Origin of the sequence: Chryseobacterium sp. JK1 (assembly GCF_050632815.1) — a bacterium.
Lineage (GTDB): Bacteria > Bacteroidota > Bacteroidia > Flavobacteriales > Weeksellaceae > Chryseobacterium.
Genome location: NZ_JBODRU010000001.1, coordinates 2,045,495 through 2,160,837 on the forward strand (window position 1 = coordinate 2,045,495; position 115,343 = coordinate 2,160,837).

The following is a 115,343-nucleotide window of genomic DNA, read 5'->3' on the forward strand; positions in this document are numbered from 1 at the left end:
TTGCCACCCGCCGAAACTCCAAGTCTTAGTATGCATATACTCTATTTAAACTTTTTCTTAAAACTAAACTTAAGCATATTCATGAGTCCTGGCTCTATAATATCGACTCCCAGTCCGAAATTACTATCTGCCACCGTATGATGATCTGTTCTAAATTGTTCAAATTCTGATTGTGGAATTTCCATGTTTACCAATGGGCTGTGTTCAATATAAACGCTGGCTCCGTTTTTGGTAATTTTCTTTCTGCTTTTATAATCAAAATAAGGATTGCTAATGGTACTTTCCTGAAGGGTATACTTTTCTTCGCTGTCTATTTTCTGATCTGTATAAAGATTGATTTCGTACTTTTCGCTGTCTAAATTATGCCAGAAAGGAAGATCTTTATGCATAAAATCGCGGGCGTTTGCCTTCACAACATTTCTGTCGAAATACATAAGAAAACGGTTCTTCTGTGCATCGGTATAGTAAGGATTATCAATAATCGCGGTGTATTGAATCTTCACCTCATTCAGCCTTTTATCATCACTTACTACATCTATGGATGCGTCTTTGAATACATTTCGTACATCCGTACCATTGCGGTCGTTAGAATAATTTAAAGCATAAAAAAGAAAACTGTTCCAGCTGTCTATAATTTCTCTTTTATTGGTGCTTTTAAAATACCTTCTCATGGCATTGGCTCTGTTTCCTTTATAGGTGGTAACCAGATTCAGTTTTCCGGTATTGCCCTGCACATTGAAATCTACTTTTTCATCTACACAGAAATAACTAAAGCGATGTGGCTTTCTCACCTGAAGTTCCTGATCAGCTTTCACTTCCAGATAATGCATAAAATAAATAAAACCTCTATTTTCGATCAGCCCAAATTCATCACGAATGGTTGCATCAATAAAGTATTCCTGCTCTTTATAATGAATCTTTACCACCACATGGTTAAAGCTTAACAAAGAAGGCAGATAATACTTAATATAATAATCTGTACTGAAATTAACGAGTACTACCGAAGCGTCTACCCCGATATAATCAAGAATCACCTTCAGTAAAACGGATTTTGCCTTACAGTCACCCTGTTTGTTTTCATAGGTAATGGCGGGTGCCTGAGGTTTATGACCATTCATTTCATCGGCATTGAAGATGTAATAAATATGGTTTTGAACATACTCAATCGCAAACTGAAGTTTTTCATCCAAATGAGTAATTGCATTCAGCTGCTCAACAAGATGGGGAGCAAAATCCCGTAACGAGGCTCCTTTAAAAATTTCATCATAAATAGGAACAATATAGTTGGAAAGGTCTTTCCAATTGCTTTCTGTGGCAAAGTCGATATAAGGAAATATTTCGCGCCCAGAATCTACAGGGTTGATATAGTTTTTCTCTTCAATCACAAACCGCTCTCCTCTATTTAAGTAACTTATTTCTGGTTCCAGAACATCCCCTTTCTCATCTCTGAAAAACGTTTTCTTATAAGCGATTTTCTGCTCACGTTCGTTGATAAATGTAAATTTAAAACTCCCATAAGCCCAATAATTGTCAGGACTTACCCAAACGTACTTTGAAAATTCTTTTCTCAGGAAATCACGGTCTGTAAAAACCTTCACTCTAGAATCTTCCAAAATAAGCACATCATACAACCTCAAGTCTTTGATGGTAATATTAATCTTTTTATTGCTGCTTAAAACTCCTCCACTGCTTTGGTTTTCGCTATCCAGCACCTTTATTTTTGTGTCCGGAATCTTATCGATAAGAACACCATCTCTCATTACACTTATTCTGTGGATCTGATAGACTTCATTTTCTTCCACCACCACATCAGAAACAGAAGCCCGCTCAAGGTTTCCCGGCTCATTCAATGTATAAGCCATACAGGCATATTCACTGTTTTCGGTATTGCTGGTGTAGTACTTTTTATCTAAAAAATAGCAGTAGTCGCGACCTTCGTCGGTTTGCTTTCTGGCAAATTCGGAGTCTTTGATGAGATTGATAATTTCCTGATCTCCGATATTTCCTGCCCATATTTCAGGTTTTTGAATCCTGTAATTTTCAACTTGCATTTGATTTTCCATATTTGTTATACGAATTTTGTGTTTTGGTTATAATCATTAAAAACTTCAAATTAAACAATTAAAAAAGTAAAATACAATAGAAGAACTGCGACAATTGATGAAAAATTTCGGCACAGTAATTGCGAGGTAAGGCCTAAAATCAAGTTTATGAAAATTTTAGCAACAATTCTAAAAGGGACCGCTCCTGCATTAGCATTATTCGCAATGACACAATGTACAACCACTTCAGGAGTATCCGCAGCTGATGAAAAAACATTCATCGTGGGACCACAAACTGCAGACTGTACAGGAGTAGCTCCAATGAAATGTCTGCAGGTAAAAGAAAATCCCTCAGGAAGCTGGACCAACTTGTACACCAATATTGAAGGCTTTACCTACGAGCCAGGGTACGAATATGTCTTAAAGGTAAAAACAGAAAAAATCGCTAATCCACCGGCTGACGGTTCTTCAATAAAATACACTTTGGTAAAGCAGGTTTCCAAAACGAAAAAAGAAATGACAGCATCTAATGAAAAAACACTTATCATTGGAGCTCAAACCGTTGACTGCTCTGCCGGAGCCGGACGTATGAAATGTATGCAGGCTAAAGAAAAAGCTTCTGAAAACTGGACCAATTTCTACAGCACTATTGAAGGATTCACGTACGAACCCGGGTATGAATATGTTTTGAAAGTAAAAACAGAAAAAATTGCCAATCCACCTGCAGATGCTTCTTCAATACAATATACTTTAATTGAACAGGTTTCTAAAACGAAAAAATAATAAAAAAAACTCCCGAATCTTTTCGGGAGTTTTTTATCAATAATATCGGCAAGGTTTCTTTTTATATACCGCCTTCTTTTTTCGGAGGATCCGGATATTTACCTTTAGTCGTTTCTCCTACAGTATTGGCTGTTGTCATCGCAACGACAAGATCATTCAGCATTCCGCTGGCTGCTGTGGGCGAGTTAGGCAATAATACCAGATTACTTCTGTTACTTGCTCCCACCGAATGTAATGTATCATAATGCTGGGTCACCACAATAAGAGCAGATGCCTCATGCGAATTGATATCTACATTATTCAGCATTCTCACAGATTCTTCAAGACCTTTTGCAATTTCTCTTCTCTGGTCTGCAATCCCCTGCCCCTGTAGCTTTTTAGATTCAGCTTCAGCTTTTGCCACCGCTACAATCCTGATTCTCTGTGCTTCAGACTCGTATTCTGCAGCTGTTTTTTCTCTTTCTGCAGCGTTGATTCTGTTCATAGCGTGTTTTACCTGTTCATCCGGATCAATATCAGTAACCAGGGCTTTGATAATATCATATCCGTAGCTGTTCATAGCTTCCTGAAGTTCACTCTTTACCGCAATAGCCACATCATCTTTTCTTACAAAAACATCATCCAGTTTCAATTTTGGAACTTCCGCTCTTACCACATCAAAAACAAATGAAGTAATTTGATTTTCAGGATTTTCCAAACGATAATAAGCATCCGCCACCTGATTTCTAATAACCTGATACTGAACAGAAACTTTCATTCTGATAAAAACATTGTCTAACGTTTTTGTATCAATAATCACATCCAGCTGCTGAATTCTGAGATTCAGTCTTTTAGCAATCTGATCAATGATTGGCAATTTAAGATGAAGCCCAGAATGCTTTACAGCCTGAAGCTTCCCAAAACGCTCTATAATGGCCGCAGTTTCCTGCTTTACCACAAAAAAAGACGCGAATAAAATGATTAGCCCAAAGAAAATAATGGGCGCTAAATAAATACTCATGGTTTGATTTTTTTAATAAGTCGCAATAATTTCTCTTTTGTTAAAAAACATCTTGTACAGTGTTTCATTAAATATAATAAAAATAAATTAAGTATCAGAAGATCAGATAAAAATACAGTAAGAAGATAAATAGCAACCTTATTTTTGGTTAAAACTATTCCGAAAAATCCTACTTTTGAATATTCATTTTACATCATGATCAATTCTAAAGAAATATTAAAAGAACATATCTCGAAATTTACATCTCTTACCGATGAACAGTTTGACTATGTTTTTGGGCATTTTGATTTAATTACCTTAAAAAAAGGCCAGAGCCTGATCGCTGAAGGAGATTTTGTGGATCATGAATATTTCGTTACAGAAGGATGCCTGAAAGCATTTTACCTGAATGACAATATGAAAATGTTTATTCTGCAGTTTGCCATGCCAACTTGGTGGGTGACAGATTTTGATGCACTTTATAATAAAACCAGGGCTACCATTCATGTAGACTGCATTACAAAAGCCAATATTCTTTCGATCTCCAATGAAAACAGAGAAAAGCTTTGCAATGAAATTCACGAAGTTGAACATTTTTTCAGATGGAGAACCAATAAAGGATATGTTGCTGCTCAGAAACGTCTGCTTTCTTTTATGAATAATGATGCCAAATTCCGTTATGAAGAGCTTCTGGCGATGTATCCTCAGCTATATAATCTCGTTCCCAAGCATCTTATCGCGTCCTATCTTGGTGTCACCAGGGAAACTTTGAGCAGACTTCACCAATAACTTTTTTCTTTTAGACTTTCGATTTTCGTGAGGTACATCACATAACATTCTCTTTGATTCGGCTGAACTTTGTGTCATCATTTAAAACCATAAAAAATGGACACAAAAAATTTTAAAGTCAACAATGAGAACAGTACGATCAACTGGATCGGAAGAAAAGTAACCGGTGCTCATAACGGAACAATTGATGTAAAAGAAGGAAATTTTACATTAGAAAACCATCAGCTTACTTCAGGAAAGTTTGTTATTGATACGAGATCTATCAAAATTCTTGATATTGAAGATCCTGAAACCAACACACAGTTTGCCAACCATCTGGCTTCTGATGATTTCTTTAATTCTGAACAGTTTCCTGATGCAAGTTTTGAAATCACTCATGCAGAACCGGGTGATCATAATCATTACTATGTAACCGGAAATCTTACGGTAAAAGGGATCACTCATTCTATTGATACAAATTTACACATCGTAACAATCAACAACGGTGCTGTTATAGAAACAAAGATTGTAATCGACAGAACGAAATTCAATATCAGATTCAGATCATCCAACTTCTTCACCAATCTTGGTGACACTTTGATCTACAACAACTTCGACTTAACAATTCGTCTTGTTGCGGAAACTCATTAATACAATTCAATTAGTAATAATCTTAAAATTTACCATCATGCCATTCATAAAAGTAGATGTACTTCGCGAAGATCTTACCCGCGAAATCAAACAGGAATTAATCAAAAAAATCAGTGAGGCTGTTGCCTCAGTTTTGAATAAAGATCCTCATTTAACCCATATTGTCATCAACGAAATTGAAGATGACAACTGGGGATATGCCGGAGAACAGGTTTCGGTATTAAAAGAACAGGGATTTTCAACAGAAAAAAAATAAATCAGCAATGGAAAAACAAACCGTAATTATAACAGGAGCCTCATCAGGTATAGGTCTGGAAACTGCACGTTATTTCTTAGACAGAGGTGATAATGTCATTATTAATTCACAAACAGCGTCCAAATTAGAGGAAGTATACCAGGAATTAGGCGCAGGAGAAAATCTGGCGATGGTTGCCGGAAATGTTTCAGACAAAGCAACAGGAGAAGCGCTGGCTCAAAAAGCTCTAGAAAGATTCGGATCTATTGACGTCCTTATCAATAATGCAGGTATTTTTGAAAACAAACCGTTCCTGGAAGTTACTGAAGAGTATCTGGACCGATTTTTAAGTACCAATTTAAAAGGAACATATTTCACGACACAAGCGGTGATTCCGCAAATGATTCAACAAAGAAATGGAGTGGTTATCAATATTGGGACACCATTGGTATATCATGCGATTGCCCAATCTCCTTCTACTGCTCCTATTTCGAGCAAAGGGGCTATTCATGCTTTAACGTTGCAGCTGGCTGCTGAGTTTGGAAAAGACAACATCAGGGTAAACACTGTTGCTCCCGGATTAATCAGAACTCCGATGCATGGTGCAGATATTGACAACAATGCGGGAATTCACCTGATTAATCGTATTGGTGAAGCTGAAGAAGTGGCACAAATGATTTATTCTATTGCCAAAAATTCATTAATTTCCGGTGCCATCATCAATGTGGACGGAGGAATGGGTGCAGGTCACCATTTATCATGAAACTATCATTAATTATAGCATGGCTGCTCAGCTTTCCGTTGAGCGGCCATGCACAAAATATAAAAGATATGAAAACCAATCCAAGTCCGGAAACGGAAATAAGAAACGTCATAGAGCAGTATTATTTCAAAGGAATTTATGTAGGAAATACCGAGCTTCTTTCAAAAGCATTTTATAAAGGAGCTTTACTTTTCGGTGACATCAACGGAGCTCCTTATTTTAAAACCTCTCAACAGTATATTGAAGGCGTCGGAAACCGGGTAAGCCCTGAAAAATCAGGAAAAGATTTTAAAGCCACTATTATTTCAATTGAGGTCATTAACAGTATTGCTATAGCCAAACTGAATGTAAAAATGTATGATTTTAATTATTATAATTTCATAACTTTCAATCATATAGACGGAAAGTGGCTTATCGTCAATAAAACATTAACCAACGTACAGCCTTAGTTCTCTTTTCACTTAAAAATCAACCCATTATGTGGAATAAAAACAGAATTACAAAATTATTGAATATTGAATATCCTATTCTGCAAGGTCCTTTTGGAGGTGGTCTTTCTACGGTTCAACTAACCTCAACGGTAAGTAATCTCGGTGGCTTGGGCGGATTTGGAGCTTACACTCTCTCTCCTCAGGAAATTTATGACACTCATAAAGAGATTCTTCTCAAAACGGATAAACCGTACAATCTTAATCTTTGGGTTAACGATCATGATATTATTGATGAAAAACACACAAAAAAACAATATCAAAAAGCAGTTACTGCTTTCAAACCTTATTTTGACCTTTTAAATACTGAAATTCCAGGTCCTCCACCCTCTTTTGAATCAAGATTTCAAAATCAGTTGCAGGTCGTTTTTGATTGTAAACCGAAAGTCTTCAGTTTCATGTTTGGACTGTTGAGCGAAAATATTATTGAAGATCTTCATCAGAAAGGAATTGTTGTGCTGGGAAATGCAACCACGCTTGATGAAGCGATTGCTTTAGAAAAAACAGGCGTAGATGCTATCGTTGCCTCTGGATTTGAAAGTGGCGGTCATCGTCCATCGTTTCTGGATCAGGCAGAACTTTCAACTACAGGTACCTTTGCTTTAATCCAGCTGACCAGGGAAAAAGTAAAAGTTCCTGTGATTGCGGCTGGCGGTATTGCGAACGGACGTGGTATTGCAGCTGCCTTCACTTTAGGAGCTGAAGCAGTACAAATCGGAACGGCATTTCTCGCTACAGAAGAATCGGGAGCTTTACAGATACACAAGGATTTCTTATTTTCTGATGTCGCCAGATCTACGACTCTGAGCAGAGCTTACACCGGAAGATTAGGACGCGGAATAACAACTCAGATAACCAGAGAGGTATTGACTGCTACTGACCAGACACTGCCGTTTCCTTTACAGACTTATTTCATGGGAGCGCTCCGAAAAGCAGCTTTAGAACAACAGAAGAATGATTTTGTTTTCTTCTGGTCCGGACAAATTGCACCTATTATACAATATAAAAAAGCCTCTACACTAATGAAATCACTAATTGAAGAGGCCTCTGAATTATTAAGATAAGGAAAATTTACACGGTCATACCGATTTCTATTCCTTTAATTTTTCTATACAGATCAGTAGCGTAATTATCCGTCATTCCTGAAACAAAATCTATGATACCCAGAACTTTCTGATAATCGGTTCCGTTATCGTAAACGAATTGCTTTGGAAGTAATTTCAAAGCTTTTTTGTCATAGGACTTCCTTTCGTCTTCAGGTTTCAGAATGGAAGGAATAAAATGATCCAACAACTCATACATTACGTTATAGCCGGCATTTTCAATTTCTACCACCGCTTTATGATTGTAGATTTTTTCCACAGAAAAACTATTGATATCCTGTAACGCTTTATTTTCTTTTTTATAAATATCCAATAAACCGTTATCCAGATTTCCTTCAAGAATTGTTTCAAAGTTGTGTTTATACATTTCAATGGATTTATTGATTAATGCATTGATTACTTTTGCTCTTAAATACGAAATCTGTTCATTTTCATTGGAAATAGAACTTAACTTGGTCTCAATTCTTTTAACATCGTCTGTTTCAGATTTTACCAGCTCAAAAAATAAATTTTTACAGTCTGCCGTGGAAACGATACCCAATCTGTGGGCATCTTCCATATCGATTATATTATAACAGATATCATCTGCCGCTTCTACCAACCATACAAAAGGATGTCTTTTGAAAATATGAGGTTCCTCACATTCTGAAATCAGTTGCGTTCCTTTGGCAATTTCAAGGAAAATATCTTTTTCATTCTGGAAAAATCCGAATTTTTTTCTGTGAATAATTCCTTTTTTCTTGGCAACAGCTTCACATGGATATTTGGCAATACTGGCCAGTGTTGAAAAGGTCAACTGAATTCCTCCGGCATCTTTTCCCTGCTGCTGCTGAGCCAACACTCTGATGGCGTTGGCATTCCCTTCAAAGTTCACCAGATCTGCCCATTCCTTTTCATTGAATTTGGATTTCAGATCCTTTTCATTTCTTTCAAAGTAGCTTGCGATGGCATCTTCTCCCGAATGTCCGAAAGCAGGATTTCCTACATCATGACACAAACATGCTGCAGCAATTACATTTCCTAAATTATATAAGTAGAAGTTTTTGGAGTCTTCTGTAAGTTCGTTTTTAAAATCATCAGCAATAAATTCACCAATAATACTTCCTAAGCTTCTCCCCACAGAGGATACTTCCAGAGAATGTGTAAGCCTGTTGTGAACAAATACACTTCCCGGAAGAGGAAAAACCTGAGTCTTATTCTGTAGTCTTCTGAATGCAGAAGAGAAGATAATTCTGTCGAAATCTCTCTGAAAATCAGTTCGTGAAACTTTGGTATGTGGATTGTTCCCTGTACGTTGATTGGTGAAAATCTGGTTTAAATTCATCATTTTTCAAAATTACTCCAAATTTTAATTGTACGGAATAGTATTTAGATTTTTATTAGAGAGATATTTCATACAAAAAATCTATTATAGTAAAAGCTTTAAGACCTAGAATTGCCATGGAAAATAGCTTACTTTTGAAACAACTAATACAACCGGAGAATCTTCTTTAATTCTTTATTCAAATTAAAATTATTTTTTATCATGAAAGACAATACATGGCTTCACCGATGGGATGAAAGATATGGCAACGAAGAGTTTGCCTATGGAACTGAACCTAATCATTACCTGAAAGAACAATTGGCTCAACTCGATCCTGGTAAAATATTATTTCCTGCCGAAGGTGAAGGGCGTAATGCGGTTTTCGCAGCTACGAAAGGATGGAATGTTCATGCTTTTGATATCAGTTCCAATGGGCAGAAGAAAGCACTTCAGCTTGCTGGGCAGAATGGCGTAACTGTTGATTATCAGGTGGGAGAACTTTCTACGCTGGGTTATCAGAAGGAACAGTTTGATGCTATTGCTCTTATCTATGCACATTTTCCAGCCGAGATAAAGTCTTCACTGCATAAAATGCTTGAAAAGTATCTGAAGAAAGGGGGGTACATTATTTTTGAAGCTTTCAGTAAAAAGCATCTTGATTATATTGCTAAAAATGAAAAAGTTGGCGGTCCAAAAGATATTGGATCATTGTTCTCTATTGAGGAAATAAAAGCTGATTTTCCGGATTATACGATTGTTGAGCTTACGGAGAAGGAAATCGAGCTTCATGAAGGACTGTTTCACAATGGAACAGGTTCTGTAATCCGATTTACAGGACAGAAACCTTTCTGATCAGATTTACTTTTTCAGTATTAACCCTCGGGTTTTCATAGGAATGGAATATTATTTGAACTTTTATTCCAAAAAAGTTATGCCAGAAGGTCCATCCATTATATTAATGAAAGAAAGTCTGCTGCCATTCACCGGTCAGCAGGTTACAGAAATCTCCGGTAATGCTCAGTTTGAAAAGGATTCTTTTGTAGGACAGATTTTACTCGAGATCCGCACTTTCGGAAAGCAGGTGATCCGAATTCATCTGTTAATGTTTGGTTCTTATAGTATCGATGAACAGACTAAGCCTGATAAAAGTTTACGTCTCGCTTTGTTTTTCTCTTCGGGAAGCATTTATTTTTATACGTGTTCTGTAAAAAGTGTTGACCTGGAGTATCTTTCTTACATTGACTGGGAGGCCGATATCATGAGTGATTCCTGGAATCCTGAAAAGGCAAAAGAAAAGCTGAAAGCGAACCCTACAATGATGGTTTGTGATGCTTTAATGAATCAGGATATATTTTCGGGCGTAGGAAATATCATTAAAAACGAAGTTCTTTTCAGAATTGGTGTACAGCCTGAAAGTCCTCTAGGCCATCTTCCTCCCGGAAAAATAAAAAAACTTATTGAGGAAGCCAGAAATTACAGTTTTGATTTTCTGAAATGGAAAAGAGAGTTTGTATTAAAAAAACACTGGCTGGTACATACCAGATCGACGTGTCCGGTTTGTGGTCAAAAACTGATCAAAAAGCAAACCGGTGCGGGGAAAAGAAGAAGCTTCTTTTGTGAAAAAGATCAGAAGCTTTATTAAAGTACGTACAAATTGGTGTTTATTCAGGATTCAGAAGACCGCCTGCAAATTTTGTAAAAAAATCGGCTTTGTATACTTCTCCAAGAGGGATTTCGGCGTCTTCGACATAGATGTTATGGTTATCAAATGAATCAATATAATTCATATTAACAACGTATGATTTACTTACTCTTATAAAGTTTTCTCCGGAGATTTTCTGATGAATGGTTTTCAGATTCATCGCTGTAATAAGCTTTTGCTGTCGGGTATGAATAACGACATAATCTTTCAATCCTTCTATAAATTTAATCTCTGAAAAACTTATTTTATAAAAACGTCTTTCTGCCTTAATAAATAAAAAGTCTGCTGTATTCGACTCTACCGTATTTTTCACGGTCTCTTTAGACAGAAGTTCTGTATATAAAATAGCTTTATCTATAGCTTTCTGCAATCGTTCAGTATCTATAGGTTTCAGGAGATAATCAACTGCTTCCAGCTCATAGCTTTTCAATGCATATTGAGAGTAAGCCGTGGTAAAGATAATCAGAGATCCTTTGGGCAGCATTTCGGCAAACTCAAGGCCGGTAACAAGCGGCATTTCAATATCCAGAAAAATCAAATCTACATCATTATCTTTTAGGAAATCCAATGCTGAAGGAGCGTTGGAGAATTCACCCAGAATGTCAATCTTGGATGTTTCTGTAATCAGGGAGCGCATTTCTGCTCTTGCCAGAGGTTCATCATCAACTACAATACAGTTCATACGGGAATTTTTAAGTTTACAATATACTCCTGGTCTTTGGATTCTATATTCAGTGCAAAGGTATCATTATAGAGAAGTTCCAGTCTTCTGGTAATATTGGCAAGTCCAAGTCCGCTGTTTTTTTTATCCGTCACAAAATGATCAGCGTTTTTTGAATTTACACATTCAAAATGAAGTTCTTTATTCTCAATATTGATTTTTATTCTCACATAAGATTCTTTTCCACTGATATCAATACTGTGTTTAACGGCATTTTCAACAAAAGTCGTAAACAAATTGGGGGAAATAAAGGTACTGTTGATCGTTATTCGATCTACTTCTGTAAGGATTTCAAAAGAAAAATGGTCCCTTCTTATTTTTTCGAGGTTTAAAAAATTGGATAAAAAATCAATTTCCGAAGTCAGTAAAGTTCTTTCTTCACTGTTTTCATAAAGTTGATATCTCAGAAATTCTGAAAGCTTAACGATCACCACAGAAGCTTTGGCAGGATCTGTTCTGATGAGTGCTTTCACATTATTCAGCATATTGAAAAGAAAATGAGGATTGATCTGGTTTCTCAGCGCATTGAGCTCCATATTTAAGGTAAGATTGCTGAGCTCATTGATTCTCTTGTTATCACTGATCCATTTCTGTAAAAGCTTAACGGTAGTAGTTGTCATAATAATAGGAATACACATCAAAACACCTTCGTAGATTCCTCCTCTTTCACTGTTCCGGCGAATGGTTTCAACCCTGAAATCATCAAAGAAAAACTTAAAACATGTGCCTATAAAATTAAGACCTACAATTCCCATCAGTATAAGAAGGATAAGATAAGTAATGTATCGTGCTTTAAAGAAAAACCGTGGCACCAACACATAAATATTAATATAAACCATCCCGATTAATGTACTGTACACAAATAAAAGGACATAGTACTGATATATCCCGGTGTACCAATGCCAGAACCTTGCACTGTATATCAAAAGGAAAAAGAAAACAAGAAACAGCAGATGCCTGTACATTCTGTAACGGTCTTCTATAAGAAAGCCCATCATCAATTCTTCTTTCACTTTCCAGGGGTTGTATTTCATAAATATCAGGCTTATATCATTCACAAAAATAGTCAATAACGGCAATTAAGGCTAGTTTATTATACAAAACCTGCATTTTATTATACTAATTGCAAAGCTCGCGGATTTCGTATAAAATACAGGCCGTTTCGTATAAAAACAAATCTGTACAATGATTTTCTGTATTCCTTTGTAGTGTTTAAAAAAACGCATATGGAATTAACAGCTTTTCACGAATTGACACAGGAGATCTCATTAGAATGTTTCTTTATGACGGAGGCCCAACAGGAAGAAAAGGTAATACAGCTTATTGATTTGCATCATTTTGTAGAATGCTTCGATCCGGAAATAAAGATCTTAGGTTACCTCCATCATCCAATTAATATTGTAGAACACGACGGCCATAAAAAAGGTATTCTTTTCTGCGATCTTAAATATGCTTCTGTACCGAACAGCAATGCTTCTGAAGAATTCAAAAGAAAGCACAACCTTTCAGAGCTGTGGTTCGTTTTTGTAGAGGAAACATTTGTCCCGAATACAAACAGCTATACCGATGCAATTATCGAGAACAGTCTTGATATTTTTTATGAAAGAATTTTTTCCTTCAACTTTTTCCAATCCGTTATCCATCCCTTAAAATAAATACCATGAAAACATTGAGAAGAGCTCTTCTCCCACTGGCAATACTTCCTTTTAAAAACATTGCTTATGCTCAGAAAAGGGACAGTATTCCACTGAAGGTCCGTGCCTTTTTTGCAGATAAAACTCCACAGGCAAGAAACTTTAATCTTGAATATACCTTTATTACGCCATCTTCTTTTTCTTCGCAGTTTCAGGGAAAAGATCAGCCGAACAACAAAGTAAAAACACTTCAGCAGGTAAAAGCTGATGCCAACATCTTCTTTATTAAAAAGAGAAACTGGCTTTTGAGCACTACGCTGAACTATCGCTTTACGTCCGTAAAAAATGATGCGCCTGTATTGCCGGGTATAGAAACTGAAGAAAATTTTCATTATCATTCGGAATCTTTGAATTTGAGCTATTTTTCAAAACTGTGGAACAAAACAGCTATTTATACAGCCACCGTTTCTACTGATGGAAGCGATCAACATTTTGAAAGAGTAAGAGGAATGGTAATCGCTTCTTTAATTTTGAAAGCCACTCCAAAAACCAAAATGAGCCTGGGCGTTGCAGGAATTATTGATCCCAGCACACAAATTCCCATCCTTCCTGTTTTCACCTATGAAAACCGTTTCAACAATGGCTGGGTATTGGATCTCCTTTTGCCTAAAAAGGTATTGATCAGGAAAGATATTTTTTCCAACGGCAGAATATCGCTGGGTACAGAAATGGATAACACCTCCTTCTACACCTACCGAAATAACAATACTTACGAATTTCGACAGGTAGCCCTTCATTCGGGAGCGATCTATGAGCACAATCTCGGAGGGAACTTTATAGGAACTTTTAAAACCGGGCTTAGAAATAACCTCAATGCAAGAGCATTCAATAAGCAGGATTCCTTTAATGATTATATATGGAAAGCTAATTATAAACCTTCTTTTTACTTCAATTTGGGGATTTCATACAATCCATTTGAAAAACGAAGAACCCGATAATTTCTGCCGTACCTCCCTATTATTTCAGTTATTATCACCGTTAAAAAACTGATAACAAACTCATTAAACTTATTAATTTCGTAATATCTGAATTTAAAACCGGATCCTACCAACATCGGAATTAAAAAAAAATTAAAATTTTCAACCTTACTCTTTAACTATTTCTAAAAAAACAAATCAAAGTATCATCTATGTGTGAATTTTCAAACATTTATAGATAATTCTTCTTTTCCTAAAAAGGAGAACAGATATTATATCCTAAACAATAGTAGATATTCCACATAGAATAATATACATAATAATATAGAATATGGCTGTACCCAAACAAATATTTCAGACTTTCAAAACGAAAAAACTTCCATTGATTACCCGATATCACATTTGGAATATGAAAAGGAAGAATCCTGAATACAGCTATTTTTTCTACGATGATCACGACATCGAAAAGTTCATAACGGAAGAATTCCCTCCTGAATATATTGAAAGTTATCACAAACTCACCATTGGAGCAGCAAAAGCTGATTTTTTCAGATATGCGGTTCTGTATAAAAAAGGAGGCATATATCTGGATATAGACAGCAGTATTACAAAACCCTTCAGGGAACTGATCAGAGAAAGTGATGAAGCTGTCATCAGCGCAGAGAGGCATGAAGGTCTTTATGTACAGTGGGGACTTATTTTCAACAGGAATCATCCTTTTTTGAAGAAAACCTTAGAATTGATGATTGACAATATAGAAAATCACCGTTATCCGAATAATGTACATGCTACAACAGGCCCAACAGTTTTCAGCAAAGGTATCAAACAATCTTTGCAGGAAAATCCAAGTATTCCTTTTACTTTATTCGACGGTATTGAATTCCGTGGCTATTTGAAATTCAAATATAAACTTGGTAAGTTTTTCCTGTACAAAAACAGATCTGAACATTGGAAGCAGCTGCAGGTAAGTCAGGATATTATTATTTAACAGGAAACCGACTTCTATCTAATGCCCACCCATCTTTGAGAACAGATTAATAACAATCACTCCGATAACAATTAATGCAATTCCAATAATTGCAGGTAGGTCAGGAATCTGTTTAAAAGCTACGACTCCGATAATGGTGATGAAAATAATTCCTACACCAGACCATATTGCATAGGTAACCCCAACGGGAATATGGCGGAGTGTAATACTTAGAAAATAAAAGGCGCAGGCATAGCCTATGACAGTTACAACAGACGGCCACAACTTTGAGAATTCTTCCGATTTCTTTAGAAAAGTAGTGGCAATAATCTCAAATACAATTGCTAAAGCAAGAAAAATATAACTGCGTCCCATACCCTTATTCTTTACACAAAAATAAGAAAAGCATTCTGCCATTCCTAGGATCACATCCATAAAGTACACGAAATAAACACGTAAAAAAAACAGCAGCACATAAATATTTATCCCTTTATAGAGAGATATATAATTTATTTTTTAATAAAGCTGTAAAGGAGCACACCTACAAATCAAAAACAACCCCATACACAATAAACTCATTTATAGCAAATTAAAACATGCCATCACAAATTGAAGTAGAGGTACTCATCGGACAATTGTGTCATTTTTTTGCGTTTTGCCACATATCATAATTCCCATTGTCATGAAATCTGACACTTGATAAGAAAAAATTTTGTTAATCAAAATTCATCAAAAATAAATTTAGTTAACATAAAAAAGCAGTTTTACGCTAAAATTTTTCATTCAAAAAACACACTTCAGGGAGGTGTTATGCGTCACATTATTTATTTTTTGTTTTATCAAGTCCACTATAGAAGTCTTTAAAAGGTTATCGTTTTCACATTATTTTACACACAGAACAAAAAATGTATTAATAAATTCTCAATAATGTATTAATTTATTGTAAACAAAAATTCACAAATAAATGAACAAAACACACCGTAATACACTGATATACATCATAATGTTTTGTTTTGGCACGTGATTTGAAAGCAGTAATATTGCAATTGAAAGATTGATAAAAAAAAGTCAAATAATTAAAAATAATACAAAATGGTAACTTATATCGGTATCGCAACATGTTTAGTAGTGTTTACTTCATATTTCATGACAGCAAGAAGAGAAAGAAACTAATAATAAAATAACATAAGTTTATAGAAATAGCTATACTCATTATATTGTTTTATGTTTTTTTAAACTGAAGATCAGTTGCTCTTTTACTCATTGTGGTAAAAGGGCCTAAAAACATAAACAGAAAAATCTTAGTTTCATAACAAATTTAATATCCAAATGAATAAAGCCGGGCTCCAGTCGGGCTTTATTTTTTGTTTTATTTTTACAACTACTCTTCTCAAATCGGCCTTCTGGACTACCTTTTTATTCTCATTCAGGATGTGATACAACATTCAATAAAGCTTTATCTTTGCAGTATTCAAATTATGAATTATCATTATGAATTTGTACAATCTTATTATTCAAGATAAAGAAGAGGTAACCTTAAATGAGGTATTTCTTGATAACAACAACAGAGCGCAGCTTGTACAGCTCATCAAAGAACACACTTATATCAAAGAACTTCAGGAATACGGACTTCCGGTAAACAATAAAATTCTGCTGCAGGGAAGCTCTGGGTGCGGAAAAACAATGACCGCAAAAGCTATCGCCAACGCTTTGGGAAAAAACATTATTATTCTGAATCTGAGCAATATTGTTTCATCCCGAATTGGAGAAACTTCTCAAAATATTAAAATGATATTTGACAAAGCCGGCAGGGAAAGATCTGTTCTTTTTCTTGATGAACTCGACCAGATTGGAAAAGCCAGGGGCAGTGATGATAAAGATGTAGGAGAAATGAGAAGACTGGTGAATACCCTGATTCAGTTGATTGATTACTATCCCGAAAATGCCCTTTTACTTTGTGCGACCAATCATCCTGAAATCATTGATACAGCCTTATTAAGACGTTTCCAGTTAAAAATCAACTACGAAATGCCCTCCGACAAATTTCTGAATACCTATTATGATCAGCTTTTGAGCAGGTTTCCCGAAGATATGAGAACTATTGAGCGCAAATACTCTATTTCTTTTGCCGAGGCTAAAGATTACGCTCTTACAGCAGTTAAAGCAGCTTTAATTAATAAACTGGAAACCCAAAAACCTATCCGGTCATGAAAGAAGACATTCTGCAAAACCTTGAAAACATCAACCTCCGAATAGTCAATGCCTGTAAAAAAGTGGGAAGAAATCCTGATGAAGTTCAATTGCTTTTGGCAACCAAAACCGTTTCTGCAGAACGTATTCAAATTGCTTTGGAAAAAGGATACACCCTGATTGCAGAAAATAAAGTACAGGAATTAAAAGAAAAATATGAAGCCCTAAAGGCAATTCCTCACGACAATCACTTTATAGGACATCTTCAGACCAACAAAATCAAAGATATTCTGAAATATGACGTTACCTGCGTACAATCTTTGGATCGTTTTGATCTGGCTGAAAAACTCCATCAAAAGCTTTTCGCTGAAAACAAAACCATTGAGGTACTCATTCAGGTAAACACGTCCAATGAAGAAAGCAAATTTGGAGTAAATCCCGAAAACGCTATTGAACTTATCACAAAAATCGCTGAATTTTCTACCTTAAAAATAAAAGGATTGATGACTATTGGGCTTTTCAGTGCCGAAACAGAAAAAGTAAGAACCTGCTTTAAAATCTTGAAAAACCTACAGGAGGAAATTATTCGAAGAGATATTCCTAATGTAGAAATGAAAGAGCTTTCTATGGGAATGAGTGGAGATATGGAAATAGCAATTGAAGAAGGAGCCACTATTATACGTTTAGGAACCGCTGTCTTTGGAGCAAGAACTCTTCCCGATATTTATTATTGGGACGAAACAAAAACCGGGGAATAAGAAAAGAGCCTATTACAGCCTATACCGGTTAATAAATCGGTATAATTTTTGATTATAAATCACTAGAAACCAAACAAATGCATTTATGATTAAAAAATTACTCTTCGGCTGTCTATTATTGACAGTATTATTCTTTTATTCTTGTGAAAAAGAAAACACACAGATGAAAAGTGGAATCTCCATTGAAACTATTTCAATGATTACTGTACTTACTATGGGTGTAGCCATTCTGATTGCTTACAGCTATAAGAGAAGATAAAGAAAAACAATACAATATTTCAAGAGCCATCTTTCAAACCGAGAGATGGTTTTGTATTGTATACTATAGTTTCTTTATTTCTATACTTAATTTCATGAATTTACGGATACAATTCATGGGAAATTCATAAAAATATAATACATTTCAAAAAACTTTTACCGTATACCATTCCATGAAAAATATACTCACATTACTACTTGCACCCTTACTTTCTTGTAGCTGTATTCAGAAGCAAGAGACTGAAAAAGAAAACGCAATACAATACACAGACAAAAGGAATTCAAAATTTAAGACCCCCATAAAGTTCGAGTATCTTTCCGATTACCCCGAAATTAAAGATTCAGCAAAGTTTATTACCAATCTTAGAGGCGCGTTTGATCTTAAGATTTCTGAAAGCCCGGTTCAGCAGGAAGGCGAGAAAATTACAGCTTTTAAAAAGGTTAAAATAAATGGTTCTAACCAGGATTATTATTTTATCGAATACGATTGGAAAGCTGGCTCTACAGCGGAATATCCATGGAAATATCAGCTTATATTGACAAAGGAAGGAAAGCTTGTCAAAACATTAGAAGCTCAACGCTATGAATTTGTTTCTATTTTCCCTAAAGAAAACCCTTTTTTACTGGCAACTATTGTTACAGGACAAGGTAATGGCGGACATGATATCTATAAAGTAACAGCAGATACTTTGGAGAATGTCTACGAAGGCTATTACGATTATGATCTGAGAACTTACGATGCTCATGAAGACAGTAAAATTTACGAGCCTAACGAGTTAAAATTAACCGTTAAAGACTTCAATAATGATGGATTCAACGACTTTGCATTTTCAGGAAAAATAGTCCTGATTCAGGGATTAACACCGCAGGGAGACTGGTATGATGCAGAAACGATTAACGGTAAAGAAGTCAATTATTCCGTTGATCATCCTTTCAAAAAAATTCCTGTAGAATATATTTTTCTTTATGATAAAAAAACAGGACATTTTAAGGAAAAGGAAAATTATACCGAGAAATATCATTTATTCAAATAATAACACCCATGAAATATATCTTTCTTATCATCACGATTGCAATACAGTTCTCACTAATTGTTTCTTTACAACTGTTAGACGGTTTTGAAATTATTATTGGGATTTTTATAGCCTGCCTTCTGGTAGGTGCTTTGCTTTATTTTTTAAAATCTGAAAAGCTTTCACACTTCAAAAGTTTGGGGTTTGGTCTTTTTTATGGCTCTCTAATTTCTCTAGTAAGCACAATTGGCTTTATGATATGGCTTTCTTATAATTTCCCGATATAATAATTAAAAAATATGGTTTCCCGTAATAAATAATCAGATATAATTATGATTTTTACACTATTATTTTAAAAAACAGTTAATATTAAAAATGAAAATAATTTCACTATTCAATAACAAAGGAGGTGTAGGAAAGTCCACCCTAGGATATCATTTAGGATTTGCATTAAGTGCTTTGGGTAAAAAAACACTAATGATTGATTTAGATCCTCAATGTAATTTAACAATATGTGGTATTGAAACTGAAGACTTACATAAAATATGGGAAGAAGAAGATCCATTTATTGATGATTTTGAAAAAGCTTTTAGAGAAAATCAGACGATACTAGAAAAACCTAGAAGTATTCACTTTTTATTAAAACCAACAGAAGATGGTTTAAGTGATTTTGATATTTTGCCTCCAACCGTTACACTTAATTCAAATCTTGATTTAATACCTGGTAGATTGTCAATTCACAAGTATGAAAATAAATTAGCTGAAAGATGGAATGGAGCTTATCAAGGTGATAATTTATCAATACGAACGATTACTAAAATTCGAGAATTATGTAATTTATATGCTGCCAAAAATAATTATGATTTTATAATAATAGATACATCCCCTAGCCTTGGCATTTTAAACAAAACGATTATTTCAACTGTAGATGGCTTCTTTATACCTGCACAACCAGATATGTTTAGTCTCTATGGTATTAGAAATATTGGCAGTTCCCTTGAACTTTGGAAAAAAGAATTTGACACAATATATAATTTGATCTCATCAGATAAAAGAAGCAAGTTCCCTCAAAATTTTGTGCAATTTTTAGGTTTTACAATATATAAAGCCACTAAATATTCTGGAGGTAAAAATAAATACAATCTAGCACAAGCTCATTATTCATATGTTGAAAAAATTCCTAAAATCATAGAAGAATATATAAAAGAGCCTAATAGAATACATCTTACAGAAGAACAGCTTTATACCCCTATAGGAGATAGTTCAGTTATACACTCGCATAACACATATCCTTCTGTTGCTCAAAGTTTAAATTGCCCTATTTGGGAAGTACCTGAAGCTTACTCCAAATTACGCAGAGATAATCCTGAAATATTAATTGAAAAAGAAATAGAGCCAATAAATCATGGAAGCTATGGACGATATCGCGAAACAAAAGACAAATATATTTCTTTCGCACAGTCCTTATTAGAAAGAGTAAAAGATCTAAATTAACACATGTGGAAAACGAACATATAACAGAAGCTATTCAACTTTACAAAGAAAAATTATTTGAATTCGAACAATTCCTACCAAGTGTGTTAGCTTTTTTTGAAAAACATAGATTACTAAATAAAAAGCCTTTTCCAATAATTCATTCAATAAAATCAAGGTTCAAGGATCCCGATCATTTGGAAGCAAAACTTTACAGAAAGCTAGAAAAAGGTAAACAAATTAATAAAGGCAATTTATTTGAAGAAATAACAGATTTCATAGGAGTTAGGGTTTTACATCTCTATCAAGAACAGTTTGTAGAAATCAATAACGCAATACAAGAAAAGATATCTAATGGTGATTGGCTATTAGTAGAGAGTCCTAAAGCATTAACATGGGATCCAGAATCAATCAAATTTTATGATCAATTAGGTATTGCAACTGAATTAAGAGATACTTTTTATACAAGTATTCACTATCTTGTAAAACCTAATAATCCAAACGCTGTTGTTTGTTGTGAAATACAAATTCGCACCTTATTTGAAGAGATATGGGGTGAAATTGATCATACAATAAATTATCCATGTGAAACAAAAAGTATTGCTTGTAAAGAACAACTACGTGTTTTATCAAAGTTAGTTTCTACAGGTACTAGACTAGCTGACTCAATATTCAGAAGTCATACTGAGTTCTTAGAAAAAAAAATTGAGTCAACTATTTAGTACTTAAAATAATATTTTAAGTTTATAAAGTATTAAAAGTAAAAATCCCTCTCAATATTGAGAGGGATTTTCTATATTCAACATTATAAAATGTACTCTCATCTATGAACAACACCAATATTCTTGAAAAATGTCTGCCTGATTTTGGCAAAGAACTTATCTCGGAGATTGAAAATTTCGGAATAATAAAAGAATTCCCCAACAATGATTTTATCGTAAAACAGGGACAATTGATCCGTTATCTCCCTATTGTTTTAGAAGGCAATGTAAAAGCGTACAGTGAAGAAGACGGTATGCAGTTTTTGCTGTATTTTATTCGGCAGGGTTCTTCCTGTATTTTTAGCTTTGTACACCTTTTCAATCAAAATCCTATTGATTTTTCGGCTATTTCGGAGGGAAAATCAACGATTCTCCTTATTCCTATTGATAAAGCCAAAGAATGGCTCATCCGCTATCCGTCATTCAACAACCTTATCATCAATGAATTTCAGAAACATTATAATGATTTGCTTCATACCACCAAACAGATCGTCTGCTATAAACTTGAAGAAAGACTTTGGAGTTATTTACAAACGAAAGCAAAGGTTTCCAACACTCATGAACTTGCCATATCTCATCAAAGCATTGCTGACGATTTGGGTACAACAAGAGAAGTCATTTCAAGACTGATTAAAAAAATTGAGCTGGATAAAAAAGTAGTACAGAATCATAGAAAAATAAAGTTATTGATCAGTGACTTTTGATACTCATATCAAAAACATTCACTTCTACTTTTGTGGCATAAAATAAACAAATATGAATCAGTACTTAAGTATAAACATCAAAACGCTTGTTTTTGCAGCCACTATTTCAACAGCCACAGAAATGCAGGCTCAAACAACTTCTACTCCACAACAAATGGTAGATGCGCTACACAGTACTTTTGGAAAACATGACAATGCAAGAGCTGTACACGCAAAAGGAATTATTTTACAGGGAATATTTACGCCGGGGCCTGAAGCTAAGAAAATCACCAAAGCTATTCATTTCCAAAATAAATCTACCCCTGTTACGGTTCGTTTTTCAGATTTCACTGGAATTCCAAGTATTTCCGATACCAATCCTTTATCAAATCCAAGAGGACTGGCTATTAAATTCAATATAGGAAACGGACAAGATACCGACATCGTAGCCCATAGCTATAATGGTTTTCCGGTAGCCACAACGGATGAATTCAGACAATTATTACAAGCCATTTCGTCAAGCGGACCTGATGCTGCCCATCCAACTGTTTTGGAGCAATTTTTTGTAACGCATCCTATTGCAAAAACGTTTTTAACTTCACAAAAACCCGCCAGTACAAGCTTTGCAAACTTATCTTATTATGGTGTAAATTCTTTTAAGTTTACCAATAAGAAGGAGAAAACAACATTTATAAGGTATCAGTTTATCCCTGTGGAGGGTGAGCACTTTTTGACGAAAGAGGAATTGTCGAAATCGAGCTCTGATTATTTATCGGAAGAAATTAAAAAACATATTGCCGTAAAGCCTGTTCAATTCAAATTATATGCACAAATTGCTGAAGGAGGTGATGATATCAGCAATCCGTCCATTGCGTGGAGCGACAGCAGAAAAAGGGTTCTTTTGGGAACAATTACCCTCAAAATATTGGGTGATAATACTTTAGAAGGAGACAAAAAGCTTTCTTTTATTCCTAATCATATCACGGAAGGCATTGAAATTGCTGATCCAATGCTTGAAGATCGTTCAAAAGCCTATCCGATCTCTGTAAAAGAACGTCAATAAACTATCAATAAAAAACAATACAATGAGTGAACCTATTCAATTAATCCCAAACAATTCTTTAATCACAAAAACCCCTGAAGAAGGGCGACAACTCGCCGTAAAAATGGCCAGATTGATTATTAAAGTCACACAACCTGATGCAGACATTCGTGAAAAGATGCGTCCGGTATATGCTGAAGATGCGTCCATGTTGATTGCTATCGGACAAACTGTTGCTACGGAATTTGCGACCATTGCTGCCGCCAACAATTATTGGAACGGCGTAAAAGAAAAAGAATCTGAATAGTATCCGAATGAAAAAGCAGGCTGTATCAAAAGTTATACCGCCTGTTTTCTGGCTTTCAATATCAAAAAAGGCAAATCCGTAAGGCATTTTTACTGAATACTTACAGACTGAATAAAAGTTGAATCAGAGAGTCATTTTATATTGTAAAGAACGTTTGCAAGTTGGCCATTCACTTTCAATAATTGAAAAGATTACTGTATCCCTGAAAGAGCCGTCTGGCATGATCTGATGATTCCGGATAACCCCGTCCTGTTTTGCCCCTAATCTCAATATAGCATTTCTTGACTGGAAGTTGTACCAATTTGTTCTGAATTCTACAGCAACCGCCTTTAACACTTCAAAGGCATGAGTAAGCAATAGTAATTTACATTCTGTGTTAACATATGTTTTCTGGTATGTTTTTGCATACCATGTAAATCCTATTTCCAGACGTCTATGCTCTGGAGTAGCATTGGTATATCTGGTAGTTCCTATAATAGTGTTACTTTTTTTATCAATTACTACAAAAGCCAATCCCTTATCCTCTTTAAAGTCATCAATAGCTTTGGCAATATAGGAATCAAAGGAGTCCGATTCCGGGATAAATGTAAACCATAGGCCTGATAAATCTCCATCTCTGGAAGCTGATATAAGCTCATTTTTATGAGTTTCTCTAATGGGAATAAGCTTTATACGATCTGTTTCTAAAATAATTTCTTTAAACCACATATTTGTTTATTTTTTTCAAAAACGAAATTATTTAAAATTTTACAATAGCTATGGTTACAATTTTAAAATAATCATGGCTACAGCTTCCCAAATCTGTTCAAATTTCTTGAAAAGAAAAATCTTATAAATCATAACCAAAAATAAATTTCACTCTATACATAGAAAAACCCAGACTTTTGTCCGGGTTTTTCTATGTATTTTGAAAAAATATTGTTTACATATAAGCTTCAATCGGCTCACAAGTACATACTAAGTTTCTGTCTCCGTATGCTTCATCTACTCTTGATACAGAAGCGAAGAATTTGTGGTCTCTCACCCACTCCAGCGGATAAGCTGCTTTTTCTCTGCTGTATGGTTTATCCCAAGAATCAGAGATTACCAATTGTTCTGTGTGAGGAGCGTTTTTCAATACGTTGTTAGCAGCATCTGCTTCACCGTTAGCGATTTCATCGATTTCTTTTTTGATAGAGATCAATGCTTCTGCAAAACGGTCAATTTCAGACTTGCTTTCAGATTCTGTAGGCTCAATCATCAAAGTCCCCGCAACAGGGAAAGAAACCGTTGGAGCATGGAAACCATAGTCCATCAATCTCTTCGCTACATCTGCCACTTCAATTCCTAAAGATTTGAACTGACGGAAATCTACGATACATTCGTGAGCTACTCTTCCGTTTTCATTAGAATATAAGATCGGGAAGTGTTCTGCTAAAATTTCTTTCAGATAGTTTGCATTCATAATAGCGTGACCTGTAGCCTTTTTAAGACCTTCAGTTCCTAACATTTTAATATAAGAATAAGAAATGTTTAGGATTAATCCTGAACCGTAAGGAGCTGCAGAAATACCGTCGATTGCATCTTTAGATCCGATTCTGATATTTGCATTAGAAGGAAGGAATGGTACCAGGTGTTTAGCCACACAGATTGGACCTACTCCAGGACCTCCTCCTCCGTGAGGGATAGCGAAAGTTTTGTGTAGGTTTAGGTGACAAACGTCTGCTCCGATGTTTCCAGGACTTGTAAATCCTACCTGAGCGTTCATGTTCGCACCATCCATATATACCTGACCTCCATGTTCGTGGATTAGGTTGGTAATTTCTTTAATGTTAGCGTCAAAGAATCCGTAAGTAGACGGATAAGTGATCATTACAGCAGATAAGTTTGCTGAATACTGCTCTGTTTTAGCTTTCAGATCTTCGAAGTCGATTTCACCATTTTCAAGGTTTTTCACCACTACGATTTTCATTCCTGCCATTGCAGCGGAAGCCGGGTTGGTTCCGTGAGCAGACTGTGGGATCAACACTACATTTCTGTGATCGTCTCCTCTTGAAATATGATATTGTCTGATTACCATTAATCCTGCATATTCTCCCTGAGCACCAGAGTTGGGCTGAAGAGAAGTTCCTGCAAAACCTGTAATTTCCGCTAAATCTTTCTCCAGCTCACGGATCATTTGCTGATATCCTTCAGCCTGGTTAACCGGTACAAACGGGTGAACAGCTCCCCAGTTTTCCCATGAAAGCGGTAACATTTGAGTAGCTGCGTTCAGCTTCATCGTACAAGATCCTAAAGAAATCATTGAGTGTGTTAATGATAAATCTTTTCTCTCAAGACGCTTGATGTAACGCATCAATTCTGTTTCCGTATGGTATTTATTGAATACTGATTCTGTAAGAATTTCGTCTTTTCTAAGGTTTTCTTCAGGAATAGTATATCCTTCTTTGATTTCTAATTTAAAAGACTGCTTATCTTTAAACTGAGCAAAAGAAGCCATCAGAACGTTTAATTTTTCCAATGTTGTGCTTTCGTTGATAGCGATGCTTACTACACCTTCTGTAAAGTAGTTAAGGTTGATTTTGTGATCCTGCATCATTCTCATCAATCTTCCTTTTTCATCTTCACCCATGGTGATTTTTACGGTATCGAAGATCGGCTCTTCTACTGTCTGATATCCTAAAGCATTAAGTCCGCTGTTCAAAGCATTTGCTTTAAAGTGGATCTGATCAGCAATATAATTTAATCCTTTTGGACCATGGTAAACAGCATACATACCAGCCATTACTGCCAGAAGAACCTGCGCTGTACAGATGTTAGATGTTGCTCTTTCTCTCTTGATGTGCTGTTCTCTGGTTTGCAAAGCCATTCTAAGGGCACGTTTTCCGTACATATCCTGAGAAACTCCAATGATTCTACCCGGAATATCTCTTTTATAATCTTCTCTACAAGCAAAGAAAGCAGCGTGAGGACCTCCATATCCTAATGGAATACCAAATCTCTGAGTAGTACCTACTGCACAGTCTGCACCCATTTCAGCCGGAGACTTCAGTTTCACCAATGCCATTGGGTCACAAGCTACAGCCACTTGAAGATCAAGCTTTTTATATTCTACAATATTTTCAGTATAATCCAGAACGATTCCGTTTTTACCAGGATACTGTAGTAAAACCCCATAATAAGAAGTATCAAAAGCATGAGTTTTGTGGTCTCCTACTACGATCTCAATTTCTAATCCTTCTGCTTTAGTTTTCAGTACAGAAACAGTCTGAGGTAAAACAAGCTCAGAAATGAAGAATTTGTTAGCATTTGCTTTTTTCTGGTCTTTTGTTCTGTTGTTGAAGAACATATGCATTGCTTCAGCAGCGGCAGTAGACTCATCCAATAGCGATGCATTAGCTAATGCAAAACCTGTAAGATCACATACTACAGTCTGGAAATTAAGAAGAGCCTCAAGTCTTCCTTGTGCAATTTCTGCCTGATAAGGAGTATAAGCAGTATACCAGCTAGGATTTTCAAAGATATTTCTCTGAATTGCTGAAGGTAAAAGTGTATTATGGTATCCGAAACCGATATAACTTGTATAATCAGTATTTTTTGATGCCAGATCTTTTGAGTGATTCAACATTTCGTACTCCGAAAGCGGTGCTGAGATCTCAAGATCTTTTTCTAAACGGATAGAAGAAGGAATGGTTTGAGAAATTAACTCTTCAATACTAGAAACGCCAAGTTTTTCCAACATCGCCTGCTTATCGGCTTCATTCAGGGAAATGTGACGGCTCACAAACTGTTCTGTATTCATTTTTATTTATTAGATTTTGTTTGTAAAAAGATGGGTAAAATTACAATTTTTTGAATGATTGTACAAGAGCATAAGAAGGGTGATAATTCACAAAAGTTTTAGGGAATTTTAGGTAAATGATCGTTTAACAGGCTTTACATAGCATTTTCTGCATTTTACTCATTCATTAGATTGATTTCATCAATAATATTCAACGATATCATATATTTAACAATAATAAAACACTTAAAAATTAATTAAAAATCCCAGAAAACGCTAAATTACCATACAATAGATCAGAAAGTTTACTCTATAGAATAGTGTTGTGTTCTATTATCAATATCATAAAATGAGATTTCTATTAGAGGTAATTCTAAGATGAATTTAAAAGAGCTTTCCCTTACAATTTGAGTATCCAACTAATGCTTTTCATCCTATTAATCAAGGCTTAAGAATTTTATGAAATTTTATTAATTATATTTATTCTAAATTAATATATTTGCATCATGAATATGATTGTCCCATTTAAAGTTCCGCCTTTGGCTCCTTACTCATTCAATAACGAAGAGATGTTCTGCGAAAAGAAATCTTGCTGTAAAAAATTCAAAAAAGGGAAAAGATGTAAAAAATGTCCGGGAAGAAAGAAAATGGCTTAGATTAGCTTACATTTCTGATCAGCATATATAAAGCAATCACTAAGATAATAATTCCCCAGATCAGCATCATTATTTTGGGCTGACCAGATTTATTAATTCGCGTGCTGGGCTGTGGCTTAAACATTTCTTCTACTGAATTTTTGAATTTTTCAGTATCATTTTCAAAGACTTCCGTAATGGTAATTCCCTGAACGACCGTTTTATGCAACAGAGAATTGGTAGCATGAAGCAAGAGTTGGAATTTGCCGTCTTTAAATTCGGTAATCTTAAAAATCCTTTCTCCATAAGGCTTTTCCAAACCAAAGGGTAATACTTTTACCACGTCAGCATTGCTCGTTTGCCAGCTGATGATGATCTCCTCTCCTTTTTTCGCATGAATTTTATTCGCTGTAAAAGTTTTTATTGCAGGAGGAATATTGTACCTGAAACTTCTCTGATGACTTTCTAAATTCTGATCGTATGCCTTTCTTCTTACATGATCACTCAATGTTTCATAAGCTTCCTGAATTTCACGGAAACGGTCTGCAAAGAAATCGTCGTTATCATTTTTATCCGGGTGATATTTTAAAGAAAGTTTTCTATATGCTTTTTTGATGTCTTCTTCCGAAGCATCCTGAGAAATCCCGAGAAAATAGTAGTAATCTTTCATTAAGCAGTGCAAAAATAAGGATTTATTTTCCTTTGTGTTGGATATTTATAACAAAATTTTTCTTGGAAAATGGGGATTTGAAAAGAAAATAGCTCTTCTTTTATTGCGAACCGAAGATGAGGTAATCTCAATATTATTTATAAAACTTTTTGTTGGAAAACGCAAAGACACTAAGATTTTTTTCTGACCATATATTTTTATGGCACAAGGATTTTATCTTGAAACTTGTTTAAACTTTTATTTTTCTGAGAAACAAAATAGAAAAAGCCAGATAATGTAGATTCCTCCAAGTTATATTCAAAGTTTCAAACCTCACTAATAAAGCCTTGAAACTGTCAATCCAAGGATTTGCTTTTTCTATTTTGAACCTTCTTTTATACAGTTTGGGATCAAAATACTTTTCGTTCTTTGTATCCCCGTTACCAGGATTCTCCTTAATATTCCCGATGATTTCTTTTTTATTCAGAATATCTCTGCATTTTTTACTGTCAAAACCAGAATCTGCGTTTAGAAATAATCCCTTGCTCTCGATATCTGCATCATGCAAAAGACCAAGAATCTCTTCTAACGTTTCTTCAATATTATAAAGGTCATGATGCTCTCCACTTATTGGTTTTCCCATTGAAAGCATTTGCCCCTGACTATCACAAAGGAAAATACAATTACTCGTCTTAGATGATTTTCTTCCCTGATAGCCGACTGATTTTCCTCCTGTTTTGCTGCGGATATGGCTTCCATCCAGCTGAATACTAGAAAGATCCAGTTGCCTTTTATTGCTTCGCAGAAGAGAAAGCCAAATTTGCCTGAAAGAACCATCCTTACACCACTTATTAAAGTAATAATAAATCAATTGCCAACTTATCCTTTCTTTTGAAAAGTATTCTTTGAGACTTAGTTCTCGCCATTGGCAACCTGTTTTCAATCGTTTTATAATGAGTGTAAAGATTTTTCCTAAATCAAATCTTGTAGAAAAGCCTCGTTTTCCTTTGCTTAAATGAGGCAAAATCCATTTTCCCAGTTTATCTTTGCTTATGAGTTCCAGATTTTAGTTCTTTTTTTTTGCAACTCTAAATTGCTAATTTTCTGGAAACTCTTTCTCTAAATAAGTTTAAACAGGTTCATTTTATAATTACCAAAATAATCCAGCTTTTAAAAATACTTGAAGCATCTCAAATAATATTTCATCTTGTATTGAAAGTCTTCTTTTAAAAAGAGGACTTTCTTTAATGATACATGACAGCAGGTTTAGATCAATTTTATTCTGATCGTAGTTGTATTACACTTTCAAAATTTTTCAAAATTTATATTATTGATGTTGTGTATTTATCTATATTTGATACCAACACAAATGCACTCTATTAATGAGAAAAAATATTTCTAATTCTGAAAGGATTTCAGAGAATCATATGCCCGGAATTAACCGTGTGGTTAAGCTGGACATCGTGATTGAAGGAAAATCCATCAGTCATTTTAAACACTTCCGTTTACAGCAAAGCGCCAGAACGCATCATCATTTTAAACTGACTTTAGCCCATGATTCTTTAGATGAAGTACAGAATCATAACCTTGAAGAAGCGAGGCAGTTTTTAGGAAAACGTATTACAGTAACTTTCAAATACAAAGACTATGAAGATGAAAGTCCTGAAAGAACTTTTGTAGGAGTTCTTATGAAGGTGGCATTCAGCCAGGAAAAGATGAGTCTTGGTAATATTGTTCTGGAAGGATATAGCCCAACAATTTTAATGGATTCGGCCCCGCATACCCAGAGTTTTGGAGGGAATCAATCGGTAAACACCTCCATTATTGCTGACAGAATCATTAAAGAATCTCTGGGAACCAGTAAGTTTGATTACAGAATAGAATCTCAAAATAAAGGTTACATCAATTACAGTGCACAGTATTGTGAAACCCATTACAATTATCTTGCAAGATTAGCAGAAGCCTATGGAGAGCAATTTTATTATGATGGGTATATTTTACATTTTGGAAAACTTCCTCCATCTGAAAAGGCTATACAACTCATCTATGGAAGTAATGTTACAGATGTACAGGTAGAATTAAAGGCAGTTCATATAAAACCCGAATATTTTGGTTATAATAGCAGCAGCCATGCAAAAATGCTTGGGTCCGATAATAAGATAAAACACCTCGGAGATTTATCTCAAAAAGCATACGAATTAAATGATGGCATTTTTAAAACAAGGTCTCTTACCCCTACTCCTATCAATGCTAATATGTTTCTGGATGTGGACGACTCCCAAAAAAGTGCAAGAGGAAGTAAAGCTGTCGAAGTTTTTACGGTTTCAGGAAATACAACAGTTCCCTTTCTGTTTGTAGGTTGTATAGCAGATATAGACATGAGAAATCAAGATAGTAACCAGACTTCTCATTTCACAACATTAATGATGACAGAAGTAAGCCATGAAGTGGATGCCAGAGGTTATTATACAGGCAGCTTTAAGGCCATCGCTGAAGGAACAGGCTTCATGCCTAAACCTGATTTTATAATGCCAAAAGCTGAACCACAAGTGGCCACTGTAATCTCCAACGTTGATCCTTTAAACCAAGGAAGAATACAAGTGCAATTTGACTGGCAATTAAATGACACCACCCATTTTATCAGAATGATGAGTCCTGATGCGGGCGGAACAGATGGAGTAAGTCAAAACAGAGGTTTTCTCGCTATTCCAGAAATCGGAGATCAGGTAATGGTAGGTTTTGAATATCATCATCCAGACTTTCCCTTTGCAATGGGTGGAATGTTTCATGGAAAGGTTGGATTAGGTGGTGGTGTTGATAATCATCTTAAATCCATACAGACACGTAGTGGAAATAAGATCCTTTTTAATGATACTGAAGGACAGGGAAGTATACGAACAGAGGATGGAAGTACCAACTTTATTTATTTAGATGGTGAAGGAAATATCAGAATAAATGCTCCTAACAACATCATACTTGAGGCTGGAAATAATTTGGATATAAATATTGGAAACAATATGACATTCAATGTTGTAAATACTGCAATGCTCAATATTTTTCAAAAAATGATGGTTAACTCTCCTACCTTACTGCAAAATATAACAGAATTTTTCCACACACAAGCAGGCAAAGCTGTATTTAATTCTGAAAATGAGATCAAAATTGAAGCAAAGGAAACCAATGTAGCTGGAACCCAAAAACTGTTTATGCATTCTGATCAAAATACAATTATAAACAGTAAGGGAATTGTAGATATGCATGGTAAACAGGGAAATAATCAGACTAATAAACCTCAAAACTACAAATATGTTCCGGTTTATGTGGATGAAAGATGCTTGGTAAGTTTTAGACCAAAAAATGATTGGGGAGGAAAAGGATATGGTTTTGACTGGGTAAGAGTTGGTGATACAAAGATTCCTGGGGATGTTTACTATGGAAATAGAATAGGAAAATATCGAGATAGTAATGGAGCATTACGACAAGTATGTGATAATGACCCTAATCTTCCTCCTGTAAGTTTTTTTGTTAGTGATAAGACTGAATTTATTAAATTAATGTCATTATTCAATCCTCATGTCTATACTGTAAAAAATAAAAAAGGCAAAAAAATAAAGATAAACTATTGTGTTCCTTGGTTAAGCTTATACCCTAAAATAATTACCAAAAATATTAAACAGAGTAATGGAAAAGTTATACCTAAAGAACTTGCCACAACATATAAAAATACTGTAGCTACATTACGAGTAATAGTTGATATAAAAAAGAAACCTGAAAAATTAACATTAGAATATGAAAATAAGTTTTTCAACATAACCCATGCTCCTTTTCCGTTAACTATAGGAAAGCATGAATTAGAAATGAACATTGCTTGTCTGAAAGAATTTGCAACAGACCAACCTATTAAGGTTATTGCAACTTATAAAGACTCTCAAGGTAAAGAAGAACTATCTTTGGCAGGTAAATTAAAAGTTGCGAAAAATAAAAATAGATATAAAGCCAAAATTGTTTTCATTCAGGTAACTACAGATATTGGAAATGGGAGAATGAACAGAGCTCCAATAGGAAGAGAGAGTGAACTTAAAAAATATTTGAATCAAGCGTTAATTAATCCATACTTTGAAAAATCCTTAAATTTAGATTTGAGTTCAGATGTAGATTCAATAACCCAAAAGACCCATAATCGAAAAACAGATTTCAATAATACGCTAGTACTTAGTTCTGGTATAAAGAAAAGAATTGAAAATGGATGGAGTGACGATATATATAAATTTTTGAATGATGAACTATATAAAAAATATGATAAGGTCAAAAACTATAGAAGTCATTACAAAATATATTTCATAAACGAATCGGCAGGAGGTTTATATGGAATTGGTAGAAGTGTTAATAAAGACTTAAGAACAATTTTAGTTTACTCAAAAGGATTTAGTGACAGTACCATTGCCCATGAAACACTACACTCCTTAGGATTATACCATAGCTTTGATAATGGTGGAGAATTTACATTAGAACAAAATATTACAGACAATATTATGGATTACTCAGACATAGCAACTCCAGCTATACCTGTTATAAGTACTTATCATTGGCAATGGACCAAAGCACAAAAGAGATGTGAAAAGGAATAGACTATTCTTTTTTCAAAAGAAGTGATACTATTACTATATTTAAAAATTGATTAGAGAATGAAAAAGATAATTTATATAAGTTTCCTACTAATTATTATTTCCTGTAATTCACAGGATAAAAAAGATATTAAAACAATGGATAAACCACAACCTGTAAAGCATACAATTTCGAGTCCTGAACAAGACTACAAAAAACTAACCAACTATAAATCAGAATATTTCGATATTAAAAAATTTTACGAAAATAATAATGAAGGCTCTGGCAAAACTTATGAATCCGAAAATGGAACAATGATAGAAGAGTCTGCAGGTGAGAACGGAGAATGGTTTATGTCTAATATTACACCTAAAAATTCAATTTTCACAATACATAAAGAATATAATTCTAAAGGCATTATTCTGAAAAAAGGTGTTACATTTAGAAATTATGGAGGGCAATTAGGAACATGGTATGAATTTGACAATACAGGCAAACTCATTAAAGAAACAGATACAGATAAAAACTATAAAATTAACTTTAGTGACGTTGCAAAATACTGTGTTGAAAATAATATTAATTTAAAAGATGAATATACTGTAATAAACAGAGGTTTAAACAATAAAACTAAAAGTGAGAGTTGGGAAATAGAATATAGAGGAAAATATGATGATAAATATGGTGCAATTATAATAATTGAGCTTGATGGTAATACTGGTGAGATTCAAAAGGTAACTTGCATCAATGGCAAACATAACGATTCTGTTGAAATTCTATACGAAAAAAAATAATCTTTATGCCCAAAAAAATCACCGATACCGCACAATGAATTTCATAGAGGATGAAAACCCTTGATTTTTAACAAAATTTAATATACTTCTTATACCCAAAGTATATAACTTCAATAGCTTAAGTGTTTAAAAAGCTTTTTTGATAAAATTGTACTTCTCTAAAAATAGCATGAATAATTCAACGGTGCTTTTGTCATTCCGAGCAAAGCAAGGAATCTCAATATTATTTATAAAACTTTTTGTTGGAAAACGCAAAGACGCTAAGATTTTTTCTGACCATATATTGTTAAGACACAAGGATTTTATCTTCGATAAAATTGTACTTCTCTAAAAATAATATGAAATAGTGTAATGGTGCTTTTGTCATTCCGAGCAAAGCATGGAATCTCAACATTATCTATAAAAATTGTTTGTTGGAAAACGCAAAGACACTAAGGTTTTTACAACCTGAAACCTCCATTATTTACAAGCTACAACCATACCTTATTTTCGGGAAATCCAATCTTTAGTCGGGGCAATCCAATCATTGAGAGCTCTAAAAAGAAAACCATGACTTAGCCCTGTATTAAGCTCTATTTCTTTGAAGTCTTTAATGCCTGATCTGACAAAACGCTGTTCCTCCGACATCTGCACGTGCCCTTCATCTGTTTTTTCAGTAATGGAAAGTATTTTTCCGTACAATCTGAAATTTTTATCTTTTTCTAAGGAGTCCTCTTTAAAGGTAGCACCTATAATGACAAATTTCAACTGAGGATTTTTTTCATAATGGGATATATATTGTGCAATATACCCGCCCTGCGAAGTTCCTACAATGGTAATATGACTGGCTGGAATTCCTTTTTTCATAAGGCTGTCTATTTGATTTTTTACCTTAACAGCATATATTGACGGATCTTTTTCTGATTTTCGCTTTTCAGAAATAACAACAGTATTTTCGCTTTTCAGCTGACGAAGGATAGGTTCGTATTCTGCCACTCCATATTTAGGATGCTTATCCGTAAGGGAATGTTCTTCCAGAAATTTATTATGCAAAAAGAAAACATACTGCTTATCTTGAGATTTCTGTCCAAATACTATTGCAGAGAAAAATAACATCGCTGCAGCCGAAATGTTTCTAAGTTTCATGAGAGTTAAAATAAATTATTTAGAAAATAAAGAAAAACAAATTTAGTACATAAATATGTTTTAAGGTCAAAGAAAATGGGTTTCTTTGATAAAAAAAGGTTCCGGGAAGCTTTGCTTCCCGGAACCTTTTTTAACAATTTCAATTTAGTTCTTACTTTTTTATGCTTCGCAGGTATTATCTTTTCTGCAGCATTTTGAATGGAATTCTTTTTTGAACTTTCCTTTTAGTTCCTGATATTCCTCTTCGTTCATTTCTCTGATTTTATCTGCCAACCCGAAAGGGGATTTTTCTTTGATTCCATATTCATCAAAAATACCTTTGATAAATCTTTTTCTTTGTACTGCTTTTTTAGCGATTAAGGCTACACCTACTACGGCCAATGCTCCAAGAGCTCCTTTTAATGCTGAATTTTTCATTTTTTCAAAATTTTAAATTTTACTACTTCTTGTTTTTATAGAGACGAATGAATTTTAAATTTACTTTACTACTTCTTTAAAATTTTTAAATTATTCGTTATTTCTGTTAAAGAATCCGCCAGAACATTTATTTCTCCAGACTTCTTTAAATTTCTCTTTTTCTTCAGGCGACCAACCTTCCATTCTCTGTCTCATTTTTCTTTCTTTAAAGTCTCTCATTCCTTTTCCGAAATGGAACCCTCCAAAAAGAATTTTGCTTAACACCAATATTCCCATCGCCTGCCAGAATGTAATGGTCTTCACTCCTAAAATTTCTGGAAGCAGACAATTCCACAACAGCATGACTACCCATGTAACTGCGGCGAAGATCAATGGCGGACATAAGAATAAAAAAATCCAGCCCTTTTTGTGTTTATGATTCATAATTTCTTTTTACTAACTTTTTAAATCTTCGTATAATTTTCTCAATCTGTTTCTCAAATGCTTCACAGCATAGTTTTTTCTACTGATGATGGTCTTGATGTTTTCTCCCTGTTCATCGGCGATCTCCTGGAGGGTTTTGTCGTTGAGTTCGTTTTCTACGTAGACCAGCCTTTGTTTTTCGGGAAGTTCGTCAAGAGCTTCAAACAGTTTCTTCCAGATCTCATCCTGAAACATTTTCACTTCAGGACCCGCGCTTTCATCCATCAGTAAGATATCTTTGATGGAAAAGTCTCCATCTTCATCTTCATAGACGAAATCTTCAAGATTTTCTGTTTTCTTTTTTCGGTAACGGTCTGTAATTTTGTTAGCCGTTACCCTGTACAGCCAGCCCCCTACATTCACAATCTCAGAAAGATTGGTAAGACTGCTGAACTGATACCATACCTCCTGCAAAATATCTTCCGCATCTTCTGCATTTTTCACTTTAGGACGAATATAGGACATCAGCTTTCCTCCGTAATTGGTAACGGTTTGTGAGATGATATTTTCTTTCTCCTTCTGTGGCATTGTTATTTTTTCGACAACCTCCATATTGATATGACGGCTACCCTTTTGGTTTTACTTTAATAAATTTAAAATATTTTTCCGGAATTTCAATTTTTCTTTTATTCATCGGCTTTTTATTTATCATTTTTTCAAAGAATTATTTCAGTCATTTATTCATCTTGCGATACTGGAGAGCACTAAAATAAATCCAAAAAGAAACGGAAAACAATTGTCTTCCGTTTTTATGATGATAAAACCGTTCTTTTATTTAGTAAAGTTTTCTGCAAAGAATACTAACATAGATTGATACAGATCAATTCTCCTAGACTCTTTTCCAAAGCCATGCTCTTCATCGTATTTTACCATGTAGAAACTTCAGATCCTTTTGCACGCATTGCTTTTACGATCTGATCAGATTCATTGATATTAACGCTAGGATCATCAGCACCCAGTACGACAAATAATGGTTTTTTAATTTTATCGATTGGGAAAACCCGAGAAACTTCTTTAGCTATTTTTGCTTCTTCCGGGTTAAAGTTTATATAATTGTATGTCAACCTATTCCAGTATGACTCAGTCCAGGTAAATTCCGAAATACCAGGTCCACAAAATAAGTATAAGCTGCATGGGAATTCTTTGATTATAGAGATAATTCATTCCCGGTCCGCTACGATTGGCTTTAAAAATATTAATTCTTTTTTTAGATGAGTTAACATTAGCAACAAATACCAATATAAAAAAGATGATCAGCAAAATGGCTGTAAGTTCCCGAATTTTCGGAATCATCAGCCCTATTCCAGCTGCAATTTCTAAAAGTCCGGTAAAGTATACCCAGAACAATTTTCCCGGAATATAATCAGGAATCATCATAGACATTCCTTTCTGGAATTTAAAATGAGAAAAACCTGTAAATAGTATAAATAAAGACATTCCCAGATTTCCTGAGAGTGCATAATCAGGTGTTCCGTGAAGTAGAAATGTTGCCAGTAAGGCTAAGATAAAGGTAGCAAATGGAATTATTAATAATTTCATATTTTGGATTCTTACTATAATGATACCTTACAGATTCTGAAGACCTGTAAGGTTATATTTTTTGTTTACGATAAAGGTTTTTACAAATTATTTTCGGCCATGTTTTTCACTAATTCAAGGCCTTTTTTAAAACCAGTATCCATATGATCCTGCCATTCTTTTTCGACTTGAACTTCTGTATGAAGTTTGGTTTTTCCTTCCAGATTGGTCAGAAAATATTTTTCAAAGCATCCGCTCCATTCCATTACTTCTTTACTGTGGGTATCTTCTACCCCATCTTTAATCATTCCCAGATGCTTAAAAACAACCTGATTGGGTTCATCCAGGCTGTCTATGGTGGAGACCATTCCTTCTCCTTCCTGGTTGAGAAAATAAGTTTTACCTCCTACTTTCCAGTCGGTTTTCATAAAAGATTGAGGTCCAAAATACTGTGTCCATTCAGTATAGCTTTTGGGACTCCAGAGAATGTCCCATACTTTCTGCAACGGGGCATCAATGATCGTTTCGTAAGAAAGAGTTTCCATATTTTTAATTTTTGTGATGGTGATATAGTTTTTGGTTGTGTATGTAAGTTTAAAGCTGGTTTTCTGAAAGGTGTTTAATGATCAGAAGAGCCTTTGGAAATTTCTCCTCAAAAAAATCTTTAAATTCTGCAGGAGACTGAATTTCTGCTTTCAGCACTGTTCCTTCATCATATTCTTCCAGAAAATAGGCTTCTGTGGCCTCTCCCCAGTCCTTGGGAACTTCAATGCCTTCATAGATCTCACCCAGATGCAGGAATTTTATTTCTTCATTGGGAACTACCTTTTCTACGCGGCTGTACATCCCATTATTCTTGGGATCAAGAAATTTGATAATATTTTTTTCTTCAAGCGTGCCTTCGTAAAAAGATCCTTCTGTAAAAGCGGTCGTCCATTGTCTGTAGGTAATATCTCCCCAAAGTACACTCCATACTTTTTCAGGTTCTGCATTGATCTCGATTTGATATGATAAATGTTCCATATTTTTTATTTTATGTAATGAATAAAAGGTGTTCAAATCATACATTCTGCGATCGTTTCTGCGATCTTGAATGACTATCTTCCATGAATCATATCAAACAATACGCCGAAATAGGTTTAAGAGTTGTAAGCATCTTCCAAATCCTGAATAATAATCTTCTGCATTTTCATCATAGCCTGAACTACTTTGTATGCTTTTTCCTGATTGGAATCGTTCATAAGCTGGATTAATCTTTTAGGAACAATCTGCCAGCTAAAACCATATTTATCTTTCAGCCAGCCGCACATGCTTTCTCTTCCTCCATCTGCGGTAAGGTTATTCCAGTAATGATCTGTCTGCTGCTGATCGTCTGTCATCACAACCATTGAGATCCCTTCATTGAAATCGAACTGATGGTCGTAAGAATTATCCATACAGAATATGCTGTAATGATCAATTACAAAATGAGCGTGCTGAATATTCTCAGCCGGTTCTGGAGTGCTGTGCCCTTCGCTTCCGTCACCGTATTCTAATATTTTTCCAATGCTTGAGTTCGGGAAGGTGCGCGTATAAAGCTCCATCGCCTCTTTCGCTTTTCCGTTATTCTGATGAATAAACATCATAGTGGGAACAATTTTCTGATCGCTGGCTTTTTCTCCAAGAAATAACTGCCATGTTACCCCATATCGGTCTCGAACCCAACCGTATTTTTTGCTCCAGGAATATGAGCCCAGTTCCATCAAAGCCATTCCGCCATCTACAAGCAGGTCCCAATATTTCTGAACCTCATCTTCACTTTCACAGATGACCATGAAAGAAACGGAAGCATTTTTTTTGAATTGCGGGCCTCCATTCAGGAGCATCAGACGTTGTCCAAAAAGGTCAATATTCATTACAACAGGAGTATCTGCGGTAATTTCGCCTCCGAAAACTTTACAGTAAAACTCTGCAGATTCTTTAGCATCTCCATCGTACCAGAGACATGGGAAAATATCGTTATTCATAAGTTTTAATTTTATTTGTGATCTGTAAATTGGATTATTCTCCAACTGTTGATAAGCGGGATCAATTATACGCAATTATTAGCAATTTTTTGCGTAATTTTCTAAGATTATGTTTTTACAACAAATTCTATGTTTAATATCCCGCTAAAAAATTGAAATAATTCTACCTATTAGTAGTAAGACAAAAATATTGAAGATCGGAAAGTGAATAATGGATGTCAGTAAAAGATCTTTAAATCTGTTATTATAAGCTTAGTATATAGCAAAATAGAGGCTTTACCTTTGTACTTATAGAGGTTTATCCAATTTCATACAAGGGCACCAAATAATCTTTTCCAATGGCATGTTTTTATGATTTCTTAAAAAAAAACTGGCGTTCTTCCATATAATTCTTGAGTTTCACCATTGTGTTTTTTCCGAAACCATGAAGCTGCATAATTTCTTTTTCAGAATAATCACACAGTTTGTCCAAAGAATCTATTTTTTCTTTTTCCAAGGCTCTTCTTGCTGCTAATGCAATAACTCCATAAAGAAATCCGTTTTGAAGGTCATAGTTGACAGCATAGATAGAATTCAGACTCTTTGACATGATTACTAAATTGATCATGACTACAAAAAATATTTTTAATGATTCTCAACGTACTTGTGAAAATTGTTAAGAATGCCATACCAGCCTTCTCGCTGCATTTCCACAGAATTTTGTTTTTCCGGATCGAAAACTTCAGTAACCTTTGTGGTATTCTCGTCTATTTTATCAAAAACCACCTTCACTTTTCGTCCATCTTCCAAATGGTATTTTATGACCTCATGGGGAATAACTTCGTCATAAACCCCTTCAAAATCAAATGCAAAGCTTTTATCTTTAGCTTCCATTTTATTTTTGAATCTTCCTCCTACTTTAAGATCGTTTTCAGAACTAGGGCAATGCCAGCTTTCGTGGGCAAAGTTCCATTTTGTAATATGTTTAGGCTCATTGAAGTAATTCCAGACCTTTTCTACCGGTGCTAAAATTGTGATGTCTATTGTAATGGGTTCCATAATTCTATATTTTGATGATTGGTAAAAGAGCTGCCCAAGTTGGGCACCTCTTCATAATTGAGTTAAATATAAGATTATTTTGTGTATTCTTCATTATAATTTACCATCCAATGAACACCATATTTATCCTGAAAACTTCCAAAGTAGTCTCCCCAGAACTGATCTTCAATAGGCATTTCTACATTTCCACCTTCAGAAAGTCCTTTAAAAATTCTATCGGCTTCCTCTCTGGAATCGGGGAATATCGATACGTAATTATTGTTTCCTACGGTAAGAGTCTGCCCAAATCCAGGAACAATATCCGAAGCCATTAGCAGATCATTTCCAATAGGTAGAGCGATATGCATTACTCTATTCTTTTCTTCTTCGGAAAGGCTTTCTGTTCCCGGTGCATTTCCCATTTTGTGAACTTCTCCTACAAAGTCACCTCCAAAAATAGATTTATAAAAATTGAAAGCTTCTTCAGCTGTTCCATCGAAATTTAGGTAAGGATTTAATTTAGCCATGATTTTTAATTTTAAATGTTAATATGTTCTTATTGAATAGTTAAAGAATGATTAGCTGTATCAAACTTTATATTTTTTATTTCAACTTAAAGTGTGCAGAGTTTTATTGGGTCAGGAATTTTTCTACTTCCTGAATAGTGAGGTTGATCAGATTCTCATCAATGCTTCCATCAAAGTCGGCCATCATATAAGAACCGTGGGTCGCAGGGAGAATCATCAGTTTTGAATTTTCTGCCAAACGCCACATTTCCACGGTATGTTCGGGCTTCATGACATCTTTATCTCCACTGATGAATAATGTTGGAGATTTTATAGATTGTAAAACTTCATCGTCCCAGTCTTCGAAAGTCTGCATTCTTTTACAATCTTTGTCAAAGAGATTTTCGAGTTTCGAAAAGTCAGGATTAAGATTTAAAAAATTGATTTTGAGTGGTTCTGGCATAGATTCGAAAGTGGCTTCCATCATTCCTTCAAAAAAACCGTCTATCATTCCGTTTTTTTTATAAAATGCTGAAGCTACAATCAACTTATCTACCAGTTTCGGATAGTGATGAGCAATCTGCATTACAGTATTGCCCCCATTACTGAATCCCCAAAATGCAGCTTTCTCAATATTGATTTCTGCTAATAAAGCGGCAACATCGCGGGCATCCTCCTCAAATGTTTCAGGAATATCACGGTGCTCACTGCGCCCATGATTTTGAAGATCGATACCGATCAGCTGGAATTTACCTTGCAGACGTTCAATAACCTGCTCAAAATCATATAATATCGAAGAACCACCCCCATGAATAAGCACCAAAGGGTTCCCGAATCCATAGATCTCGTAATAAAGCTGGATTCCGTTTACTTTTTTAAAGCCTTTTTCTACAAGATTCATGAGCTAGTATGTAAGGGTTTCGTCCACTTCATATTTCATTCCCGGATAGTCTAAAATCCTACGCATCAAACCAATCTGCCCACAGAGATAGTCTTCACGTCCGATACACATCCCTGCAAAATTGAGTTTGGTTTCTTTGACGTAAGGGATATTCATTCCTATTTCAAATAGCTCTTCCAACTCTTCATCGGTAACGTCCAGCAGTCTCTGGTATACTTTGGGAGAAATTTCATGAAAATTTTTCTTTAGTTCTTCCAGGCTTGGATATTTTTTAGTCTCATCTAAGGCTTTCCCCTGAAAAAACAGTTCACTGTAAGGGTCTTCATCTTTCATGCCCAGCACCCAGCCCAGGCTGTATCGCATATTGACAAAGTTTCCGGCCATCCATACAATATGATTGGTTGTATTTTTAATTCTTTTCAGTGCGTCGTCTTCCGAAATACCTTCCAGAACATTCAAAAAACTTTGGGAATGCATTCTGTAAGCCGGAGTAATGACTTCTATTTTTTTTGATTTTGGTGTATCCATTTTTAGTTTTAATTAGAGGTTAGTGGTTGGAAAAACGCAAAGGCGCAAGACTTCTACAAATTGTTAGTTTTTAAGTCGCGAGGATTTTATCTTCGATAAAATTGTCCTAATCTAAAAGATAGTGCCAATATTTCGACGGTATATTTGTCATTCCGGGCAAAGCAAGGAATCTAAAAATAACACGTTATTTTATGGCTCCCGGTTTTCCTAAGATTCTTCGGAGATAACCTAGCTGTCCGCTGTGATATATTTCGTGCAGGCTTAAGGCAGAGATATCTTTTATCTTTTCGGAATCAAAGCTTTCAAGAGAGCTCAGCTTAGTGATAAGCTTATCTTGGGATTGTTGTAGGTAAGATTTTAAATCTTCAAAGCTGATCAGCTCATCTTTCCTGTTCAAAGGAATTTCTCCTCTGTTATAACAAGAAAACTTTTCTTTGTCCCAAATGGACTCTTCTCCAAGAACATTCAGGAAAGCATTTCTGATATAAATGATATGTCCCAGAATCCAGTTCATACAATTGGCTTCGCCATTAGGAAAAATCATTGATTCTTCATTGGTAATACTCTCGATATTCAAAGTAATGACGTAGAAAGTACCCGCCGCCTGATTTTTTATTAATTCTATATCATTTGATGGTGTTTTCATAGGATAAGATTTAATAGAGTTGATGACTGCAAATTATTCTGAAGGCATTTGGGAAATATCTCCATACATTACTTCCCACTGATGACCGTCAATATCGGCAAAGCTACTTTGATACATCCATCCGTGATCCATAGGTTCACTGTATTTTGATCCTCCATTTTCGAGAGCTGTCTTTACCATGTGATCTACTGCTTCACGGCTATTCAGGCTTATGGTAAGAAGCACCTGCGTGGTATCTCCTTTAGCAAAAGGTCTGTTGGTAAAAGTCTGGAAAAAATCTTCTCTCAGAAACATTCCATAGATATGATTTTCTTTCATGATCACACTTACCGCCTGATCATTTGAAAATTTTTCGTTGATAGAAAAACCTAGCGCGGCCCAGAATGTTCTTGTTTTCTGTACGTCTTTTACAGGTAAATTGACATAAATTTCGTTGATACTCATTGTGTATATTTTAATTTTCTGTTATTAATGAAGATCTGCAGGCTATCCCTTTGGCATTTGAGAAATATCTGCATAGGTAATATTCCAGCCATGCCCATCAAGATCCCAAAAAGAATTCTGATACATCCATCCGTAATCCTGAGGTTCTTCATGTTGCCATGCTCCCTTTTCTACAGCAGCATTCACTACTTTATCCACTTCCTCACGGCTATCCAGCCCTACTGCTACAATTACCTGACTTGTATTTTCTTTGGCAACAGGCTTATTGGTAAAAGTCTTAAAATATTCTTCCTGCAAAAACATCACGTAGATGATATCATTCAACACAATGCAGATTGCTTTTTCGTCTGAAAACTGCTCATTGATGGAAAAGCCAAGCCCGGTCCAGAATTCTTTTGTTCTCTGAACGTCTTTTACCGGAAGGTTTACATAGATTTGATTAACTTTCATTTTTTGTAATTTTTAGTGTTAAACTTATACTCAAAATTACCAAGGTGGAATGAAAATCAACTTGTCATAAGGCAAGATTTAATTTTTCTTGGGATGGGAAACCAATTCTTTGCGGATGCGGCTCAACGAAGTATCGGTAACTCCCAGATAGGAAGCTATTTGTTTCAACGGTGCAAATTGTACAACTTTAGATTTCTGTTCCAGGAGATTAAGATATCTTTTGGTAGCAGAAAGGGTAAACATTTCCACAGATCTCTGTTTGTAGGCAAAAAGTTCTTTAGACATCCATAATCTTCCCCATTCTCTCAGGTTTGGAATTTTGTGAAACAGCTCCTGAAAAGTATCGTAATCCAGCTTCCAGCATTCGCAATCGGTAATACAGATTATATTTTCCTGAGACGGAACACGCTGAAACATGGAAAGAACTTCAATAATGACTTCATTTTCTACAAAAAAGTGAGTGGTTACTTCATTTCCATTAAAGTCATTCACGAAGGAACGGGCCAATCCGCTGTCCAGAATATAGTATTCATTTGCTGTTTTCCCTTCTTCCAGGATAAAATCACCTTTCTGGAACGATGTTTTTTCATGAGCTTTAAATATTTCTTCAAGCTCTTCCTGCATAAAGAATGGGAAGTCATAGCAAACTTCTAAGGATGTAGTGGTCATTGGTGTCAATTTTTTTAAGGCTTTAAAAATAAAATTTTAAATTGAATAAAGGTAATAAAGGCTAAACTTAATGTGCTTCCTCTGACCACCCCGTCAAATCTTCGATTTGCCACCTCACCAAAGGAGGGGAATGGTTATACTTCTTTGGGTCGTTTTTTGGGTATAGGTATTATAAACAGAGAAATGGCTTCTCTATTTTAAAATAAAGATAGCTGAATTGCTTTTGGAGGATCTGGTTTCTGGGCATCTCCAAATACAGTTTTTCCTCCGAAGCGCCATGAATTCTGCCTCTCTTCTTCAATGATCTCCTGTATATCAAAATCCGGAGTAAAATCCTGCTCAGCCTTCGCTACAATCTGATGAAGTTTATTTAACGAATTCAGTTTATCAGAATTTCCAAGTTTTGATTTTTCAATTCCTTTTCTTAGAATATGGATACTTTCGTCATACGTATGAGTAGGCACTGGGAAAGGATGACCATCTTTTCCTCCATGGGCAAAGGAAAATCTTGCGGGATCAGCAAATCGGGATGGCGCTCCGTGAATAATTTCACTCACCAAAGCCAAAGACTGCATGGTTCTTGGTCCTACGCCTTCCAACATCAGAAGATCTTCAAAATTTTGAGGCTGCTGTTCTCTGGTAACATATAAAAGAGCTCCTAAGCGCTTCAAATCTACGTCAGATGCCCTTACATCATGATGTCCGGGAAGAATCAGTCTTGAAAAATCTTTCATCACTTCTGCAGAATCAGTATGAGAAATATCTAAGATTCCTTTTCTATTTCCTGAAGCTTCGGCATCGGTAAGATTGAGTATTTTCCCTCTCGAAACACCGTTGATTCCGGTGTGAGGTTCTTCTATAAATGATTTTACATTTTCCGAATGCCAATGATAGCGGCGCGCAGTTCCGTCAGATTCATGCATTCCCTGCTGAATGACACTCCAGTTTCCATTATCTGAAAGAATAAAATTATGAAGATAGAGCTGATAACCGTCCTGAATAGCCGTATTATCTACTTTGGCGGACAATTTACTGGCTTTTACCAATTCTGTTCCGTTTAACCCGGTCTGATCAGCAATTTTAATGAGTTCTGATGGAGTTTCTCTTGAAAATTTTCCTTTTCCTCCGCAAATATAAAGCCCCAATGATTGGGAATTGGGATTGATGGAACGTTTCAGCGCTCCCATCACAGAGGTGGTAATTCCTGAAGAATGCCAATCCATTCCCATTACAGCACCAAAACTCTGAAACCAAAACGGATCTGCCAAACGGCGGAGTACTTCATCTTTACCATAATCCATCAGAATCACTTCTACAATGGAAAGCCCAAGAATAGACATACGCTCATACAGCCATGGCGGTACTTTGCCATAGTGTAGCGGTAAATCTGCAGTTCCTGAACGTTTCATCTGTAAGTTTAAGAGAACAAAGTTAGTCTTAATATTTCAAAACAATTATGATCTGAATTAATAATGGGAAGAGAATGCAAGGTCTTTGTGTTTAACCTCATCATATTGTTCTTCGAATGTGATTTTGTTTCCAAAAGGATCTATAACGGTGAAGGATACGGCTCCATAAAACGTTTTTTCAAGCCCGGGACGGTTGTATTTGTATTGTTTGTCAATCAATTCTTTATGATATTGAGGTACACCTTCTCCCCAAACAGCTACGTGGGTTCCCGGTGTTCCGTCTCCGTGATGTTCGCTTAAATGGAAGATTATATTTTCTCTCTTTACTTCCATATAAACGGGGGTATTTTCATCAAAATAATGTTCCCAAACAATTTCAAAACCCAACCAGTCTACATAGAATTCTTTTGTTTTCTGATAGTCAAATATTCTTAGAATAGGAATAATACGATCTGCTGTCATGATATTGTAAAGTAAAGGTTGTTTTTTATCTGCCGAAGTGCCTATAAATGCTGCAAAATATTGATTAGGTTCCCAAAGGGATCTTTAACAAAGAATCTTCGAACTCCCCAATCTTCATCCGTAAGTTTATAAACGATCTCAAAACCTGCCTGTTGCATTGTATGATAGATTTGATCCACATTATCCACTTCAATAGAAAGGTAAGGAACTTCTGTATGATTTCCACCCTGCTCTGCAAAACTAAGCTGAACGCTCCTTTCTTCTTTATTGCCAAGTGTTTTGATCCATCCATGATCCATCAGCACATCCAATTCAAGGATATCCTGATAAAAATGATCTGCCTTTGACAGGTCTGCTGCCTTTATATTGGCTACAATTCTTTTTACCATAATACAGAGTGATAGTTAAACGATTTAAAAATAGAAATTCTTTCACAAATATAAACTGGAAAACTGAATTACAAACACCTTAAATACCACAAAAACAAAATTTTATAGAATACATCAAGGTAAAAAAAGCTTTTCGTCTTAAACAAATCAAAAATTTCAAGTAAGCCATTTCGACGAATATTGGGGATATTTGGTCTAAATAACATCATTCTTTTAGTCAGAAATTTGACCCAGATATTTCAATCATTTAAAAACGAAATATAAAAACAAAAAAGAACTTATTATGTCTTATAAAAATAATATACTTAATATGCCGGCTTTAGGAGTAGGTACTCTGATTCCGGATCCAGAAACTACAATTACTTCTGTAAAAAATGCGCTGGAAGCAGGATTCAGACACTTTGATGCCGCAGAACGTTATAGAAACGAAAGTGAAGTGGGCAAAGGATTAAAAGAAGGATTAAAAGCCAATAATATCACCCGAAACGACATTTTTGTTACGACCAAATTATGGAATACCAATCATCGTCCTGAACGTGTAGAGCCAGCATTGGATGCAAGCTTAGAAAGATTGCAGCTAGATTATGTAGATCTATACCTTATTCATACTCCATTTGCTTTTCTGCCTGGAGAAGAACAGGATCCACGAGATAAAGAAGGGAACATTATATATGATTATGACGTTACTTTATACGACACATGGAAAGCAATGGAACAATTGGTTGAGAAGGGAAAATGCAAAGCGATTGGGCTTTCGGATGTGAATATTGACCAACTCAAAGAGATTTACGAGTCTTCAAGGATCAAACCTGCAGTCATACAGGTAGAATCTCACCCCTATCTTCCCGAAACAGAACTTCTGGAATATTGTAAGGAAAAAGGAATTACATTTCTGGCCTTTGCTCCTCTGGGACACGGAATAAAACCGGGATTACTTGACGATCCCATCATCACAGAAATCGCGCACAAGAGCAATACAACCGCAGCACAGGTCCTTTTGGGATGGGCCGTTCAACGTGGTACAGCCTTACTTACAACCCCAAAAACATTAGAAAGAGCAAAGGAAAATTTCAATATTGCTGAACTTTCTGAAGAAGAAATGAGGAGAATAAACAGTATCGAGATCAGACAACGCTACAATCAGGTTGTAAAAACAGGTTCTCCCGGTTTTATACCAAAGAATTTTTTTGATGTAAAAAGCTAATTTTTAATAGATATTCATTATTCGCAAGCATCTGTTTTTGATTTCAAAAAGTTGTTTGAAGTTTTATAGTTGTTTATAGCAAAGACTTAAATTATACAAAATATTTTAATGTCTTTGCTATTTTAAAACACTATTCTCTCAACTTCAAAGCCACTATTCCTAAGATTTACCACTGATTTTATAATCCCTGAACTAAAACTTTTTTATCTTTGTTAAAGAACATTTAGCAAGAAAAAAGAATAATGTTATAATTTATCCTATAACAGCCGATGAAAACTTTTTCACTTTCTGCGCACAGCAAACTTTTTTCGGTTCCATACAGTAAAAAAGACTATCTGTTTGTAGAGTCCACCAACCAACCTTATCACGAAGAGCCTTATCGTGCAGAAAGCTATGCCATTGTATATATAAAAGAAGGAACTGTAAAGCTAAATGCTGGATTGTCATCGTGGATTGCGGATGGCCCTTCCGTCATCACCTTAGGACCGGAAGTCATTCGCTATTTTACAAAAACCAGCGATCTCTTAAACATGGATGTAATCTTCTTTAAAGAATCATTTTTACTGGAAAAGTATGCTGATCTCTTCTTTCTTTTCAAATACGATTTTTTTGGAAATAACGGGCTTCACGTTTTACCGCTAAAAGATTCTTACCTTTCAAAAGTCAGGAGAATTTTTGAATTGATTCAACTAAGCCAATCAGGCCATGATTATCATGAAAATGAGCTTATCCGCAATTATATTTTTGCTTTGGTGTATGAAATAGATTCCTACTACAGGCATCTTGGGTCGCATACCCAGTCTTCTATAAGAGGTCAGCATCCTCTATTTTCAAAATTCAGAAAATTACTGGCTCTCAACTACATGCAGGAGCATAAGCTAGACTTTTACGCAAAACAGCTTTTTCTTACGCCAAAATCTTTATCGGCAGCCATAAAAAAATACACAGGAAGGCCAGCCGGAAAATGGATTGATGACGCCATCATTCTTGAATCTAAAGTTCTACTTCAAAACAAAACACTTTCTGTATCACAAATTACAGACATTCTCAATTTCTCTGATCAATCGGTTTTTGGAAAGTTTTTCAAGGCCAATACGGGATTTTCTCCTATCGATTACAGAAAGCAATTCGATTAAAAACTTTTTTCAACGCTTTTAAGTGAAGCTATTCCGACGAATAGTAAAGAGAAACTGTCGACTTTTCTCTATGGTTTTGTGAGAACTTTGTCCTATAAAAATTCAATCTTAATTCATGACAAGATCAGCACTTTACCCTATATTTTTTAATATGAAAAGACGATTCTATTTTATATTAACCCAATGTTTTTCTCTATTATTTCCAGTGGCTGGATTTTCTCAGGATAACCTGACAGAAAAATACAACCTTTCTCTTGAAGAGGTTATCCGCCTTGCCAAAAAGCAGAATAATTCCGTACAGGCTGCCCGCTATGAAGAACAGGCTGCACTTGAAGATCAAAAAGATATTGATAAAGCGGCTTTACCGAACGTGCAGGCAGGAAGTTCTTATCAACGCTTTTCGAATCTTACTTTGTTTACAAATGGTTTAAGTCATTCCGATTCCGGAGCTAGAAGGCCGTCATCCAATTCGGCTAATTTGGGGATTGAAGTTACTTTCAATATTTACAGCGGCGGCAAGCAGCGATCTCTACAGAAAGAGCAACACTCACGATTAAAACTCGCGCAAATAAATACCATGGATTTATCTGGAAATACGGCTTTTTATACAGCAAGCCAATATCTCGAATTGATTAGGCTGAACGAATTACAGAAATTTATCTCGGATCAGCTTAAAAGAGCTCAGATAAGACTGGAAAATATTCAGTCATTATATAAAAATCAAAAAGTGACGAAAAGTGACGTTCTCAGAGCACAGGTAATTGTCTCTAATGTTGAACTTTCTTTACAACAAAATCAAAATGATATTGCCATTGCCAATCAGAAATTAGTTGTTGCCATGAATCTTCCGGATTCTGTCACTATAGTCCCTACAGATTCTGCCGGGGTTGAAAAACCTGAAGTAGAATCGCTGCCTGCTCTTATTGAAAAGGCTGAAAACTCAGCATTTATTGTACAGAAATCAGGCGAAAATATTGAATTGCAACGTACAAAACTAAGAACACTTCAAAGTGATACGATGCCTTCTTTGAGCTTTTACAGTTCATATGGACTGAATTATCCCAATTATTTATTCTTTCCGTCTGTAGACCAAGCATATTCCATTGGTTTTGTGGGTTTAAAACTTCACTACGATATTTCATCTCTTTATAAAAGTAAAGACAGAATAACTGCTGCCAAATTACGTGTAAAGGAGCTGGAACTGATTCAACAAGACCATCGCAATAGTGTTCGTTCAGAAATCAAAGCTTATTACATCAAATACAATGAAGCCCTCAACCGAATTTCCGTGAATGAAAAATCGGTAGAACAGGCAAAACTGAATTACAAAATCGTAAACACAAAATATTTAAATCAACTTTCTCTGTTAACGGATTTACTGGATGCAGATCATCTATATCAGGAATCCAGGCTGAATCTTGTAAGCGCACAGACAGAAGCTCTGACAATTTATTATCATATTTTATATACAAGTGGAAATTTATAAAACATCAAGAAAATGAAAAAAGACTACTCAACTCATCCCGGCCCTATTGTTATCAAAACCGTGGCAATTTTTATCATAATTGCAGGAGCCGTTTATTTTTTCAAGTATTTGAAATACAATAAAAATTATGAAGAAACCAACGATGCACAGGTAGAATCCTACATCAATCCCGTTTCAGCGAGAGCCGGCGGATATATTGAAAAAGTGATGTTTAATGAGCATCAAATGGTGAAAAAAGATGATACACTCGTTATTCTGGACAACCGCGAATATTCTGCACAGTTGGCAGCAGCCGAAGCCGATTATGAAAATGCTAAGGCTCAGATAACGGTACTTTCTGCAGCTATTAGTTCTGCGGAATCCGGCACTCAGGTGAATCGTGATCAGATAAAGGGAGCTCGTGCCAAATACATTCAACAAGAAAAGGATATAAAAAGATACGAAAATTTGGTTCATGAAGAAGCTGCCACAGGCGCAGAACTTGAACAGGTAAAAGCTCGGTATGATGTATCTGAAAGTGATTATAGTGCTGCACAAAACAGCTTTAAAACAACGAAAGCAAAAGTGACAGAACTAAAAACCCATTTTGCATTGTTACAGGCAGATATTAAAAGAAAAGAGGCTGCTCTGAAACTTGCCAGACTTAATTTATCTTACACGGTCATCAAAGCGCCTTATTCCAGAAGATTGGGAAGAAAAACCATTCAGGAAGGTCAACAGATACAACCGGGGCAGCCGTTGGTGAGCATTATTAATGAAGGTTCAAAATGGATCACCGCCAATTACAAAGAAACCCAGATTGAGGATATGTATATCGGGCAACCGGCGGAAATAAAAATAGACGCTATTAAGGATAGAATTTTTAAAGGAAAAATAACTGCTATTGCAGGTTCCACTGGGTCCCGTTTTTCATTGTTGCAACCGGATAACTCAACAGGGAATTTTGTTAAAATCATTCAAAGAGTACCCGTAAAAATTGAATTTACAGAAGAAAATACAGATAGAATCGTTGCGGGAATGAATGTCACCGTTTCTATCAGAAAAAAATCTTAATCATGAAGTCAGTTTATTTTAAAGATTGGACGGAAAACTGGAAATGGATCAGTCGAATAACCTTATTTCTGCTCTTATTGTCCGGACTGGTACAGCTGGGAATGTTTGTTCTTACTCAAAGTTATATGGTTTCCTATTGGGGAGCGCAGCCTGAAGATATCTGGTTTGGTGTAATGGCTACCTATGCAGGAATCATTACGATCCTGCCTATACAATTTCGTTTTTTGAGATATTTTGAAACCAGAAGTTACTTACTTTTCAATCTTGTTGTAACTATTTTACTGAATTTAGCTTGCTTTTATTGTCAGGACCTTATCTTATTTTTGGTGCTTCGTTTTTTCCAGGGGATTTTCGCGGGAAATGTAATTGTCTGTTCATTGACACTCGTTTTTTCGCTATTGCCTCCTGAACGATCAAGGAGTATTGGCGCTGCCGTTTTTTATGGAACAATGTTGAGCAATACGGTTTTAATTGGACTCGCTTCCGGAATTATCGTAGAAACATTCGATTGGAAATTCATTTACTATGGTTTGATCTTTTTCCAGATCATCATGTTGGGATTAGTTCTTTTGGTTCTTAAAAGAAAATCAGTAATGAAAAGCTATCCTTTGTACCAAACCGATTTTGCAGGTATGGCTGTATTTGCAGTTACTATTATCTCTATTGCTTACACTCTTTTATATGGATCAAAATATTATTGGTTTGAAGATTCCCGCATTTGCTGGAGTACTCTTACTGGAGCCACCGGACTTTTCTTATTCATTTATAGACAGTATACTGCAAAAAGACCTGTTGTTAACTTAGATGTATTTCACTCACCAAAATTCATGATTGGGCTTGCACTTCTGGCTATTTATTACGGAACCAAAGACAGTATTAATCTTATCTATAATTATACAACAGGAGTCCTTAAATGGAGTACCTTGGACATGATTACCCTGGCCCTTTGTAATTTAAGCGGAATGGTACTTTTCCTGATTATTGCCATCCGTTTGATCATCGTAAAGAAGATTTCTGTAACAGCTTTTCTGGCTCCGGGATTTATTGTTCTGGCGGGTTTCAATTTTTGGATGTCTTACTTTTTAACACCGGATTTATCGTTTGAAGATCTGATGTTACCGATTTTCGTGCAAGGTTCGGCTTCAGGACTGTTATTTGTACCTATCATGATTTTTGTACTCTCCTCGGCTCCTCCTCATACAGGAACGACGGGTTTAATTGTTGCCGCTTACACCCGTTTTACAGCAACGTTAAATTCATTTGTTGGGTTTTATAATCTGCAGCTTTATTTTAACCAGTATTTCAAAGAAGGGTTTCTCAACAGCCTTACTTCAGAAAACCAAAATACAATTGACCGTCTGAATTCCTATAAAACTCTTTATATCTCAAAAGGAATATGGCAAGAGCAGAGTTCTTTAATGGCAAATTCACAGCTAGCTCAGGTTATTGCTCAACAAAGCCAGTTGTTGACAAACAGAGCCATTTTTATGACATTCGGAATTGGATTATCATTAGTCGCTCTTCTTATTATGATCATCCCTTTGCTGCACAAGACTTATATGAGTTTGGGAATGCAAAAAGTGCCAAAGACTTTTTCAGAAAGTTTAAACAGTAAAGCCTAACCCTACAAATCAAATTTCTATGTTAGAAGATATTATTGATAAAAATCTTAGTATTATTTTTTGTGGAATAAATCCTGGCCTAAAATCAGCCTGGGACGGTCATCATTTTTCTGGAAAAAGTAATCGGTTCTGGAAGGTACTTCACTTGGCAGGTTTTACTTCTTATCAAATTTCAGCCTTTCATGATAAAGACCTCCTGCAGTTTAGATATGGGCTTACTACAGCTGTAGCAAGGCCAACTGTACGAGCAGATGAGCTTTCAAAGGAAGAATTTGAACAGTCATTTAAAATATTTCAGGAAAAAATGGAGATGTATCAACCCAAATATATTGCCTTTTTAGGAAAAGCTGCGTATGCTATATTTTCTGGGAAAAAACAGATTGTATGGGGAAAACAGTCTGAAAAAATGCAGAATGCTACAGTTTGGGTACTTCCCAATCCCAGTGGCCTGAATCGTGGTTTCAGCATTGAAGAACTTACAATTCATTATAAATCGCTTTATCATGAATCTATACAATAAAAGGCTGCCAGAATATCCCTTAGGAAAAGCAACCAGTGTGCTGGGAAATAAATGGAAACCCATCATTATTGTAACCATCGGTAAAAAAACATTACGCTTTGGAGAAATAGCAGCTAGCATTCATCCGATTTCCAGAAAAGTACTTACAGATCAGTTGAGAGAGTTGGAAAATGATGATGTATTGGTTCGAAAAGAATTTAAAGAATTACCTCCCAGAGTAGAGTATTCACTTACGGAGAAAGGAATATCTCTTCTTCCTATTTTGTCTCTCTTTGAAAAATGGGAACATCAATATTGCAGTGAGGAAACTATTCTTGAATCGACTACTCCACTGTTAATATCACAAAAATTATGAAGATGATCTCAAATTAGAGTCGTTTATATGATGAGTATTGTCTTTAAACAGGAACCCCAAAACTTTTGCTTTGGGGTTCTATTATTTTATAATTTAAGATCATGCTTATTACAGCACAACTCAATCTATTAATTGTTCAATGCAGCAAGTGCAGCGTCATAGTTAGGCTCATTAGCAATTTCTGAAACCTGTTCTGTATAAACTACTTTGTTGTTTTCGTCTGTAACAATAACTGCGCGGCTTAAAAGTCCTTTTAAAGGAGAATCGGTGATGGTCACTTCATAGTCATCCCCGAAGCTGCTTCTGAAATCTGAAAGTGTTTCTACATTATTCAAACCTTCAGCTGCACAGAATCTTCCCAATGCGAACGGAAGATCTTTAGAAACATTGATTACTACAGTGTTATCAAGTTTTGAAGCCTCTTCATTGAATTTTCTGCTGGAAGCTGCACAAGTAGGAGTATCGATACTTGGGAAAATGTTGAATACTTTTTTCTTTCCTTCAAAGCTCTCCAGGTTTTTCACATTTAATCCAGAATCTACTAATGCAAAATCTTTTACAGTGCTTCCTACTGATGGTAATGTTCCTATTGTGTGTACTTCGTTTCCTTTTAAAGTGATTGTCGTTGACATAATATTTATTTTTTTAGTTTTTCAAATTTAGTCAAAAAAGAAAATTTTCCCAGTCTTATTAAGGTTAAATTAATCTTAAAGTAAAAATAAAAGCTTTTCTTCTGACATTGAGTTTTGCCAATCATACGTTTTCTGTGTAAGAGATAATGAAATTAATTTCCCCAACGCCCAATCCACTCCTAAAAATTATAAAATTACTTTTAAAATAAATCTGGACGGAACCGGAAGCTATACAATTGCACCAATATAAATTTAAAGAGACAAATGCCTCTTTTTTTATTCAAAATACCCAAATAAAACAATCATATTTAGTAAATTTGTGAAACTTAAAATTTCAAATAAAAAACAACAGTATAATGTCAGACAAATCAAAAATCTATTACACACTTACTGATGAAGCTCCAATGTTGGCGACTCACTCATTTTTACCTATCGTAAAAGCTTTTACTAAATCAGCAAATATTGAGATTGCAGTCCCGGATATTTCTTTGGCAGGAAGAATTTTAGCTAACTTTCCTGAGTTCTTAAAAGATGATCAGAAAATTGGGGATGCTTTATCAGAGCTAGGACAACTGGCTACTCAACCTGACGCTAATATTATCAAATTACCCAACATTTCAGCTTCTGTCCCTCAATTGGATGCAGCTATTGCTGAGCTACAAGGTAAAGGTTTTGCCGTTCCAAATTATCCTGCAGAGCCTAAAAATGATGAAGAAAAAGCAATTAAAGCTAAATATGCTAAAGTTTTAGGAAGTGCTGTAAACCCTGTATTAAGAGAAGGAAATTCTGACAGACGTGCTCCAAAAGCAGTTAAAAACTATGCAAAAGCCAACCCTCACAGAATGGGTAACTGGGCTTCTGACAGCCAAACTGACGTAGCACACATGAATAATGGTGATTTCTACGGTACAGAAACTTCTACAACATTAGAAAATGCTACAAAATACAGAATCGTTTTCAAAGGAAACGACGGTTCTGAATCTGTATTAAAAGACTTCGCAGGTCTTCAGGCTGGTGAAGTAATCGATTCTTCTGTAATGAACTTAAATGCATTAAAAGTATTTGTTCAGGAAGCTATAGAGGAAGCTAAGAAAAGAAATGTACTTCTTTCTGCTCACCTTAAAGCAACGATGATGAAAATCTCTGATCCCATTATTTTCGGAGCCATCGTTGAGACTTTCTTCAAAGAAGTATTTACTAAATATGCTGAGACTTTCAAGTCTTTAGACATCAATCCTAATAACGGTCTTGCTGATCTTTTTGAAAAAATCAAAGGAAATGCTCAGGAGGCTGACATCAAAGCTGATATTGAAAAAGCTCTTGCTGAAGGACCTAGAGTGGCCATGGTAAATTCTGACAAAGGAATTACGAACTTCCACGTGCCTTCTGACATCATCGTTGACGCATCTATGGCTGCTCTTGTAAGAGGAGGAGGTAAAATGTGGAACAAAGAAGGAAATGAAGAAGATACCGTTTGTATTATTCCAGACCGTTCTTACGCAGGTTTCTATCAGTCTGTAATTGATGATATGAAAGCACACGGAAAACTAGACCCTACCACAATGGGATCTGTTCCCAACGTAGGTCTAATGGCTCAAAAAGCTGAAGAATATGGTTCTCACGACAAAACTTTCCAATTAGCTGCTGACGGAACGGTAGAAGTTCAGGATGAAGCTGGAAACGTTCTTCTTTCTCAGAAAGTAGAAAAAGATGATATCTTCAGAATGTGTCAGACTAAAGATGCTCCTATCCAGGACTGGGTAAAACTGGCTGTAAACAGATCAAGATTATCCGATACTCCTGCGATCTTCTGGTTAGACCAAGGAAGAGCTCACGACAGAGAGATCATCAAAAAAGTAGAAAAATATCTTGCGGATCACGATACTGCAGGTCTTGATATCAGAATCCTTGATGTAAAAGACGCAATGACTGAAACGCTTAAGAGAGCAAGAGAAGGTAAAGATACAATCTCTGTTTCCGGAAACGTATTAAGAGATTATTTAACAGACCTTTTCCCAATTCTTGAACTGGGTACTTCTGCAAAAATGCTTTCTATTGTTCCATTAATGAACGGTGGTGGTTTGTTTGAAACAGGTGCCGGAGGTTCAGCTCCAAAACACGTTGAGCAGTTCCTTGAAGAAGGATATTTAAGATGGGACTCTCTAGGTGAATTCCTTGCACTTCAGGCTTCTTTAGAACATTTAGCACAAACTCAGGGGAATACAAAATCTCAGGTTTTAGCGGATGCATTGGATGAAGCCAATGCTAAATTCTTAGCTACAGATAAATCTCCTGCAAGAAAAGTAGGCCAGATTGATAACAGAGGTTCTCACTTCTATTTGGCAATGTACTGGGCTGAGGCGCTAGCTAACCAGACTGCTGATGCTGAATTGGCTGCTCAGTTTGCTCCAATTGCACAGGCTATGCAGGAAAATGAAGAAGTAATCAATGCTGAACTAATCGGTGCTCAAGGTAAATCTCAAAATATTGAAGGATACTACAAAACAGATACCTATAAAACGTATGCTGCTATGAGACCAAGTACTGTTTTAAATGAAATCATTGACGGAATTTAATTTCTAACTGATTGAATATAAAAAAAGCTCCTTTTTCAAGGAGCTTTTTTTGTTTATTACCTTTTCATGAATAATTCGGACTGTAAAAACTATTAAAAATCACCAATTAAAGAAATAAAAACACTTATAAAACCCAATATTCAAAAGCTTTTACAACTATTCATCAATTAAAAAACATTTCTATTCGTTTTTTAATTACATTTATTCCTCAAATCTAAAAATCTATGAAAAAAATCTTATTATTCTGTATTCTTCTGATTACATTCATCGGAAACGCACAAACCTTGAGTATGAATATTGGAACCTTAGCCGTCAACAACAATCCTGCTGATATTAATATTCCGATATCAATGCCTACAGCTGGCTCTGTTAATGTTAAATTCAATGTTTTATATAACGTTGTAACAGGGTATCAAGCCGGTCCTTATTGGTTTGAAATCCGTTTATATAAAGGAAATGGTAACTATAAAGTTCTTAAAGAGGTTACATATAGCAATATACTTACTGGTTTTGTAAGTTTCGATTTAAATGTTGACAGTTTTGATTTAAATTATAGCTATAATAATTATCTTGTCGCTTTTCTCAAATCAAATCCTTATGGGGTAGAATGGTATTCCAATAAAATTACATTCCAGAAGAAACCTACTTTCAGCTTATCTCCTCTGAAATCATATATAGACTGTAACAATCCTGCACCTGTAACTTTTACCTGTACTAGCAACACAAACGAAGGATCTTTTAGCTATAAGTGGAATATTGGGCAGGGATGGAATTTGAACGGTGTTCCGACAACAGGAACGATTACGGCAGGGTCAAGTATTACACTTACTCCTACCACTCCAGGAGTATTACCTGATCTGGTAAAAGTGACTCCGGTATGGGAAAATATTGGTCAGGGAACACTTACTTCTTCAGCAGCCTTTGCCAATATTGATCCTTCAATAACAATCACTGGATCTACCAATGTATGTTCTTTCCCTTCCAATGCGACTTATACCATAAACTCTTCAACGATTACCAATACAACATGGAGTGTATCAGACCCATCAATTGCTGAAATAATATCATCTTCACCTACTTCCATCAATCTATCTCTAAAGAAACAAGGTTTGTTTACGCTTAATGCTAATATTTCCAATTCTTGTGGACAGACAAAGAGTTTGAGTAAAAAAATATTTGTAGGGACTCCAAGATATAGTTTCAAAGCTGATCCAAATAACACCAATTATGTTACATTTTATGCCATCAGCGATATTCCAAATGTATCTTTAGAAGATCAGGGAATAACACCAAATAATTTTATGTGGAAAAGAACAGATGATGGCTCAACACAAACAGGTTTTTCTTACAGTGCCAATGGTTTTGGATATGACTGGAGTTTCTTTGTTGAAACCTCAGCGATAACAGACTGTGGTGTCCTTAAAAGCGGAATCACCATACAGCCACCTGCACCGAAATCTTGTGATCGATATGCAATTGCTAAATCCAGCAGCTCTCCATCGGTATATTTTATAGAAATAGACCCTTGTGGTCCTCCACCAATGGGAAAAAGATTTACTCCAACCTCCAAGAAAACGGAAAACTTAAAATTAATAGTAGTAGATGCAAGAGGTACAGTAATACTGGATACAAACAATATAAGCTTTGATCTGGAAAGACAATTACCCGGCACTTATTATGCAACAATTATTAGAGACGGAAAAATAGTCCATAAACAAACTTTATTAAAACAATAAATAAATGAAAGCTCCTTTTTCAAGGAGCTTTTTTTATATAATAACCACCCCGTCAAAAATTCTTTGAATTTTTGCCCCCCCAAATGAGGGGAATGCTGAGTACCTATTTACTTATCTAGACCAGTGAATACATAATCCTTAATCCCTACAAACCCTCCCCTATCTATCCTCCACAATCACTCTCCTATGTTCCCTTCCCCAAATAATCATTTCCTGAATAATATTTCCAAATGTGCGGCAATACTCTGTGACTTCATATTCAATTAAAACAGGAGTATCCGGATAAACGGTACGCTTTATCAGCTTGTTCATTTCCATATCTTTCAGTTCTTTTGAAAGCATTCTGGTAGTAATTCCCGGAATACTTCTTTCAATCTCTCTGAACCTTCTATTGCCATTACAAAGCGAATTGATAACAGGAATTCTCCACTTTCCACCAATAAAATAAAGGGTGTCCTGCAATGCTCTAAGCTCCTCGGTTTGATCTCTTTCCATAGTGATAAAGTTATGCGAATTGCTGCTAACAGACGTTTTTCTATTTATTTAGTTTTTCTAATTCGGGCAATTCACTTTTATACTTTTCAACGTCCCAAATTAAATTCCAATTTTTAACATACTCAGAGATTGGACCTAAACCAACTTCTGCTCTTCTTTTATCTACATTGTCAGGATCAAGTAAAGGTAAAACATAAAGCGTTTTATCATTTGGTTTGCTTCCTATCTGACTTCCGTATATTTGTTTTCTACCTTCTCGAATTTCTATTCTGTCAATTAACAAAGCTAAAGAACCTGAACTTGCATTTCCTTTTGCTACGGCATCTTTCATCATAGGCAGGTATTTCTTTTGCGTTTCCAAATCTGAATGTTGAATGACAAGAAATAATGCACTATTGGCCTGTGCGCCTACTTTGTCTTTACCCACCCAGCCTTTTTCATCTAATATTTTTTTTACTTTTAATAAGTTAAGGGAGTCTTTCTGAATTGTTATTTTCCATAGGTCATTCATTTCCTTAGAATCTTGACCGAACTTTTTTTGAGTTTCATTCATTTGAACTCTATACTTTTGGTCTTCCTCAAGAATACCCAATAATTCAGCCTGTAATGGTTTATCATAATTAGCTTCTATTAACGCCAATTTTTTTTCTAACTTTTCAATTGTTTTCCCCCATTCTTTTTTTGAATGTAAGTTTTCTAAATCCGTATCAGACTTTAAATGTTTTAGATTTGCCCAACCATTTTCTATTGATAAATTCAACCATTTAAATGCTTTTTTCGTATTTCCTGCTAAAGAAGATGAACATGCTCCATTATATAAGTGACTTGGATTTTTGCTTTCAATTTTAAAAGCTTTACTATATAAATCTGTAGAGGTTTTATAATCTTTTGTTTCATATAATTTATTAGCTTCATTGATTAATTTTGAATATTCTTGAGCATTAATGCTTGTGAATAAAAAGAATAACAACAAAGTATAAATAGTGTTTCTCATTTTTTTTCTGTATTTAATTGTTAAGTTTTACATGGATATATTCTGTTTTCAAAATGGCTGCTCATATTTAAATTCCTACAAGTCTAACCGATACAACGTTCATAAAGCCATTTATGCTACTAATATAAAATTTATTTTGATGATTGAGTTATTAAATCATTTTATAAACTCCAATTTTAGTAATTACTCCTTCATTATTTTCAAATCCCGGAAGTTATTACAGGTGAACCCATTTGGTGTAATCGTTCAATGCGGGGTGTTTTAAAATATTACAATTTATTAATTTTAAGCTATTTATACAATTACAAAGTTAAGTGATATCATTGATTACACTGGTATACTCTGTTATACTGATTACAAAAGTATACCGTTTTAAAATAACTTTGTCAAAAAATTTACAATGAAAAAATTAAGCAATAAATTAGCGATTGTGACAGGAGGAAATAGCGGAATTGGATACGCTGCGGCAAAAGAACTTATTTCAGAAGGAGCAACGGTGGTCATTACCGGAAGACGAAAAGAAGCTGTTGAAAAGTCCGCCCAGGAACTTGGTGCGATTCCCTTGATTGCCGATCAGGCTAATCTTGAAGATATTGATCTTCTAAAACAAGAAGTAGAAAAGCAGTTTGGCAAAGTTGATATCCTGTTCATTAATGCAGGTATTACAGGAAGTCTTACTTCTATAGAGAATATGGATGTCGAAAATTTCGATCAGGTAATGAATATCAATTTCAGAGGAGCTTATTTTACGTTAAATAAATTCATCCCTTTACTGAATGACGGAGCCTCTGTTATCTTTTTATCCTCTATTGTTGCATCAACATATCATCCCAACAGTTCGGTTTATCAGGCAAGTAAGGCCGCTTTGAATTCAATTGCAAAAACAGCAGCAGTAGAATTGGCTCCAAGAAAAATCCGTGTTAACATCGTGAGCCCAGGTCCTACAAAAACTGAGATTATGAATAAAGCCGGTTTAGACCAAAAAACTTTGGAAGGAATTAATGAATGGGTGATTGATTCAATTCCTTTAAAAAAGATAGGAACCGCTGAAGACGTTGCAAAACTGGTGATTCATTTTTCTGATGAAAGTGTTTCCAGTTTCATGACAGGCACCGAAATTATTATAGATGGCGGCATGACATTATAAATTATAGCAGAGATGTTATCATTGGTCCCGGTAAAAAAGTTACCGGGATTTTTTTGCATTTTCCCTCCGGTAAATTACCAGTTCGCCTTTCAATTTGTCCGGATCAGCCTGTTTTACATTTCAAGACAGCCGTTATCCTTCTACTTTTGATCCAGAAAAATAAAACAAGTACATTATGGATCCTGTAAAGAAAAAAAGAAATCCTATTGCTATTGGCTTTTTAGCAATCCTCGGAATTTTTGGAGGTCTGCAACTATTCAGCAAACCTTTGGAAGGGAAACCTGTTACCAAGAAAATTGATGCTCCTAAAGAAGTTATTGCTATTCTGGAAAACTCATGCTTCAGCTGTCATTCCAATCAGCAGAATCTAAGTTGGTATGATAAGATTGCGCCTGTTTCCTGGGCTGTGAATAAAGATATAAAAAGAGCCAGAGAAGTTCTCAATTTTTCAGAATGGGAAAAATATTCACCAGGAGAACATCAGGGAAAAATGTATGCCATTCTCAATATGATGCAGAGTGGGAAAATGCCTCTACATGAATACACTCTTCTCCATCCATCTGCTAAAATAACATCCAAAGACATTGAAGTCATTAAAAAATATACCCTTTCCTTAGCCAGTCTAAAACCTTCACCAAAACCTAAAAATATTGACCCTGTTATTGAAACTTCCTTACCTCAAATGCCTGTTTCACCCAATGGCGTAAAATATACGGATGAATTTAAAAACTGGAAAGTGATCAGTATGAGTACTCTTTTCGATAACTCAATCCGGGTTATATATGGAAATGATATTGCCGTAAAAGCCGTTGAAACTGAAAACTTTCACCCATGGCCTGATGGAAGTATTATCGTAAAATCGGTCTGGAAACAACAGGAACTTCCCAATGGAGAGATCAGAGCGGGAGAATTTGTAAATGCTCAGTTTATGGTAAAAGATTCAAAAAAATATACAGATACCGAAGGATGGGGATTTGCTAAATTTTCAGGAAAAGAACTGCATCCTACCGGAAAAACAGCTTCGTTTGCTAAAGAATCATGCATAGCCTGCCACAGACAGCTTGCAGAAAATACAGGCTATCTTTTTGACGTACCTATGAAAGTAAATACACAAAGACTTATTAAAAATCTACAACAAAAATGAAAAATACAGTAATGATATTATTGGCAGGTCTTATTTCACTGATTTCCTGCAATAAAGAAAATAATCATCAAGATCAGGAACTGGTAAGAGTCGTTTTTGACCCCGGAAATCTGAAATTTATTTCCACGTCTTTACATCCTAAAAAGCAAACGATGTCTGCTTTATACGGTAACGAAAAAGCAGTGGAATCTTTATCAAAAGAAACCGGAAAGCCGAAAGAAGGAACGCTTATGAAACTGGTTACCTGGCGATATCACGACAATCCACAATATTTTGGGGGAAAAATTACGGGCGAACTGGTAAGCGTTGAAACCATTCAGACTGATGATAAAGGGAATACCAGTTATAAGATAGAGGATGATGCAAAAAATACGATTCCTGACAAAGAAGAAAGAATACAGTATTTCATGAGCTATCACCCCGTGAGCAGACCTTGATGATAAGACAACCCCAGCGGTTGCTTATTACCTATGAATTTATTCACATTCAAAAATCGCTTAAATTCAGTATCCATCAACTTATTTAGTAAAATATTCAATAAAAATCATACATTTAACATTTGAAAATCCGCAGTTCTATGGAGCAGCAAAAAATACAAATTTCGCAAGCCATTATATGGATAAGTTCTGTTTTCCTCGGAATCTTATCTTCTGTACCTCAGCTTGCCTCTCATGCCTTTAACTGGAAAGAAGCTGTTGTCAATTCTGCAATAACCGCTGCATTTTCAGTTATTATGTGGTACGCCAATATTTATATGTTGAACCGCTATGCCGGAAAACGCACACAGCATATCTCCTATTCGAGACTGCTTATTATCCTGGCTTTCGGAATGGTTATTATGTTTGGGCTCGCGTGGCTGCAACAACTGATTCTTTCTCATATCAACTTTGGTCCGGTAATGCTGATGGTGGAAGTAAGAGGAATTTTGATCAATCTGGTGTGCTATATGTTCTTAACATTGCTGCAGAATAATTATACCGGTCAGCAGATACAGCTGGAACTTGAAAAAGTAAAAAGTGATAATATCGGGGCTCAGTACGAATTGCTGAAGAACCAGATCAATCCACATTTTCTTTTCAACAGTTTGAATACCTTAAAGCTCATGGCTGAAACAAATGATGAAGAAACGGTTGACTTCATCATAAAACTGTCTGATTTTTACAGATTTACTCTTGAAAGCCGGAAGCTGGACCTCATCAGTGTACAGGAAGAAATGAAAATAGTCGGGGCTTATCTTTTTCTTCAAAAAGCAAGATTTGGTGAAGGAATTACATTCACAAACGATCTTGAAGAAAAAATAACCCAAACCCTCATTCCACCTTTTACGCTTCAGCTTTTGGTTGAAAATTGCATCAAGCATAATATCGTTTCGCAAAGTAAACCTTTGCATATTAAAATTTACAATACTTCTGATCAAATTGTCATTGAAAACCCAGTACAGCGTAAAGCTTTTACAGAAGACTCTCTTGGAGTAGGTCTTGACAATATCAGGATGCGTTACAAACATCTTCTGGAACAGAATATTACCATTTATTCAGACGAAGAAATTTTTCAGATAAAACTACCATTAATCCATGAATATCATCATCATTGAAGACGAATTCAGAGCAGCAAAAGCTCTTCAGAGTTTAATATCAGACCTTAGACCCGATTCAAAGATTCTCGGAACTTACGACAGTATTGAAAGCAGTATTGAAGCCTTATCTCAAGACGTAAAACCGGATCTTATCTTTATGGATATCCAGCTTTCCGACGGACTTTCATTCGAGATTTTTAAAACCGTGGAAATTACCTGTCCGGTAGTTTTCTGTACTGCTTTTGATCAGTATATGCTGGATGCTTTTAAAAGCAAGGGAGTGGATTATGTTTTGAAGCCATTTTCCCGACAGGATATCGAAGAAGCTTTAAAAAAAGTGGATGAGTTAAAAAAATTCTTTCAAAAGAATGAACTTCCCGATCTGGAATCTCTCATCCAAAAAATCAGTCAGCCAGAAGGAAAAAGCAACTTTCTGGTCTTTAAAAATCAAAAGTATACCACGATTCCTGTTGAAGATATTGCGTATTTTTATATTCATAATGAAATTACCCATCTGGTTACTTTTTCGAAAGAACAGTTTCAGCTCACTCCTCCTCTCGGTCAGATCGCAGAACAGGTTTCTGACAAGCAGTTTTTCAGAGTCAACAGACAGTATCTTGTTAATTTTAAAGCCATTAAAGAAATGGAACATTATTTCCAGCGCAAAATCCTGGTAAAACTGGTAATTGAAACTCCAGAGAAGCTTTTGATCAATAAAGAAAAAACACACAGCTTTTTTACCTGGTTGGAAGACCGATAATAAAAGGCCATTAAAGATGTAAAGAGCCCATCTCTACTAAGCTATATAATAACCCTGATCATGTGATCAGGGTTTCTTTTATTGCTCTGCACTCAGAATATATTCAGGTTTTAATCTCTTTTTTATTTTTCTCAAAAATATTTCCCTCTACTATTTCCGGGTTCACCTTTCAATTTGTCCGCTTAGCCCGGTTTCTTATTCTCTGGAGAGTACAGACTGCCTACTTTTGAATCAAAATCAAAGATATGATACTAAAAAACTTAATCGCAGTAAGTATTTTCACCTTTTTATTATTCGCCACTTTCGCATTTGTACAAAAAGATAAAATACAGAAAACCGAGCATGTTCAAGTGGCAGGAAATAACAATTTTGCTATACTGGAACTTTTTACTTCAGAAGGTTGCTCCAGTTGTCCGCCTGCGGATGAACTGATGGGAAAAATCGGGAAAGAATATCAGGACAAACCGGTGTACATTCTCTCCTATCATGTTGACTACTGGAATCGTCTAGGATGGAAGGACCGTTTCAGTACTCCAGAAAACTCCCATCGGCAACAGGAATATAGCCAGGCTCTGCAATCACAGGTTTATACTCCTCAGTTAGTAGTAAACGGTAAAACCGAATTTGTAGGTTCTGATCAGGATGCGGTGGAAAATGCTATAGAAAAAGCGTTTCTCACTTCAAAAAACACAGACATTGAACTTTCTGCAGAAGTTTCTCAAAATAAAATTAATGTACAATATGCTGCCAGCACCACCGACAAAAAGAATGTCATGCTTGTCAATCTTATTGAGAAACAGTCTTCTACAGAGGTGAAAAAAGGAGAAAATGAAGGCCGCCATTTACAGCATTGGCAAATTGTTCATAAGCAAAATGAAATTTCTTTGACTAAGCAACCAAAAGGCATTACCACATTTAATCTTCCGGATCATTTTTCTCCAAAAAACTGGGAAGTGATTGCTTTTATTCAAAATACTAAAACAGGAACTATTTCCGGAGTTAAGAAAACAACATTCAATTAATAATCAAAATAATAACTTTTTAAATACTATAATTATGACTACTAAAACAACAAAAATCATTTATTGGTCTGGAGCCATCTTTATGTCATTATGGTTCGCAGCAAGCGGTATCTTTGAACTGATAAAATCCCCGGTAGTTTGGGATATTACTTTACAACTCGGTTACCCACCTCATTTTATCTATATATTGGGTGTTTTTAAAGTACTGGGAGTTCTGGTCCTTCTTCTTCCTAACAGATTACTGAGGCTTAAAGAATGGGTATTTGCAGGAATGTTCTTCGACGTTACTTTTGCTTTCTTTTCAAAAGTTGCGGTATTGGGGATTTCAACCACCTTAGATGCAGTGATCGCATTCTCTGTACTTTTGGTAACCTATATCATGTTCAGAAAACTTTATTCTCCTGAATTGATTTTTGGAGAAACTTATTAATACAACTCAAAATTTTCTTATGTTTGAAACAGATCCTCTCGTTGCCCGGGAGGGTTTGTTGTTTATCATTGAAAAGCTATTTCTCTCTCTTTTTCTAATTCATAACGTCCAGATAAATATTCACTTAATTTTCCCGAAACAGGCCTGGAACCAACTCATACAATGAAAAAAGGGATGATGCTTAAACCACCGGCTAATAAACCGTTTCTTAATAATTCCCTTCAGTTCATAATGTAATGTTTTTATTATTTTTCACAAAAAAACTGAGTTCCTCATCTGTACAAGGAACTCAGTCTAATGCTGTTATTAATTTTTTAGTTATTGACCAATTTCATAGATCCTTCACTATATCTTTCTCCTACATTCGGGTATTTTTTCAGAATAGCATCAATGGTATCTAGATCTGATTGAGACAGATCGATATTGACTGCCTCCACATTTTCCTCCAAATATTTGATTCGTTTAGTTCCGGGAATTGGGATGATATCATCTCCTTGGTTCAGAACCCAAGCCAGAGCCAGCTGAGTTCCTTTTACGCCTTTTGAAGCAGCAAATTCATTGATCTCGTTTGCCAGTTTGGTATTATTTTCAAGGTATTCCTGTTGATATCGCGGTAATGATTTTCTGAAATCATCATCTCCAAGATTCTGCACTTCGGTGATGTTCGCAAAAAGACCTCTCGCAAGCGGAGAATAAGGAACCAATGAAATTCCCAGTTCTCTAATAGTTGGCAAAATTTCTTTTTCAACATCTTTTGTCAGAATAGAATATTCTGACTGCAAAGCTGTAATAGGATGAATTTTATTAGCCTTTTTAATAGATTCGGCCGAAGCTTCAGAAAGTCCGAGATATTTTACTTTTCCTTCCTTTACCAATTCCGCCATTGCTCCTACCGTCTCTTCTACAGGAACATTTGGGTCTACTCTGTGTGCGTAATAAAGGTCGATAGTATCAATTTTCAGTCTTTGAAGGCTTAAATCAACAGCTTTTCTGATCCATTCCGGTGAACCGTCAAAATACGTTCCCGGAGCTCCGCTGTGACCAGCTTGGCCGTCTTTAAATCTGAATCCGAATTTAGTGGCAATAAAAATCTTTTCTCTGTTCGGAACCAACACTTTAGAGATCAACTTTTCATTTTCGCCATTGGCATACATATCAGCTGTATCCCAAAAGTTAATTCCTAAGTCTAAAGCTCTGTGTAAAGTATTGATGCTTTCCTGTTCATCTGTAGGGCCATAAGCAAAGCTCATTCCCATGCATCCTAAACCAATTGCTGATAACTGTTCTTCTGTGTTTCCTAATTTTTTAAATTTCATGATGGTTTTGATTTAAATTTTAATAAGACAAAATTAGATCATGAATAAAGAACCATCGATATAGAATTCAAACTAAGAATTATAAAATTCAAACAACATTCACTCTGACTGCATTTGGAGTCAATCCTGTCTGTTTCTTAAAATAATTGGTAAAATAGGAAGGTTCTTCAAATCCTAATCCGTAGGCAATTTCTGCAATATTCCAATCGGTATGTTTTAACAAGGCATGAGCTTCCTGAATAATTCGTCCCGTAATCTGCTGGCTGGTAGTCTTTCCTGTCATCTCTTTCACCGAACGGTTTAGAGAATTAACGTGTATAGAAAGGCTTTTCGCATAATCATTAGGTGTTTTCAATTTCAGAAAGGCTTCAGGACTATCAATCGGAAACTGTCTTTCTAGCAGTTCCATAAATAGTGAGGCTACTTTTTGTGAAGCATTCTGATAAGGTTCAAAACTTTCTGCGGGCTGCATTCTCATGGTTTCATGAATCATCAGGTGAAGATAGGCTCTGAGCATATCATACTTGTGGATGTAATCTGATTGTATCTCAGTCATCATTTTAGTATAAATATCTGCAAGTGTCTTCTGCTGGTCTTCATCTACAAAGAAAACGGGTGTTCCGCCAATTTTAAAAAGTGGTGAATCCTGTAGGCTTCCCAAGCGGTTGCCGTTCTGCAAAAACTGTTCTGTAAAAAGGCAAAACCACCCTTTCTGATCTTCATCATCCGCTTCCCAGGAATAAGGAACGATAGGATTTGAAAACAGCAATGCAGGTCGGTCTACTTTGATCCACTTATCGGCATAATGAAGTTTTCCTTTTCCTACAATCAGTGATATTTTATAATAATCTCTCCTGCTGTAAGGCGTCATTGGTGAACAGTATTCTCTTGAAAAAACATTGAAATGCCCAATCTTATTCACCCCGAGAGAGGGATTTCCCAGAGTGGAAGCATTTCGTTCATAGAAGCTTGCTAACGATTCATTATATTCCATAGATCAAAATTATAAAAATCAAACAAATTAATAAACAAAAAACTTAAATACTAAAAATGAAAACAAAAAATGACCAACATGTGTGTCAGTCATTACAAGTGAATATATAATTGATTAATACTTAATGCCAATCATCATGGCCATGATGATGCTTATTCTGTTTTTTGTAATACTTCGCTTTCTCTTTATAGTATTTCTGTTGGTCTTTACGGTATCGCTTATAGTCATTTTTATTTCTTCCATAGACGATAACGGGATTTTGGCCTCTATAATATCTTTTCTTAAATATGACATATTTTTCTCTTCCCAGAATTCTTTCCAGTTCATTATAACGGTCTCCTCTCCATCTTCCCGGATCTACGACATATACTCTGTTCCATGAATTATAATCGCGGTATCTGTCATTTAATGCATGTATCTGATTGGCCTGTGTGGTAGAAAGCAGCAGATCGGCAACTACGGTCTGCCAGTTAACATCCGAAATACTCCTTCTGTAATCACTATAATAATCCGACTGGGCATAACTCATGCTGAATGTCCCAATCAACAATGCGGTTAGTAACAACTTTTTCATTTCATTCCTCTTTTAAATTAAACATAATGATATAGTCAATTAAAGTGCCAATTCTGAAATTAAAAATAGAAGGCCTGTCAAATAAAATCATAAATAACTGATTATATTTAGAGTAATCCTCACAGAGAGTCTTCTGGAAAGATGAAGGAGTTGGGGCTTATTCATTAAAAGCATATTAAAACCTATGGTAATTCAAAGAAAATTCTTAATTCCTAATCCTAATTTATTATCATTATAAAATTCGTTAAGATTTCTAAAAACTGTTATTTCATATGAATTTATTTTGTAATTTTAAGGAAGAGAATGTTTTTCAGAAGTTCTCGGATTCATTTTTTAATCAACCAAATTTCAGAAATTATGGAAAATATAATATTTAAAGTATCTCCATATCAAGATGAATTGCAGCTACTTATAGACGGAAAGAAAGCAGGATATATGTCCATAGAGGTTGATGGAAGACTGCTGATTGTATACTATACCAAGCTTGAAGAAGAACGTGAAGGAAAAGGATATGCCAAGTTACTCCTTGATGAATTGGTTCGTTATGCAGAAGAAAAAGATCTTCTTGTAGACCCGGAATGTGATTTTGTAAGACAACAGTTTGAAAATCATCCAAGAAGATATAAAGACATCTGGCATGCCTGATCAGTCTTCCCACCAGACCGCAAACTGCTGATCCGGCAGGTTAAGATCTAACATTTCTCCAATCTTCGGAGTAAGAATATCTAAGCCCTTTTCTTTTCCCAAACGGGTAATCTTCTGCAAAGGCTCATTCCATGGATGAAGGGCCAAGGCAAACTTTGTCGCATGAACAGGGATAATACGATTAGCCTTAATATCGATTGCTGCGTGAATCACCTCTTCAGGAAGAGTATGGATATATCTCCATGCTTCTCCGTATTGTCCGTTTTCAAGAATAGCATAATCGAAAGGCCCATATTTATCACCAATCATTTTAAAATGAGAATCATAACCACTGTCTCCGCCCAAAAAGATCTTTTTTGTAGGAGTGATGAGAACATAAGAAGACCAAAGGGTATCATTCTGCTTTATCCTCCTGCCTGAAAAATGTCTTGCAGGAGTAAATGCCAGTTTTATATCATTCTTTAGTTCCACTTCTGTTCCCCATTCTTCTTCAATAAGCTGTGTTTCCTCGTATCCCCACCGTTCAAAATGCGCACCCACTCCCAAAGGAAGAATCACTTTACCTGTACGGTCTTTGATTGATCTCACTGTAGGATAATCCAGATGGTCAAAATGATCATGGGTAATCACTAAATAATCCAAACCGGGAATATCTTCAGGTGTATAGATATCGGATCCTTTAAATGCTTTATTAAAATATTTAAAAGGAGAACCATACCTACTGAGAACCGGATCAATCAGAAATGAAACACCATCGGTTTGAAGATAATAGGAAGAATGTCCCAACCATATAAATACATCTGTATTTTTATCAATGTTTTTCAAATGGGTATAAACAGACGGGATGGGCTTCAGTGGTTTCAGCAACGGATCTTTTTTACCTAAAAAGAAATCATAGGTAACTTTTGACATTTTATACCCTTCGGTAATGGAAGGAGTATAGCTGAGATTTTGAAACTGCCTTTTTTTATACAGCTTAGACTGTTTGATACGTTTCAGCCTTTTTCCTTTAGGAACCGCACCAAATACCTTCATATTGATGATCATAAAAAACGAAACAGTAAGTACAACGATACTTGTAAGAATCCAATAAACCATCTGCAAAAAATAAGTATCAAATGTATTGACTTTTGTTTTTAAATGAAAAGACTGTTTTACTTTTTTACGTAAAAAAGAATCATACAGGGGAGTATTCAACGTCAAACGGCAGGTATTGGAAATAACAGCAATATATCTGCTTTATAAACGTTGTAACTTTTCAGGGTAAAAATACAATTATTAGGCAAAGCTAAAACCAGTTCAAAAACTGGAATGGTTAGTTTACAGCTTTTTAACTAAATTTAGTATGTTTTTCGGAAAATTTATTATTCATTTAGATGATCATTATCTTAAATCTTTCTATTTTAGCAGCTTAAAAACTCAAAATACATTGAAAAATTATTCGATAATATTTCTACTCGCTATTCTTACGTCCTGTGCTTCTATCAGAAGACATAACGAGCAGCGGGCTTCATGTATTCCCCCCGAGAAACTTAGAGAAGATGTAGATTATGCGTATGCTAAATTGCAGCAGATGCATCCTCAACTGTACTGGTACATTCCCAAGAAGGAATTGGATCTTAAATTTGACAGCCTTAAGAAAACCATCACAGAACCTCTTACTCCACTTCAGTTTTATTTTAAATTTCAACCTGTCATTGCCGGAATCCGCGAAGGGCACCTCTCATTAAGAATTCCCAGAAAGAAGTTTACGAAAAGTGAAATTAAAAAGTTTGAACATCAGAAAGGATTGTTCAGCCGTTTTGAGTATTATATAGAAGGAGACAAAATGTTTATTACTCAAAATCGGGATTCTATTGAAAATATACAGCCCGGTACAGAAATTTTATCCATTAATACTATTCCAGTTTCAGACTACATAAAAAAATACAGAAGCCTGATTAGCAGTGATGGTTATAATACAACATTTCAGTCTTATTTTTTAAAAGACCTTTTCTTTAACTTTTATACGGCAGAGCATGGGCTTTCCACCAAAGCAACCCTTGAAACCTTATATAAAGGACAAAAGCACACGTATAATCTAAGCAGAGAGTCCAAGTCTGATACGGATCTTGAAAAGGATAAGGAAATGCAAAAAAGAACTCAGGAAAAGAAACTCAACGATTATGTGGCTTCCAGCAATTCTTATAACCGAAGCTTCAGATTTCTTGATAAAGACAGTTCCATAGCTTATATCAAAGTAAGAAGTTTTTCAAGAGAGTATTCTGATAAGTTCTATAAAAAGACTTTTTCACAGATTAAAAATGCCAATTCAGAATACCTCATCATCGATGTAAGAAATAATTACGGAGGTTCCCTTTATGAGATCAACAACCTGTATTCTTATTTAACGGATCAGCCTTTTACTTTGATAAAACCATCTCAGGTAACGTCCCGAACCACTCCGTTGAGAACCAATTACTTCAGAAAAAGTTCTCCTTTGGAATATGCTTATAAAAGCATTACCTATCCAAGCTACTTTTTTGGACAGGCTTTCAGTACTTATAAAAAAGACGGAAAGATATTCTATAAAATGAAAGCCGACAAACCTACAAAACCCAATAAGGAAGCCTTTCATGGAAAAGTTTTTGTATTGATTAACGGAGGAAGCTTCTCTGCATCTTCTATCATTACTTCAAAGCTTAAAAATGATAAGAGAGCAACTCTTGTGGGAGAAGAAACGGGTGGAGCCAACGACGGAACAGTGGCGGGTTTTTACTCTTTTCAGAAACTTCCCAACTCAGAAATCAAATTTCCAATAGGGCTTCTTCTTGTACAGCCTAATATTGATTTTACAGATTCCAAAAAAGGAGTTCTTCCTGACGTTGTAGTGAAAGAAACCATGCAGGATATCATTGATAAAAAAGATCCTCAACTGGATTGGATAAAGAGCGAAATTGCCAAAGAAAAAAAGAAATAATATTATTTTTTAAGGGTAGAATATCGACTCGGCGGGCTTTCAGCCCGCCGAGTCGATCGTTATCTTTTCAAATCTTCCAAAAGACTTTCAATATGTTTTATATATCTTCCATAGTAATGTTGAAACCAAAACTTACCGACTATGTAAAGCAAAAACAATCCTCCTATCACAGTGCTTATTAATATGGTGGCAATCTTTACTTCGCTCAAAGGTTTAGGCCAGGGGATAAACTCGAGTACGATCAGGATTTCACAAACCAGAAATGGAGCGAAGCTGATATAATACGAAAGGTAATACTGTTTATTAAGAGTAAGCTGCATCACAAGATCTCTCAGAGAATCGTATGTCTGCAGTACAGGATTGCTGATCTCATTGTAAATTTTAAAAAACTTACTGAAAAAGAACACCGTAACAATAAGCATGGAAGCAATCAAAACGGTGATATACAGTTGAAGTTTAAAAGGTTCACACATAGAGCACACTAAAAAAGCAAAAATAAAAGTGACTATTATCCCCCAGAATTCTTTCCGCATATTTTTGCGCATCTTTTCCAGAGGAAGGTTAATTTTATTTCGTTGCTCGATACTTATTTCCGGGGTTTCTTCCGTCCTATCTTCATTCCAGGTATTTTTCAATTCATCGATATTCATGGGATTGCAGATTTAATATTGTACTATTTTTTATTTTGACTTAAGATATCTTTCAGTTTATTTTTTGCGCGGTTCATTTTTACCCTGACATTACCTTCGGAAATTCCCATTTCCTGGGCAATTTGCTTTCCTGAGAAATCTTCCAGATAATAGAATATGAAAGCTTTATCGATAGGATTGAGCAGATGAATGGCGGTATACATTTCAGACAGTTTTTCTTCTTTAGCATCATTATACTCTTCTTGGGCTATGATTTGGTTGGAGAAATCTTCATTCGCAATAAAACTTCTCCTCTTTTCAGTTCTGAGGAAGATAATAGCCGTATTTAAAGCAATTCTGTATAACCAGGTTGAAAATTCGCTTTCTCCTCTAAAGCTCGGATATGCTTTCCATAGCTGATAGGTAATTTCCTGAAAAAGATCATTACGGTCGTCTTTTTCAGTCATGTACATTTTAGAAATCTTAAAAATGATTCCTTTATGCTTTTCTATCTTACTTATAAACTCTTGTTCTAATGAGGTCATAACTTGTTACTCTGCAGAGTTAGTTTTCATTCAGAAAAAATGTTACATATAGATACAAAAAAACCCAACAGAAAATACTGTCAGGCTCTCATTGTGTTTTTTAACTGCTACTATTTTCCTAGGATAGTATTGTACGAAATAATTTTTAGGATTTTATCTTCAGCTCTAAGTATGGCAAATAATACCATAAATCAGCTTATAATTCATTAATTATTTCACAGTTAGTAGGAAAAAAGCAAAAATGTTACATATTTTTTCCAAAAAAAAATGACAATATTTCTACTGTCAGCTTTTTTCAATTCTTATTGAAAAAGATTTGCTTTTTAGCGAAATGAGGAAGAAGCTTTAATTCAATCTATCCAAAGCTCTCTGCAAACTTCTGAGGTCTATACAATCCATCTTGGCTCCGATAATAATAACAATCAAAAGTACCAGGGTTAGAAATACAATGATAAAAATATAAACAGATACAAACCAGATGACCGTATTCAGGATATTTCCTTTAATTCCCATTCTCTTCATAAAAAACTTTTGGGACCGTTCAAACCAGCTTTTTTTCTTTTCTTTCTGAGGTTTCACGTCTACCCTATTAAGTTCGTCTACCAGTTGCACAACATGATCAATATATCTGCCGTACATATAGTAGACCCAATATTTTATCATAAAAGCGATTAAAAGAACCGTAATCAAAAGGCTGATTCCGAAAATCGCCAGGTTATATTCCATTTCAAAATGAAAGTTGATTTTGATCAGAGATAAAAGAAATCCCAAAGGAATATAGACAATATAGTAGGAGATGTAGATTTCTTTAGATACAAGAAGCTGTGTTTTAAGATTAAAAAGATCATAATTTGTATTCATACTGTTCTTCCGAAGCAGTTTATAAAGCTTACGGAATCTGGAGTAGAAATACATCATGAAAGCAAGCGTGAGAACCGTTACAAATATAGAAATGATCTTAATATTAGAATCACCCGAAGCAAACGGAAAACCGATCAAAAGCATGGGCAGCGTAATAACCATCAGCCAAAACTCAGTTTTCATATTAATTTTCAGCATTTGCAGTGGAGAATGAATCTCCTGCTGTTTTTCAAGAGAAATTTCAGGAGGTTCCTGCCCTGTATCTTTGTTCCAAAGTTCTTTAAAGTTGTCTAGTTTCATGGTTTGTTTTTTAATTTGAACCTGCCCTTTGCTGTTTTGCAATAATATCTTTCAATTTTTCTTTGGCCCTTTTAAGCTTTACCCTCGCATTCACTTCCGTTATTCCAAGCTGTTGAGCAATCTCTTTTCCTGAAAAATCCTCCAGAAAGAAAAAAATAAGTGCCTTATCGATAGGACTCAACTGATGAATCGCTTCGTACATCAGCTTCATATTCCGGTCATCGGTATCATTGTAAGGTTCCTGGGGAGTACGCAGCCCATCGATATCCTGATTCTGGATAAAACTACGTTTTTTTTCACTTCGGAGAAAAACAATTGCAGTATTGAGCGCAGTTCTGTACAACCAAGTCGAGAAATCACTCCTCTTCTGAAAATCACCATATGATTTCCAGGCCTGGTAAATGATCTCCTGATAGAGGTCATTCTGATCGTCCTTATTATCCATATACATTTTAGAGATCTTGAAAACAACACCTTTGTGCTTTTCAATTTTCTCTAAAAATTCTTTTTCCCGTGAAGACATAGCACAGACAAATCATTGGATACTATCAAAAAAAGATATTACCCTCATTATAACACAAAACTTATTTCCCGGCATCAAGTTAAAAAAATCCTCAAAAAACACTACTGTTTATTGAGGATTTTATTTTATGTTAAATAGATTTGAAAATAATTACTAAAAAATATAGTCTGTACTTAAAAAGTTCGAATCGTGTTCTCTTACTATTGTATTCAATAATGCCTTGTTAGAATCCGTCAGTTTGGCGGCTACCAAAGATCTTATCGAGAACGAACGAAGCGCATCAAATACAGAAAGCGTTCCTTCCGCACTGTCTTTTCTCCCCGTAAACGGAAATACATCCGGTCCGCGTTGTGCCTGGCAGTTAATATTCACGCGGCTTACAAGATTCACAAAAGGATCTATCAGCTGGGCCACTTCATGAGGATCTTCACTGAAAATACTTACCTGCATCCCATGAGAAGCATTCACCTGATATTCTATCGGTTCTTCAATATCTTCGAACGGAACCACTGGAATCACCGGCCCGAACTGTTCTTCATGATACAGCTTCATATCACTGTTTACAGGATATACTACCGCCGGAAATACAAAAGACTCTTCCGTATATCCTCCGTTTTCATTTAAAACAGTGGCTCCTTTAAGCAGTGCATCATCAATACACTCTTTCAGATAAGGAGGTTTGTTCACCTCCGGAAGCGGTGTTACTTTTACCTCTTTTTCCCAAGGTAGTCCCGGTTTTAGAGCAGAAACCGCCTCACTTAGTTTTTTGGTAAACTCTGCTGCCACCTCTTTCTGTACAAAGATCAGTTTCAAAGCTGTGCAACGTTGTCCGTTGAAAGAAAGTGCTCCTAAAATACATTCGCTTACTGCTACGTCAAGATTTGCATTCTTAGTCACAATCGCGGCATTTTTAGCATCCAGGCTCAAGATTGCTCTTAAACGGTTCACTTTCGGATGCAGCTTCTTCAAACCATTGGCTACTTTACTCGATCCGATAAAAGCAAGAACATTCACTTTTCCGCTTTCCATGATCGGTGTAATAATTTCAGATCCTTTTCCGTACAAGGTATTCACTGTTCCTTTCGGGAAAGCTTCTTTAAAGGCATTCAATAAAGGATAATGGGCAAGCACTCCATGTTTCGGAAGTTTAAACAGAATCGTATTCCCCATAATCAAAGCAGGAATCAGGGTGGTAAAAATCTCGTTCAAAGGATAATTGAACGGTCCCATACTTAGCACCACTCCCAATGGCGCTCTTCTGATTTGAGCAATGGTACCTTCTGCCTGCTGAAAGCGTGAAGATTCTCTGTCGAGATCCTTCAAAGCATCAATGGTCTGGTTGATATAATCTACGGTACGGTCAAATTCTTTGGTAGAGTCTGCCAGTGTTTTGCCGATCTCCCACATTAATAATTTAATGATCAGATCACGCTGCTGAATCATCAGGTATACAAACTTCTGCATACATTTGATTCTTCCTTCTACAGACATGGTAGGCCACTCTCCCAGCCCGTTATCATATGCTTTTACACAGGCTTCCAGCACTTCCATTGCTTCTTCCGGGCCTATATTCGGGATACTTCCCAATAGTTTCCTTTCTAAACCGTTTTCTGTAGGAATGCATACCGGAGAATAAATATGGGTAACTTCTCCCTTCCACTCTACAAGTTCACCATTCAAAAGATAGGTTTTCTGGTGAATTACCGGAACTTTATATTCTTCCGGAATATCGTTTTCGTTTTTAAAAATATCTTGGAATGATGCTGTCTTTTCTGAATTCATACGTCTTTCTATTTTTTAATGTGATTATAATACTCCTGATGTCGGAGGTTTAACAATATAAAGGTAGAGGTAAAATTCTTTGCAAAAAATAACCTGCTAATAGATTTACTCTATTTAAATTAAAATTAACGTTACCTCCTAAAAAAAGAATAATTTAGCTTAAAAAATAAATTTCATGTTTTCAAAATTCGTTTTCAGTACTCTATTATTCTTTTCTGCGATGAGTTTCGCCCAAAATACCAAAGCCCCCAATACTGTTTTGATGAAAGGAGAACCTGTACGTACTTATTCCCACTTACCGGCTATCAACAAACCAGCTCCCAAGTTTACCCTTACCGATGTTAATATGAATGATCAGACTTTGGATTCTTACAAAGGAAGGTATGTCATTTTAAATATCTTCCCAAGTGTAGATACAGGAGTTTGCTCAGCATCTGTTCATCATTTCAATGAGCAGGCAGCGAATCTTCCTAATACATTAGTGCTTTGTATTTCGAAAGACTTGCCGTTTGCACAGAAAAGATTCTGTGGTGCTGAGGGAATTAATAATGTTGTGATGCTTTCAGATTTCCGTTCCGACTTTGGATGGAACTATGGAGTGGAAATGATAGATTCTCCTATGAAAGGGCTTCTGAGCAGAGCTGTTGTGGTGATAGATCCTTCTGGAAAAATCATTTATGAAGAACAGGTGGCTGATATTTCAAACGAACCCAACTATGAAGCTGCCATTGCCGCTGTAAAATAAACGGTTCGGCTTTATAATAATATAATAATACAACTCTCCGGCGATCAAAGATCGCCGGAGAGTTGTATTTAAAGCATTCTCTATTCTAGTAGTACAAAAACCTGTTTACCCGTAAAAAAGGCATATTACAGCAGCACATTTAATCGTCTCCACCTCCAAGAGAGTTAAATTCTTTTGTCGAATAATGCAGAAACAGCAAAAGAAGTAAATCATCAACAGACTCATCTACATCAATATAAAAAACAGACTGTTTATATCCTTTTCTTTCTTCCCGTATCTCGATTAATAGTTTTCCTTTTTCTATCAGCTGGTTTGTCTTTTTTAATTTAAAATGGAAAATTCGTACGCCCTGCCCTGATTTAATGATTCTTTCTTTAACCAGATCTGTAAAATAAACGACTGTACTGGAATCAAAAAGCTCTGCATCGTTCTTCAAAAATCCTACATTTTTAATATCATATTTTTTAGAATCTAAAACTATATAATGCTTATAATACAACCATTTCCTTGTCTCTATTATTCTTCCTATTTCATTTTGGGTATCTGAAACCAGTATGATATTTCCTTCCTGATAGTGTGCTGTATACTTTTTCAATTATTTTCTTTTTGTGGTGATCATAAGAACCCCGTTTTTCCCATCTTTACCATATCGTTTTACAGCATCTTCAAGTAAAAGAGAAGTGACATTTTCAATATCGTCAGGAGGTAATTTTTTCATTTCTTCAATTGAGCTTTTTTTGCCATTAATGATAATCAAAGGCGGAGCTGTTTTTTGTGATAGTGGAGCTCCTGTTCTTACGGGTTTTGGAAGTGCCAAGGGTTTCCCGAGTATCATTGCAGTAGGTTTTGTACTTTTTATTTCATGAGGCTTTGTTTCCTGGGCGTGAACTGTATTCACGAAACTTCCGCCCACCAACAATCCCAGGGCTAATGTTCCGGCTATTGAAAAGTTCAGATTTTTGTTCAGCTGATCTTCCCGGAACTTTCCACATATACCTTCCTCCGGATTGAAGCGCGTTACTAATTCTTCGTCTGAAAAACCTGTAAAATCGTGAACTGTTTTGGAGCAAACTGCACAAAATCTGCCTTTTTCATCAGGAGTCATATCAGCCCAATTTTCATGGCAGGGCTTTGGAATGGTAATTTTCATACAATATCTTTTATAATAAGGATGCCTGGGTTATTCAAAAGGTTGGAAACAGATCTTAAAATCTAGTATTTATAAATATCAATTAATTCAATCGCAACAGGAATATGAAGAGAGTCTAATTTCCTCTTAAAGTCTTGATGATTTAAACTACCAATTACATGGTTTTTATCGGTATTCAGAATCCAAAAATCCTTTACATCCTTATCAGGAATTTCGTAGGTGTCCAAACGGTCTTTGCTACGTCTTTTTAATCCCTGACGTTCAGCTAAAATAAATTCATTGTATACATTTACTTTAATGACCATTGAAGGTATAATGGCCGTTTCATTATTCCAGCCATTACTGGGCGCTATAAATATTTCGTGGGCCGAGTTTCGGACAAGCACATATCCTCCCGTCATACTTTTAGAAAAATCCTGTACTCCCGGTCCAAAAGCAAACGGAAAAGCTCTTGGCATTATCCTTTTTTGGAAAAGACCTATCAGCAGTAAGAGCAAAATCGAACTACACAACAAAAGAGCTTTTTTAAGATAGTTCTTCATTTACTCTCAAAACTATTTTAACAGTAAAAGGATTTTCTTTCTGAAAATAAAAACAACAATTCCCGACAGCAGTAAGGCAGCAAGTGACAATAGTGTTTCCATATTGTCAAAACCTTTAGATTCCTGAACGTAATTCAGTACTTCTTCATCTACAGGCTCTTTAGGTGGACAAAGCTTCAGCCTTTTCTCCATCAGAGAACTGTCAAACCCGTATTCTTCTGCTAACCGATAATCGTTCCCTGCATCTGCCTTAGAATCCATTAAAAAAGCGATGTTTCCCAGATCAAATAAAAGCTGTGCAACAATTTTATCTTCAGGTTTTACAAAAGATATTCTTTCGTTCAGCTGATAATACACCTGCATTCTCAGGGTCTCAAGCTCGTCCAGACTTAGATTGGATTTGGGATATTCTTCATTTCCGAAGTCTTTTCCGATAAGATGCATAGAAGAAATATAATCGTCGCCTTTTATTTTAGCTTTCAGGATATTCACATGAATCCATTCGGAACGCAAATGAGATTCAGGATTTATTTTCACTGCCTTCTCAATCCATTTCAGGGCTTCTGTATTCTCCCCTATCAGTTCGTAAGCTGTTCCCATGTTAGAATAGGTAGAATATCTGCCAGGCTTCATAGATTCTATCTTTTTATAGAGCTGAATCGCTTCTTTGTATCTTCCCAACACGATCAGAATAAATCCCTTATCCGACAGGTAGTCTAATTCTTTAGTAGTATTGTATCCTTTTTCCAGCGTCACAAGAAACTCATCCAATTGTTCTCTTGTTCCAAAGCTATGACCGTACGGAACATTCCCTTTATGATCAGCGTATAATACTTGGCTATTGGCTAAAACCATCTGTTCTCCATTAAGGCAAGCCAAAGCAGGTATTGAAAATAAAATGGTAAAAATAAGACTGAAAAAAAGTTTATTCATGGATGTATTAGTATTTCTTTGGTTAATATGAAGCCCAAAAATATAAAATCTTTGCGCCTTTGCGAACTTCCAACCTGTATATTTTTGTTGGAGAATTTTTGTTAGGAAATTACAAACATGCAAAATAGTATTTTAAAGTAGATTGTTAAGAGTCCTTACATTATAGATAATGAATAAAAGCCTAGCAGCTTTCATCAGTTCATTCACATCTGAGTAAGGTTGTTTTGAGGTTGGAAGTTTTGGAGTTATGGGAACCCGCAATTTTTATCCAACATCATTATTTAATTTTGAGATATTAAAATATTATAAACACGTTTTTGAAACAAAACATCGATATATATATAACGACCATGAATCTCACTTATAGAATTTTACTAACATTTAACGCTACGTCCTTAATCATAGTAGTTTTTTTAATTAAAGAAGAAATCACTTTAAATTCTTTATGCAACGACTTTCAATGCTTACCTCATTATGTATCATACGTTATTTATTTTTTGGCACCAGTTATACTAACATATTTAAGCTTACTTATTTCTAAATTTTTAGGTACAGCTAATATCAGTAAAGGATCAATACTGGAAGTAGAAAATGCAAATAATGCATTTTTACCAAGTTACTTAGGTTATTTTTTCGTTGCCTTAAGTGTAAACAATGAAGAAACATTAATTTTTGTTTTTATAATACTTTTTATTTTTACTTTTTTATCACAAACCTTATACTTCAACCCTTTATTTTTAATATTTAGATACCACTTTTACAATGTCACAACTAATAATAAAGCTAAGTTATTTATAATATCTAAAAATCAAATAACTAAAGTAGATGACATTGAATTTCCAATATTGAAACGGGTAAACAACTTCACCTTTATAGATAAAAGCAAATAATTATGAATTACTTAATAGCAAAAAAAAAGAGGACAAATAATACTTTTTTCCTTGTATTATCTCAAGAAGATAAAATATACGAACTTCCAATAGACTTACAAAACATCAAGAATTACGATACAAATTATAAATTAGAAGATGATGAGTGGTTTGGAGTTACAAATTTTAGCGAAACTAATTATTGCATTCCTTTATTAATCGAAGACTTCAATAGCGCTGAACATCATCAAATAGGACGAAATCAATATAATTTAGTAAAGTTCTTTTGTTCATTTCAGGACAATGATGACTACTGTTTTCAAAGATTTACGCTTGGCAATATCATTAATAAAAAATGGATTTCATTAAGTGGAGAGCCAGAAATTAAAATTAATCAACCAATTTTAATAATTAAATCTATTCCTGATGCCATTTATAAAAAATCAACAGATACTCTTTACTTTAAAAATTTAAGCGATGTAAAATCTATTTTTCCAGAAATAATTGAATTATATAGAGAGGCTACAGATGAAGAAACTGAAACTTTTCTAAATAGTGATTTTATTACCTTAAATGGCGGATTTGACAAGTCCAAAGTTAATACAGCAAATAGAAAAAGGGTTGCTATGGTAGTTGAGACTCTTGCAAATCTAGAAGGGGAAGATAAAATTCAAATTCATAATTATATTAGAAAATATTGTCCAGATCTTGAATTTTCAGAAGAAAGGGGAAAATTTACTATATCAAACGAAGATAATCTTAAAAATTTAATCTTCGGAATTGAACAACGTTTTTATACAACATTAGTTGGTAATGAAAGAAGATTAGCAAATTCCATATCAAAACTAATAGATTAGATATATTAATCTACGACAATATATAACTTTTACACCTTCAACGCTAAAGGCTTATAAGTTATTTTTTCAACAAATTAACTTATGCAAAAAATAAATTTAATACTTATTTTAGTTTTTTTTTCGCTTATAAATTGTAAAAAATCGAATATTTATTTAAATTATAATTTTGATAAATTACAAGATGTAAGTTTAAATAAGAACAATGAAATTGATTCACTAAAAATGTACGGATTTGATGATTCTAATAAAGCATATGAAATACAAGGTAAAAATATTTTTCTTAGAGAGGGACCAGGGCAAAATTATAAGAAATTAATAAATCAAAAAGCCACAGATGCTTTGGGAGAAACTAACTATATGCAAGTGGATTATACTTGTCTAGTTTCTATTGAAGAAGAAAAAAATAATTGGGCTAAAGTAAGAGTTGTAGATCCTTCTTATTTATCTACAACACATTATGGATGGATCCCACTAAAAAACATTGTGCAAAATAATGATAATGAAGGGCAAACTTCCAATGTAAATCTATCCCCGTTACAATATGAGATCATTTCAACAACTGAAAATAATGTAAGTAAAAATTATTATATCTACCTTAATACAAATAGCTTATCAAAAAATGAAATATCAGCTTTTATAAAGCAATTTAGAGAAAAGCATTGTTCAACATGCACTATCTCCATTTTTGACACGAAATTAATTAAAAATCTAATAGAAGCATATCCTTTAGATAAAGATGAATATCTAAAATTTGCAGATCATTTTGTTGCCTGGTCTACATTTGATGTTCCAAAATCAATTAGCTTTTACCCTTTTCAGGATTTAAAGTATAGAGAATATGGAGGTAAAAACTTTAAAGAACAAAAAATGAAATAAAGTATAATATCCTAATAATAAAAACCTGCTGTATAGCAGGTTTTTATTATTAGGATATTGTTATTCCGTTGCTTCTGTAAGATGAAAATATCTTGGATCAGGATATTGAAATTCAAAATTTAGTTCTGAGATCAGTTTTGCAGGAGAAATTGTTCTTCCGTGCGAAGTACGTTCCCCGGAATACGGCAAGCTCTTCTGAGCATTGATTATCTCTTCCTTATTAGGATGAACGGGAGCCACTACATTATATACTTTAGCCTTAGACTGCTGATCCAGCATCTTCTCCACAACGGAACAGATATCAGCATAGTGAATATGATTCACCAAAAGATCCAGGTTGGAAATGTTATAATTTTTTAAAAGACGGTTATCTCCCATTAACCCTGCGAGTCTCAAAATATTGACATCAGGAAATCTGCTTTTGATACCATACTCACTTGGAATATCATCTGCAGGCTGATCATCTTCTGTGAATTCTTTATCAATCATAGGATATACTCCTGTAGAACTCATCATCAACAGCTGGCCTTTATAATCACCCAGAAATGCCAGTACATTGTGTGCCTTTCCATTCATAGGAACTTCTACTCCTCTTATTCCTGAAAACGGAACGGTAATGATCACAGCATCCAGTTGTGAAGCGACTTCCCATTCCTGAATGTTCTCAGCAATATCTTCATCCGGAAAATCTACCAGTGTGGGATGATATCCTTTGGCAGAGAGGTCTTCTATTTTAGACTCGGTAGTGGTGGTTGCAAAAATTTCATAATGCCCGGACAGTTTCTCCGCAATATGACCACCCAGCCAGCCGCAGCCAATTATTCCTATTTTTTTCATTGTTTCGCTTCTGAATTTATGGTTTAAAGATGTTTAAAATTTCAATGCAAACCAAGAAAGTAACGGAATATTGAACAGTTTTATCCTAAAAAGCTTTAGATCAGAACTTCTCCATCATTGAGGATATGGTATTCCTGCTTTGTTTCGGCTGAATACTGTTGCAGATCTTTGTCATCAAATTGCTGTGGAATGTAACATTGTTCATGAGAAAACAATCCGTAGTGAATAGGAACCAGCTTTTGAGCATGCAGTAAACGAGCTGCTGAAAAGGCTTCTTTTATATTGAGCGAAGCTGCAACAGGGCTGTATTCCAATCCTACGATCTCAAAATTGACCACCACTCCATTCACGGGTAAAAAGGCGTAATTGATATCTTCGTTTTCTTTTCCGAGCTTCCAGAATTGGTTGTGCCAGATGGTATCTCCGCCATGAAAGATTTTGGTACTGCCATCCTCAACGATCCACGAAGACTGCATATCTCCTATTCCATCCATCGCATACACCGGTTTGAATGTAATATTGTTTTCCGTGAAGGTTTCGTTAAGGTTCAGCACAACGATTTCTACATGCTCTACATGCTCTCTCACCAAAGGCTCCAATGCTGAATAAACGATCAGCTTTCCGTCTTTTTTGAGGCATTTTTCAATGACGCTTTTATCAAAGTGATCCAAATGCATGTGGGTAAAAATGATGTAGTCTGCCTGTACGTTATCAGAGAATACGATCAGTTCATTAGCAGCCTCTCCAAGAACGGGTTTGTAATAGGAAAAGTCTTCTACAGCGTCTATTAAAATCGTTTTGTTCTGTGTAGTAAGCTTAATTCCAGCCCAGTTTAATTTTTGTATTTCCATACTTTTTTCTTTTCAGCAAAGGAAAAAACTTAAGAAGGGTAAAACAATAAACAAAAGTTAATTAATGAAGGAGGGAAGAGTGAAGATAACAGTGTAGGTTATTGTTGAAAAGCAAAGATTTAAAATATTCTGATGTTATATAAAAGAAACAAAGATTGCGGCTAAATCGCTGACTAAGCTAATGATAAGAGCAAATTTTATTAATTTTTCGGTCTCTACGTAATCCTCTTTCTGATTCTGCTTAGGGAAATTGGGGTGATTCCAATATAGGAAGCAAGATATTTCAGAGGGATATTCTGGATATAATGCGGTTTGTGCTTCAAAAGATATTCGTACATATCCTGAGGAGTGTTTTTCAGTAAAAGCATTTCCCGCTTCATGGCTGCATTGAGTTTGCTGCTTAGATAGTAATTCTGAACGAAGCGGCATCCCGGGTTGATGACAAACATTTCTTTCACCTCATCCAGGCTTATTTCCCAGGCCAAACCTTGGTTAATAGATTCATAGATTCCCTCAGAATCATTATGGTCAACGATAAAGATATCGCCTGGAAAATAAAATTCTGCACAAATCTCAGTATCTATATCTGAGGGGGTATGAAGGTAATATTTACGGACCAGCCCATCTTCCACAAGATAGGCTTTATTGTCCGGAAATAGATTTTTCTTTGAAAATTCAACGCGGGCAAATTTCTCCCAGATAGGGTCGTCATCCTCTACATTCAGGTGTGAAAATAGTTTTTTGTTGATGGTTGCCAATGTTGAATATTATAGATTAAAGTAAATTTTCATCTACAAGGTTAGGAAGGGTCACTTTTAGGTTAGGTTCTACTTCCATTGCTCTTTTAATGGCGAAAATAGCGCCTTCGTTTCTTGCCCAGCTTCTTCTTGAGATCCCGTTGTTTACATCCCAGAAAAGCATGGATTTTAATCTTCTGTCGGCATCTTCACTTCCGTCCAGCAGCATTCCGAAACCTCCATTGATCACTTCTCCCCAGCCTACTCCGCCACCATTGTGAATAGAAACCCATGTTGCGCCACGGAAACTGTCTCCAATGACATTATGAATGGCCATATCTGCGGTAAATCTTGATCCGTCATAGATATTGGAAGTCTCTCTATAAGGAGAATCTGTACCGGAAACATCATGATGATCTCTTCCCAAAACTACAGGTCCGATTTCTCCGTTTTTAATGGCTTTGTTGAAAGCTTCAGCAATCTTCATTCTTCCTTCTACATCTGCATAGAGAATTCTTGCCTGTGAACCTACAACAAGCTTGTTCTCCTGTGCTCCTTTGATCCACTGAATATTGTCTTTCATCTGCTGCTGAATTTCTTCAGGAGAGTTTTTCACCATTTCTTCCAATACGGCGCAGGCAATATCATCGGTCTTTTGAAGATCGTCTGGATTTCCGCTGGAACATACCCAACGGAATGGCCCGAAACCATAATCGAAACACATAGGTCCCATAATATCCTGAACATAACTTGGGTATTTGAATTCTCTGCCTAATGTAGGATTTTCTGCCATTACATCTGCTCCTGCTCTGGAAGCTTCCAGTAGAAAGGCATTTCCGTAATCGAAGAAATAGGTTCCTTTTTCTGTATGTTTGTTGATGCCAGACGCGTGTCTTCTCAATGTTTCCTGAACTTTTTCTTTGAATAATTCGGGATCTTCGGCCATCATTTTATTAGATTCTTCAAAACTCTGCCCTGCAGGATAGTAACCACCCGCCCAAGGGTTGTGAAGTGAAGTCTGGTCTGAACCAATATCTATTCTAAGGTCTTCCTGAGCAAATTTCTCCCAAACTTCCACAATATTTCCAAGGTAAGCCAGAGATACTGTTTCTTTGTTTTCCTGTGCTTCTCTTACTCTTTTTACCAATGCATCAAGATCTTCATGAATTTCGTTGACCCATTTCTGATCATGACGAATCTTGGTAATTTTTGGATTCACTTCTGCACATACGGTAACGCAACCGGCAATATTACCTGCCTTTGGCTGTGCTCCACTCATTCCTCCTAATCCTGAGGTTACAAATAATCCTCCTTTCGGTTCTTTTTTTATTTTTCTGAAAGCGTTTAAAACAGTAATTGTTGTTCCGTGAACAATTCCCTGTGGGCCAATATACATATAGCTCCCCGCTGTCATTTGTCCGTACTGAGTAACCCCCAGTGCATTGAATTTCTCCCAATCATCCGGCTTGGAGTAGTTCGGGATCATCATTCCGTTGGTCACCACTACTCTTGGTGCCTCTTTGTGAGACGGAAAAAGCCCCATCGGATGCCCTGAATACATTACTAATGTCTGCTCGTTGGTCATTTCAGACAGATATTTCATCGTCAGCAGGTATTGTGCCCAGTTTGAAAATACAGCACCATTTCCTCCGTAAGTAATCAGTTCGTGAGGGTGTTGAGCTACGGCATAATCCAGGTTATTCTGAATCATCAGCATGATCGCTTTGGCCTGTTCAGATTTTCCGGGATAGTCTGTGATGGGTCTTGCCTTCATTTCATAATCCGGACGGAAACGATACATATAAATTCTTCCGTACTCTTCCAGTTCTTGCTTAAATTCCGGAATAAGCTCTGCATGAAACTGAGGATCGAAATAACGTAAAGCATTCTTCAATGCCAGTTTTTTCTCTTCTTCTCCTAAAATTTCTTTACGCTTTGGAGCGTGGTTGATATTGGTCTCGTATGGTTTAGCCTGTGGCAGCTGGTTTGGTATTCCCTGTTGGATTTGTTCTTGAAATGTCATATTACTATTTAAAGGTCTATGTTGTAAACAATGTTTGAAGTTTTAAAGATATTCAAATTAGAAAATATAGGCAAGTAAAAGGCAAAACTGTCGATTTGCTTTTTACTGACCTGTGATTGAGGAAAGGTTTCATGTCATTAATTGTCTATCTTTGAAAAAGGCACCTCACATTCCCCTCCTGTGGAAGGGTGGATTCCAAGGTTTTATAAACATTGGAAGATGGGGTGGTAAAAACACACGATCATGAAAGAAATATTAACGACCATTGAAGGAATTCCTATCTGCAGGAATTTTGTTGAAAATCTATCCTACAACCCTCATTTAAAAGTATTGTTAAAAGAAAAACGTAAAGCCCGGATTCTGGGTGAAGTCATCTTCTGGAAGAAAGTGAGAGCAAAAACTTTTCATAAGATTGATTTTGACAGACAAAGAATTATTGGAAATTATATTGTCGATTTTTATGTAAAAACTCTTGGATTAATTATAGAAATTGACGGTTCAAGCCACAACGAAAAACAAGTATATGACGGAATAAGGGACGAATATCTTAAATCGTTAGGATTACTGATGTTTAAGGTTTCCGAGTTTGATATAAGCCATAATCTGAGTTGGGTGATGAAAGAGCTGGAGGGTTTTATTGTTCTGCATTATGGAACCACCCCTACAGATGAAAAACAACCATATGACGGAATGAGGGACGAATATCTTTGAATCGTTTGTGGTATTGATTTTTAAGATTTCTGAGCGGGATGATGATGAAGTTGGAGGATTTTATTGTTCTTTACTATAAAACCACCCCGTCTTCAAAAATTTCTTGAATTTTTGAATCCACCCCTCCGGAGGAGGGGAATGTTGTACTTACCTATCTATCCAGATCTTGGGAATAAAAAACCTCACTGAAATCAGTAAGGTTAGTTTATTAGGAATCAAAACTTAGGTTAAAACATCATCGTTTTCTTCTTCATGATCGTCGTCATTATCACTTAAGCTCCAATAATTATTCTCTTCATCTTCTGCGCCAATTTCTTCCATATCATCATCTTCTTCTGCACCGGGAATGTCTAATCCTTTATCTATTTTATCTTCATCAGTATCTTCATCCAGAATAGGGTTACCATCACCATCTATAGGAATATGTTTTTCTCTTTTAAATATATCTTCATTCGGGCTGTACTCCATTTGTTCCAGCTTTTTGTTCTGTTCGTTTATATTTTCTTCTGGTGCCATAGTATTTATATTTTAAGTTGATAGAATAAGAACAAAAATAATTCCAACCCGTGGTTTTTTCGATTGATATTTTTCTAAAAGCCCTATCGAAATTAGCTATTCAACATTGAACCAACCTCATTTTATTGTAATTTAATTTAATAAAAAAAGGGATATAAAATGAGAAAGCACCCATTAAAAAGTTTTAAATGAATCTGCTATTTATAAACTTCAGGATTGGCACAGGCAGCCATTTTTTCACCTTTTGAGAAAGCAATAATGTTTCCGGCGGCAAGTCTGGCCATTCCATTTCTGGCTTCAATAGTAGCAGAACCAATATGGGGTAATACGCATACATTGGAAAGTTCCAAAATAGGATCATCCGATGACATAGGTTCAGGATTGGTAACATCAAGCCCTGCTCCCCATATTTTCCCTTCAACCAATGCATTATACAGATCTTTTTGGTTGTGAAAGCCGCCTCTCGCTGTATTGATAAAGATCGTATTAGATTTCATTCTGTCAAAAACAGAACTGTTGAACAGCTCTTTATGTTCGGGAGTAAAGCTGGCGTGAATACTCAAAACATCCGAATTTTCAATCAACTCATCAAACGAAACATATTTTGCTCCCAGCATTTTTTCAGCCTCTTCGTTACGGTGGCGGTTGTGATAGATGATATTCATATCAAAAGCTTTTCTGGACTTTTCAGCCATTTCAAAACCTATTCTGCCAAGTCCGAAAATACCTAATGTTTTTCCGTATAACTCCTGTCCCAAAGCATGTAGGGGATCGAATGCATTCCAATCTCCATTTTTCACTTTCTGAAAATTATAACTTGCGCTTCTTGCTACAGACTGCATCAATAAAAAAGCAACATCGGAGGTCGCTCTGCTGAGAACATCTGGAGTATTCCCTATCGGAATTTTTCTACGATTGGCTTCCTGAATATCCACGTGGTCAAATCCAACGGAATACAGAGCAATAGCTTTAACATTGGGACAGGCATCAAAAAAATCTTTATTATATTTAAAATCTCCTCCCACATTTAAAATGGCATCTGTATTTTTACAGTATTCCAGCCATTCTTCATGAGACAGGTTTTCATTTTCGGGAATTATTACCTGTAATCCTTCTTCTTTAAGCATTTCTATCCCGATTTCCGGAATTCTTTTATTGACAAAAACTTTCATTGTGATGTATTTGATTGTGTTGAATAAAAAAACCTCACTCGCAAAAAGTAAGGTTATTTAACTTTAATATTAAAAATATTTCTTTTCATCCGAATGTTTTGTTGGGTATATATCGATTGATATTTATCTCAATAATGAAGTGTTTACTTGAATTCAATTTTCATTCCGAAATGCGTTAAAATATTTTAAATTTTCTTTAAAATCTCATCACTTTCAGTTCCGGAAGCATGAATTTTTACAGGGACATTTCTACCCGCAAAGAACTGGTGTTTGAGACCAACTCGTTTACCAATTCCGTTGATTCATTTTAAAGATTCAATCAAAACTTATGATATTACTGATTGGTGTTTCCCAGCATCGGAACAAATTTATAAGCCCCAAATTCTTCTTTTTCAAATTCTGTAGGTCCTATTTTGGTAAATCTGAACAGCACCTGTTCATCCGTCGGACCCAATGGGATTACCATTATTCCTCCAATGTTCAGTTGTTTTAAAAGTTCCGTAGGTAAAGTGGAAGCACCACAGGTTACTATAATTTTGTCAAAAGGAGCAAAAGTAGGAAGTCCAGCAAAACCATCTCCAAAGCTCTGAAATTTTGGAGTCAGATGAAGTTCCCTAAGTTTATTCTTTGAAAAATCAAAGAGATCCTTCTGCCTTTCTACCGTGTATACCAAAGCTTTCATTGCTACCAGTACGGCTGTCTGGTATCCGCACCCTGTTCCAATTTCCAAGACCTTCTCTCCTGCTTTTACCTTAAGCAGCTCTGACTGCTCTGCTACGGTAGAGGGATGTGAAATAGTCTGATGGGCGAGAATGGGGAAAGCCCTGTCTTCATAAGCAAAATCTTCAAAAATACTTTCGATGAAAAGATGTCTCGGAACCTTATTCATTGCCGAAAGTACATTTTCGTCTGAAATTCCAATTCTGTTTCGAAGATACTCGACTAATTTTTTTCTTTTTCCTTTATGTACAAACGAATCATGCATAGGACAAAAGTAAGAAATTAGATTTTAGATTCCGGGGAATAAAGAAAAGAATTATCCACAAAAAACAAGCAATCCAAAAATGACTGCTTTGTTTTTATTTCTTAATTCCATTTTATCAGATAAGGTCCGTAAAACACACTAAAAGTATTATCAGCACATTTTTTTCTGACAAAAAAGTTATAGTTCTGGGTTTTACTTAATCCTGTGTAAATGGCTTTTTGACCGGTCATTGCTAATTGTCCACTTGAAGGCGGTGCAGAACTTACTGCCAAAACAGTTTCATACGCAGAAACCCCATCATTATCCCAGGATACTGTAGCATCAAAAGTAGAAGAAAGTGCGGAGGAAGTCGTTTTGGTATAAGTTGCATAGGCTGGCTGTACACAGGTTGTCGTACTACTTGCCAAAACAGTAATAGGTCCCGCCCAGTTACTCCGTCCATTCTCTATTCCGCAGTTTTTTCTTACATAAAGATCATATTTATTATTCTGATAAAGCGGGAGGCTATAAGAATTTTTGTCGGTAACCACCGTGGTTCCATTTCCTAAAGAAAAACCAGGTTCTCCATACTGCACTTCATAATGACCTTCGCCCGCGGTGTTCACGTTCCAGGAAAGGGTGTTAGTTCCTTTTTCAAATGTCAAATTTGTTGGTGTTCCACATTTAGCTTGCGGATCATATGGACTATCACCTAAACATCCGGCAGTACATAGCCCAAAGATCAATACAATTGAAATTATTCTTTTCATCGTTATTTTTCAGACCGTGAATTTACTGTAATTTATTTAATGAATTAGTGATCTCAAACAGACTTATCCTCTTCCCTATCTTCAAGTGAAAAGTCATGTATTTTATAAATGTACATTCACTATATTTACAAAAATTTAATACAGCTATGTTAAAAGCAGGTTTGGTAGGTGCCGGACACTTGGGGAAAATACATTTAAAACTTCTTAATCAGTCAGATAGATATGAGTTTGTAGGTTTCCATGATAAAGATGTTGAAAACGGAAAAAAATTAGAAGCCGAATTCGGGTATACCTATTTTGAAAATTTCGATGAATTGCTTGAGCAGATCGATATGCTGGATATTGTTACTCCAACGATCTATCATTATGATTATGCATTAAAAGCCATTGAAAAAGGGCTTCATTTCTTTATTGAAAAGCCGGTAACCCAAACACTTGAACAGGCAGAAGAAATCCTTCATTTGTGTCAGGAAAAAGGTATCAAAGCGCAGGTAGGACACGTTGAGCGATACAATCCTGCATTTATTGCGACGAAGGAATATATCAGCAATCCGATGTTTATTGAAATCCACAGACTGGCTGAATTCAATCCAAGAGGAACGGATGTTTCAGTGGTGCTGGATCTTATGATTCACGATTTGGATATTCTATTGAGCATTGCCAGATCAAAAGTTAAAAATATTCACGCAAGCGGAGTTTGTGTAGTCAGCAAAACCCCGGATATTGCCAACGCAAGAATAGAGTTTGAAAACGGATGTGTTGCTAACCTTACCACTTCCAGAATTTCTATGAAAGCAATGAGAAAAAGCAGATTCTTCCAGAAAGACGCTTATATTTCCGTTGATTTCCTTGAGAAAAAAGCAGAAGTGATTAGAATGAAAGATGCTCCAGAAAATCCTACTCCATTTGATATGATCATTGAAAATGCGGAGGGCGAAAAGAATCAAATCTTGTTTGAATACCCGAATATTCAGCCTAATAATGCTATTCTTGATGAGCTAAATTCTTTTGCAGATGCCATTACAGGTGATAAAAATGTAGAAGTTTCATTAGAAGACGGAACCGAAGCTTTAAAGGTGGCTTTGGAAATTATGAAACTGATCAGTTAAAAATACGCTGTCTTATTAAGCAGCAAAGAATTATGCTATCTTATAATCAGAATAATGGATTATGAGGTAGCATTTTTAATTTCTGATGTTCTTAAATATAAGCGCAAATATTTCATTTTTAACCCTTTATTATATTCAGTAAGCAAAGGTTGCATCAATTTAATGAAGCGATATAACTCATTCTACTGATTTCTACTCTGTAGTCTTTAAACCATGTGATGAAATAAAAATTTTCCGTTAAAAATTAGCAGTTTCTTAAAATAAAATCATTTTCCAAATAAAAAAATAATATATTTGAAGAACAATTCAATAAAGTATTGAAAGATTTTGTTTTACATATATGGCTACCAGACACCATCAATGAGCTTACAACAGGTTCATTTTGGAATGTCACCATTTATGATCAATTCTAATATTTCCCTATTATTTTAAACCAATGAAACTACTATGAAAAGAGCTATTCTATTATCCACACTTTTATTGTCTCAATTTGGGACATCACAATTATTAAAGACCTCTGGGCAAAAGATTGTCAATGATAAAGGAGAGAATATTCAGTTAAGAGGTTTGGGCCTTGGCGGCTGGATGCTTCAGGAAGGATATATGCTGAAAACTGCAGATTTCGCGGGGCCACAGTATAAAATAAAGGAAAAAATAGCTGAACTGGTTGGCCAGGACGGAATGAAGGATTTCTACAAGGCTTATCTGAAAAACGGAATTACAAAACAGGATATTGATTTTTTGGCAAAAGCCGGTTTCAACTCCATCAGGCTTCCCATGCATTACGACCTCTATACCCTTCCTATTGAAAAAGAGCCTGTAAAAGGAAAAGATACGTGGCTGGAAGAGGGTTTTAAAATGACCGATGATCTGCTTCAATGGTGTACAGATAATAAAATTTACCTGATATTGGATCTTCATGCAGCTCCTGGAGGGCAGGGAAATGATGCCAATATTTCTGATAATGACAAATCCAAGCCTTCTTTATGGGAAAATGAAGAAAATCAGAGAAAAACGGTTGCTTTATGGAAAAAACTTGCTGAAAGATATAAGGATAATCCTTGGATTGGAGGCTATGATCTCATCAACGAACCGAATATTAACTTCACCGGTAAAAACCCGAACGGAACAGATGAGATGTCTAATGCTCCACTTTGGAAACTTCAGAAGGATATTACAACAGCCATTCGAGAGGTAGATAAAAAACATATTATTTTCATCGAAGGAAACGGATGGGGAAATAACTATAACGGACTCCCTGCTCTTTGGGACAAAAATATGGCCTTTAGTTTTCATAAATACTGGAACTATAATGATGACCAGACCGTAAAATTCGCCCTGGATCTCAGAGAGAAGCACAATGTCCCGATATGGCTCGGAGAAACCGGAGAGAATTCCAATGTGTGGTTTACAGAACTTATTCAGCTTTTGGATAAGCACAATATTGGCTATGCATTCTGGCCTATGAAAAAAATAGACAACATTGCAGGAATTGCCAATGTGAAAATAACTCCGGAATATGAAAAGCTTTTGGATTATTGGAAAAATGGAGGGGAGAAGCCTTCTAAAGAATATGCTAAGAAAGCATTGATGCAGATTGCCGACAATTATAAACTGAGCAACACGGAGATCAAGAAAGATGTAATTGATGCAATGTTCAGACAGGTGACGAATGCTTCAACAAAGCCATTTAAAAACCATCAGATTCCCGGAAGAATATTTGCTTCGGAATATGATTTGGGAAGAATTGGTGCGGCTTATCAGGATAAGGATTTTATAAATCTTTGGGTAAGTGATCCAGCGAAAAGATCAGAATGGAACTCGGGCCAACAAATGAGAAATGATGGTGTAGATATTTATAAATGTAACGATCAAATCACCAACCAATATTATGTGGGGAAAACAGAATCCGGAGAATGGCTTCAGTATACCATCAATTCCAAGGCTGATAAAAATTATAGCATTGATATAAGATATGCTGCTGACAAAGATTCAAAAATAAGAATTGAAACTGCTTCAGGAAAAGTCTTAGCTACGGTATCACTGGCATCTACAGGTGGAAATGAAAACTGGAAAACAGTTTCGGCAAAAAACATCAGTCTTCAGAAAGGAGAAAACAAGATCAGAATCGCGTTTGAGAATGACGGTGCCAATCTGAATTATTTTGAAGTAAAATAGTAATAATTATATTAAATTGCAGCTCTCTTCCGGTCTTTGGAGGAGAGCTTTTTAATTTGAATATTATGAAAAAAACAGCATTTATTTTCCTTTTGATTTCAGCATTTTCATTTGCTCAGACTTCAGTATTGGAACAAAAAATAAATTCAATTCTTAAGAACAAAAGAACAACCGTTGGGGTTTCTGTCTTAGGCTTTGAAAACGGTTTTAAGTATGATCAAAATGCAGAAAAGAAGCTTCCTATGCAAAGTGTATTCAAGTTTCATATTGCTGCAACAGTACTACATTATGTAGATCAGGGAAAACTTTCTCTGGATCAGAAAATTGCACTTAACAAGTCTAATTTACTTGAAAATACATGGTCGCCCCTTCGAGACAAGTATCCTGGAGGAAATGTAGAAATCCCTCTAAGTGAGATCATTGAATATACTGTTGCTAAAAGCGATAATAATGGCTGCGATATTCTGCTTGGATTATTGGGAGGAACCCAGACTGTTCAAAAATTCATGGATTCCAAAGGGATAAAAGGTTTTCAGATTCAGTACAATGAAGAAGAAATGCACAAGGACTGGAATGCTCAGTATAAAAATTACAGCACCACAAAATCTGCAGTGGATGTTCTTAAAAAGTTCTATGACAGAAAATTAATATCAGAAAAGTCAACCGATTATCTGATGAAGGTAATGCTATCTACTTCAACAGGATTAAACAAAATGGTAGAGCAACTTCCTAAAAACACTCCCGTAGCAAGAAAAACCGGATCTTCTGGTAAAAATAAGGAAGGTATAACAGGTGCAGAAAATGAAATTGGAATCGTTACTTTACCCAATGGGAAACATTATGCATTAGCCGTATTTGTAAGTAATTCAACGGAAACCGATGCTATCAACTGTAAAATAATCTCTGATATCTCTAAAGCAGTGTGGGATAATTTTAATAAGTAAAATATTAAGCTTAATTTTAGCGAAGAGAATTGAGCAATCATTTATGAAAAAGATAATAACAGCTGCGGCTGTATTTTGTTTTACATTTTTCTATTCACAGAAGAATCAAAACTACTTGGAAATTGGCTATGCAAGCGTATGTTGTGGTCCTCCATCTGAAAAACCTGTCATCGGTTACCTGAAAGAATTCAAAAAGAAAAACCATATCAGGAGTCTGGAAATTCTAAAGCACGGAGGTTTGGGCCGAGAAGGCGAATTCAGGTTGTATATTGGCACAGATTATCTTACCAAAAATCAGAAAAGCCGTCTTATAAGAGGTCTTATGGCTACTGTTTCCAACCAGAATAACGGAAGAAAACAGGAAAGCAATGGAACGGTCAATTTTGATTCGGCGAATGTTGTTCATCAATCGGACCTTATCAATTCTAAAAATTTAACTATCTATAAAAAATAAAAGAAAAATGATCAAAAACATTGTAGTTATCGGAGCGGGAACTATGGGGAACGGTATTGCGCATACTTTTGCCCAAAGCGGATTTAAAGTAAATCTTGTAGATGTATCTCAGGACGCTTTAGATAAAGGGATAAAAACCATTACTACCAATCTTGACAGAATCATTGCAAAGGGTAACCTTACAGAGGAGCAAAAAGCAGAGACTTTAGGAAATATCACCACTTTTACAGCTCTAAATGACGCAGTAGGAGCAGCTGATCTTACTGTAGAAGCGGCTACTGAAAACCTTGATCTAAAATTAAAGATCTTCGGACAAATGGACGAGCTTGCCCCTGCAAACTGCATCCTTGCAACCAATACTTCATCTATTTCCATCACAAAAATTGCTGCTGCTACAAAAAGAGCAGATAAAGTGATCGGAATGCATTTTATGAACCCAGTTCCTATCATGAAACTTGTGGAAATCATCAAAGGATATTCAACATCTAAAGAGACTTTCGATTCAATCTATGAAATGAGTAAGACTTTGGGCAAAGTTCCTGTAGAGGTAAATGACTATCCGGGTTTCGTAGCAAACAGAATTTTAATGCCAATGATCAACGAATCTATTGAGACTCTTTATAACGGAGTTGCGGGGGTAGAAGAGATTGATACGGTAATGAAATTAGGAATGGCTCACCCGATGGGGCCTCTTCAACTGGCGGATTTTATTGGCCTAGATGTATGTCTTGCTATCCTTAATGTAATGTATGACGGTTTCAAGAATCCTAAATATGCTCCCAATCCATTGCTTGTAAACATGGTAACTGCTGGAAAACTGGGAGTTAAATCCGGAGAAGGATTCTACGATTATTCAGAAAGTAAAAAAGCTGAAAAAGTTTCAAAAATGTTTTTGAAATAATCTTAAGTCAATAATTTTATTTATCTTTGAGAAAGTTAAAACATTAAAAAAATGAAATTACCAAAGTTTTTATTAGCAGATAATTCGGAGTTTCCAGAAGATCTATTCGTAGTTCATACAGAATATCCAAGATTTATCCTAAACGTTGAAGAAGAAGAAGTTGAGTGGTTAGATGATCTTGAAGGTGATGATGAAGAAACGATGGCAGATGAAGCTACAAAAGTAGTAGAGGCAGCATTCAAATGGTGCGATGAAGAATTGGCTAAGTACGACGAAGAAGAGGAAGATTAATAATACTCTAAACATAAAAAAGGAACTCAAATTGAGTTCCTTTTGTTTTTTATTCTGATTTCGTAAATTTCAATAATAATAAATTGTCTTTATACAATTCAAGAGTATTTCCAGAGATCACATATTTGTTTGCTTTCCCCATCATATCCATAAAGTTCTGCTCTACTCCGATATTATTACACATCATTTTGGTAGAACCCATCTGACCAGCGGTAAAACCACCTGTAGAAGGATCTATGGTAGCTGTCCCAAAGTAATTGTTGCAACCTGCATTACCCGTGATCTTTTCTCCTTCAATATTCAATGTTGGAATTTTTCCTTTTACATTATCTGCCAACGTCCATTTTGTATTCGCAAGAGCAGGCTGAGCCTTTCCTACTTTAGATGCAGACGGGCTGCTCATGCTTCCACAAGAAACCAATACTGCTGCTGTACATATACTTAAAAAAAGATTTTTCATTTTTTACTTTTTGAATTAATTCAAATTTACGGAAATTATATTATTTAAACGGGTTGGGGTCAATTTTATTATCCTTTCTCACTTTATTTTACACAGGAAAATACATCAATTGTACACAAGTTTTTCATTGTGAATGATAAAGAAAAAAATACATTTATAAAAAAACGGACCCCAAAAAGAGTCCGTTTCTATAATGATATAATAGTTTACAATTAAGATCTCAATTCTGCATTGAATTCTTTCTGGAAAGCTTTGATAAGGGAATCCATTACTTCGCTGATTTCCTTTTCTTCCAATGTTTTTTCTTCGTTTAACAGTTCGAAGCTCATGGCGTAAGACTTCTTCCCTTCCGGAAGGTTTTTCCCTTCATACACATCAAACAGGTTGATATTTTTGATGAATGGAGATTTGTTTTTCTTCGCCGTCTGATACAATTCCTGATAGTTGATATTCTTATCAATCAGTAATGCCAAATCTCTTCTGATTTTGTTGAACTTCGGAATGTCTTTGAATTTCAATTCATTTTTAGAACGTAGTTCCTGAGCGTATTCCAATTCAACTTCAGCATAGAAACATTCCTGATCGATATCAAATTCTTTCAATAATGCCGGAGCTACTTTTCCTATTCTTACCAAAGCTTTTCCGTCCGCTTCATATACTAAAGCATCTGAGAATCTTTCGTCAGATAAAGCAACTTCCTTATAGTCTACAGCCAGTTTTTCCAATAACACTTTAACATACGCTTTAAGGTTATAGAAACTTACTGCAGATTTAGGCTGAAGCCAGTTTTCGGCAACATCTCTTCCTGTCACAAGAACAGCAAGCTGTTTTCTTTCTTCGTATTTATCTTTTTTGTGATAGATCTTTCCGAATTCAAAGAATTTGATGTCCTGATTTTTTCTGTTGATATTATACACCGCATTCTGAAGAAGACCTTCCAATAAAGATTTTCTCATGAATGCCAGGTCACCGCTTAAAGGGTTTAATAACTTTACAGCATCGGTTTCATCTTTCACTGAAGTTAGGGAGTTATTCATTACTTCATTGAAACCAAGGCTCTGTAAGGTTCTTGCCCAGCTGTTTTCCAATTCGTCCTGGTCATTTGCACTAAGCTTAACCGGGGTAAATGAAATCTTTTGTGGCGCATCGATCTTGTTGTAACCGTAAATTCTCAAAATTTCCTCAATCACATCAATTTCTCTTGTCACGTCAGCTCTGTAAGCCGGTACTGAGATTTCAAAGCCGTTAGGAATTTCATTTAAAACCTGAATTTCCAATGCTTTTAAAATTTCTTTTACTTTTTCTCTGTGAATTTTCGTTCCTAAAATCTGTTCGATTTTTGAGAATCTTAAAATCACATAGTTATCTTCAATTTTCTTAGGATATTCTTCCAATAGTTCTCCTACCAGCTTTCCTTCTGCAATTTCCTGAATCATTTTGATAGCATGAGTGATTGCTGTTCTCGTAAGATTAGGATCTACTCCTCTCTCGAATCTGAACGAAGCGTCTGTATTCAAAGTATGAGCTTTTGCTCCTTTTCTCACCGCGATAGGATTGAAATAAGCACTTTCCAGGAATATAGTTTTTGTTGTTTCAGATACTCCTGATTTTTCACCTCCAAATACTCCGGCAATACACATTGGAGTATCTTTACCGTCTTTGATCATGATTTCAGAACCGTTCAACGTTCTTTCCACACCATCTAAAGTAGTAAATTTTGTTCCGGCTTTCACTGTTCCTACTTTCACTTTTTTGTCTGCAATTTTATCTGCATCAAATGCGTGAAGCGGTTGGCCATAACCGTGAAGGATATAGTTGGTAATGTCTACAATGTTGTTAATCGGGCTTAGTCCGATTGCTTTTAGTCTGTCTTTTAACCAGCCTGGAGATTCTGCAACTTTTACCTCTTCAATCACAGCACCAATGTATCTTGGGCATAATTCCGCATCTTCAATTTCCAGTTTGAAATCGTGAGAACCTTCATTATTTAAAGCTTCGGAAGCTACTTTGTTAAACTGAGACTTCAGCTGGTTCGTAGAAAGATAGGCGTGCAAATCTCTGGCTACCCCATAGTGAGACATAGCGTCTGTTCTGTTTGGCGTTAACCCGATTTCAAAAACTTCGTCATTAGTTAATTCAAAATAGTCTGCAAAGTTTTTACCAACTTCATATTTGGTTTCGTCCAGCACCATGATACCTCCATGGTCATCACTAAGACCAAGTTCATCTTCTGCACAGATCATTCCCTGAGAAACCTCTCCACGGATTTTTGCTTCTTTAATTTCAAAAAAGTTTCCGGTTTTATCATAGATTTTTGTTCCAACAACTGCAACAGGTACAGTTTGTCCTGCTTCTACATTAGGAGCTCCGCAAACAATGTTCAGCACTTTTCCGCTTCCTACCTCTACTGTTGTCTTCTTCAGTTTATCAGCGTTTGGATGTTTTTCACAGGTTAATACTTTACCTACTACAATACCTTCCAGACTGCCTTTTACACTTTCGAATTTATCTATCCCTTCAACCTCAAGACCTATGTCTGTAAGGAATTCACCGATTCTTTCAGTTTTTAATTCCGTTTTTACAAAGTCCTTCAGCCAGTTGTTTGATATTTTCATTTGTTTATCTATCTACTTTTTTAATTGGTCAGATGAAACCAATGGTTTCTTCTGTACTATTTTGAAACTTTCATTTTGAAAATTCACGCAACTATTCACGTGGTTTTTCGCGGTACAAATGTCGTGTTTTTTTGAGAAATAGAGAAATTTAGAAGCAATTTTAAGATAATTAATTTTCATTAATTTACAGCACCGGAATTAAATAAATCACTCCGGCTCTATTCCTGACTTTCCCGGAAAGATCTATAGAACAAAGCATTTCTTGAATTTACCCTGCAGTGGGTTTTATTACTTTCTTTAGGCTATCAGAAAACACAACTAATCCTCCTGCCATCATCATGATATCTTTCAGTACCAAACGTCCTGCTCCGGAGAGATAGGGAAAACCAAACTCAGATGTGGGAAAATCCCCACCTAATGCAGGAACATATACTTCAGGAGTTGTGATCAGGAATGATAAAGTAGTTAACGACATAAAAAATGTCAGGGCCCCGCCTAAAGCACCCAGTTTGGGAAACCAGATTCCTAATAGCATCAAAATTCCTATTATGACAATCATAGTTCCTAAACCATAAGAAAATGAATACGTTCCATTATTCTGGTGCCAATTTATATTTTTTGTAACCATCTTACCTTCCGGATTTTTATACAAGGTATATTCCGAAACGGTCTTTTGATCTTCATTAAGGACCTTATTGTCCGCGTTTTTATAGAAAAAACTCATCAAAGGGCTATTAGCGACAAAAGGAACTATTCCTTCAGCTTCGTAATGAAATGCCTTTAATCCACCAATCCAGGCCATTACAATGAAAATTGAAATTCTTAAAAAGTTTAAAAAACTTTTGTCTAATCTTACTAAAAGAGTGTACAAGTTATTGTTCTGCATGTGATTTATTTTTTCAACAAATGTATTCAGACGCAGAACGTTACAACATAGATATTTAAGGATATTACATGGACATTTTCGCCACAATTGAGATTCCTACCTTTTCTCTGTACTTTTTGGGTGAACATCCCACCGATTTCTTGAAATATCTGCTAAAGTAGAATTCATCAGAGAATCCCAGCTCTGAAGAAATTTCTTTAACAGAACGATATGTTAAATGCAGCAGTTTTTTAGCCTCCAAAATAATTCTTTCATTGATAAGCTGCGTTGGTGTTTTTGCAAATTCTTTCTTTACAGCTTTGCCGAGCGTATTATTGGTAATATTCAGTTTATCGCTGTAGAATGAAAGTTCTTTTTCACTTTTAAAATAATTTTCTAATAGTTTTTGAAATTCTGCAGCATTTTTATTAGGCAGCTTCTCGTTAGCCATTAAACTGTTTTCAATACTTCTTTTCTGTTTACTTCCGATGGCAAGAATCAGCTGAATGTATGTTTTAATAATAGATTCGGAAAAAGGATGTTTCTCCGTCTCTTCTTTCCTTATGTAGTTGAATAACTCCAAAATATATTCATAATGTTCTTTTGAAAGCTCAATACCCGGGTTCAGATAAATATTATTGAAAAGAAGCCCGTTGCAGGCTACTTCTTCTTTATGATATTCTATGCAGTAATAATCTCCATGAAAGAAAAGAATATTAATTTTCTCATCAGATTCCGGAGCCAGCTTCACTTTCTGATAAGGGGAAAGGAAAAGAATATTATACTTTTTGTAAGAATAATTAATCTGATCCACAGAAAAAACACCGGTCCCTTCCCACAAGATAACACTATAGTTTTCGGTGGTAAATTCTGAAGGAAAATCTGAGGTACAATGAGAATGTATTTTTACTTCCATAATAAAAAAATTGTACAAACTGGTTGCTTTACTAACCTAATTTAATATTCTTTTGAATATGTTTTTTTCTCTGCTAAATATTCGTTTTTAGTTCCGTCCCCTGTCCTGAAAAGCGTTTTGATGGTTTCTCTATATTTATCGTTTTCTACCCTTGGAAGGTAACATACAAAATGCAAATGGGGACCTTTACTCCATCCTGTATTTCCGCTTAATCCAATAACTTCTCCTTTTTTTACCTGATCGCCAATTTTTACTTTAACTCCATTTTGTTTTAAATGATAATATTGTGCAAAGGTCCCATCCTGATGTAGAATGGTAATATAATTAGCTTTATCTACGCAGCTCCTGGTGGGGCATCCTGTATTATTAACACTTACAAAATCTGTTACCAACCCTTCTCTTGCAGCAATAACCTCAGTGCCTTCCGGCATTGTAAAATCCAAAGAGTTTTCGTTTTGGTGAGAGAAAGTACCGTTATATCCCTGATAGATATTGAAAGATTTTCCTTTTTTAAAAGGTAAGTCGTAATGATAATTTTTATCATAATTCTTTAATGTAACATCCCCAATATACATCATATAACCTGGAATTTTTTTCACTTTCCAGCTTTTTGTTTTATCATCAATAATGAAGTAGCCGACTTTATTTTTTACCGACTTTGCAGGAATCACCTGAGTTGTTTTAAAAGGCTGCGGTATCCTCATATTCTCTACTTCAGGAGATCCTGAGAACACTAGGGACATTGGATATAGACCATTATTATCGGCATAAAGACTCAAAGTATCCCCTTTTTTCTCATGGTACACTTTAATATTATTTTGTGAAAATGAGAAAGTAAACAACAATAATAAAAGAAGAGTCGTTATTTTTTTCATTATTATTCCTAAGGTATATTTTTTATATGGTTTGATAAATTGAAAACAAAATATCAGAGAACATTCATAGATTTTCATCCTAAAAACCAGCTAGAATGACTACAAAAAGCCGGAAAAAATTCCGGCTTTTTGTAATTGTTATGTAGTAATGTTACAATCCGATTACCGGCATTGAAAGCATTAAGATGTTTTCGTTTTCTTCAAGACCGTCAAGAGGTTCGATAATTCCAGGTCTGTTAGGCTGAGACATTTTCATAGTAATATCATCTGATCCTAAAATCGTCAGCATTTCAGTTAAGAATTTTGAGCTGAAACCGATATTGATATCTTCTCCGTTGTAATCACATGGAATCTGCATATCTGCTTTGTTTGCATATTCAGTATCTTCTGCATGAAGGTGAAGAATATTTCCTGAAAGCTTAAATCTTACCTGATTTGTAGATTTATTAGACATGATTGATGCTCTTTTGATCGCTCCCAGTAGAAGGTTTCTATTGATCGTTAATACATTGGGATTTTCCTTAGGAATTACCGCAGTATAGTTTGGATATTTTCCATCGATCAGTCTACAGATCCAGATATGTTTATCAAAAGTAAATTTAGCCATATTCTCATTGAAGTCGATTTTCACCTCTTCATTAGAACTTGCCAGGATATTTTTGAAGATATTCAAAGGCTTCTTAGGCATGATAAATTCCATAGGTTCAGCATTCATTAGATCGGCTCTTTTATAAACAACCAATCTGTGGGAGTCTGTAGAAACGAAGTTGGTTTCGTTTTCTCCAAACTGGAAAAGCACTCCTGTCATTACTGGACGAAGGGAATCGTTACTTGTAGCGAATAATGTATTGGTTAAAGCTTCAGACAAAACTCCTGCCGGCATTGTTACACTCTGAGAAGCGTCGAATTCCGGCAACTCAGGATAGTCATCTGCATTGTCTAATGCTACTGCGAAATTGTCTTTTTCATCTAAAATCTCAAGCTGACTTCCAGTACCTTCTGCATTGTCTTTTACCACAAATGTCAGAGGCTGTTCGCCATAAGTCTTGATAAAATCCTGAAAAATTTTAGCAGGAACAGCAAATTTACCTGAGTCATCAGACTTCACCTCCAAAGAAGTTACAAGAGTCGTCTCGCCGTCAGATGCTGTAATGGTCACATTATTTCCGTCTAATTCAAAAAGATAGTTTTCTAAAATCGGTCTCGATTGAGAGCTTGATATTACGCCACTTACAGTTTGCAAAGCCTTCTGCAGTTCACCACTTGAAATAATAAATTTCATAGATTTATAAAATAAGTTTCTACAAATATAATAAATAGATATAACAAAGAAAAAAATAATAAGGAGGAGTTTTTAACAAACATCATCAATCTGTTCGCAGAGCGGATATTAAGTTCATACTTTCTGCAAATTTTCTGTTTTTTGAGAAAAATATCAACGAAACCATCCGCCACTCTCCTTTTTTAATCCTGTTACCCAAATATAGCAGATAAAAGGTTATAATCAAAATACAAAACCTATCTTTGTTGTAAAAGTTGACCATCATGCGAAAACCTCCCCTTCATAAAAGTTTTCTGAATGCTTTTCGGGGTATTTCTGCTATGGTAAAAACAGAAAGAAATTTCCAGATTGAACTCACTGCCTTCTTTGTGAATCTGTTTTTAATTTTTTATTTGCAGCTCAGCAGTATAGATGCAACGATTATTTTAATCGTCTCATTTGCTGTTTTAAGTGCTGAAATTTTCAATACTGCAATAGAGAGGATATGCGACATCGTCCAACCGAATTTCGATAAAAGAATAGGCTTTATTAAAGACGTTGCTGCCGGCGCCGTTATACTGATGGCTATTGCCTCTGTAATCGTAGGGATTTTGGTATACCGGAAGTATATTTTCGTCTGATTACTAAATGAGTAGGCGGTTTATTTTTTTCTTAATTTTATTATAAAACTTAACGAAAAATTCATATAATTTAATAATTTTCATTAAGTTCGCCAAAAATTAATTTTATGAAGAAGTTTTTAGTAGGAATTTTGGCTATTGCAGCGCTTTCATCATGTGATACCGGTGATGCCAGTGTATTTATTTCTGATAATTCCAGCAATAATACATCCGCAGTGGTAGGAATATGGAAAATACAAACTCAATTTCAAATTTCAGGAACTGATAAAACGACTGTCATTAAAGAAACTCCTCCTGATGACTGTAAGAAGCAGGGAACCTATGAGTTCAGAAATGATGGTAAATATTATATGACTGATTATAACAACGTAAGTTCGAACTGTGTAAAAACGCAAACAACTGTGCCTTATCAGTACGATCCTGTAATCATGAAATTAGCCATTAACAATAGTAGTGCTGATGTAATAGAAGTTTCTGCCAATAAGCTTATCATATTAGTTAATGACAACTATGATTATAACGGAGATGGAGTTAATGACTTTATTAAAACAGTTTTCTATAAGTAATCTTTACTTTTAAAATTATAAAAAAGCCTGCCTTCTATACAAGAAAGCAGGCTTTTTTATGAGTACATCTGTTTTATTGTACAGCAATTAAAATATCTACTTCAGCATCAGAGGGATTTCGTGCTTTTTCTCCATAGATTTCAAAATCTGCTGTAAACTCTCTGCCTAAATCCATATTCCAGATTTTAATCCATTCGTTAATTACTAAACGATCAGCTAAATTTCCTTTTGCCGTAAATTTCACATAATTTCCTCCTTCAAAGGAGATGCCAGTCATTCCTTCAGGAATATGATCCAGGTTTTCTACTTTACATCCTAAAATAGTGGTATAAGGCTTTGTATGATCCTTTTCATACTCGGTATAAATAGAATATACGTTATCATCTACTTTATTGGGAATACGATCTGAAATATTCTCTTTCATAAATTTCTCCCATAATACCGGAATATCCTTTGCTGCCTGATTATTTTCATTCGTAGTTCTTACTGAAATTCCAATAACCTGAAAAGGTTCTACTTTTGTGATGTTCATTGTTTATTTTTTTGTGTAATAAAGATACTGACAGATTGTGACAACTGTATGTCAGTAGCTTTATAGGGTTTTAAGATCACATTTGTTATGAGTAGTTATGAGTATTACTTTCCCACATAAATGAATCCTATATTACCGGATTTAAAGAGCGTTTCAATTCTTTTGTAGTCATCTACTTCATATTCATCTGCCTGAAGAATTTCCGCTTCTGTAACTTCAAAAAGTTTTCCTTCCACCTCATCTTTATCATCTCCTGAAAATATAAGTACCGGATGGTATTGTTGGCCACTTTTGCGAAGAACTTCTGTATCTGTTATCTCCAGCATATCAAGTTTATAACCGGACAATGTATCATTTTCACCCTGTAACAGCCTTCCGAAGGTTTCAAGCTGTACCTGTTCTTTTTGCAGGGTTCCGTAAGAAAATAACTTGGGCATTATAAATATTTTTCAATGATTGGTATTGCGATCTCCGCCATCATTCCATACCCTTTTTCGTTGGGGTGAACTCCATCTTCAGAAAGTAAGATCTCTTTATCCTGTAAAAAGGCACTATGAAAATCAATATAAGTAAGAGCTTCCTCTGCTACAATCTCTTTAAGGATTTCATTATATTTCACTACCTCATCATTCGTTCTCAACTTTCCTGAACTTACCACGGCTCCATCTACTTTTTGGGCAAAAGGGAGAATACTGACAAGGTAAATATTATTGGAAAACAGTCTGGCATGTTGAACTGCTGTTTTGATATTCTTTTTAAATTGCTCCGGATTTACGATTTGTATATCTTCTTTCACCGCAAGATCATTCGCTCCGTAGCTTATAAAAATAATATTTCCGTCCGGTGAGTTTCTCGCACTTAATTCATTAGGCATTCTTTTTAGTAAACCTTCTGTGCTTTCTCCACCAATTCCAAGGTTATAAAGAATCAATTCATCTCCATTTCCTTCATGAAATCTCTGTAAAGCGTATCTTTTCAGAATATCTACCCAACCGCCAAATACTCCGTCATATTCTCCGTAAGTAATGCTGTCACCGAAGAACAGCCCGTAAATAATTTTTTTCATTCAATAATCAGTTCTTGCTCATTTATACGAGTAAAAATATTAAGAAAAAACTGTTTAAGAATTATAAATTAGCTGAATTTATACGATTTTTAATGAAAGGCTAACCTGTGGTTTAAAATCAAACACTCACCATTCTAATGTCAATGTAATATTGGGATGCGATTGTATAATTTCAATTAAAATCTCAAAAAGCGTCTGTCCCTCTCCTTTCATTAATTCATCCAGTTTTTGCTGAATCAGTTCTATATTGAAAGGTTTTCCCTGGCGGATTTTATTTTCATAGAATCCACGAGTGGTGTCAACGCCCAGATCTTCTTTTGATTTCTGTGATTCTTTCCAGATAATTTCAATCTCTTCTTTATTTTCAAATACTCCAAAGCCACCGTACAGAATATCATCAAAGCCATCTAAACTTCCTACTTTCCAATCTACATCTTTCATCAGTGCATTAGAGGCTTCTTCGTAGAAACCTCCTAAAGACGAAAAATGACCGCCATGGATGACGATCATTTTTCTGGTATTGTTATTTGAAGTATTCAACTCCATTTTTGAATATATTGTGATAATTCGCAGTAGGTATATTCTTCATAAGGCCTTCTGTAAACCTTTCCGGGTGTCCCATTCTTCCGTAGATCTTTCCACATGGACTGGTAACTCCTTCGATTCCGAATAATGAATTATTAGGGTTGAAAGGCATTCCGTGGGCAATGTTTCCATCGAAGTCGATGTACTGAGTCGCAACCTGTCCGTTTTCATATAACTTCTTGATTTCTTCTTCTGAAGCCATAAAACGTCCTTCTCCATGAGAAATTGGAATGGTGAAAGTCTGATCTTTCATTCCTTTTAACCAAGGGCTCTCATCGTTCACTACTTTTACAGTGACCATCTGAGAAATATGTCTTCTGATAGCGTTGTGAGCCAATGTTGGAGAATTTTCGTCTAAATCTTTGATTCTTCCATAAGGTAACAATCCTGATTTTACCAAAGCCTGGAAACCATTACAAATTCCGATAATCATTCCGTCTCTGTCTAACAGTTCGTGAACTGCGTTTCTCATTTTCTCGTTTTTAAGAACGTTGACAATGAATTTTGCAGAACCATCCGGCTCATCACCTGCTGAGAAACCTCCTGAGAATGCTAAGATCTGAGAAGTTTTAATTTCTTCTACCCAAGCATCAATACTTTCTTCAAGCAATTGGTGATTAATATTGATTAAAGGTAAACTATTAACAATAGCACCTTCTTTCTGGAATGCGTTCAGAGTATCATATTCACAGTTGGTTCCCGGGAATACCGGAGCGAATACTTTAGGCTGTGCAATTCCGTGTTTTTTAATGATGATATTTCTTGGATTGACAGAGTTGTGCTTCTCATCAATTTCCACAGTAATCTTTTCTTTTTCTGCTGTTGGGAAAAGGTTTTCGAATGTATTGGTGTAAGCAGATACCATATCCAGGATATTCGCTTCAAGATTATTGATCTTAACAATACCTGAATCTTTTACTTCTCCAATGAACTGAAGTGTTGCAGAACCTAATTCTTCTTTTGATTCGATGATTAAGCTTCCGATATTTTTTGCTAATAATACTTTTTCATCAGCATTGATCTCCGCACCAAGTCTGTTTCCGAAGCTCATTTTTGCCAAAGCTACAGCAACACCTCCTTCTTTTACTGTTTTTACAGAAACAATTTTTCCGGCTTTGATATTTTCGAAAATCAGTTCAAAAACTTCTTTTAAAGCATCATAATTCGGAAGTCCGCTTTCCTGAGGAATGTGGTTGAAGAAATAGATCTTGTTTCCTGCATTTTTAAATTCAGGAGAGATAATATTCTGTTTTTCTCCGTTGGCACAAGCAAAAGAAATCAATGTTGGCGGAACATTTAGATCCTGGTAGGTTCCACTCATAGAGTCTTTTCCTCCAATCGCAGCCAGACCAAGGTTAATCTGAGCATCATAAGCTCCTAAAAGTGAAGCTAAAGGTTTACCCCATTTTTCTGGATTTTGTCCTAATTTTTCGAAGTATTCCTGGAAGCTTAGTCTGATGTTTTTATAATCACCTCCCATCGCAACAATCTTCGCCACACTTTCTACTACAGCATAAGATGAGCCTAACAGTGAGTTCTGTTTTGAAATTTCAGCATCAAATCCCCAACTTGCCAGAGAAACGGTTTTAATATCTTTTGCTCCTAAAACCGGTAATGTCTGAACGCTTCCTTCCATCAAAGTCTGCTGGTATTTTCCTCCTAAAGGCATCGCCACGGTAGTAGCTCCGATTGAAGAGTCAAACATTTCCAGCAGTCCTTTTTGGGAAGCTACGTTTTTATCTTTTAAAGTATTCAGGAAGTTTTCTTCCGTGAATGCTTTGGTTTCTTCTTTTACTTCCTGAAGGTGAGTAATTTTTACGTCCTGAGATTTTGAACATCCATTAGTATCCAAAAATTCTCTTGAAAGATCAACAATTTTGTCTCCTTTCCAGAACATCTGCATTCTTCCTGAATCTGTTACTTTTGCTACTTCTACAGCAACAATATTCTCAGCTTCACAGAATTTGATGAACTTTTCTTTATCTTTTGGATCTACCACAACCGCCATTCTTTCCTGAGATTCAGAAATAGCCAGTTCTGTGCCGTTTAATCCTTCATATTTTAGAGGTAATACATCCAGATTAACTTCTAAAGAGTCTGCAATTTCACCGATAGCTACAGAAACTCCTCCTGCCCCAAAATCGTTAGATTTTTTGATCAGCTTTGTTAATTCAGGGTTTCTGAATAGTCTCTGGATCTTACGCTCTTCAACGGCATTTCCTTTCTGAACTTCAGAACTCATCGTGTGAATTGATGTTTCATCCTGTTCTTTTGAACTTCCGCTTGCTCCTCCAACTCCGTCACGACCTGTTGCTCCTCCTAAAATGATGATTGAATCTCCATTGGCAGGCTTTTCTCTTCTTACCCAATCTACAGGAACAGCTCCGGTAACGAAACCTACTTCCATTCTTTTTGCCTTGTAGCCTTCATCATAGATTTCAGAAACCATAGTGGTTGCCAAACCAATTTGGTTACCATAAGAGGAATATCCGTTGGCAGCCTGTTTGGTAATTGTTTTCTGAGGTAATTTCCCTGGCAAAGTCTTATCAACAGATTCTAAAACATCTGCAGCTCCTGTTAATCTCATTGCCTGGAATACGAAAGATCTCCCTGATAATGGATCTCTGATAGCACCACCTAAACATGTGGATGCGCCTCCGAAAGGCTCAATTTCTGTTGGGTGATTGTGGGTTTCGTTTTTGAATAATAAATACCATGGTTCTTTTTTACCATCATATTCTGCTTCAATCTGAATGGTACAGGCATTGATCTCGTCAGAAATCACAAGATTGTCCAGGTTACCTGTTTTATGGAAATATTTACCGCATACTGTTGCCAGATCCATTAAGGAAATTGGCTTCAGCTCACGGCCTAAGAATTTTCTTTTCTCGATATAGTCATTGAAAATAGTTTCCAATGTATGTTTGAACTGACCTTCGAACTGAATGTCTGATAATTCTGTTTCGAAAGTGGTGTGACGGCAGTGGTCACTCCAATAGGTGTCTAATACTTTCAGTTCTGTTTCCGTAGGGTTTCTTTCTTCGGATTTGAAATATTCCTGAATGAATTTCAGGTCATCCAATCCTAATGCAAAACCATGGTCATTATAGAAACTCTCCAGTTCAGCATCATTGAAATTGATGAAGTTTTCGTGGATGATTACTTTTGATGGTGTTTCATCGGCAGGAATATCTAAGATCGACAGGTCTTTCTCCTGAGATTCCACTTTATTGATTAAAAGATCCTTGATTTTTGTCAAATCGGATTCCGAAACTCCTTCAAATTCGATCAGTTTTCCACTTCTTACTTTTGATTTTTCATTTTCTGTAAGCAAAGCAATACACTGTTGTGCAGAGTCTGCTCTCTGATCATACTGCCCTGGTAAAAATTCCATTCCGAAGTGGATCGTTTTTGCCGGGTTTTCTGTGTGTAAAATATCAGTAACAGGGTCTACGAAAGTATTGTTTACTACTTTTTCGAATTCTCCGTCATTCAGGTTGAAAATATCGTATACGTTATATACTTTCACACTTTGAACGGCCGGAACAACCGCTTTTACTTCATCAAAAATTTTTGGACTTTCAACATCGAAAATACCTCTCTTTTCTACGAAAATTCTTTTGTTATTAGACATTAGATGTCAGATTTTTTAATATTAGATTTATCTTTCTTTTACTTTTTCTATGTTTGAATACTTTTGAAGTATAAAAACTAAATTATTGTTTTTTCTTCCGTCTTTAGCGGAAATATTTTCAAGATCCGGAATACGGTTCTTTTATGGAGTACAAATTTACTCTTTTACTTTCTTTTTCCTCTATCTTTTTCTTATAAAACGAGTGCCAGATTATTATCTTTGATTAGGAGTATCCGGATGTGCTTTCTGAAAATCTTCAGCACTTTTTATTTCTTCTTTCAACCATTCTGCAAAAGGCTTCTTTTTTTCGTTAAAATCGTCTATTGCATACAATGTTTTACCGTCTTCAGAAACCAAAAATTTAAAGCGATACAGCATATCCAGTTCTTTTTTCCTGTAATCGTACGTATTTACCTGATAATAAGGAAAGTTTTCTTTGGGTCTTTCTACGATTTCAAAAAAAAGCTTCTTCTCATCATCAGAAAGCTTATTGGAAAAATTCACATAATAAATACCTGAAAGCTTTTTGCTCTGCTGATTAAATAATTGAAGAATATTTTTTTCTTTTTCATTGTATTGAAAAGGATTGGGGTAATATTTTCCGTCAATATCGACATCTTTATCAGAATAATGAACCAGAGGTTGTACAGTTTGCCCATGAGTGTTCATGACACCCCATTTTCCTCCTACAATTGATTTGTGTTCATCGTTTGTCTTTTCCCAGTCGCAGCCGTCGCAGAATACAGCATATCCGTAATTAAAAGGGGAAACAAAATCATGTTCCGGCTGAATAACTATTTTTCCGTTTCGGTCTGCAAAGCCAACTTTACCATTTTTAACCAGTCTTCTTACTCCTTCTGAGAAATAATCGGCTCCGTTGTCATATAGGAAAGGCTGATAGAGAAATTTGCCTTTTCTGTCATATATATATCCCCAGGCATTTTTTTCACGCTGCTGTCCCACTTTATCTCCATCAAAGTGAATGGTTTCACCTTCTACCAATTCTCCGTCTTCCAAATAAGAAAAAACTTTGAACTGTGCAGGAATGATGATTTTCCCATTTTGATTTTTAACTCCAACCAATGAATCTTTTGATTTAAAATACTTTAAAATTTCCTTTTCCTGAGAAAAAGAAAGTATTGGCAACAATAGAATGGTTAACAGTAGTTTTTTCATAGAAATTGGATGGAAAAAAAATATGCAGCCGAAAAAGCTGCATATTTTTTATTATACTTTAAGATCAGCCTCTAATCCTATCAGATCTTTGTTTGCGTCAATAATCGGCTGAACTTCATTCGCGATGAATTCCTCCGTTTGAATTGGTGCAAAACCAATGAAATTTTTAGGATCTAAAACCTCTTTTAATTTGGATTTATCTAATTTTAATGAATCGTCATTCAAGATTCTTTCGATAAGGTCGTTTTCTTTACCTTCTTCTTTTACCTTTTTAGACGCTTCCATAGAATGAACTCTGATTACTTCGTGGATTTCCTGACGATCGCCACCCGCTTTCACTTCTTCCATGATGATATATTCTGTCGCCATGAAAGGAAGTTCTTCCATAATATGTTTGTTGATTCTGTTTGGATATACAACGATTCCGTTCATGATGTTGTTCCAGATTAATAGAATTGCATCAACTGCTAAAAACGCTTGTGGAATTGTTAATCTCTTGTTGGCAGAATCATCCAGTGTTCTTTCAAACCATTGTGTAGAAGCCACCATTGCAGAACTTGTTGTCAAAGACATCACATATTTTGCCAATGCTCCGATTCTTTCGCTTCTCATTGGGTTACGTTTGTAAGCCATTGCTGATGAACCGATCTGGTTTTTCTCGAATGGTTCTTCAATTTCTTTAAGATTTTGAAGTAAACGTAAATCGTTGGTGAACTTGTGTGCAGACTGAGCGATATTTCCTAATAAGGCTACTACTTTCGCATCAATTTTTCTGTCATAAGTCTGTCCTGATACTCCAAATACTTTATCGAAACCGAATCTTTTTGAAAGTTCTTTATCTAAGTGTTTTACTTTGGAATAATCTCCATTGAAAAGTTCAAGGAAACTTGCAGCAGTTCCTGTAGTTCCTTTTACCCCTCTGAATCTTAATGTTTCTAAGAAGAAATCAAGTTCTTCGATATCCAAAACCAAACTCTGTAACCAAAGGGTTGCTCTTTTTCCAACAGTTGTTAACTGAGCCGGCTGGAAGTGAGTGAATCCTAACGTTGGAAGATCTTTATACTGAATAGCAAAATCTGCTAAGTTTTTCATTACGTTAACCAACTTTTTCTTTAGGATTAAAAGTCCGTCACGAATCTGAATTAAGTCTGTATTGTCTCCTACAAAAGCTGAAGTAGCTCCCAAGTGGATAATCCCTTTTGCTGAAGGTGCCACATCCCCATAAGCGTGAACGTGAGCCATTACATCATGACGGAATTTCTTTTCGTACTCTGCTGCTTTATCATAATCGATGTTTTCAGCATTAGCTTTTAACTCAGCGATCTGCTCGTCTGTAATTTCAAGTCCAAGGTCTTTTTCAATTTCAGCAAGAGCTATCCAAAGTTTTCTCCAATTCTGGAATTTGTTATTGTGTGAGAAATTAAATAACATTTCTTCACTGGAGTATCGCTCTTCCAATGGATTTTTGTAGGAATTCATTCGTTCTTTTACTTTTTAGATGTACAAAAATACGATTTTTCAGTGAGAGTTGAAAATCCTGCTTTGATGATTTTCACCCTACTTTTATTGATTTGTGTAGATTCAAACTTATATTTTTGTCTTGAAATAAAAGTTCAAGACGGGAATCATCCGCTAAAAATTTCAATATACTCCTACAATTTCCCAACTCGCACGATCATATGGTTCTGCTTCGGTTCTATAATGCATCTCATACT

122 protein-coding genes and 1 pseudogene are annotated in these 115,343 nt (G+C 35.4%); 55 read left to right on the top strand and 68 right to left on the bottom strand.

What is annotated here, in order from left to right; translation table 11 throughout:
• Positions 1-41 precede the first annotated feature (41 nt).
• Positions 42-2,063 carry a hypothetical protein gene (locus ACQ76T_RS09180; protein ID WP_431343005.1) on the bottom strand — a complete coding sequence of 674 codons (2,022 nt, stop codon included), beginning with the start codon at positions 2,061-2,063 and terminating at the stop codon, positions 42-44.
• A gap of 147 nt (positions 2,064-2,210) precedes the next feature.
• Here ACQ76T_RS09180 and ACQ76T_RS09185 point away from each other — a divergent pair, with 147 nt between their 5' ends.
• Positions 2,211-2,825 carry a DUF4377 domain-containing protein gene (locus ACQ76T_RS09185; RefSeq protein ID WP_431343006.1) on the top strand — a complete coding sequence of 205 codons (615 nt, stop codon included), beginning with the start codon at positions 2,211-2,213 and terminating at the stop codon, positions 2,823-2,825.
• A gap of 61 nt (positions 2,826-2,886) precedes the next feature.
• Here ACQ76T_RS09185 and ACQ76T_RS09190 read toward each other — a convergent pair whose 3' ends face one another.
• Complete coding sequence (locus ACQ76T_RS09190; protein ID WP_431343007.1) at positions 2,887-3,825, bottom strand: SPFH domain-containing protein; 939 nt, start codon at positions 3,823-3,825, stop codon at positions 2,887-2,889.
• A gap of 144 nt (positions 3,826-3,969) precedes the next feature.
• Between ACQ76T_RS09190 and ACQ76T_RS09195 the strand changes: the two genes are divergently transcribed.
• The 6 genes from ACQ76T_RS09195 (at position 3,970) to ACQ76T_RS09220 (ending at position 7,773) form a co-directional block, all read left to right on the top strand.
• Positions 3,970-4,593 carry a Crp/Fnr family transcriptional regulator gene (locus ACQ76T_RS09195; RefSeq protein ID WP_431343008.1) on the top strand — a complete coding sequence of 208 codons (624 nt, stop codon included), beginning with the start codon at positions 3,970-3,972 and terminating at the stop codon, positions 4,591-4,593.
• Positions 4,594-4,689: 96 nt separating this feature from the next.
• Positions 4,690-5,223, top strand: coding sequence for a YceI family protein (locus tag ACQ76T_RS09200; RefSeq protein ID WP_431343009.1), 534 nt, complete (start codon positions 4,690-4,692; stop codon positions 5,221-5,223).
• A gap of 37 nt (positions 5,224-5,260) precedes the next feature.
• Positions 5,261-5,479, top strand: coding sequence for a tautomerase family protein (locus ACQ76T_RS09205; RefSeq protein WP_431343010.1), 219 nt, complete (start codon positions 5,261-5,263; stop codon positions 5,477-5,479).
• A gap of 7 nt (positions 5,480-5,486) precedes the next feature.
• Positions 5,487-6,221 carry an SDR family NAD(P)-dependent oxidoreductase gene (locus tag ACQ76T_RS09210; RefSeq protein WP_431343011.1) on the top strand — a complete coding sequence of 245 codons (735 nt, stop codon included), beginning with the start codon at positions 5,487-5,489 and terminating at the stop codon, positions 6,219-6,221.
• Positions 6,218-6,670, top strand: a complete 453-nt coding sequence (locus ACQ76T_RS09215) for a nuclear transport factor 2 family protein (protein WP_431343012.1) — start codon at positions 6,218-6,220, stop codon at positions 6,668-6,670. Before ACQ76T_RS09210 ends, ACQ76T_RS09215 begins: the two co-directional genes overlap by 4 nt.
• A gap of 29 nt (positions 6,671-6,699) precedes the next feature.
• Positions 6,700-7,773 (top strand): NAD(P)H-dependent flavin oxidoreductase, encoded by a 1,074-nt coding sequence (locus ACQ76T_RS09220; protein ID WP_431343013.1) that lies wholly within the window; start codon positions 6,700-6,702, stop codon positions 7,771-7,773.
• Between the two features lie 7 nt (positions 7,774-7,780).
• Here the strand turns inward: ACQ76T_RS09220 and ACQ76T_RS09225 are convergent, their stop codons facing one another.
• Positions 7,781-9,136, bottom strand: a complete 1,356-nt coding sequence (locus ACQ76T_RS09225) for a deoxyguanosinetriphosphate triphosphohydrolase (protein WP_431343729.1) — start codon at positions 9,134-9,136, stop codon at positions 7,781-7,783.
• A 201-nt stretch (positions 9,137-9,337) separates the two neighbouring features.
• Here ACQ76T_RS09225 and ACQ76T_RS09230 point away from each other — a divergent pair, with 201 nt between their 5' ends.
• Positions 9,338-9,967 carry a class I SAM-dependent methyltransferase gene (locus tag ACQ76T_RS09230; RefSeq protein WP_431343014.1) on the top strand — a complete coding sequence of 210 codons (630 nt, stop codon included), beginning with the start codon at positions 9,338-9,340 and terminating at the stop codon, positions 9,965-9,967.
• Positions 9,968-10,046: 79 nt separating this feature from the next.
• Entirely contained in the window at positions 10,047-10,757 is a 711-nt protein-coding gene (locus ACQ76T_RS09235) for an endonuclease (protein WP_431343015.1), read from the top strand.
• 19 nt (positions 10,758-10,776) lie between these two features.
• Here the strand turns inward: ACQ76T_RS09235 and ACQ76T_RS09240 are convergent, their stop codons facing one another.
• Both ACQ76T_RS09240 and ACQ76T_RS09245 read right to left on the bottom strand, forming a co-directional pair.
• Positions 10,777-11,499, bottom strand: coding sequence for a LytR/AlgR family response regulator transcription factor (locus ACQ76T_RS09240; RefSeq protein ID WP_431343016.1), 723 nt, complete (start codon positions 11,497-11,499; stop codon positions 10,777-10,779).
• A complete protein-coding gene (locus ACQ76T_RS09245) occupies positions 11,496-12,572 on the bottom strand; it encodes a sensor histidine kinase (protein ID WP_431343017.1) in 1,077 nt (358 codons plus the stop codon). Before ACQ76T_RS09245 ends, ACQ76T_RS09240 begins: the two co-directional genes overlap by 4 nt.
• 192 nt (positions 12,573-12,764) lie before the next feature.
• Here ACQ76T_RS09245 and ACQ76T_RS09250 point away from each other — a divergent pair, with 192 nt between their 5' ends.
• The 3 genes from ACQ76T_RS09250 to ACQ76T_RS09260 all read left to right on the top strand — a co-directional run bounded on the left by ACQ76T_RS09250 (position 12,765) and on the right by ACQ76T_RS09260 (position 15,137).
• Positions 12,765-13,193: a hypothetical protein gene (locus ACQ76T_RS09250; protein WP_431343018.1), complete on the top strand. Its 429-nt coding sequence runs from the start codon at positions 12,765-12,767 to the stop codon at positions 13,191-13,193.
• Positions 13,194-13,198: 5 nt separating this feature from the next.
• Positions 13,199-14,170 (top strand): DUF6268 family outer membrane beta-barrel protein, encoded by a 972-nt coding sequence (locus ACQ76T_RS09255; protein WP_431343019.1) that lies wholly within the window; start codon positions 13,199-13,201, stop codon positions 14,168-14,170.
• Positions 14,171-14,480: 310 nt separating this feature from the next.
• Positions 14,481-15,137 (top strand): glycosyltransferase family 32 protein, encoded by a 657-nt coding sequence (locus ACQ76T_RS09260; protein ID WP_431343020.1) that lies wholly within the window; start codon positions 14,481-14,483, stop codon positions 15,135-15,137.
• Positions 15,138-15,155: 18 nt separating this feature from the next.
• Here ACQ76T_RS09260 and ACQ76T_RS09265 read toward each other — a convergent pair whose 3' ends face one another.
• Complete coding sequence (locus ACQ76T_RS09265) at positions 15,156-15,491, bottom strand: DMT family transporter (protein ID WP_431343021.1); 336 nt, start codon at positions 15,489-15,491, stop codon at positions 15,156-15,158.
• A 1,116-nt stretch (positions 15,492-16,607) separates the two neighbouring features.
• On the opposite strand from ACQ76T_RS09265, the gene ACQ76T_RS09270 reads away from it, so the two are divergent.
• From ACQ76T_RS09270 to ACQ76T_RS09310, 9 genes are all read left to right on the top strand, one after another.
• Positions 16,608-17,327: an AAA family ATPase gene (locus ACQ76T_RS09270; protein WP_431343022.1), complete on the top strand. Its 720-nt coding sequence runs from the start codon at positions 16,608-16,610 to the stop codon at positions 17,325-17,327.
• The gene (locus tag ACQ76T_RS09275; RefSeq protein WP_431343023.1) at positions 17,324-18,064 is read left to right on the top strand and encodes a YggS family pyridoxal phosphate-dependent enzyme; all 741 of its coding nucleotides are present in this window, start codon (positions 17,324-17,326) and stop codon (positions 18,062-18,064) included. Before ACQ76T_RS09270 ends, ACQ76T_RS09275 begins: the two co-directional genes overlap by 4 nt.
• A 431-nt stretch (positions 18,065-18,495) precedes the next feature.
• Positions 18,496-19,356, top strand: coding sequence for a hypothetical protein (locus ACQ76T_RS09280; RefSeq protein ID WP_431343024.1), 861 nt, complete (start codon positions 18,496-18,498; stop codon positions 19,354-19,356).
• Between the two features lie 8 nt (positions 19,357-19,364).
• The gene (locus tag ACQ76T_RS09285; RefSeq protein ID WP_431343025.1) at positions 19,365-19,622 is read left to right on the top strand and encodes a hypothetical protein; all 258 of its coding nucleotides are present in this window, start codon (positions 19,365-19,367) and stop codon (positions 19,620-19,622) included.
• 88 nt (positions 19,623-19,710) lie between these two features.
• Positions 19,711-20,829 (top strand): ParA family protein, encoded by a 1,119-nt coding sequence (locus ACQ76T_RS09290; RefSeq protein ID WP_431343026.1) that lies wholly within the window; start codon positions 19,711-19,713, stop codon positions 20,827-20,829.
• 5 nt (positions 20,830-20,834) lie between these two features.
• Entirely contained in the window at positions 20,835-21,530 is a 696-nt protein-coding gene (locus ACQ76T_RS09295; RefSeq protein ID WP_431343027.1) for a RelA/SpoT domain-containing protein, read from the top strand.
• A gap of 104 nt (positions 21,531-21,634) precedes the next feature.
• Positions 21,635-22,273, top strand: a complete 639-nt coding sequence (locus tag ACQ76T_RS09300) for a Crp/Fnr family transcriptional regulator (RefSeq protein ID WP_431343028.1) — start codon at positions 21,635-21,637, stop codon at positions 22,271-22,273.
• A gap of 52 nt (positions 22,274-22,325) precedes the next feature.
• Complete coding sequence (locus tag ACQ76T_RS09305; RefSeq protein ID WP_431343029.1) at positions 22,326-23,315, top strand: catalase family peroxidase; 990 nt, start codon at positions 22,326-22,328, stop codon at positions 23,313-23,315.
• Positions 23,316-23,337: 22 nt separating this feature from the next.
• Positions 23,338-23,601 (top strand): hexameric tyrosine-coordinated heme protein, encoded by a 264-nt coding sequence (locus ACQ76T_RS09310; protein WP_431343030.1) that lies wholly within the window; start codon positions 23,338-23,340, stop codon positions 23,599-23,601.
• A gap of 123 nt (positions 23,602-23,724) precedes the next feature.
• Here ACQ76T_RS09310 and ACQ76T_RS09315 read toward each other — a convergent pair whose 3' ends face one another.
• Positions 23,725-24,309, bottom strand: coding sequence for a GNAT family N-acetyltransferase (locus tag ACQ76T_RS09315; protein ID WP_431343031.1), 585 nt, complete (start codon positions 24,307-24,309; stop codon positions 23,725-23,727).
• A 214-nt stretch (positions 24,310-24,523) separates the two neighbouring features.
• Positions 24,524-27,382: an aminomethyl-transferring glycine dehydrogenase gene (gcvP, locus tag ACQ76T_RS09320; protein WP_431343032.1), complete on the bottom strand. Its 2,859-nt coding sequence runs from the start codon at positions 27,380-27,382 to the stop codon at positions 24,524-24,526.
• A gap of 485 nt (positions 27,383-27,867) precedes the next feature.
• Here gcvP and ACQ76T_RS09325 point away from each other — a divergent pair, with 485 nt between their 5' ends.
• Positions 27,868-28,017 carry a hypothetical protein gene (locus ACQ76T_RS09325; RefSeq protein WP_164723264.1) on the top strand — a complete coding sequence of 50 codons (150 nt, stop codon included), beginning with the start codon at positions 27,868-27,870 and terminating at the stop codon, positions 28,015-28,017.
• Between the two features lies 1 nt (position 28,018).
• On the opposite strand, the gene ACQ76T_RS09330 is transcribed toward ACQ76T_RS09325, so the two are convergent.
• On the bottom strand, positions 28,019-28,666 hold the full coding sequence (locus ACQ76T_RS09330; RefSeq protein ID WP_431343033.1) for a J domain-containing protein: 648 nt from the start codon (positions 28,664-28,666) through the stop codon (positions 28,019-28,021).
• Positions 28,667-28,895: 229 nt separating this feature from the next.
• Positions 28,896-29,669: a transposase gene (locus ACQ76T_RS09335; protein ID WP_431343034.1), complete on the bottom strand. Its 774-nt coding sequence runs from the start codon at positions 29,667-29,669 to the stop codon at positions 28,896-28,898.
• 358 nt (positions 29,670-30,027) lie between these two features.
• Between ACQ76T_RS09335 and ACQ76T_RS09340 the strand changes: the two genes are divergently transcribed.
• Together ACQ76T_RS09340 and ACQ76T_RS09345 are read left to right on the top strand one after the other, a co-directional pair.
• A complete protein-coding gene (locus ACQ76T_RS09340; RefSeq protein WP_431343035.1) occupies positions 30,028-33,273 on the top strand; it encodes a phage baseplate assembly protein V in 3,246 nt (1,081 codons plus the stop codon).
• 57 nt (positions 33,274-33,330) lie between these two features.
• Positions 33,331-34,041, top strand: coding sequence for a hypothetical protein (locus ACQ76T_RS09345; RefSeq protein WP_431343036.1), 711 nt, complete (start codon positions 33,331-33,333; stop codon positions 34,039-34,041).
• Between the two features lie 483 nt (positions 34,042-34,524).
• Here the strand turns inward: ACQ76T_RS09345 and ACQ76T_RS09350 are convergent, their stop codons facing one another.
• The 21 genes and pseudogenes from ACQ76T_RS09350 to ACQ76T_RS09450 form a co-directional block, all read right to left on the bottom strand.
• The gene (locus ACQ76T_RS09350) at positions 34,525-35,166 is read right to left on the bottom strand and encodes an alpha/beta hydrolase (protein WP_431343037.1); all 642 of its coding nucleotides are present in this window, start codon (positions 35,164-35,166) and stop codon (positions 34,525-34,527) included.
• A 159-nt stretch (positions 35,167-35,325) separates the two neighbouring features.
• Positions 35,326-35,583 carry a hypothetical protein gene (locus ACQ76T_RS09355; RefSeq protein WP_431343038.1) on the bottom strand — a complete coding sequence of 86 codons (258 nt, stop codon included), beginning with the start codon at positions 35,581-35,583 and terminating at the stop codon, positions 35,326-35,328.
• Positions 35,584-35,673: 90 nt separating this feature from the next.
• Positions 35,674-36,006, bottom strand: a complete 333-nt coding sequence (locus tag ACQ76T_RS09360; RefSeq protein WP_431343039.1) for a hypothetical protein — start codon at positions 36,004-36,006, stop codon at positions 35,674-35,676.
• 12 nt (positions 36,007-36,018) lie between these two features.
• The gene (locus ACQ76T_RS09365; RefSeq protein WP_431343040.1) at positions 36,019-36,573 is read right to left on the bottom strand and encodes an RNA polymerase sigma factor; all 555 of its coding nucleotides are present in this window, start codon (positions 36,571-36,573) and stop codon (positions 36,019-36,021) included.
• Positions 36,574-36,816: 243 nt separating this feature from the next.
• Positions 36,817-37,085: pseudogene (locus tag ACQ76T_RS09370) on the bottom strand (alpha/beta hydrolase family protein); the annotation flags it as partial.
• Between the two features lie 40 nt (positions 37,086-37,125).
• Positions 37,126-37,584, bottom strand: a complete 459-nt coding sequence (locus tag ACQ76T_RS09375) for a DoxX family protein (protein ID WP_431343041.1) — start codon at positions 37,582-37,584, stop codon at positions 37,126-37,128.
• A gap of 80 nt (positions 37,585-37,664) precedes the next feature.
• Positions 37,665-38,108 carry an SRPBCC family protein gene (locus ACQ76T_RS09380; protein WP_431343042.1) on the bottom strand — a complete coding sequence of 148 codons (444 nt, stop codon included), beginning with the start codon at positions 38,106-38,108 and terminating at the stop codon, positions 37,665-37,667.
• A 49-nt stretch (positions 38,109-38,157) separates the two neighbouring features.
• Positions 38,158-38,586: an SRPBCC domain-containing protein gene (locus tag ACQ76T_RS09385; protein ID WP_431343043.1), complete on the bottom strand. Its 429-nt coding sequence runs from the start codon at positions 38,584-38,586 to the stop codon at positions 38,158-38,160.
• Positions 38,587-38,702: 116 nt separating this feature from the next.
• Entirely contained in the window at positions 38,703-39,569 is an 867-nt protein-coding gene (locus tag ACQ76T_RS09390) for a VOC family protein (RefSeq protein ID WP_431343044.1), read from the bottom strand.
• A gap of 349 nt (positions 39,570-39,918) precedes the next feature.
• Positions 39,919-40,176 carry a hypothetical protein gene (locus tag ACQ76T_RS09395; protein ID WP_431343045.1) on the bottom strand — a complete coding sequence of 86 codons (258 nt, stop codon included), beginning with the start codon at positions 40,174-40,176 and terminating at the stop codon, positions 39,919-39,921.
• 17 nt (positions 40,177-40,193) lie between these two features.
• Entirely contained in the window at positions 40,194-40,607 is a 414-nt protein-coding gene (locus ACQ76T_RS09400; RefSeq protein ID WP_431343046.1) for an SRPBCC family protein, read from the bottom strand.
• Positions 40,608-40,681: 74 nt separating this feature from the next.
• Entirely contained in the window at positions 40,682-41,113 is a 432-nt protein-coding gene (locus tag ACQ76T_RS09405; RefSeq protein ID WP_431343047.1) for a VOC family protein, read from the bottom strand.
• 103 nt (positions 41,114-41,216) lie between these two features.
• On the bottom strand, positions 41,217-41,993 hold the full coding sequence (locus ACQ76T_RS09410) for an alpha/beta fold hydrolase (protein ID WP_431343048.1): 777 nt from the start codon (positions 41,991-41,993) through the stop codon (positions 41,217-41,219).
• A 3-nt stretch (positions 41,994-41,996) separates the two neighbouring features.
• Positions 41,997-42,521: a DinB family protein gene (locus ACQ76T_RS09415; protein WP_431343049.1), complete on the bottom strand. Its 525-nt coding sequence runs from the start codon at positions 42,519-42,521 to the stop codon at positions 41,997-41,999.
• Between the two features lie 184 nt (positions 42,522-42,705).
• The gene (locus tag ACQ76T_RS09420; RefSeq protein ID WP_431343050.1) at positions 42,706-43,167 is read right to left on the bottom strand and encodes a hypothetical protein; all 462 of its coding nucleotides are present in this window, start codon (positions 43,165-43,167) and stop codon (positions 42,706-42,708) included.
• Between the two features lie 33 nt (positions 43,168-43,200).
• Complete coding sequence (locus ACQ76T_RS09425) at positions 43,201-43,611, bottom strand: VOC family protein (protein ID WP_431343051.1); 411 nt, start codon at positions 43,609-43,611, stop codon at positions 43,201-43,203.
• 42 nt (positions 43,612-43,653) lie between these two features.
• Positions 43,654-44,061: a VOC family protein gene (locus ACQ76T_RS09430; RefSeq protein WP_431343052.1), complete on the bottom strand. Its 408-nt coding sequence runs from the start codon at positions 44,059-44,061 to the stop codon at positions 43,654-43,656.
• A gap of 78 nt (positions 44,062-44,139) precedes the next feature.
• On the bottom strand, positions 44,140-44,730 hold the full coding sequence (locus tag ACQ76T_RS09435) for a Crp/Fnr family transcriptional regulator (protein ID WP_431343053.1): 591 nt from the start codon (positions 44,728-44,730) through the stop codon (positions 44,140-44,142).
• Between the two features lie 197 nt (positions 44,731-44,927).
• The gene (locus tag ACQ76T_RS09440) at positions 44,928-46,139 is read right to left on the bottom strand and encodes a DUF763 domain-containing protein (RefSeq protein ID WP_431343054.1); all 1,212 of its coding nucleotides are present in this window, start codon (positions 46,137-46,139) and stop codon (positions 44,928-44,930) included.
• Between the two features lie 57 nt (positions 46,140-46,196).
• Entirely contained in the window at positions 46,197-46,601 is a 405-nt protein-coding gene (locus tag ACQ76T_RS09445; RefSeq protein ID WP_431343055.1) for a glyoxalase superfamily protein, read from the bottom strand.
• 41 nt (positions 46,602-46,642) lie between these two features.
• Positions 46,643-46,990, bottom strand: coding sequence for a VOC family protein (locus tag ACQ76T_RS09450; protein WP_431343056.1), 348 nt, complete (start codon positions 46,988-46,990; stop codon positions 46,643-46,645).
• Positions 46,991-47,273: 283 nt separating this feature from the next.
• On the opposite strand from ACQ76T_RS09450, the gene ACQ76T_RS09455 reads away from it, so the two are divergent.
• From ACQ76T_RS09455 to ACQ76T_RS09485, 7 genes are all read left to right on the top strand, one after another.
• On the top strand, positions 47,274-48,194 hold the full coding sequence (locus ACQ76T_RS09455) for an aldo/keto reductase (protein ID WP_431343057.1): 921 nt from the start codon (positions 47,274-47,276) through the stop codon (positions 48,192-48,194).
• Positions 48,195-48,463: 269 nt separating this feature from the next.
• A complete protein-coding gene (locus ACQ76T_RS09460; RefSeq protein ID WP_431343058.1) occupies positions 48,464-49,330 on the top strand; it encodes a helix-turn-helix domain-containing protein in 867 nt (288 codons plus the stop codon).
• A gap of 115 nt (positions 49,331-49,445) precedes the next feature.
• The gene (locus tag ACQ76T_RS09465; RefSeq protein WP_431343059.1) at positions 49,446-50,816 is read left to right on the top strand and encodes a TolC family protein; all 1,371 of its coding nucleotides are present in this window, start codon (positions 49,446-49,448) and stop codon (positions 50,814-50,816) included.
• Between the two features lie 12 nt (positions 50,817-50,828).
• A complete protein-coding gene (locus ACQ76T_RS09470) occupies positions 50,829-51,869 on the top strand; it encodes an HlyD family secretion protein (RefSeq protein ID WP_431343060.1) in 1,041 nt (346 codons plus the stop codon).
• 2 nt (positions 51,870-51,871) lie between these two features.
• The gene (locus ACQ76T_RS09475; RefSeq protein WP_431343061.1) at positions 51,872-53,491 is read left to right on the top strand and encodes an MFS transporter; all 1,620 of its coding nucleotides are present in this window, start codon (positions 51,872-51,874) and stop codon (positions 53,489-53,491) included.
• A gap of 19 nt (positions 53,492-53,510) precedes the next feature.
• Positions 53,511-54,011 carry a G/U mismatch-specific DNA glycosylase gene (gene mug / locus ACQ76T_RS09480; protein WP_431343062.1) on the top strand — a complete coding sequence of 167 codons (501 nt, stop codon included), beginning with the start codon at positions 53,511-53,513 and terminating at the stop codon, positions 54,009-54,011.
• Positions 53,995-54,366, top strand: a complete 372-nt coding sequence (locus ACQ76T_RS09485; protein ID WP_431343063.1) for a winged helix-turn-helix transcriptional regulator — start codon at positions 53,995-53,997, stop codon at positions 54,364-54,366. The genes mug and ACQ76T_RS09485 overlap by 17 nt, the downstream gene beginning before the upstream one ends.
• 128 nt (positions 54,367-54,494) lie before the next feature.
• Here ACQ76T_RS09485 and tpx (ACQ76T_RS09490) read toward each other — a convergent pair whose 3' ends face one another.
• A complete protein-coding gene (gene tpx, locus ACQ76T_RS09490; RefSeq protein WP_431343064.1) occupies positions 54,495-54,998 on the bottom strand; it encodes a thiol peroxidase in 504 nt (167 codons plus the stop codon).
• Positions 54,999-55,354: 356 nt separating this feature from the next.
• Between tpx (ACQ76T_RS09490) and ACQ76T_RS09495 the strand changes: the two genes are divergently transcribed.
• Positions 55,355-57,574 carry an NADP-dependent isocitrate dehydrogenase gene (locus ACQ76T_RS09495; protein WP_431343065.1) on the top strand — a complete coding sequence of 740 codons (2,220 nt, stop codon included), beginning with the start codon at positions 55,355-55,357 and terminating at the stop codon, positions 57,572-57,574.
• A gap of 224 nt (positions 57,575-57,798) precedes the next feature.
• Entirely contained in the window at positions 57,799-59,310 is a 1,512-nt protein-coding gene (locus ACQ76T_RS09500; protein WP_431343066.1) for a hypothetical protein, read from the top strand.
• Positions 59,311-59,469: 159 nt separating this feature from the next.
• On the opposite strand, the gene ACQ76T_RS09505 is transcribed toward ACQ76T_RS09500, so the two are convergent.
• The gene (locus ACQ76T_RS09505; protein ID WP_431343067.1) at positions 59,470-59,805 is read right to left on the bottom strand and encodes a winged helix-turn-helix transcriptional regulator; all 336 of its coding nucleotides are present in this window, start codon (positions 59,803-59,805) and stop codon (positions 59,470-59,472) included.
• Positions 59,806-59,845: 40 nt separating this feature from the next.
• A complete protein-coding gene (locus tag ACQ76T_RS09510) occupies positions 59,846-60,799 on the bottom strand; it encodes a DUF6624 domain-containing protein (RefSeq protein WP_431343068.1) in 954 nt (317 codons plus the stop codon).
• 400 nt (positions 60,800-61,199) lie between these two features.
• Here ACQ76T_RS09510 and ACQ76T_RS09515 point away from each other — a divergent pair, with 400 nt between their 5' ends.
• The 7 genes from ACQ76T_RS09515 (at position 61,200) to ACQ76T_RS09545 (ending at position 66,878) form a co-directional block, all read left to right on the top strand.
• Complete coding sequence (locus ACQ76T_RS09515; RefSeq protein ID WP_431343069.1) at positions 61,200-61,946, top strand: SDR family oxidoreductase; 747 nt, start codon at positions 61,200-61,202, stop codon at positions 61,944-61,946.
• Between the two features lie 175 nt (positions 61,947-62,121).
• On the top strand, positions 62,122-63,090 hold the full coding sequence (locus ACQ76T_RS09520; protein WP_431343070.1) for a heme-binding domain-containing protein: 969 nt from the start codon (positions 62,122-62,124) through the stop codon (positions 63,088-63,090).
• Positions 63,087-63,527, top strand: coding sequence for a hypothetical protein (locus ACQ76T_RS09525; RefSeq protein ID WP_431343071.1), 441 nt, complete (start codon positions 63,087-63,089; stop codon positions 63,525-63,527). The genes ACQ76T_RS09520 and ACQ76T_RS09525 overlap by 4 nt, the downstream gene beginning before the upstream one ends.
• A gap of 140 nt (positions 63,528-63,667) precedes the next feature.
• Positions 63,668-64,684, top strand: coding sequence for a sensor histidine kinase (locus tag ACQ76T_RS09530; RefSeq protein ID WP_431343072.1), 1,017 nt, complete (start codon positions 63,668-63,670; stop codon positions 64,682-64,684).
• Complete coding sequence (locus ACQ76T_RS09535; protein ID WP_431343073.1) at positions 64,665-65,426, top strand: LytR/AlgR family response regulator transcription factor; 762 nt, start codon at positions 64,665-64,667, stop codon at positions 65,424-65,426. Before ACQ76T_RS09530 ends, ACQ76T_RS09535 begins: the two co-directional genes overlap by 20 nt.
• 245 nt (positions 65,427-65,671) lie before the next feature.
• A complete protein-coding gene (locus tag ACQ76T_RS09540) occupies positions 65,672-66,448 on the top strand; it encodes a DUF1223 domain-containing protein (protein WP_431343074.1) in 777 nt (258 codons plus the stop codon).
• A 34-nt stretch (positions 66,449-66,482) separates the two neighbouring features.
• The gene (locus ACQ76T_RS09545) at positions 66,483-66,878 is read left to right on the top strand and encodes a DoxX family protein (protein WP_431343075.1); all 396 of its coding nucleotides are present in this window, start codon (positions 66,483-66,485) and stop codon (positions 66,876-66,878) included.
• Positions 66,879-67,192: 314 nt separating this feature from the next.
• Here ACQ76T_RS09545 and ACQ76T_RS09550 read toward each other — a convergent pair whose 3' ends face one another.
• The 3 genes from ACQ76T_RS09550 to ACQ76T_RS09560 all read right to left on the bottom strand — a co-directional run bounded on the left by ACQ76T_RS09550 (position 67,193) and on the right by ACQ76T_RS09560 (position 69,762).
• Positions 67,193-68,194 (bottom strand): aldo/keto reductase, encoded by a 1,002-nt coding sequence (locus tag ACQ76T_RS09550; RefSeq protein WP_431343076.1) that lies wholly within the window; start codon positions 68,192-68,194, stop codon positions 67,193-67,195.
• 88 nt (positions 68,195-68,282) lie between these two features.
• Positions 68,283-69,188: a helix-turn-helix domain-containing protein gene (locus ACQ76T_RS09555; RefSeq protein ID WP_431343077.1), complete on the bottom strand. Its 906-nt coding sequence runs from the start codon at positions 69,186-69,188 to the stop codon at positions 68,283-68,285.
• A gap of 121 nt (positions 69,189-69,309) precedes the next feature.
• The gene (locus tag ACQ76T_RS09560; RefSeq protein ID WP_431343078.1) at positions 69,310-69,762 is read right to left on the bottom strand and encodes a hypothetical protein; all 453 of its coding nucleotides are present in this window, start codon (positions 69,760-69,762) and stop codon (positions 69,310-69,312) included.
• Between the two features lie 357 nt (positions 69,763-70,119).
• Between ACQ76T_RS09560 and ACQ76T_RS09565 the strand changes: the two genes are divergently transcribed.
• Positions 70,120-70,407 (top strand): GNAT family N-acetyltransferase, encoded by a 288-nt coding sequence (locus tag ACQ76T_RS09565; RefSeq protein WP_422693027.1) that lies wholly within the window; start codon positions 70,120-70,122, stop codon positions 70,405-70,407.
• Here the strand turns inward: ACQ76T_RS09565 and ACQ76T_RS09570 are convergent, their stop codons facing one another.
• Positions 70,408-71,505: an MBL fold metallo-hydrolase gene (locus ACQ76T_RS09570; protein ID WP_431343079.1), complete on the bottom strand. Its 1,098-nt coding sequence runs from the start codon at positions 71,503-71,505 to the stop codon at positions 70,408-70,410.
• Positions 71,506-71,752: 247 nt separating this feature from the next.
• Between ACQ76T_RS09570 and ACQ76T_RS09575 the strand changes: the two genes are divergently transcribed.
• On the top strand, positions 71,753-73,366 hold the full coding sequence (locus ACQ76T_RS09575) for a S41 family peptidase (RefSeq protein ID WP_431343080.1): 1,614 nt from the start codon (positions 71,753-71,755) through the stop codon (positions 73,364-73,366).
• A 59-nt stretch (positions 73,367-73,425) separates the two neighbouring features.
• Here the strand turns inward: ACQ76T_RS09575 and ACQ76T_RS09580 are convergent, their stop codons facing one another.
• From ACQ76T_RS09580 to ACQ76T_RS09600, 5 genes are all read right to left on the bottom strand, one after another.
• On the bottom strand, positions 73,426-74,016 hold the full coding sequence (locus ACQ76T_RS09580; protein ID WP_431343081.1) for a hypothetical protein: 591 nt from the start codon (positions 74,014-74,016) through the stop codon (positions 73,426-73,428).
• 23 nt (positions 74,017-74,039) lie between these two features.
• Positions 74,040-74,540 carry an RNA polymerase sigma factor gene (locus ACQ76T_RS09585; protein WP_431343082.1) on the bottom strand — a complete coding sequence of 167 codons (501 nt, stop codon included), beginning with the start codon at positions 74,538-74,540 and terminating at the stop codon, positions 74,040-74,042.
• A gap of 345 nt (positions 74,541-74,885) precedes the next feature.
• Entirely contained in the window at positions 74,886-75,701 is an 816-nt protein-coding gene (locus tag ACQ76T_RS09590) for a hypothetical protein (RefSeq protein ID WP_431343083.1), read from the bottom strand.
• Between the two features lie 10 nt (positions 75,702-75,711).
• Positions 75,712-76,224: an RNA polymerase sigma factor gene (locus tag ACQ76T_RS09595; protein WP_431343084.1), complete on the bottom strand. Its 513-nt coding sequence runs from the start codon at positions 76,222-76,224 to the stop codon at positions 75,712-75,714.
• A 153-nt stretch (positions 76,225-76,377) separates the two neighbouring features.
• Positions 76,378-78,006 carry an NADP-dependent glyceraldehyde-3-phosphate dehydrogenase gene (locus ACQ76T_RS09600; protein ID WP_431343085.1) on the bottom strand — a complete coding sequence of 543 codons (1,629 nt, stop codon included), beginning with the start codon at positions 78,004-78,006 and terminating at the stop codon, positions 76,378-76,380.
• 175 nt (positions 78,007-78,181) lie between these two features.
• Here ACQ76T_RS09600 and tpx (ACQ76T_RS09605) point away from each other — a divergent pair, with 175 nt between their 5' ends.
• A complete protein-coding gene (gene tpx, locus ACQ76T_RS09605) occupies positions 78,182-78,751 on the top strand; it encodes a thiol peroxidase (protein WP_431343086.1) in 570 nt (189 codons plus the stop codon).
• Between the two features lie 139 nt (positions 78,752-78,890).
• Here the strand turns inward: tpx (ACQ76T_RS09605) and ACQ76T_RS09610 are convergent, their stop codons facing one another.
• From ACQ76T_RS09610 to ACQ76T_RS09625, 4 genes are all read right to left on the bottom strand, one after another.
• Complete coding sequence (locus ACQ76T_RS09610; RefSeq protein WP_431343087.1) at positions 78,891-79,346, bottom strand: hypothetical protein; 456 nt, start codon at positions 79,344-79,346, stop codon at positions 78,891-78,893.
• Complete coding sequence (locus ACQ76T_RS09615) at positions 79,347-79,901, bottom strand: hypothetical protein (RefSeq protein WP_431343088.1); 555 nt, start codon at positions 79,899-79,901, stop codon at positions 79,347-79,349.
• A gap of 62 nt (positions 79,902-79,963) precedes the next feature.
• Entirely contained in the window at positions 79,964-80,359 is a 396-nt protein-coding gene (locus ACQ76T_RS09620) for a DUF3997 domain-containing protein (protein WP_431343089.1), read from the bottom strand.
• Between the two features lie 96 nt (positions 80,360-80,455).
• Positions 80,456-81,376 (bottom strand): tetratricopeptide repeat protein, encoded by a 921-nt coding sequence (locus ACQ76T_RS09625; RefSeq protein ID WP_431343090.1) that lies wholly within the window; start codon positions 81,374-81,376, stop codon positions 80,456-80,458.
• A gap of 350 nt (positions 81,377-81,726) precedes the next feature.
• On the opposite strand from ACQ76T_RS09625, the gene ACQ76T_RS09630 reads away from it, so the two are divergent.
• The 3 genes from ACQ76T_RS09630 to ACQ76T_RS09640 all read left to right on the top strand — a co-directional run bounded on the left by ACQ76T_RS09630 (position 81,727) and on the right by ACQ76T_RS09640 (position 83,978).
• Positions 81,727-82,266, top strand: a complete 540-nt coding sequence (locus tag ACQ76T_RS09630) for a hypothetical protein (protein ID WP_431343091.1) — start codon at positions 81,727-81,729, stop codon at positions 82,264-82,266.
• A 2-nt stretch (positions 82,267-82,268) separates the two neighbouring features.
• The gene (locus ACQ76T_RS09635) at positions 82,269-83,102 is read left to right on the top strand and encodes a hypothetical protein (protein ID WP_431343092.1); all 834 of its coding nucleotides are present in this window, start codon (positions 82,269-82,271) and stop codon (positions 83,100-83,102) included.
• A gap of 81 nt (positions 83,103-83,183) precedes the next feature.
• Complete coding sequence (locus ACQ76T_RS09640) at positions 83,184-83,978, top strand: hypothetical protein (protein ID WP_431343093.1); 795 nt, start codon at positions 83,184-83,186, stop codon at positions 83,976-83,978.
• Between the two features lie 60 nt (positions 83,979-84,038).
• Here ACQ76T_RS09640 and ACQ76T_RS09645 read toward each other — a convergent pair whose 3' ends face one another.
• The 4 genes from ACQ76T_RS09645 to ACQ76T_RS09660 all read right to left on the bottom strand — a co-directional run bounded on the left by ACQ76T_RS09645 (position 84,039) and on the right by ACQ76T_RS09660 (position 88,426).
• The gene (locus ACQ76T_RS09645) at positions 84,039-84,815 is read right to left on the bottom strand and encodes a hypothetical protein (protein ID WP_431343094.1); all 777 of its coding nucleotides are present in this window, start codon (positions 84,813-84,815) and stop codon (positions 84,039-84,041) included.
• A 95-nt stretch (positions 84,816-84,910) separates the two neighbouring features.
• On the bottom strand, positions 84,911-85,666 hold the full coding sequence (locus tag ACQ76T_RS09650) for an MBL fold metallo-hydrolase (protein ID WP_431343095.1): 756 nt from the start codon (positions 85,664-85,666) through the stop codon (positions 84,911-84,913).
• Positions 85,667-85,881: 215 nt separating this feature from the next.
• Positions 85,882-86,424 (bottom strand): Crp/Fnr family transcriptional regulator, encoded by a 543-nt coding sequence (locus ACQ76T_RS09655; RefSeq protein ID WP_431343096.1) that lies wholly within the window; start codon positions 86,422-86,424, stop codon positions 85,882-85,884.
• 16 nt (positions 86,425-86,440) lie between these two features.
• Positions 86,441-88,426, bottom strand: a complete 1,986-nt coding sequence (locus ACQ76T_RS09660; RefSeq protein WP_431343097.1) for a urocanate hydratase — start codon at positions 88,424-88,426, stop codon at positions 86,441-86,443.
• Positions 88,427-88,669: 243 nt separating this feature from the next.
• On the opposite strand from ACQ76T_RS09660, the gene ACQ76T_RS09665 reads away from it, so the two are divergent.
• Positions 88,670-89,137, top strand: coding sequence for an endonuclease domain-containing protein (locus tag ACQ76T_RS09665; protein WP_431343098.1), 468 nt, complete (start codon positions 88,670-88,672; stop codon positions 89,135-89,137).
• Positions 89,138-89,359: 222 nt separating this feature from the next.
• Here ACQ76T_RS09665 and ACQ76T_RS09670 read toward each other — a convergent pair whose 3' ends face one another.
• The 4 genes from ACQ76T_RS09670 to ACQ76T_RS09685 all read right to left on the bottom strand — a co-directional run bounded on the left by ACQ76T_RS09670 (position 89,360) and on the right by ACQ76T_RS09685 (position 92,559).
• Positions 89,360-89,653: a hypothetical protein gene (locus ACQ76T_RS09670; RefSeq protein ID WP_431343099.1), complete on the bottom strand. Its 294-nt coding sequence runs from the start codon at positions 89,651-89,653 to the stop codon at positions 89,360-89,362.
• Between the two features lie 197 nt (positions 89,654-89,850).
• Complete coding sequence (locus tag ACQ76T_RS09675) at positions 89,851-90,825, bottom strand: 2-hydroxyacid dehydrogenase (RefSeq protein WP_431343100.1); 975 nt, start codon at positions 90,823-90,825, stop codon at positions 89,851-89,853.
• Between the two features lie 334 nt (positions 90,826-91,159).
• On the bottom strand, positions 91,160-91,810 hold the full coding sequence (locus ACQ76T_RS09680) for a protein-L-isoaspartate(D-aspartate) O-methyltransferase (RefSeq protein ID WP_431343101.1): 651 nt from the start codon (positions 91,808-91,810) through the stop codon (positions 91,160-91,162).
• Positions 91,811-91,911: 101 nt separating this feature from the next.
• Positions 91,912-92,559 (bottom strand): hypothetical protein, encoded by a 648-nt coding sequence (locus tag ACQ76T_RS09685; protein WP_431343102.1) that lies wholly within the window; start codon positions 92,557-92,559, stop codon positions 91,912-91,914.
• A gap of 146 nt (positions 92,560-92,705) precedes the next feature.
• Between ACQ76T_RS09685 and ACQ76T_RS09690 the strand changes: the two genes are divergently transcribed.
• The 6 genes from ACQ76T_RS09690 to ACQ76T_RS09715 all read left to right on the top strand — a co-directional run bounded on the left by ACQ76T_RS09690 (position 92,706) and on the right by ACQ76T_RS09715 (position 98,436).
• Positions 92,706-93,668: a Gfo/Idh/MocA family protein gene (locus ACQ76T_RS09690; RefSeq protein WP_431343103.1), complete on the top strand. Its 963-nt coding sequence runs from the start codon at positions 92,706-92,708 to the stop codon at positions 93,666-93,668.
• A 447-nt stretch (positions 93,669-94,115) separates the two neighbouring features.
• Positions 94,116-95,846: a cellulase family glycosylhydrolase gene (locus tag ACQ76T_RS09695; RefSeq protein WP_431343104.1), complete on the top strand. Its 1,731-nt coding sequence runs from the start codon at positions 94,116-94,118 to the stop codon at positions 95,844-95,846.
• Between the two features lie 65 nt (positions 95,847-95,911).
• Positions 95,912-96,790 carry a CGA/CIA family class A beta-lactamase gene (gene bla-A / locus ACQ76T_RS09700; protein ID WP_431343105.1) on the top strand — a complete coding sequence of 293 codons (879 nt, stop codon included), beginning with the start codon at positions 95,912-95,914 and terminating at the stop codon, positions 96,788-96,790.
• A gap of 43 nt (positions 96,791-96,833) precedes the next feature.
• Positions 96,834-97,244, top strand: a complete 411-nt coding sequence (locus ACQ76T_RS09705) for a hypothetical protein (RefSeq protein ID WP_431343106.1) — start codon at positions 96,834-96,836, stop codon at positions 97,242-97,244.
• A gap of 10 nt (positions 97,245-97,254) precedes the next feature.
• Positions 97,255-98,145, top strand: a complete 891-nt coding sequence (locus tag ACQ76T_RS09710; RefSeq protein ID WP_431343730.1) for a 3-hydroxybutyryl-CoA dehydrogenase — start codon at positions 97,255-97,257, stop codon at positions 98,143-98,145.
• A 51-nt stretch (positions 98,146-98,196) separates the two neighbouring features.
• Complete coding sequence (locus tag ACQ76T_RS09715) at positions 98,197-98,436, top strand: hypothetical protein (protein WP_002977986.1); 240 nt, start codon at positions 98,197-98,199, stop codon at positions 98,434-98,436.
• A 49-nt stretch (positions 98,437-98,485) separates the two neighbouring features.
• On the opposite strand, the gene ACQ76T_RS09720 is transcribed toward ACQ76T_RS09715, so the two are convergent.
• From ACQ76T_RS09720 to dnaN, 6 genes are all read right to left on the bottom strand, one after another.
• Positions 98,486-98,896, bottom strand: coding sequence for an META domain-containing protein (locus ACQ76T_RS09720; protein WP_422693058.1), 411 nt, complete (start codon positions 98,894-98,896; stop codon positions 98,486-98,488).
• A 212-nt stretch (positions 98,897-99,108) separates the two neighbouring features.
• Complete coding sequence (gene pheT, locus ACQ76T_RS09725) at positions 99,109-101,511, bottom strand: phenylalanine--tRNA ligase subunit beta (RefSeq protein WP_431343107.1); 2,403 nt, start codon at positions 101,509-101,511, stop codon at positions 99,109-99,111.
• A 268-nt stretch (positions 101,512-101,779) separates the two neighbouring features.
• Positions 101,780-102,397 (bottom strand): DUF417 family protein, encoded by a 618-nt coding sequence (locus ACQ76T_RS09730; protein WP_431343108.1) that lies wholly within the window; start codon positions 102,395-102,397, stop codon positions 101,780-101,782.
• Positions 102,398-102,461: 64 nt separating this feature from the next.
• Positions 102,462-103,292: a helix-turn-helix domain-containing protein gene (locus ACQ76T_RS09735; RefSeq protein ID WP_431343109.1), complete on the bottom strand. Its 831-nt coding sequence runs from the start codon at positions 103,290-103,292 to the stop codon at positions 102,462-102,464.
• Positions 103,293-103,333: 41 nt separating this feature from the next.
• Complete coding sequence (locus ACQ76T_RS09740; RefSeq protein WP_431343110.1) at positions 103,334-104,167, bottom strand: M23 family metallopeptidase; 834 nt, start codon at positions 104,165-104,167, stop codon at positions 103,334-103,336.
• Positions 104,168-104,318: 151 nt separating this feature from the next.
• Positions 104,319-105,449: a DNA polymerase III subunit beta gene (gene dnaN / locus ACQ76T_RS09745; RefSeq protein ID WP_422693062.1), complete on the bottom strand. Its 1,131-nt coding sequence runs from the start codon at positions 105,447-105,449 to the stop codon at positions 104,319-104,321.
• Positions 105,450-105,712: 263 nt separating this feature from the next.
• Between dnaN and ACQ76T_RS09750 the strand changes: the two genes are divergently transcribed.
• Positions 105,713-106,069: a diacylglycerol kinase family protein gene (locus ACQ76T_RS09750; RefSeq protein ID WP_431343111.1), complete on the top strand. Its 357-nt coding sequence runs from the start codon at positions 105,713-105,715 to the stop codon at positions 106,067-106,069.
• Positions 106,070-106,176: 107 nt separating this feature from the next.
• Complete coding sequence (locus tag ACQ76T_RS09755) at positions 106,177-106,635, top strand: lipocalin family protein (protein WP_431343112.1); 459 nt, start codon at positions 106,177-106,179, stop codon at positions 106,633-106,635.
• 73 nt (positions 106,636-106,708) lie between these two features.
• On the opposite strand, the gene ACQ76T_RS09760 is transcribed toward ACQ76T_RS09755, so the two are convergent.
• The 7 genes from ACQ76T_RS09760 to purB form a co-directional block, all read right to left on the bottom strand.
• Positions 106,709-107,167: a GyrI-like domain-containing protein gene (locus tag ACQ76T_RS09760; protein WP_431343113.1), complete on the bottom strand. Its 459-nt coding sequence runs from the start codon at positions 107,165-107,167 to the stop codon at positions 106,709-106,711.
• Positions 107,168-107,271: 104 nt separating this feature from the next.
• Positions 107,272-107,604: a gamma-glutamylcyclotransferase family protein gene (locus ACQ76T_RS09765; RefSeq protein WP_431343114.1), complete on the bottom strand. Its 333-nt coding sequence runs from the start codon at positions 107,602-107,604 to the stop codon at positions 107,272-107,274.
• A complete protein-coding gene (locus ACQ76T_RS09770; RefSeq protein WP_431343115.1) occupies positions 107,604-108,233 on the bottom strand; it encodes an SGNH/GDSL hydrolase family protein in 630 nt (209 codons plus the stop codon). Before ACQ76T_RS09770 ends, ACQ76T_RS09765 begins: the two co-directional genes overlap by 1 nt.
• A 126-nt stretch (positions 108,234-108,359) precedes the next feature.
• Complete coding sequence (locus ACQ76T_RS09775) at positions 108,360-108,779, bottom strand: ribonuclease inhibitor (protein ID WP_431343116.1); 420 nt, start codon at positions 108,777-108,779, stop codon at positions 108,360-108,362.
• Positions 108,757-112,452, bottom strand: a complete 3,696-nt coding sequence (locus ACQ76T_RS09780) for a phosphoribosylformylglycinamidine synthase (protein ID WP_431343117.1) — start codon at positions 112,450-112,452, stop codon at positions 108,757-108,759. The genes ACQ76T_RS09775 and ACQ76T_RS09780 overlap by 23 nt, the downstream gene beginning before the upstream one ends.
• A gap of 213 nt (positions 112,453-112,665) precedes the next feature.
• Positions 112,666-113,628, bottom strand: a complete 963-nt coding sequence (locus ACQ76T_RS09785) for a WG repeat-containing protein (RefSeq protein ID WP_431343118.1) — start codon at positions 113,626-113,628, stop codon at positions 112,666-112,668.
• A gap of 51 nt (positions 113,629-113,679) precedes the next feature.
• Positions 113,680-115,107 (bottom strand): adenylosuccinate lyase, encoded by a 1,428-nt coding sequence (gene purB, locus ACQ76T_RS09790; protein WP_431343119.1) that lies wholly within the window; start codon positions 115,105-115,107, stop codon positions 113,680-113,682.
• Positions 115,108-115,343 lie beyond the last annotated feature (236 nt).

Coding starts and splice junctions, on each gene's coding strand:
- ACQ76T_RS09225 (WP_431343729.1), bottom strand. CDS start 9,136: ATGAATTTAAACCAGATTTTCACCAATCAACGTACAGGGAACAATCCA.
- ACQ76T_RS09590 (WP_431343083.1), bottom strand. CDS start 75,701: ATGAAACTAGACAACTTTAAAGAACTTTGGAACAAAGATACAGGGCAG.
- ACQ76T_RS09675 (WP_431343100.1), bottom strand. CDS start 90,825: ATGAAAGTTTTTGTCAATAAAAGAATTCCGGAAATCGGGATAGAAATG.
- ACQ76T_RS09690 (WP_431343103.1), top strand. CDS start 92,706: ATGTTAAAAGCAGGTTTGGTAGGTGCCGGACACTTGGGGAAAATACAT.
- ACQ76T_RS09520 (WP_431343070.1), top strand. CDS start 62,122: ATGGATCCTGTAAAGAAAAAAAGAAATCCTATTGCTATTGGCTTTTTA.
- ACQ76T_RS09205 (WP_431343010.1), top strand. CDS start 5,261: ATGCCATTCATAAAAGTAGATGTACTTCGCGAAGATCTTACCCGCGAA.
- ACQ76T_RS09275 (WP_431343023.1), top strand. CDS start 17,324: ATGAAAGAAGACATTCTGCAAAACCTTGAAAACATCAACCTCCGAATA.
- ACQ76T_RS09685 (WP_431343102.1), bottom strand. CDS start 92,559: ATGAAAAGAATAATTTCAATTGTATTGATCTTTGGGCTATGTACTGCC.
- pheT (WP_431343107.1), bottom strand. CDS start 101,511: ATGAAAATATCAAACAACTGGCTGAAGGACTTTGTAAAAACGGAATTA.
- ACQ76T_RS09750 (WP_431343111.1), top strand. CDS start 105,713: ATGCGAAAACCTCCCCTTCATAAAAGTTTTCTGAATGCTTTTCGGGGT.
- ACQ76T_RS09645 (WP_431343094.1), bottom strand. CDS start 84,815: ATGAAAAAAATAGGAATAATTGGCTGCGGCTGGCTGGGTGGTCATATT.
- ACQ76T_RS09630 (WP_431343091.1), top strand. CDS start 81,727: ATGAATCTCACTTATAGAATTTTACTAACATTTAACGCTACGTCCTTA.
- ACQ76T_RS09495 (WP_431343065.1), top strand. CDS start 55,355: ATGTCAGACAAATCAAAAATCTATTACACACTTACTGATGAAGCTCCA.
- ACQ76T_RS09350 (WP_431343037.1), bottom strand. CDS start 35,166: ATGAAACTTAGAAACATTTCGGCTGCAGCGATGTTATTTTTCTCTGCA.
- gcvP (WP_431343032.1), bottom strand. CDS start 27,382: ATGAATACAGAACAGTTTGTGAGCCGTCACATTTCCCTGAATGAAGCC.
- ACQ76T_RS09385 (WP_431343043.1), bottom strand. CDS start 38,586: ATGGAACATTTATCATATCAAATCGAGATCAATGCAGAACCTGAAAAA.
- ACQ76T_RS09735 (WP_431343109.1), bottom strand. CDS start 103,292: ATGGAAGTAAAAATACATTCTCATTGTACCTCAGATTTTCCTTCAGAA.
- ACQ76T_RS09765 (WP_431343114.1), bottom strand. CDS start 107,604: ATGCCCAAGTTATTTTCTTACGGAACCCTGCAAAAAGAACAGGTACAG.
- ACQ76T_RS09305 (WP_431343029.1), top strand. CDS start 22,326: ATGAATCAGTACTTAAGTATAAACATCAAAACGCTTGTTTTTGCAGCC.
- ACQ76T_RS09400 (WP_431343046.1), bottom strand. CDS start 40,607: ATGGAACCCATTACAATAGACATCACAATTTTAGCACCGGTAGAAAAG.
- ACQ76T_RS09200 (WP_431343009.1), top strand. CDS start 4,690: ATGGACACAAAAAATTTTAAAGTCAACAATGAGAACAGTACGATCAAC.
- ACQ76T_RS09510 (WP_431343068.1), bottom strand. CDS start 60,799: ATGAGAAACACTATTTATACTTTGTTGTTATTCTTTTTATTCACAAGC.
- ACQ76T_RS09680 (WP_431343101.1), bottom strand. CDS start 91,810: ATGCATGATTCGTTTGTACATAAAGGAAAAAGAAAAAAATTAGTCGAG.
- ACQ76T_RS09220 (WP_431343013.1), top strand. CDS start 6,700: ATGTGGAATAAAAACAGAATTACAAAATTATTGAATATTGAATATCCT.
- ACQ76T_RS09245 (WP_431343017.1), bottom strand. CDS start 12,572: ATGAAATACAACCCCTGGAAAGTGAAAGAAGAATTGATGATGGGCTTT.
- ACQ76T_RS09650 (WP_431343095.1), bottom strand. CDS start 85,666: ATGGAAATACAAAAATTAAACTGGGCTGGAATTAAGCTTACTACACAG.
- ACQ76T_RS09705 (WP_431343106.1), top strand. CDS start 96,834: ATGAAAAAGATAATAACAGCTGCGGCTGTATTTTGTTTTACATTTTTC.
- ACQ76T_RS09455 (WP_431343057.1), top strand. CDS start 47,274: ATGTCTTATAAAAATAATATACTTAATATGCCGGCTTTAGGAGTAGGT.
- ACQ76T_RS09260 (WP_431343020.1), top strand. CDS start 14,481: ATGGCTGTACCCAAACAAATATTTCAGACTTTCAAAACGAAAAAACTT.
- ACQ76T_RS09595 (WP_431343084.1), bottom strand. CDS start 76,224: ATGTCTTCACGGGAAAAAGAATTTTTAGAGAAAATTGAAAAGCACAAA.
- ACQ76T_RS09760 (WP_431343113.1), bottom strand. CDS start 107,167: ATGAACATCACAAAAGTAGAACCTTTTCAGGTTATTGGAATTTCAGTA.
- ACQ76T_RS09465 (WP_431343059.1), top strand. CDS start 49,446: ATGACAAGATCAGCACTTTACCCTATATTTTTTAATATGAAAAGACGA.
- ACQ76T_RS09525 (WP_431343071.1), top strand. CDS start 63,087: ATGAAAAATACAGTAATGATATTATTGGCAGGTCTTATTTCACTGATT.
- ACQ76T_RS09625 (WP_431343090.1), bottom strand. CDS start 81,376: ATGAATAAACTTTTTTTCAGTCTTATTTTTACCATTTTATTTTCAATA.
- ACQ76T_RS09180 (WP_431343005.1), bottom strand. CDS start 2,063: ATGGAAAATCAAATGCAAGTTGAAAATTACAGGATTCAAAAACCTGAA.
- ACQ76T_RS09365 (WP_431343040.1), bottom strand. CDS start 36,573: ATGCCACAGAAGGAGAAAGAAAATATCATCTCACAAACCGTTACCAAT.
- ACQ76T_RS09780 (WP_431343117.1), bottom strand. CDS start 112,452: ATGTCTAATAACAAAAGAATTTTCGTAGAAAAGAGAGGTATTTTCGAT.
- ACQ76T_RS09545 (WP_431343075.1), top strand. CDS start 66,483: ATGACTACTAAAACAACAAAAATCATTTATTGGTCTGGAGCCATCTTT.
- ACQ76T_RS09190 (WP_431343007.1), bottom strand. CDS start 3,825: ATGAGTATTTATTTAGCGCCCATTATTTTCTTTGGGCTAATCATTTTA.
- ACQ76T_RS09530 (WP_431343072.1), top strand. CDS start 63,668: ATGGAGCAGCAAAAAATACAAATTTCGCAAGCCATTATATGGATAAGT.
- ACQ76T_RS09600 (WP_431343085.1), bottom strand. CDS start 78,006: ATGAATTCAGAAAAGACAGCATCATTCCAAGATATTTTTAAAAACGAA.
- ACQ76T_RS09340 (WP_431343035.1), top strand. CDS start 30,028: ATGAGAAAAAATATTTCTAATTCTGAAAGGATTTCAGAGAATCATATG.
- ACQ76T_RS09565 (WP_422693027.1), top strand. CDS start 70,120: ATGGAAAATATAATATTTAAAGTATCTCCATATCAAGATGAATTGCAG.
- ACQ76T_RS09325 (WP_164723264.1), top strand. CDS start 27,868: ATGAATATGATTGTCCCATTTAAAGTTCCGCCTTTGGCTCCTTACTCA.
- ACQ76T_RS09435 (WP_431343053.1), bottom strand. CDS start 44,730: ATGACCACTACATCCTTAGAAGTTTGCTATGACTTCCCATTCTTTATG.
- ACQ76T_RS09580 (WP_431343081.1), bottom strand. CDS start 74,016: ATGAATATCGATGAATTGAAAAATACCTGGAATGAAGATAGGACGGAA.
- ACQ76T_RS09770 (WP_431343115.1), bottom strand. CDS start 108,233: ATGAAAAAAATTATTTACGGGCTGTTCTTCGGTGACAGCATTACTTAC.
- ACQ76T_RS09210 (WP_431343011.1), top strand. CDS start 5,487: ATGGAAAAACAAACCGTAATTATAACAGGAGCCTCATCAGGTATAGGT.
- purB (WP_431343119.1), bottom strand. CDS start 115,107: ATGAATTCCTACAAAAATCCATTGGAAGAGCGATACTCCAGTGAAGAA.
- ACQ76T_RS09470 (WP_431343060.1), top strand. CDS start 50,829: ATGAAAAAAGACTACTCAACTCATCCCGGCCCTATTGTTATCAAAACC.
- bla-A (WP_431343105.1), top strand. CDS start 95,912: ATGAAAAAAACAGCATTTATTTTCCTTTTGATTTCAGCATTTTCATTT.
- ACQ76T_RS09740 (WP_431343110.1), bottom strand. CDS start 104,167: ATGAAAAAAATAACGACTCTTCTTTTATTATTGTTGTTTACTTTCTCA.
- ACQ76T_RS09715 (WP_002977986.1), top strand. CDS start 98,197: ATGAAATTACCAAAGTTTTTATTAGCAGATAATTCGGAGTTTCCAGAA.
- ACQ76T_RS09330 (WP_431343033.1), bottom strand. CDS start 28,666: ATGAAAGATTACTACTATTTTCTCGGGATTTCTCAGGATGCTTCGGAA.
- ACQ76T_RS09535 (WP_431343073.1), top strand. CDS start 64,665: ATGAATATCATCATCATTGAAGACGAATTCAGAGCAGCAAAAGCTCTT.
- ACQ76T_RS09300 (WP_431343028.1), top strand. CDS start 21,635: ATGAACAACACCAATATTCTTGAAAAATGTCTGCCTGATTTTGGCAAA.
- ACQ76T_RS09185 (WP_431343006.1), top strand. CDS start 2,211: ATGAAAATTTTAGCAACAATTCTAAAAGGGACCGCTCCTGCATTAGCA.
- ACQ76T_RS09215 (WP_431343012.1), top strand. CDS start 6,218: ATGAAACTATCATTAATTATAGCATGGCTGCTCAGCTTTCCGTTGAGC.
- ACQ76T_RS09250 (WP_431343018.1), top strand. CDS start 12,765: ATGGAATTAACAGCTTTTCACGAATTGACACAGGAGATCTCATTAGAA.
- ACQ76T_RS09280 (WP_431343024.1), top strand. CDS start 18,496: ATGAAAAATATACTCACATTACTACTTGCACCCTTACTTTCTTGTAGC.
- tpx (WP_431343064.1), bottom strand. CDS start 54,998: ATGTCAACGACAATCACTTTAAAAGGAAACGAAGTACACACAATAGGA.
- ACQ76T_RS09670 (WP_431343099.1), bottom strand. CDS start 89,653: ATGGCACCAGAAGAAAATATAAACGAACAGAACAAAAAGCTGGAACAA.
- ACQ76T_RS09405 (WP_431343047.1), bottom strand. CDS start 41,113: ATGGCTAAATTAAATCCTTACCTAAATTTCGATGGAACAGCTGAAGAA.
- ACQ76T_RS09395 (WP_431343045.1), bottom strand. CDS start 40,176: ATGATCAATTTAGTAATCATGTCAAAGAGTCTGAATTCTATCTATGCT.
- ACQ76T_RS09450 (WP_431343056.1), bottom strand. CDS start 46,990: ATGGTAAAAAGAATTGTAGCCAATATAAAGGCAGCAGACCTGTCAAAG.
- ACQ76T_RS09380 (WP_431343042.1), bottom strand. CDS start 38,108: ATGGAAACTCTTTCTTACGAAACGATCATTGATGCCCCGTTGCAGAAA.
- ACQ76T_RS09235 (WP_431343015.1), top strand. CDS start 10,047: ATGCCAGAAGGTCCATCCATTATATTAATGAAAGAAAGTCTGCTGCCA.
- ACQ76T_RS09785 (WP_431343118.1), bottom strand. CDS start 113,628: ATGAAAAAACTACTGTTAACCATTCTATTGTTGCCAATACTTTCTTTT.
- ACQ76T_RS09230 (WP_431343014.1), top strand. CDS start 9,338: ATGAAAGACAATACATGGCTTCACCGATGGGATGAAAGATATGGCAAC.
- ACQ76T_RS09460 (WP_431343058.1), top strand. CDS start 48,464: ATGAAAACTTTTTCACTTTCTGCGCACAGCAAACTTTTTTCGGTTCCA.
- ACQ76T_RS09555 (WP_431343077.1), bottom strand. CDS start 69,188: ATGGAATATAATGAATCGTTAGCAAGCTTCTATGAACGAAATGCTTCC.
- ACQ76T_RS09515 (WP_431343069.1), top strand. CDS start 61,200: ATGAAAAAATTAAGCAATAAATTAGCGATTGTGACAGGAGGAAATAGC.
- ACQ76T_RS09440 (WP_431343054.1), bottom strand. CDS start 46,139: ATGAAACGTTCAGGAACTGCAGATTTACCGCTACACTATGGCAAAGTA.
- ACQ76T_RS09425 (WP_431343051.1), bottom strand. CDS start 43,611: ATGAGTATCAACGAAATTTATGTCAATTTACCTGTAAAAGACGTACAG.
- ACQ76T_RS09775 (WP_431343116.1), bottom strand. CDS start 108,779: ATGGAGTTGAATACTTCAAATAACAATACCAGAAAAATGATCGTCATC.
- ACQ76T_RS09360 (WP_431343039.1), bottom strand. CDS start 36,006: ATGAATCATAAACACAAAAAGGGCTGGATTTTTTTATTCTTATGTCCG.
- dnaN (WP_422693062.1), bottom strand. CDS start 105,449: ATGAAATTTATTATTTCAAGTGGTGAACTGCAGAAGGCTTTGCAAACT.
- ACQ76T_RS09635 (WP_431343092.1), top strand. CDS start 82,269: ATGAATTACTTAATAGCAAAAAAAAAGAGGACAAATAATACTTTTTTC.
- ACQ76T_RS09660 (WP_431343097.1), bottom strand. CDS start 88,426: ATGACATTTCAAGAACAAATCCAACAGGGAATACCAAACCAGCTGCCA.
- ACQ76T_RS09640 (WP_431343093.1), top strand. CDS start 83,184: ATGCAAAAAATAAATTTAATACTTATTTTAGTTTTTTTTTCGCTTATA.
- ACQ76T_RS09270 (WP_431343022.1), top strand. CDS start 16,608: ATGAATTTGTACAATCTTATTATTCAAGATAAAGAAGAGGTAACCTTA.
- ACQ76T_RS09310 (WP_431343030.1), top strand. CDS start 23,338: ATGAGTGAACCTATTCAATTAATCCCAAACAATTCTTTAATCACAAAA.
- ACQ76T_RS09415 (WP_431343049.1), bottom strand. CDS start 42,521: ATGGATACACCAAAATCAAAAAAAATAGAAGTCATTACTCCGGCTTAC.
- ACQ76T_RS09355 (WP_431343038.1), bottom strand. CDS start 35,583: ATGAAAAATTCAGCATTAAAAGGAGCTCTTGGAGCATTGGCCGTAGTA.
- ACQ76T_RS09255 (WP_431343019.1), top strand. CDS start 13,199: ATGAAAACATTGAGAAGAGCTCTTCTCCCACTGGCAATACTTCCTTTT.
- ACQ76T_RS09540 (WP_431343074.1), top strand. CDS start 65,672: ATGATACTAAAAAACTTAATCGCAGTAAGTATTTTCACCTTTTTATTA.
- ACQ76T_RS09665 (WP_431343098.1), top strand. CDS start 88,670: ATGAAAGAAATATTAACGACCATTGAAGGAATTCCTATCTGCAGGAAT.
- tpx (WP_431343086.1), top strand. CDS start 78,182: ATGTTTTCAAAATTCGTTTTCAGTACTCTATTATTCTTTTCTGCGATG.
- mug (WP_431343062.1), top strand. CDS start 53,511: ATGTTAGAAGATATTATTGATAAAAATCTTAGTATTATTTTTTGTGGA.
- ACQ76T_RS09620 (WP_431343089.1), bottom strand. CDS start 80,359: ATGCCAAGAGCTTTTCCGTTTGCTTTTGGACCGGGAGTACAGGATTTT.
- ACQ76T_RS09290 (WP_431343026.1), top strand. CDS start 19,711: ATGAAAATAATTTCACTATTCAATAACAAAGGAGGTGTAGGAAAGTCC.
- ACQ76T_RS09505 (WP_431343067.1), bottom strand. CDS start 59,805: ATGGAAAGAGATCAAACCGAGGAGCTTAGAGCATTGCAGGACACCCTT.
- ACQ76T_RS09485 (WP_431343063.1), top strand. CDS start 53,995: ATGAATCTATACAATAAAAGGCTGCCAGAATATCCCTTAGGAAAAGCA.
- ACQ76T_RS09240 (WP_431343016.1), bottom strand. CDS start 11,499: ATGAACTGTATTGTAGTTGATGATGAACCTCTGGCAAGAGCAGAAATG.
- ACQ76T_RS09375 (WP_431343041.1), bottom strand. CDS start 37,584: ATGAAATTATTAATAATTCCATTTGCTACCTTTATCTTAGCCTTACTG.
- ACQ76T_RS09420 (WP_431343050.1), bottom strand. CDS start 43,167: ATGAAAACACCATCAAATGATATAGAATTAATAAAAAATCAGGCGGCG.
- ACQ76T_RS09410 (WP_431343048.1), bottom strand. CDS start 41,993: ATGAATCTTGTAGAAAAAGGCTTTAAAAAAGTAAACGGAATCCAGCTT.
- ACQ76T_RS09345 (WP_431343036.1), top strand. CDS start 33,331: ATGAAAAAGATAATTTATATAAGTTTCCTACTAATTATTATTTCCTGT.
- ACQ76T_RS09265 (WP_431343021.1), bottom strand. CDS start 15,491: ATGGGACGCAGTTATATTTTTCTTGCTTTAGCAATTGTATTTGAGATT.
- ACQ76T_RS09730 (WP_431343108.1), bottom strand. CDS start 102,397: ATGCAGAACAATAACTTGTACACTCTTTTAGTAAGATTAGACAAAAGT.
- ACQ76T_RS09615 (WP_431343088.1), bottom strand. CDS start 79,901: ATGAAAATTACCATTCCAAAGCCCTGCCATGAAAATTGGGCTGATATG.
- ACQ76T_RS09695 (WP_431343104.1), top strand. CDS start 94,116: ATGAAAAGAGCTATTCTATTATCCACACTTTTATTGTCTCAATTTGGG.
- ACQ76T_RS09475 (WP_431343061.1), top strand. CDS start 51,872: ATGAAGTCAGTTTATTTTAAAGATTGGACGGAAAACTGGAAATGGATC.
- ACQ76T_RS09755 (WP_431343112.1), top strand. CDS start 106,177: ATGAAGAAGTTTTTAGTAGGAATTTTGGCTATTGCAGCGCTTTCATCA.
- ACQ76T_RS09315 (WP_431343031.1), bottom strand. CDS start 24,309: ATGTGGTTTAAAGAAATTATTTTAGAAACAGATCGTATAAAGCTTATT.
- ACQ76T_RS09570 (WP_431343079.1), bottom strand. CDS start 71,505: ATGGTTTATTGGATTCTTACAAGTATCGTTGTACTTACTGTTTCGTTT.
- ACQ76T_RS09720 (WP_422693058.1), bottom strand. CDS start 98,896: ATGAAAAATCTTTTTTTAAGTATATGTACAGCAGCAGTATTGGTTTCT.
- ACQ76T_RS09575 (WP_431343080.1), top strand. CDS start 71,753: ATGTTTTTCGGAAAATTTATTATTCATTTAGATGATCATTATCTTAAA.
- ACQ76T_RS09430 (WP_431343052.1), bottom strand. CDS start 44,061: ATGAAAGTTAATCAAATCTATGTAAACCTTCCGGTAAAAGACGTTCAG.
- ACQ76T_RS09585 (WP_431343082.1), bottom strand. CDS start 74,540: ATGACCTCATTAGAACAAGAGTTTATAAGTAAGATAGAAAAGCATAAA.
- ACQ76T_RS09500 (WP_431343066.1), top strand. CDS start 57,799: ATGAAAAAAATCTTATTATTCTGTATTCTTCTGATTACATTCATCGGA.
- ACQ76T_RS09560 (WP_431343078.1), bottom strand. CDS start 69,762: ATGAAAAAGTTGTTACTAACCGCATTGTTGATTGGGACATTCAGCATG.
- ACQ76T_RS09390 (WP_431343044.1), bottom strand. CDS start 39,569: ATGAATAACGATATTTTCCCATGTCTCTGGTACGATGGAGATGCTAAA.
- ACQ76T_RS09285 (WP_431343025.1), top strand. CDS start 19,365: ATGAAATATATCTTTCTTATCATCACGATTGCAATACAGTTCTCACTA.
- ACQ76T_RS09550 (WP_431343076.1), bottom strand. CDS start 68,194: ATGAAATTTAAAAAATTAGGAAACACAGAAGAACAGTTATCAGCAATT.
- ACQ76T_RS09445 (WP_431343055.1), bottom strand. CDS start 46,601: ATGACAGCAGATCGTATTATTCCTATTCTAAGAATATTTGACTATCAG.